The organism is Xenorhabdus thailandensis, from assembly GCF_037996785.1.
GTDB classification, from domain to species: domain Bacteria; phylum Pseudomonadota; class Gammaproteobacteria; order Enterobacterales; family Enterobacteriaceae; genus Xenorhabdus; species Xenorhabdus griffiniae.
Window position 1 is genome coordinate 372,501 of record NZ_JBBMXF010000012.1, and the last position, 115,343, is coordinate 487,843.

A 115,343-nucleotide genomic window follows, 5' to 3' on the forward strand; every position below is an offset into this window, starting at 1 on the left:
GAACAAGCTGAAAATTTGAAACCGCCAATGTTATGGAATGATAACATTGGTGAAACTCTCAACACTCCGACCGGAAGACTTCTTCGGGTTGTGAGGTTAAGCGACTAAGCGTACACGGTGGATGCCTAGGCAGTCAGAGGCGATGAAGGACGTGCTAATCTGCGAAAAGCGCCGGTGAGCTGATATGAAGCGCTATCAGCCGGCGATGTCCGAATGGGGAAACCCGGTGCAATCCGTTGCACCATCATTAACTGAATCCATAGGTTAATGAGGCGAACTGGGGGAACTGAAACATCTCAGTACCCCGAGGAAAAGAAATCAACCGAGATTCCCCCAGTAGCGGCGAGCGAACGGGGAGGAGCCCAGAACCAGCATCAGTGTGTGTGTCAGTGGAAGCGCCTGGAAAGGCGCACAGTAAAGGGTGATAGTCCCGTACACGAAGAGACACAGGCTGTGAGTTCGATGAGTAGGGCGGGACACGTGTTATCCTGTCTGAATATGGGGGGACCATCCTCCAAGGCTAAATACTCCTGACTGACCGATAGTGAACCAGTACCGTGAGGGAAAGGCGAAAAGAACCCCGGCGAGGGGAGTGAAAAAGAACCTGAAACCGTGTACGTACAAGCAGTGGGAGCCTTGATTTATCAGGGTGACTGCGTACCTTTTGTATAATGGGTCAGCGACTTATATTCTGTAGCAAGGTTAACCGTATAGGGGAGCCGCAGGGAAACCGAGTCTTAACTGGGCGTTAAGTTGCAGGGTATAGACCCGAAACCCGGTGATCTAGCCATGGGCAGGTTGAAGGTTGGGTAACACTAACTGGAGGACCGAACCGACTAATGTTGAAAAATTAGCGGATGACTTGTGGCTGGGGGTGAAAGGCCAATCAAACCGGGAGATAGCTGGTTCTCCCCGAAAGCTATTTAGGTAGCGCCTCGTGAACTCATCTTCGGGGGTAGAGCACTGTTTCGGCTAGGGGGTCATCCCGACTTACCAACCCGATGCAAACTGCGAATACCGAAGAATGTTATCACGGGAGACACACGGCGGGTGCTAACGTCCGTCGTGAAGAGAGGGAAACAACCCAGACCGCCAGCTAAGGTCCCCAAGTCATGGTTAAGTGGGAAACGAAGTGGGAAGGCTCAGACAGCCAGGATGTTGGCTTAGAAGCAGCCATCATTTAAAGAAAGCGTAATAGCTCACTGGTCGAGTCGGCCTGCGCGGAAGATGTAACGGGGCTAAACCATGCACCGAAGCTGCGGCAGCGACACGTTAGTGTCGTTGGGTAGGGGAGCGTTCTGTAAGCCGTTGAAGGTCCACTGTGAGGTGGGCTGGAGGTATCAGAAGTGCGAATGCTGACATAAGTAACGATAAAGCGGGTGAAAAACCCGCTCGCCGGAAGACCAAGGGTTCCTGTCCAACGTTAATCGGGGCAGGGTGAGTCGACCCCTAAGGCGAGGCTGAAAAGCGTAGTCGATGGGAAACAGGTTAATATTCCTGTACGGGCCCGAATTGCGATGGGGGGACGGAGAAGGCTAGGCAAGCCGGGCGACGGTCGTCCCGGTTTAAGTGTGTAGGTGGGCTAACTTGGCAAATCCGGTTAGCCACAACACTGAGGCACGATGACGAGGCACCACGGTGCTGAAGTTGCTGATGCCCCGCTTCCAGGAAAAGCCCCTAAGCTCCAGATTCGGGTCCATCGTACCCCAAACCGACACAGGTGGTCAGGTAGAGAATACTCAGGCGCTTGAGAGAACTCGGGTGAAGGAACTAGGCAAAATGGTGCCGTAACTTCGGGAGAAGGCACGCTGGCGTTAGGTGAAGGAACCTGCTTCCGGAGCCGAGGCCAGTCGCAGATACCAGCTGGCTGCAACTGTTTAATAAAAACACAGCACTGTGCAAACACGAAAGTGGACGTATACGGTGTGACGCCTGCCCGGTGCTGGAAGGTTAATTGATGGGGTTATCGCCTCGGCGAGAAGCTCTTGATCGAAGCCCCAGTAAACGGCGGCCGTAACTATAACGGTCCTAAGGTAGCGAAATTCCTTGTCGGGTAAGTTCCGACCTGCACGAATGGCGTAATGATGGCCAGGCTGTCTCCACCCGAGACTCAGTGAAATTGAACTCGCTGTGAAGATGCAGTGTACCCGCGGCAAGACGGAAAGACCCCGTGAACCTTTACTATAGCTTGACACTGAACATGGAGCCTTGATGTGTAGGATAGGTGGGAGGCTTGGAAGTGTGGACGCCAGTCTGCATGGAGCCATCCTTGAAATACCACCCTTGAATGTTTGATGTTCTAACGCCGGCCCGTTATCCGGGTTGCGGACAGTGTCTGGTGGGTAGTTTGACTGGGGCGGTCTCCTCCCAAAGTGTAACGGAGGAGCACGAAGGTTAGCTAATCACGGTCGGACATCGTGAGGTTAGTGCAAAGGCATAAGCTAGCTTGACTGCGAGCGTGACGGCGCGAGCAGGTACGAAAGTAGGTCTTAGTGATCCGGTGGTTCTGAATGGAAGGGCCATCGCTCAACGGATAAAAGGTACTCCGGGGATAACAGGCTGATACCGCCCAAGAGTTCATATCGACGGCGGTGTTTGGCACCTCGATGTCGGCTCATCACATCCTGGGGCTGAAGTAGGTCCCAAGGGTATGGCTGTTCGCCATTTAAAGTGGTACGCGAGCTGGGTTTAGAACGTCGTGAGACAGTTCGGTCCCTATCTGCCGTGGGCGTTGGAAGATTGCAAGGGGCTGCTCCTAGTACGAGAGGACCGGAGTGGACGCACCACTGGTGTTCGGGTTGTCATGCCAATGGCACTGCCCGGTAGCTAAGTGCGGAAGAGATAACCGCTGAAAGCATCTAAGCGGGAAACTTGCCTTAAGATGAGTCTTCCCTTACCCCTAGAGGGTACTGAAGGAACGTTCGAGACGAGGACGTGGATAGGCCGGGTGTGTAAGCGTTGCGAGACGTTGAGCTAACCGGTACTAATGAACCGTGCGGCTTAACCTGACAACACCGAAGGGGTTTTCGGGAGTGGAAAGAGAGAGAAGGGTTTCAGCGTAGAAAAGCAGCTTGTTCGGGATTGAAAACAGGATTTGTCTGGCGGCAATAGCGCGGTGGTCCCACCTGACCCCATGCCGAACTCAGCAGTGAAACGCCGTAGCGCCGATGGTAGTGTGGGGTCTCCCCATGTGAGAGTAGGGCACTGCCAGACATTAATTAAGCCAGAGAAGCCATCCGTCACCGGATGGCTTTTTTGCGTTTAGGTGTCTTAGAAATAGAAGATTAAAAAATTACTTCACCGATTGATATAAACTATAACCTGCTATCGCTCCAGTTATATCATAAACAATATCATGCCAACTCCAGCCTGTTCCTGATGGGCGGCTATCATAAAGTTCTTTTGCTGCACCAATACTAACGGATAACAATACACCAAATTGTGCACTTTCACGATGACCCCAATGCTGACGATCACCATAAGCATTACCCGCAGCAGCGACAATTGCAGAAAATAAGAAATGTTGCGCTTTATCTTTTCCTGTCCAGTTGTCATTTGCCTGACGAATATTGGAACAAGAAGTATTCAATAGGATAGGAGAGATTATTAATATATTTCGTATCAGAGTGATGATGTTTTTTCTCATCGTAATTTACGCCATGATTTATTTTTTTAAATCATAGCTGTTTGATAAATAAGGTACAAAAATCCCCTCTGCCAATAGCGAGAGGGGATTCAAAAAAACGATAATTATTTATCTATTTTACAATATCCTGCTGATTAATCGGTCTACCCGAATACGGCGTAAGCGTCGTATTAGTTTGCGTACTTTAACAGGATAGAACTGGATACTTTCCAGTTCCTGATAATTGTGGATAATTTTTGTATGGGTACGGATGCAATCCAACTCCATTGTGCGTTGCTCTTGCATCTCTTGGTGGGGATCATGAATAAGAATAGCATTTTCCAGATCCAATCCCCATGCGCGAGGATTCAGGTTATTACCCGTAATTAATTGCCATTTATTATCAACCCAGATCCCTTTTAAGTGATAAGTATTATCTTGATCTTTCCATAATCGGATAGTTAATTGCTGGCTATCGATAAACTTTTGCAGCCGACTGGTGAATCGACGCAAGTTAATTTCATACAGATAAGGCAATGCACCAATGATCTTAAATGGTTCTTCGGGTGGAATATAAAAATCGTTCGCTGTTTTATCTCCGATGATGATCTCAACTTGCTTTCCTTGGCGGAGTAGGCGAGATATTGCACGCACTAATACTGCTGGTAAATTGAAATATGGTGTACAAATAATCAACTTGTTTTCAGTGCAAGACATGAGATGACAAATTGTTTTATTTAGCAGATTTTTTTTGCCCAATCCCACAAGGGGAGTTACCGCCAATTCTTCATTGGATGCTTGATTTTCAATGTGATACTCGCTATTCCTCAATGAAGCACGAAATTGACGGATCAAATTTTTAATTTCAAGGTTACGAGGGCGATTGTGGCAGGCTAAATTTTTTACGGCTCCAGCGCTAATAATACTCTCGTCAATAAATTGCTTCATGATCGAGGCAAGTTTTGCATTATGCAGCAAATGATAACGATCGTAACGGTATTTTTCATGGCGATGCAGATAGACATCATTAATACTTGCTCCACTGTAAATAACCGTATCATCAAAGATAAAGCCTTTCAGATGCAAAACCCCCAGTGCTTCACGTGTATTCACTGGAACACCCAAGATAGAAATATTGACATCAGGGTAGCTTTCAGCCATGGAGCAATACCAATCTGCATTTGTTGCCGCAGCTTCTGCACCAATACGGCCTCGTTGAGCACGATGCCAATCAACCAGGATTTTTATGTCTAACTCAGGGCGTTTCTGTTTAGCGGCATATAATGCAGTCAAAATATCTTGCCCTGCATCATCGTTTTCTAAATATAACGCGGCGATATAAATATGCTTTTGGGCCTTTGCGATACGTTCCAATAAGGTGCTGCGAAACACTTTAGATTCATAAAGTGTCGCAATATCAGCAACTGATTGTGGTAGCTTAGGCAGTTGTGCAAGGTGTTGTTGGTGTTTTGCTTGTTTAAATTTGGACAACATCACAGTGCGTTTTTCTCTTAGTCTAGATGGCGTGAATACCATCATAAGGTGTATGAATCAAAATGATCTGGCGATGATACCATTAGTTTGGTCCATTGTGAGTATGAATTAACTCTCTTGAGCTGATTGCTTCAAGACTGTGCGATCTATCACGGAGTCAGCATTTTTTAGTGTTCATCACGAGCTGTATGTTGAATTTATTTTTACTTAGAGTTTCAACATGAGATTAACAATGCCCTCTTCTAACTGTATATCAATGGTAAATCCAAGTTTTTTCGCAAGTTGGATCATGTTACGGTTTTCAGGCATGGTAATAGCTGTTAGTGCTTGAATACCATGTTCTCTTGTATAGTTAATCAGTTTAGTCATAAGTTGATAACCTAACGTAATCCCCTTCAGATCTGATCGGACTAATATCGCAAATTCAGCCTCGATATTATCGGGATCAGCCATGGCACGAGCGACACCAATAATTTCAGGTGTTGTTGCTGGATGGCGGATTGCTACGAATGCCATTTCTCGGTCGTAGTCAATTTGAGTCATGTTTGCAAGATCATCATGAGTAAACTCGTTAATTTCACTGAAATAGCGATAATAAAGATCTTCCTTTGTTACCTGGCCGATAAATGCTTTCAGCAAAGGTTCATCTTCCGGCAGGATTGGCCGTAGCAAACATTCAACATCATCTTTGATATAGATAGTCTCTTCCAGTTCATTAGGATAAGGCCGGATAGCCAGTCTTTTGCGGGGATCGCCTGTTACTGGCATTAACTCCATTGTCACATCCAATAGCGTGAACTCATTACCTGATGCAAGCAGTGGATGGATATTCATACGAGTAATTTGCGGGCAATCGATCAGAAGATTCGATACCCTGACCAATAACTGGCTGAGAGCAAGAATATCCAGCTGCAAAAATGAACCACCAGATTTTATTTTGCCACTCTTAATTGCTTGAATAACCAGATAGCGGGCTAGTGCCATATTAAGGGGAGGAAGAGCGACAGCCGCTTGTGTTTCATGCATCCAATCGATATCTCCCTCACCTAGCATGATTAAGGGACCAAATATCTCATCTTGCTCAATAGCAATTCTCAGCTCTTGTGTGCCAGCCCGATTAGCCATGCTTTGTACTAATAATCCATGGATCCTGGCTTGCGGGAAGTTTTGTTTAACACGTTCAATAATCGCTTGTGTTGCGGCTTTAACTTCATCAGCATTGCGTAAATAAAGCATCACTCCCTGAACTTCTGATTTATGTGGGATATCAGGGGAGCGGAGTTTTAATGCTACGGGATAGCCAATTTTTTCTGCAATATTGACCGCATCATCACTGGTATGAGCGATCCAAGTTGGTAAAGTATTTAAACCGTAAGCATCAAGAATAGGTTGTACTTCATGGGTATCCAGTCGAACATTCCCGTTATCAAGTGCCTTTTGTATACACTCATGGGCTCGAGCCGTATTCGATGTGATGCCAATGGGTAAAGATGGTGTTTCTTTTAGCTGTTTTTGGTTTCGCTGATATTCCACCATATGCATAAAGGCGGTAATGGCACCTTCTGGTGTCCGATAAGTTGGAATACCCGCCTCACTGAACAGCCGTCGGGCTTCCAATGAAGAGTATTCTCCGCACCAATTAGTGAAAATAGTGAGCCATTTCCCACGAGGATGTTCTTTAATGGTTTGTATAACCTGAACTGCTGTAGTTTGGCTGTGGGATATGGCACTGGGAGAGTGGATTAACAGTAAGGCATCATAATCATGACTATCCAAAAGTAACCTGAGTGCAGAAACATATCGTTCGGTAGAGGAATCATCACCGATATCTAATGGATTACGTAAAAGCAACGTGTCTGGAAGTGTGCCAGACAACCCATTGATCGTTTCCTCACCTAATATAGCGAGTTTGCCGGTTCTCCTGAATAGTTCATCCAGTGCCATTGCCGCTGGTGCTGCTCCATTACTGACGATCAATAAACGTTCTCCACGCAATGGCCGCATAAAACTCAATGTTTCCACTGCGGAGAACATTTCGTGTGTATCTTGTACACGCAGTAATCCGGCTCGTTGAATTGCTGCGTCATAAGCCGCATCAAAATTTTGTTGTTCTCCCAGTAACTTCTGGACTTGCCGGGTACGACTGCTTTTTACGACCAGAATTGGTTTATTGCGTGAAGCGCTTCGGGAAGCAGAAAGAAAACGGCGGGCATCGCTGATATGTTCGAGATGCAACAAAATGGCACTGGTTTTACTGTCTCTTGCTAAAAAGTCGAGCAGGTCATCAATATCAATATCAACACTGTCGCCCAAGGCAATAAAATACGAAAAACCAATATTACGATGATTGGCCCAGTCCAGAATTGTGTTGGATATTGCTGCTGATTGTGAAATAAAGGCGAGTTTACCTTTAAGGATAGGGATCGGGGAAAAACTGGCATTTAGCCCACTCCAGGGGGCTAAGATACCAAGGCTATTTGGCCCCAGAATTCTAAGATGATGTTTTTGGCTGCACAGTTTCAATTCAGTAAATTGTGATGGCGGAGAGGATAAAATAATGACAGTTTTGCATCCGTGTTGGGCCAGCTGCTCTAGTAAAGACAAATTACGACTGTGATGAGTACAGATCACAGCCAGGTCAGGCGTTAATGGTAATTTATCGATAGCAGGATAGGCTAACACACCCAGAACGGCAGATTTGTGTGGTGTTACGGGGAGAATAGGTCCTGTAAACCCACCCATTAACAAATTTCTCATCAACACTGAACTGGCTTTTTCTGGTTTTTCAGAAGCACCAATAACGGCGATAGATTTAGGGCGTAATAATGCTTCAAGTCCGCGCTGGCTCATTTCTGGGGTTCCTTATCAGCTATCACATCGATAAACAATAAACAATGACCATGAATAACCTTAGCCACCATCAGTGACTTTAGCGCGGATTGTCAAGCATTACTGTGAGTTATACCTACAGATGATTGGATTTTCCGGCCAGATATTGTTCACGAAAGTGATTGAAATGATTCAATAATGATTGTGACGCTTTAATATCCCCGGCTAATTCTAATGCCGCAGCCGCAACTTCGGCGGTACAATGTTGTTCTGTTCTGGAGGGTACCCGAAGTAAATAGTCCATCTTGGCAATATTATTAATAGACAATAGGGGAATATCATCCAAATATGGGCTTTTGCAAAACATTTTTCTTGCTTCAGGCCAAGTACCATCCAATATAATGAACAGCGGTGGTTTTTGGTTGGCGGGGATCTGCTGATACACCGTACGAGTAGGCGTAGCATAACTGTCTGGGAAGATCAGATAAGGTTGTCGGGTTGGATCACGCACGATTTCGAGCAGTTGTTGATCAGGCTCGGTTCTAGACCAGAGAAAAGCGCATGTATCAGGCAGAATATCTGCAATCAACTTTCCCGTATTACTGGGTTTCATCGGCTCCGTATCGAACATGATGAGACAGAAGCGGCTTTCCGCATTTGCAGGTGAAATCATTTCACATAGACATTTATTTTGGGGTAATAAACAATGCAGGCAACGTTGCACTCGGCACCCCCTTGCCAGAAAAGGGCGGGTAGATCGGGCAAGGCGGTGTTGGCGAAGCTGATAAACGGCGTTGTTATTTCTCATTTAAGAACTCAAACATGTTCGTGGATAAAACCAGTAAAAAAATTAGCGGATATTTTAATGGATTGTCGTTACCGGAGGTAGCTTCGGACGCGTACATCGGGTAATCTTCGCGCCATAACGCAGTTGGAGAAATAAATGAACGATTCCTATAGTGGTAAGAACGGCAAAGTCAAAGTAATGTATGTCCGCAATAATGAGGACAATAACGATAACCGTAAAGGCGGCGATCGTCGTAAAAACAGTGATAGCCGTAAGAGTGATAACCGGCCGTTTGGTAAAGGGCGCGATCAGGGTGACCGCCGTCGTGGCAATGAACGCCCAGTGCGCTCAGGTGATCGTTCTCCGTGGAGAACAATCTCCCGTCCAGAGGATGAATCTCTTAGCCCAGAGCACCAGGGCATTAGCGGCAAAAGCAACATTGATCCTGAACAGCTTCGTCGTCAGCGTTTGGAAGAAACTCGCATCTATGGGGAAAATGCTTGTCAGGCAATGTTCCAGCACCGTCCTGATGCAATTGTTCGGGCCTGGTTTGTTCAATCGGTCACGCCGCGTTTCCGCGATGCCTTGAAATGGATGGCGGCAAATCGCAAAGCTTACCATGTCGTTGACGACGAAGAGCTATCCAAGGCATCAGGTACAGAGCACCACGGTGGTGTCTGTTTCCTGATTAAGAAACGTAATGGTTTGGATGTGGAAACCTATTTGCAGCAGGCGCCCGCAAAAGATTGTGTCTTGGCATTGGAAAATGTAGGTAATCCACATAATCTTGGCGCAATTATGCGTAGTTGTGCGCATTTTGGCGTACAGGGGGTCATTTTGCAGGATACGGCGCTGTTGGAATCAGGTGCCGCTGTTCGTACAGCAGAAGGCGGCGCTGAGCACATCAAAGGCATTGATGCGGATGGGTTCACGACTACGCTAAATCAATTCCGTAACCAAGGCTACACAATTGTGACGACATCAAGTCATAAAGGCAGCACAACATTGGCACAAGCAACATTGCCAGAAAAAATGGTTTTGGTATTGGGTCAGGAAAGTGACGGATTAAGTGACAGCATTTGGGAAGATGGTGACATTCGCCTTTCTATTGGTGGAACGGGACGGGTAGAAAGTCTGAATGTTTCTGTTGCAACAGGTATTATGCTGGCGGAATGGTGGCGTCAGAATAAGGTTTAATTTATACCTATCACTATCACAAGCTGCCATGTAGTCAAAGAATTGTGATTTGGAAATAGATAGTTTAATTTTCATTGTTAATAAGACCCTGTCTACTTAGCCAGGGTCTTATTTTATTCCCTTTATTTATTAATTTAATTTTATTATTTCAATTAGAAATTAAATAAAAACATTTGTTATTATTTCAAATATAATTATTAGATTAAGTTTTTATTTCTCTAAATTCGTTACTTTTTATGGTTGTTAATAACAATCATTTTCATTATCATTTAATAAGAAAGAGTATATCCTTAGTGAGCTAGAATAAATGCCCCATTTATTAGATGGTTATATCCAGAGATTCCAATGATATATCAACTTCTCAACTAATGCTTATATAGAAACAAGTGGAAACTATCAATCACAACATTTATATCAGATGGATACATTCCGCAAATTTGAACTGTTTAAGTATGATTAGAGTGTAGCTGAATTATCTGTAAATGGATGAGCGTGAGAAGAGTTTAAATTTAGGGTTGATAATAGGTGTTAGGAGAATAGGTAATGATAAATAAAAATAATCAAGACCCCATTGAGTTGGCTTCTGAAATAACGATTGAAGATATCACTAACCTATTTGATGGGGCATTTAGCCATTTCAATTCATCAGTAAAAATCAATTCAGACAATATTCCATTGGGAAGTATGGAGTTTTATCAATGGTCGAGTGATGAAAAATTCCCATTATTGATAAAAAATTACCAAGATTCATATTATAGTGATAATGAATTAAAACCAAATCAGAAAGGGCTTTATTCTTTATGGGCACAATGGTATTTTGGCTTAATTGTCCCACCAATGATGTTAATGTTATTGGAATATCCCCAGGCTGTTGATACGGATTATAAGCTTTTTCAGATTGAATTTCATGAAACAGGCAGGCCAAATGTTGTTTATTACCAGTTAACGTGGTTGGACGAATCAATATCTTTATTGGAGCGTTATCATTCTATGTTGGATCGGCATATTATTCCTGTATGTGAGAAAATTGCATCCTATCGTGGAATAAATGGTCGTTTATTATGGAATAATATTGGCTATGTTATGTATTGGTACCTAAATAATTTCAGGGAAAAAATAGACGCGGATGGATGCTGATACATTAATACAAAATCTTTTCTTTACACAAACGTTACCTGATGGCAGGGATAATCCACTTTATCGTACAGTGATTATGAAAAATAATGTCATACAACGCCGTTGTTGCTGCCAAAGAAATAAATTACCCGGAGTCGGAAATTGTCACGACTGTCCTCTTGAACCTACAGCGCAATCCTTTTAATCGTAATTGATACTTTATGATGAGAGAGAGGATTGTGGCGTGTAGCATTTTTCTTAACGGGAGCAAATACTCCCGCTAAGGTCACTCTATTAAATCGATTTAATGTAATAAGATTAATGCGCTCCTCCGTGGTCTTTACCTCCGGCAGAGAAAGGTGGTTTTGCCAGCCAGATCAATAACGTCAAGACAAGGAATATGCCTGCTGAAAGCCAAAAGATCTCATTGGCAGAGATAATTAACCCTTGATGAGTGATCTGTTTTGCAAGGTAAGCTGATATTTGTTCATCATTCATGCCCAATTGAGCTAATTGCTGATGTATTTGCTGATAATTAGGGTTATATGGATTGATGTATTCCGTAAGGTTCGAGTGGTGCATTGATTCACGTTGTGTCCACATTGTGGTTGTGAGGGATGTCCCGATTGAACCCGATAATATACGGGTAAAGTTCGATAAGCTGGAGGCTGAGGCCATTCGTTCTGGTGCTAGCCCTGATAATGTAATGGTTGTCAATGGCATAAAGAAACATGCCATGGCAAGTCCTTGAACAAACTGAGGCCATGCAGTCGCAGCGAAATCCATGTCTGGTTCAAAGGTATATGCCCGCCAATAGAAGCAAATAGCATAAGTGATGAAACTAAATATCACGATATAGCGCATGTCTATTTTATGGCCAAACTTGCCAATGACGGGTGACAATAACAGTGGCAGTAATCCTATCGGTGCGGCCGCAAAGCCCGCCCAGGTTGCGGTATAGCCGTAAACTTCTTGCAATAGTTGTGGCAGTAAAACAATTGAACCGAAGTACATCATAAAGCCGAGACTAATACTTAATGTACCGATGGAAAAATTGCGCAACTTGAACAGGGATAGATCGATTATCGGATGATCATCAGTGAGTTCCCATATGATCAGGAAAATCAGCGCGACAATGGCAGTAATCGTAAGAATAATAATCTCGGTGGAATTAAACCAATCAAGTTCTTTACCTTGGTCAAGCATAATTTGCAGGCTGCCAATACCAATCACCAGCAAAGAAAGACCAACAATGTCTATGGGGCGGATTTCTGTTTGTGTTTCCCGGCCACGCAATAGCTGGGTAATAACAAAGATAATTGCGATACCAAGGGGAATATTAATGTAAAAGATCCATCCCCAATGGTAGTTATCACTGATATAGCCACCAAGGATAGGTCCACAAATGGGGGCAACCACAATCATTATCGACCACAGTGCCAACGCCATATTGCGTTTCGCCACTGGATAATTATTTAGTAATAAACTTTGACAAAGGGGAAGTACGGGGCCTGCGGCCAATCCTTGCATAACACGGAAGAAAATTAACATACCGAGGCTATTGGAAAGGCCACACAGCCAAGATGAAAGAGTAAAAATTGCGGTAGACCAGAGGAACAATTTCACCTCACCGAAACGCTTTGCTAACCAACCGGTAATAGGAATGGAAATTGCGTTTGCGACACCGAAAGAGGTAATCACCCATGTTCCCTGTGAGCTTGACGCACCTAGATTACCCGCGATCGTCGGTATGGCGACGTTGGCAATAGTAGAGTCGAGAACAAGCATGAAAGTTGCCATTGAAAGAGTAATGGTCAAAAGGGCGAGTTTCGCGCCTGTAAGCGGTTCTCTTGTTACCATGACTCCCCCTTAAATTTGATTTCCTGAATTACTATTAATAATGTCAGTAACTATTTTGTTTGCAGGAGTCATATCTATCGTCAATGCATTGGTTTGATAGGCCGGAAGGGTACGTTCTGTGGTTGCCAGTACAGTTCCATCAGTGTTTGCGGTGTTCACGGTGACTTTTGTTGATAACCCAATTCGTAAGGGATGTTGTTTTAATTGTTCAGGATCAAGTTCAATACGAACCGGTAAGCGTTGTACAACCTTAATCCAATTTCCACTGGCATTTTGTGCGGGCAATAGAGAAAAGGCGCTACCGGTTCCCATATCAATGCCTGCAACCTTGCCGGTATAGACAACATCGTCACCATAAAAATCGCTGACGATTGTAGCTGGCTGTCCAATCCGCATGTTTGCCAGTTGGGTTTCTTTGAAATTGGCCTCAATCCACATATTGTTGGCAGGCACTATCGCCATCAATGGTGTTCCTGAGTTGATACGGGAACCTACCTGAACGCTACGACGAGCGACATAACCATCAACAGGGCTGACAATATTGATCCTCTGCAAAGTGAGCCAAGCATCACGAACACCGGAGGCTGCTTTTTCAATCGATGGCTGTCTTTCCAGTGGAGTATCCAGAATAATGGCTTGGTTGCTCTGATATTGAGCTATCGCGGCATCCAGATCAGCTTGGGCAGTAGAGACAGTTTCACGCATATGTTGTAATTCTTCTTTACCGATCAAATCCTGAGTGCCCAATATTTCCCTTCGATTGAGATCATTTTGCGCTTTTCTGAGAGCAATTTTTTTCAGTTCAGTGATAGCTTGATATCTTTTACTGTCGATCATGTGTTGATGAGTGATTCGAACAGAATTAGCTAATTCATTTTTGGCTCTTTCCAAAGCCAATTCAGCGTCACGGGGATCGAGTTGGACAAAGAGGCTGACCACTTTTCACAAAATCAGTATTGTCAATATTGACAGTCACGACGCTGCCCGCAATTTGTGACATAACTTGTATTTGATTACCTGTTACATAGGCATTATCAGTTTCTTGGTGGTGACGTAAAGTGAGAAACCAGTAAACGCTATAGCCAGCTCCAAGCAGGAGTAAAAATAACGTCAATAACGTAATGATATGGCGGCGTTTCTGTTTTTAGGATTATTTTTTGTTCTTACCTTTGCAGGTGATTGCATTTCGTTTGAGGATAGCGTTTCTTCGCTAGACGGAAGTGGTGTTTTCTCACTAGTACTCATGGAGAGTCTCCGTATTTGTTCTTAACTTATTATCAATTGTGTGGCCGCAACAGGACGCAATACGTCTCCAGTAGTGTGCATTTACACTACTGGAAGGGACGAACGATATGGATTTAAGTATTATCTGAAGATAATAATCGGCCATACGAAGTATCTGATGATACAGACTAGTGGAAAATTTTTTTTAGATCATGTTGCTATAATGTGTTCTCTTAGTGCAAAACCATCCAGAAGAAAGGCAATCAGTTACTTAAACAATCCCCAATATTATCTAATTGCCCTAAGATTTTTCTCATCAATTTTTCTAACTGTTTTTTCTCCTCAGAATCCAGGATAGACCAAAGTTTGATCAGGCATTCATGCTGTGGTGGAAGTAAACTATTCAAGAAATTTGAACCTTTATCTGTGAGATGGAGATGGAGACAACGACGATCGTTATGACTCTCCTTTCTTTCAATCCAGCCTTGCTTTTCTAATTCATCCGCAATTCGGGTTGCATTTGTACGGGAAGAACCCAATGCAGCACTAAGTTCTGATGGCTGAATGCTACGACTTTCTTTGGTATCCAGAATCATCAGAGCCATAAACAAGGTTTCATTGATTCCTTGTGCTTTCAGCATGTTGTTGCGATTTTCCAGAAGCTTGCTATGGACATGCATGGATAAGCGAGTTAGTAAGATCTCTTGATAGGGTAAACTTTTTTGCTGTGCTACACGGCAATTAAGTAACTCTTCTGTGGGAGTGAATGAACTTTCCATTGTTTAGATACCTTATTAGTTTCAACCGGTAAAGTAACTTTTGTTAAAAACCATACAAATACTATATTAAAAGTTAAATTTAGCAATTATAGTTATTTATTATCATCATATTTCTTTTAATATTGATACCTAATTCATAAATAACTTGAATACTATTCCAAAAACTATGGCACCAGACAGTGTTGAAATAATGATGCTTCGAGTTTTGTAGAAAAACAGGCAGATGGTTAGGCAGCCAATTAGGGTCGGAAAAAATTTGTTGTGCTCCTTCATAACGTCAGGAATGCTTGAGACGATAAGAAGTGAGCAAATTGATGCAATACCAATGCTGTCGAGTATGATCCCCATTTTTCCTTTCTTTTCTGTCGGTGCACGATTGACACCCAGACGCAGAGGCAAATAGCGGAATAAAAAGTTGGCAGCGCCTACAATAAGTCCTATAAGAAGTATTTTATTATCAATCATATAACCATCTGAGTATGTAATATATTAATTAAGTAAGGTACTAATTATGTATTTTTAGTTTGCAAAAGTGCTGCTAAACATCCACTCATAATCCCCGCGAGAATGGCTATAGGGATTGAAAAAAATATGATTCCTATTAATGCGCCTGATAAAGCAGCGGTAACACAGTAGGTATTTTGTCTTTTGAAAGAGGCTAACAAAAAACTTAAGAATAGGGCTGGAAGCATAAATATCATGGCTGCTTCAACAGCTGGATAAGAACTCAAGTAACCATTACCCAATATGGCCCCAGCTACAGTACCCAACACCCAAGAGAGCCAGGAACATATGGCAATGGCAATCATCCAGTTTTCACTCCAACTTCGCTGGTCTTTAATCAATTTGGCTGTTGCTGCGGCAAAAACTTCATCAGTCAGACCAAAAGCCCAAATTACGGTTTTCTTTCCCGATAGTTTTTGTTTGATGCGATAACGTAAAGCAGGTCCATATAAAATATGGCGGATGTCCATTGCCATTACGGTTAGCGCAGAAAACCACAATGACATTCCTGCGCTCAGTAAAGCCGTGATAACAAACTGACTGGCGCCAGCATAAATGACGCATGAGAAAAATATCGCTTCGATGGGAGTAAATCCCAGCTTAGTGGCGCTTAAGCCAAATGCAAAAGAGACGGGAAGATAACCAATGGCGATTGGGAAACTATCCCAAATACCTTTTTTAAAGGAAGAAGCCTTGTTTGGTAGAGAATTTTCGGTAGATATTGGTATATCAGGCGCAGGTTTATCAGTTATTGGCATTGGAGTATTTTATTTTTTTGTTAACAGATAAAACAACATTAACAAAATATGATGAAAGTGAAAATATAAAATATATAAATTATTTAAATTATGTCATTAAGAACTAATGAGTTAATGGTGTTAGAAAAGTGTTTACTGGTTAGCCGTGAGTTTTTGTTAATGTCTTCACGGCTACCAGATGCAGAATAAAGGAAAGGGTAATTTATGCTTTGTGAGCGGCTTTTCTGGCTGCTTTTAGCCAGCCATTTACCGTTTTCTGATGTATTTTGAGCCAATCTTCAGCTTGGCGTTCAATATCAGCTTCTGAAATTTTAGCATTATGCATGAGCTGATTTTGGGCGCTGATATCCGCAATAGGTAAGGTCATAACAGCAAAAAGTTTCGCAGCAGCAGGGTTCTTTTCTGCCCACACTTTGTTGGCCACAATATGCATGGTACTGGGAGGGAAGCCATAGTTACGGCCGTTAGGCAACTGCGTATTGATGGTTTCTCCCTCACCAATAGCAGAGAAGGGAACTTGAAGCCAAACGACATCTTTTCCAGGTTTCAATACATCACTCACCCAATAAGGTGTCCAGGTATAATAGAGGATAGGCTTACCTGCCCGATAGCGGGCAAGCGTATCAGCCATCATAGCTGCATAATTGCCTTGGTTTTGTTCCACGGTATTTTTCAATCCATAAGCAGTTAAGTGATGATTGATCGCTCTTTCACACCCCCACCCAGGGTTACAACCTGTTAAATCTGCTTTTCCATCTCCATTACTATCAAACAATTTGGCAAGTCTAGGATCTTTTAATTGAGCGATATTGGTGATGTGATATTTTTCTGCGGTTTTTTTATCAATAAGATACCCTTGAGCCGCATTGACAACATAACTTCCCTTGCGATAAAAGACGTTATCTCCTCCGGCAGCTTTGTATGGGGCATCATGGAGTGGTACCCAATTGACGGCCATAAAGGTGGCATCACCAGAAGCAATGGAAGTGTAAGCGACGTTATAATCAACTTCTTTGATCGGTTTGACGTCATAGCCGAGTTTTTCTAATGCCTTGCAGACAATCAAAGTCTGAAATGTTTCCTCAGTAATTGTACTTTGTAGCGGTTGTACACTGATGCCTTTGCCGGGAAGGTCAGTTGCAGAGGCTACTGAGGATAATGAGAAGTTCATGAATACCATAAGGAGCGCTGCAAAAATTATCCCCTTATTCATGATTTCTTTGCATAAGGTGATTATGCGCATGGTTGTTTCCTCCTTTTGTTGCCAGGTCAGATATTATTTTGGGCGGATTGAGAGAAAAATCAGGCGAAGTAATCCTATTGGCCCGGAGTGATACCAGTGCCCTCCTTGGGTTCGATGACTTTTTCCCAAGGATTGAGTCAGGCGATCAAGGATAATAGCAAGAATGACAATGCCTGTACCGCCAACGGCGGCTAATCCTATATCAAGGCGGCCAATACCGCGCAATACCATCAGCCCCAAGCCACCAACGGCAATCATGGAAGCGATGACGACCATGGAAAGGGCTAACATCAACGTCTGATTTACTCCTGCCATAATTGTAGGCATCGCCAACGGCAATTGAACTTTGAACAGCATCTGCCGTGGGCTAGCGCCGAATGATCTGGCGGCTTCAATTAAATCTGATGGAACTTGTTTTATTCCCAAAATTGTCAGGCGAATAATAGGTGGTAAAGCAAAAATGATGGTGACGATAACGCCAGGGACATTACCTATGCCAAACAGCATGACGATAGGAACGAGATAAACGAAAGCTGGCGTGGTTTGCATAGCATCCAGTAAGGGACGAACAATTTTGGCTAGCCGTTCATGACGAGCCAGCCCGATCCCAAGAGGAAGCCCAATGATAAGGCAGAAAAATAGGGCAGTTAGCACCAGAGCCATGGTTATCATCGCTTGTGACCATGCCCCAATTGCACCGATCATAATCAGTGAAATTAAAGTGCTCACGCCTATTCCTGCACCGGCAATTTGCCAGGCCAGTAACGCAAAAAATAAGATGGTGATGGGAGGGGGCACTGTCGTCAGGAACTGTTCAAAACCACTGAGGACAAAATCTACCGGGACACGGATGACTTGAAAAACAGGCCGGAAGTGTACGACAACCCAATCGATGATATCGGTCACCCATGAGTCAAACGGAATGAGTTTATGCTGAAAAGGTGACATGAAATTAAAGTGTTCTGGAAGAGTATTGGTTGCAGGAGTATTCAGCCAATCGTGGTTTGATGAAGGAGCAGCAGTGCCACTATCTATCCAGGGATCACTATTATTGATGGGTTCAGTGACTGTCTGTGGAGAGTTATTGTCCATTGGGTGCCTCCTTATCTAAGGCCTGTAGCAATATTCCTTTGGAAATGACACCTAAATAACGGCTATTGTTATCTATGACAGGAACGGCACAAGGAGATTGCGCAACAGTGGATATCAATTCATTCAGCGGAATATCTGCTGAAACGGCGGTTGGTTTTTCCAAGATGGCATGTTCAATGGATTTTTTTTCTGCCAATGCTTGTTGCAGGGAATTGACAGATACCACGCCAATAAACTTCTGGCCTTTTTCAATTAAATAACCATAGTTTCTGTCTTCATTATCCAGCACTTTCAATGCAGAGCGGGGACCAAAGCCTACTGCGGTATGAAGCAATGTCTCTGGCCGACGGCGGGCAATGTCTTTGGCTGAGAAAACATGTCCAACATCCACACCGCGGAAGAAAGTTTTGACATAATCATTAGCGGGGCTATTCATAATCTCATCAGGTGTGCCGACTTGAACGACAATGCCGTCCTGCATGATGGCAATGCGATCACCGATACGCATTGCTTCATCCAAATCGTGGGAAATAAAAACAACGGTACGTTGATGTTCCCCTTGCAGGCGCAGTAATTCATCTTGCATTTCAGCGCGGATGAGAGGATCGAGGGCTGAGAATGCTTCATCCATTAACAGAATATCGGGATTGTTAGCCAAAGCCCTCGCTAACCCAACACGTTGCTGCATCCCACCGGAAAGTTCATTGGGATATGATAGCGCGTAGTTTTCGAGATTGACTTGTTGCAACGTTTCAAGTGCTTTTTGATGACGCTCTTCTTTGGGAACGCCGGCAAGTTCCATACCAAATGCCGTATTTTCCAGAATATTCAAATGTGGCATAAGTGCAAACGACTGGAAGACCATGCTGATCTTGCTACGGCGAACGTCTCGTAGCTGAGTTTCTGTGATGGTGGAAATATCTTCGTTGTCGATAAGTACATGACCTTTGGTCGGCTCTATCAGACGATTGAGAAGACGTACTAGTGTGGATTTACCTGAACCAGATAATCCCATGATCACAAATATTTCGCCTTCTTCAATGGCCAGATTGACATCTTGAACACCGACGGTAAGACCTGTTTTTTCAAGTATTTGTTCTTTACTGAGACCGGTTGCTAATAACTTAAATGCTGGCTCAGGATTATTACCAAATATTTTATAGAGATTCTTAACTTCAAGTTTAACAGTCATGGAATAATATTTTCCTGTTGTTGATGATATATTGTGTTCAATTACTCCGGTGTTATTTTACCAACATATACCCTAACATATTAAAATACACTGACAACCCTTTATTTAACATTGTTAATAAAAAGTTATGCTTTCCATAGCATAATATTGGGAGGAAGGCGAATTTTTTGAGTGTTAATTTAGTAAAGCTCAACTGTGTAAATAAATTTTTTGTAGAAAAATCATTATCATTAATGAATTTATTTTTTGTTTCTGGCGTGTTTTATTGGTTTTACAATCTTTTGGTTTTTTATGCTTTCTTTTGATGTGTATAATAATGCACATTCTAATTATAGGAAAAATCATGAAAAAGTGATGGGTTTAAATTATTGTCATAATATGGTTATGTGATTGGTGAGTGTAATTCTATAGTATATAAATAGTGGTATAACAAGGATATACATCATTTTTATTTGTCGTTTTTTAATTGATTAACCGTATGGTGTTAAATTGAAATACAGTATTAAATATTTATTTTATTCATTCTCTCTTTTTGGGTTTTTATATTAAACAGCGTATTAATAAATATAGAATTTAATATCTAATAATTGGTGAAATAACGAATTATTAGATATTATGCCGGGTTCATCATTTTACCACTCTAAGGAAATAAAATAGTCATTGCTAAGAAAAATAATAACAAGATTTAGTGCCTAGGGAGTTGATCTTCATATAGTTTGTAAGTGAACGTTGTTAATGCCTGTATATAACTGTCTTTTTCACTCCATTGAGTTGATTGACAACAGTGTAGTGTATCTCTATTTAGGGGAATTAGCGCTCGATCATCGTTTTCTGACTTAGTATAAGCCAATGATATACCACAGTGTTTGCCATAAATAATAACACTTCTAGTAAAATTTCTGGGTGCTATATTATTTAATAATAATAAAAACTAACATATGTATATTATATTGAGATAATTTAATTATGAAATTTATACTATATATAGTGCCTTATTAAAATATCTTATCCATATGTAGTGTTTTAATCTTTTTTAAAGAGGTAACATTAAAAATAAAGTATTATAACTTATTGGCAGAGCCATAATTTTAATTGTCAGAGGGCGCGATGGTTTCTTTATCAAATTGTCAGATGTGTAACCGAATTCATCATTGCAAATTGATGAATGAGAGATCTAGGCTAGTACAGAAATTTTTAATAATAAATTAAATGGAGGTAGTTTATGTATCATCATTACCTGAATACTCCAGATGGATTTCCCAAGCCTTATGTACATATCACTGCGGACGATGAAGGAGTAACCAGTATCTATTTCGTCAACGAAAAGAAAGAATTAGAATCGAAGAGTGTGATAACCAAGCAGTGCGTGAAAGAGCTGCAGGAATATTTTAAAGGGAAACGGCTAACATTTACCGTCCCTTTAAGTATGCAGGGAACTGAATTCCAAAAACGTGTTTGGCAGAAACTGTGTAAAATTCCTTATGGCGAAATGTGGAGTTATAAACAGTTGGCACTAACGTTGGGATCGGTAAATTATTGCCGTGCGGTCGGTATGGCGAATTCACGCAACCCTATTTCTTTGATTGTGCCTTGTCATCGGGTGATTGGACATGATGGTAAATTGGTTGGCTACACCGGTGGGCTGGATATCAAAAGGTGGTTACTCGATCATGAAAAGAATAGAAAGGTAAAAAGTAAACAGAATTAAAATAAAACGCTAATTTATTTGTGAAATCACCATTGGCGTATAAAATCAATCAATGTAATTAAACAAAAAGTGTGTTTTTTTACATTCGGTTATATGTTTCGTGATCTATGTTGCAGACAGTGGACTATATTATTTGCTGTACTGTACGTGACACAGAGTTCGTGTCTTTTTTATTAAAGGTAAGTTTTAATGTCAAAAATTAAAGGTAACGTTAAGTGGTTCAATGAATCCAAAGGATTTGGTTTCATCACTCCAGAAGATGGTAGTAAAGATGTTTTTGTACACTTTTCCGCCATTCAGTCTAGCGGATTCAAGACTCTGGCCGAAGGCCAAAAAGTAGAGTTTGAAATTACTGAGGGTGCGAAAGGTCCATCTGCTGCAAACGTTGTCGCAATCTAATTTCGAATCCCATATTCTGAAAACCCGTTTTGATAACGGGTTTTTTTATTTTATTAGCTTTTAGACTAATCGTCTTTCAAGATACGTCTTATATCTCCTGCTACGCGGGGAAATATAGACAAGCAAAGCTGCAACTTGAAGTTGGATTAGTATAGATAGTTACAGTTTGTTCATCATGGCAAAAGCCAATATTGTCATCAACAATGAGCCGATTATATTTACCAAAATACTAAACAGTGCCCAACCTATTTTTCCGACCTGCAATAAGTGAACGACTTCAGCGGAAAAGGTGGAAAAGGTCGTTAGCCCACCGCAAAACCCTGTCGTTAGCATCATCTTCCAAACCGGATCGAGATGTGTGGCTTTATTAAAATAGGCCAAACCCAATCCAATGATAAAGGCACCAAGACAATTTGCCGTCAGCGTACCAACGGCAATAGGGGAAGCAGGTGTATTTAGGCGAAGGCTGATGAACCAGCGTAGTACACTACCCATGCCACCACCAATAAATACAGCAAATATAATATTCATCATGATGGTGGCAACAGATTATTTGATTTCTACGCCCTTGGCCTGCAAGTCAGCATGGTATGAAGAGCGAACAAACGGACCACAGGCAGCATGGGTAAAGCCCATTTCTAACGCGGCTTCTTTCATTTCATCGAATTCAGCGGGACTGACATAACGCTGTACTGGCAGGTGATGGCGGCTTGGCTGTAAATATTGCCCCAAAGTCAGCATAGTAACACCGTGTCTACGCAAATCACGCATGACCTCTAAAATTTCTTCATTGGTTTCGCCTAATCCCACCATTAAGCCTGATTTAGTTGGAATACCAGGGTGTGCTTCTTTGAATTTTTCCAGTAGTTTCAACGACCAGTCATAGTTAGCACCAGGACGAACTTGACGATAAACCCGTGGTACGTTTTCCAAATTGTGGTTGAACACGTCAGGGGGAGTTGCAGTCAGTATTTCCAGAGCACGATCCATACGCCCGCGGAAATCTGGTACTAACGTTTCAATCTTAATTGATGGGCTTTTTTCACGAATAGCCGTGATACAGTCAGCAAAATGTTGTGCACCACCATCACGCAGATCGTCACGGTCAACCGATGTAATAACGACATAACGCAGCCCCATGTCCTGGATAGTCTGCGCGAGCTTGATAGGTTCATTTGCATCAGGTGCATTTGGGCGACCATGGGCGACGTCACAGAATGGACAGCGACGAGTACAGATGGCGCCAAGGATCATAAAAGTGGCGGTTCCGTGGTTAAAACACTCAGCAAGGTTAGGGCAGGAGGCTTCTTCACAGACAGAATGCAACCCATTTTTGCGCATTGCCGCTTTGATACCCTGAATGCGGCTGGAATCCGCAGGAAGTTTGATTTTCATCCACTCAGGTTTACGCAAAAGTGCTTCACGTTCTGTGGCAATTGTTTTCACAGGGATCAAAGCCATCTTGTCTGCGTCGCGGTATTTGACACCTCGTTCCATCTGAATTGGTTTACTCATAATCGTGCTTCTTCCAGTTATATTCTTCAGATTTTGACTTACTGCCTGATGGTTATGAGAAAAATATCGAGGCCAATAAATCCATTCAAATTTTTTTGAAAAATGTTAAAAAATTATATCATCTTTCATCGATGAGTTGGAATCCCAAGAGCTGACAGAATTTTTCCACCAGAATGGGTTGTACATCTTCAATGGTCACTCCGGTGACGAAGTCACTGAGTTGGACCATTTGCATTCCTGCATAACCACAAGGGTTTATGCGTAAAAATGGTTGTAAGTCCATTGCAATATTCAGTGCCAGACCGTGGAAAGAGCATCCTTTTCGGATACGCAACCCAAGGGAACATATTTTGTTACCTGCGACATAAACTCCGGGAGCATCTGGGCGGGCATATGATTCCACGCCAAAATGAGTCAGCGTTTCGATGACGGTATTTTCGATCGAAGTGACCAATTGACGCACCCCAATTTTTGACCGTTTTAAGTCAATCAAAACATACATGACCTGCTGTCCGGGACCATGATAAGTAATCTGTCCTCCCCTGTCTGACTGAACGACAGGGATATCACCAGGTGCAAGTATATGTTCAGTTTTGCCGGCTTGGCCTTGCGTAAATACTTTTTCATGTTGGACAAGCCAGATTTCATCAAGTGTTTCCGCTGTACGTTGCTCGGTGAACTGGTGCATAGCATCAGAAACCGGTTCGTAAGGCTGAATACCTAACTGGCGTAAAATAATGGTGTTATGTTGCAATGGAAATTTCATCATTCATTAACAAAAAGTGCCCGCCAGTATAACGCTGTAAGATGATTCCCACCAGTTTGAGAATGCCTTAATGCAACAATATTGTTCATTAGGCGAATATATTTTTATTTTATATTATCATAGTTATATATTTTGACGATTTTCCCTTTAATCTCCTGTTTGAGCTAGCAGATGGTCAAAAAAAACCAATTCCTGATTGTGGGGCATCTTTGTAGTTTTCTGGTGCTCCTTTACAGCCTCTCAATGTTGCTGCCTACTTTTGTGGCTCTGTTTTATAAAGAAAAAAGTGTTTTTGCTTTTTTTGAGACATTTGTCATTGGCTTGGCTACAGGTGGAATAGGCTGGTATTTTACCCGTAAAACCAAGGCACAACCCAGTACACAAGATGGATTTCTTATCATTGTACTTTTCTGGCTATTGTTCTCATTGCTGAGTGCTCTGCCTTTTGTACTCGATAAAAGTTTAAATATCAATTTGGTAGATGCAATGTTTGAAGGGATATCTGGCATTACGACTACCGGAGCCACGGTATTGAATGATGTCTCAGCCCTGCCAAAGTCCGTGCTCTATTATCGTGCTCAGCTCAATTTTATTGGTGGTTTGGGAGTCATTGTCCTTGCCGTTGCCATTTTGCCTTTATTGGGGATTGGTGGTGCCAAACTCTACCAATCAGAAATGCCCGGCCCTTTCAAAGAAGAACGGTTGACTCCCCGGCTCGCGGATGGTGCCAAGAGTTTGTGGGTAGTATATTTGTTGCTGGGTGGGCTCTGTTCAGCCAGTTTTTGGGCCGCAGGAATGTCGTGGTTTGACGCTATTGTCATGGGATCTCAACGGTGTCTTTGGGCGGATTTTCTACTCGCAATGAGAGTCTTGGTTATTACGACAGTGCAGCTATTGAAATGGTGGGGGGCATTTTTTCAGTCCTGTCAGCCGTCAACTTTACGCTCTATTTTGTTGCCCTGACGCGCAGGAGCTTAAAACCGCTGCTAAAAAATGCTGAATTGCAATTTTTCTTACTGGTGTTGGCGGTGATCGTTGGCATTATCTGGTTAGAATTATACCGTTCAGGCATGTATGGCGTGACAGAAGCCTTTGTTCACGGCTTTTTCATGACCAGTTCTATGATGACGGATAATGGTTTAGCAACCTCTGATTATGCTCAATGGCCTCCCCATACAATATTGCTATTGCTGGCAGTGAGTTTTTTTGGTGGCTGCGTGGGATCAACGTGTGGGGGCATTAAAGCTCTCCGTTTCATGATCCTGGCAAAACAGAGTGTGAGTGAGATTAACCAGCTCATTCATCCCAATGCCATCTCAACGATTAAGATTGGCAAATCAGTGGTTCAGGAGAGGGTATTGCGTTCTGTCTGGGGATTCTTCTTTCTCTATGTCTTTTTTAGTTGTTTTTTTATCTGGGCCTTGAATTTGCTCGGTTATGATTTGATGACGTCATTTGCCACTGCGGCGGCTTGTATTAATAACATGGGGATAGGATATGGTGCGACAGCGCAAGGATTCGGTGATCTTGACCCTATAGCGAAATGGATGATGTGTGCGGCCATGTTGTTGGGACGATTGGAAATTTACCCGATACTGATTTTATGTTCAAAAGCGTTTTGGCGTTTTTGAACAAAATGTCAGAGCGAACATCAATTAATGTTATGGCGCATTGGGCTAAGTTTCCACGAAATAATCATGCTTGCATTTGATATTAACAATGCGCTGATGTGTATCAGCGCATTGTATTTTAATGAATCGAGTTTTAATGGATCGTAGTTTTACTATTATAGTACAACGCGAACCAACTTAATTGACCCAACTCTTCATACAGCGTTTCAACTTGCTCAATATGTGTCGCATTGATGGTAATAGACACGGAATGGTAATTGCCTTTGCTGCTGGGTTTCACGACTGGAGAATAATCGCCTGGGGCATGGCGTTGAACAACTTCAATCACTTGATCCACCAGCTCAGCTTGAGCCAAGCCCATCACTTTGTAGGTGAATGAGCAGGGGAACTCAAGCAGTTCATTTAATTTCGTTTTCATGGATATTCCTAAAATATCTTTGCCACGGCGTGGTCATTTTCTAACGGTATGTAATCAATATAGGCGCTCAAGAAATCAGCCGAACCAGTGATGGAACATCAGTCGGATATAATCGATCATACGACTAAAGAAGCCACCTTCTTTGACTTCTTGCATCACAACTAATGGACGTTGTTCAATGGTTTTACCATCAAGCTGGAAGTTGATAGTCCCGACAACTTGATTTTTAGCGAGTGGTGCATGTAGCTCGGTATTGTCCAATACATAGCTAGCTTTCAGGTCTTTCAAACGGCCACGAGGGATAGTCAGGTAAACATTTTTGTCCACACCTAATTGCACCTTATCAGTATCACCATACCAGATTGGCTCTGACGCAAATTCTTTACCAACTTGTAGTGGTGAAACCGTCTCGAAGAAACGGAAACCCCACGTCAATAATTTCTTGCTGTCGGTTTCGCGCCCTTTGGAGGTTGGGCTACCCATTACCGCAGAAATCAGGCGCATATTGCCTTCGGTAGCAGAAGCAACCAGGTTATATCCCGCGCCGCTGGTGTGGCCTGTTTTAATACCATCAACATTCAGGCTCTTATCCCATAGCAAGCCATTGCGATTAGGCTGATGAATATTGTTGTAAGTAAAATCTTTTTCTTTGTAGATAGCATATTCATCTGGAACATCACGGATCAGGGCTTGGCCAATCAAAGCCATATCATGGGCAGAGCTGTATTGATCGTTGGCATCCAAACCATGCACGGTTTGAAAATGGGTATTTTTCAGCCCCAAACTTTGCACATATTGATTCATTAAGCTAACGAATGCATCTTGGCTGCCTGCCACATAGTCTGCCATCGCAACACAGGCATCGTTGCCAGATTGCAAGTTGATACCGCGGGAGAGCATAGCGACAGAAACTTGATCACCGGGTTTTAAAAACATCAGGGACGAGCCTTTAAATACCGGATTACCCGTTGCCCAGGCATCTTTACCTACAGTAACAATATCATCTGGTTTGATTTTTCCTGATTTGATGGCTTGGCCAATGACGTAGCTGGTCATCATTTTGGTCAGACTTGCAGGATCACGGCGGACATCTGCATCCTTTTCGGCCAATACCTTTCCTGAGTTGTAATCAATCAGAATATAGGCTTCTGAATCCAGTTCTGGTACACCAGGGATCATGGTCTTGAAATTATCATCCGCGTAGGCAGATGCGGAAATGCTGGCAGCCAGAGCAATGCCTAACGTGGCTCTTTTAATAAAACGGGAAGTAACTATGTATTTCATGATTGATTAGATAACATCCGTGAGAGAAGGATTGATAATAACTGACATAATAACAAATGAAAAAAAAGCTGACATTAAACAAAACTGAGTGCAGCAGATTTATCTGCCTGCTGACAGGAAAATATCAGCAGGCGGTGATGCTTTTTATCGCGTTATCGTGATTGTGTTTAAGGGATCAGGGGGCAACAATAAACGAAGATTGCTGCATCTGATCTGTCAATTTCTTTTGTAATTCCATAGCTTGCTGGCGGCTATTGAATGGTCCAAGCTGGACGCGATAGACGTTACCAAATGGGATAATACGCCCTTGAACATTAAAGCGCTGGCTCAATGACTGTTGCCATTCTTTGGCTTTTGGTTCAGCGCTGATTGCGCCTACTTGTACCATGTAACTGTTTGTTGATTCAGTTGCAGGGGAGGTAATAACTTGTTCAGCGGGTGGTTGTTTCTCTGTATTCTCGTTAGCAGGAAGCATTGATGATTGAGGACTAAGATTAGGTCTTTCAGGTAAAGCAAAGCTTTGTTTAACAATCGTCGATCCTTCTGTTCCCAGACCGGAAAGTGAGCCATCAGGTGAAACGAGAATGCCATCCAATTTTACTTTACTTTGTGGCATCAAATTGAGCCGCTCTGCTGCTGCATGAGATAATTCGATAATTTTCCCTGGCTTATTGTAAGGGCCGCGATCATTGATCCTAACAATCATCATGCGTCCATTGCTTAAGTTGGTGACACGAACATAACTTGGAATAGGCAGTGTCGGGTGTGCTGCCGCTAAAGCATAGGGACTTGCTCGTTCACCAATAGCAGTCAGTTTTCCATTGGAATCTTCCCCGAACCAACTCGCATAGCCTGTTTGGGTAAAGTGAGCAGGATCTTGTACTATGTGATAGGTTTGCCCATCCCGCTGATAATCTTGGTTGGCATTTGGATGGTAAGGTTCATATTGAGGCTCAGCCCCCATAACTTCACGAGTTGGAAGTGGGGGAAGAGAAGGTGTCCGAACGTTATCTGTTGTGGTACAACCTGATATTAGTACAGCCACGATGCTAAGTATAAGCCATTGTTGACGCATGAAACTTCTTCCTCATAAGCTTTTGGACAATAATTTACGATGCGTATGTATCGACATGATAATGCCGAACCCCGCCATTAGGACAATTAATGCTGATCCCCCATAACTAATCAACGGCAGGGGAACACCGACTACCGGCAGGATACCGCTTACCATGCCGATATTGACAAAAACATAAACAAAGAAAATCAGTGTCAATCCTCCAACCATGACTCGGCCAAAAGTATTCTGCGCTTTGGTTGCAATAAATAAACCCCGCATAATGACCAGCAAGTAGAGTACCAGCAAAACCAGGACGCCAATCAATCCCAACTCTTCAGACAGAACGGCAAAAATAAAATCGGTATGTCGCTCCGGCAGGAATTCCAACTGCGATTGAGTGCCTTGTAACCAGCCTTTTCCAAATATTCCCCCTGAGCCAATAGCTATTTTAGACTGAATAATATGGTAACCTTTGCCCAATGGGTCACTTTCTGGATCTAATAGCATCATAACGCGGGCGCGTTGGTAATCATGCATCAGGAAGAACCATAATATTGGAATGAAACAGGCAAGTAATAAAGCAGCAATACCAATGAGTTTCCAATTCATTCCCGCCAAAAATAGGATGAATATCCCAGAGGCAGCAATCAAAATAGATGTGCCTAAATCGGGTTGTGCTGCTACCAGTAGAGTAGGGACAAAGGTCAAAGCTAATGCAATGCCTGTATTTTTCAGTGAAGGTGGACAGAGATCTCGATTCATAAAGCGAGCTACCATCAAAGGCACGGCGATTTTGGCAATTTCTGATGGTTGGAAACGTACAATACCCAGATCCAGCCAACGCTGCGCCCCCTTACTAATTTGCCCAAAAACATCAACGAAGATGAGCAATATGACACAAACAATATAGAGATAGGGAGCCCAGTTTTCGTACATGCGTGGAGGAACCTGAGCTAAAGCGATCATCATGATGAGGCCCATGATGACCTGTCCTATTTTGCGCTCCATCATCTCAATGTCTTGCCCACTGGCACTCCACATAATGAAAAGGCTGTAGACCAGTAATGCCAGAACGCATAGCAATAATGGAATATCTATATGTAGTCGAGTCCAGAAAGGGATCTTGTTTGATGAATCTGTCATGGTGTTACTCAATAGTTTCTGTTTTGGGTAGCTTGTGTTTTGGCCGTATTGACTCCTGTTTCAGCGGCGGCGCTGGCAGGAGAGGTGTTTTTGCTATCCCTGAGTAAAATATGATCCAGAATTTGGCGAACAATAGTGCCGACAGGCGGCCCAGCGCCACCATTTTCAAGAATGATGGAAACGGCAACCGTCGGGTTGTCATAAGGTGCAAAGGCAATCATCAGCTTATGGTCACGTAGATGTTCAGCAAGCTTACTTGCATTATAGGTTTCGTAACTGAAAACCTGAGCTGTACCTGATTTAACCGCCGCTTTATATGGCGTACCGGCAAAGGATCTACGCGCTGTGCCATTTGGGGCATTGGCAACACCATACATGCCATCTTTAGCAATTTCCCAATACCCAGAATGAATATCCCCAATCGGTTCGCTGGCAGGGGGCTGGTAAGGCTGCATTTCGCCATTTACACGCGTATTCATCAAAAAATGGGGTGTTTTTACTACGCCATCATTAATCAAAGTCATTAAAGCTTTTACCATCTGCATAGGGGTTGCAGTCCAGTATCCTTGGCCGATACCAACGGAAATTGTATCGCCTTGATACCACGGTTTTTTATAGCGTTTAAGTTTCCATTCACGGGTCGGCATATTACCAGGATTTTCTTCTTTCAAATCAATGCCAGTAAATTGACCATAGCCGAATTTCGTCATCCATTCGGAGATCTTATCGATACCCATATCATAGGCGAGTTGATAGAAAAAAGTATCCGCTGACTCGACAATCGATTTGTGCACATTCAGTTTGCCATGCCCCCAACGCTTCCAATCACGGTAACGCTTCTCTGAGCCTGGCAGTTGCCACCATCCAGGATCATTGATGGTAGTGTTTTTTGTAATGACATCACTACTAAGGGCGGCAACGGCAATAAAAGGCTTCACTGTTGATGCTGGTGGATAAGCGCCTTGTGTGGCACGGTTAATTAAGGGACGATTGGGGTCATTGAGCAGAGATTTATAGTCCTGACTTGAAATACCATCGACAAACAGGTTCGGATCATAGCTTGGGTTGGAAACCATAGCCAACACCTCCCCTGTGCGGGGATCGGTAACAACAACGCCTGCCCGGCTGGTCGTCAGTATCTCTTCAATATAGGTTTGCAGCTCTAAGTCAATGGACAGGTAAATATCTTTGCCAGCTTGTGGTGGTTGTTCATGTAGCTGGCGGATCACTTTACCGCGGTTATTGACTTCGACTTCCTCATAACCTGGTTTGCCATGCAGAACGGATTCATAATAACGTTCAATACCCAATTTTCCGATATCATGGGTGGCGGCGTAGTCTGCAAAAATACCTTCTTTTTCTAGTCTATCTACATCCTTGTCGTTAATTTTGGCAACATAGCCAATCACATGGGTGAGAGCGGAACCATAGGGGTAATAGCGACGTTGGTATCCTTTGATTTCCAATCCCGTAAAGCGATATTGGTTGACGGAGAACCGAGCAACCTGAACTGGAGTCAATGATGTTTTTAGCGGAATGGAGGTAAAACGACGTGCACGTTGACGCTCTTTTTGGAAGGTTTCAATATCTTCGTCAGTCAATCCAACGACAGAGCGTAGCTCGGTTAGAGTCTTATCAAGATCAGCGACTTTTTGTGGCACAATTTCTAACTGATAAATAGTTCGGTTAGCCGCTAACGGTGTACCATTACGGTCATAAATGATACCCCTGCTTGGGGCTATGGGAACGAGCTTAATGCGATTTCCATTCGAGCGGGTTTGGTAATCTTCGTGGCGCGTAATCTGGAGATGATAGAGATTGGCAAATAGGATGCCTGTTAAAATAATAATGCCGATAAACGCCACGAATGCGCGGCGTATGAATAAGGCCGATTCAGCAGAATGATCGCGAAAAGGGGTTCGTTGATTCTTCATCCCATTGCCAGAATTCACGGTGTCAGATTACCCAATTTATTCCCGATGATAAGGGTGGTTAGTAGTGATGCTCCACGCCCGATAAAGGCTCTCCGCAACCAAAACTCGTACAAGAGGATGTGGCATGGTTAAAGGAGAAAGTGACCAGCTTTGTTCCGCGGCTGCTTTGCAGGCGGGCGCCAAGCCTTCAGGGCCACCAATTAACAGGCTGACGTTTCTGCCATCCAGTTTCCAGCGTTCAAGTTGTTGTGCCAATTGTGGGGTATCCCAACGAGAACCAGGAATATCCAGAGTCACAATACGATTACCTTTACCAACGGCAGCCAGCATCTGTTCGCCTTCTTTTTCCAGAATGCGTTTGATGTCAGCATTTTTGCCCCGTTTTCCCGCTGGAATTTCAATCAGCTCAAAAGGCATATCCTTGGGAAAACGATGCAAATAATCCATAAAGCCGGTCTGTACCCAGTCCGGCATTTTTGTTCCTACAGCGACCAGTTGTAACTTCAAACTCAACTCCAGAGTTTTTCCAATTCGTACATACGGCGACTGTCTTCTTGCATCACATGGACCATGATCTCGCCGAGATCGACGACTATCCAGTCTGAAATGCCTTGTCCTTCAACACCTAAAGGCATAATACCGGCTTGGCGGCAGTCATCCACCAGATGATCTGCCACAGACATCAAGTGGCGATTTGATGTTCCGGTGCAGATAACCATGCAGTCAGTAATGCTGGATTTTCCACGAACGTCTATAGAAACAATATCTTGTGCTTTGGAATCTTCAAGTCTATCAATAACAAATTGTTGTAGTTCTGTGCCTTGCAAAAGGATCACCTTTATTTCATCAAATTGGTTAAGTAACGCAGAATAATAGCACGCCAATCTCTATAAAAGTAAGCGAGTTAGCTGCAAATCACCGCATGGTTTCGTTATTTCTTATATAGTCCCTGTGAATCGATATAATTTTGTATCGATGGGGGCAGCAAATCATCACAACTTATTCCTTGTTGGTGACGCTGACGAATATCTGTTGCTGAAATGTTCAACAACGGAGTGGCCGCTAGGTAAATATAACCGTGAGGTTTTTGGCTCAGTGGGAGGGAAGAACCAATTTGGTGCTTTTCAAGCCACGATTGCATTCCTGGAGCCGTAAGTTGGCTTTGATAACCCGGACGGGAGCAGACCAACAGATGACAAATATCGAGCAACTCTTCCCACTTATGCCAGGTATGAATAGTTTGTAATGAATCCTGGCCAATGATGAATGCCAATGGATGTTGCTCACCGATTTCCTGACGAAAGGATTTCAGTGTTTCTATTGTGTAAGAAGGCGCTTGTCGCTCTAGTTCACGGGTATCCACAGTAAATAGAGGGTTACCCTGCACGGCTAGACGAACCATTTCCAGTCGTTGCTGGGCGGTTGCCTCTGGCTGAGGGCGGTGTGGGGGAACGTGATTTGGTAATAAGATAACCTGCTTGAGTCCCACTAATTGGGCCAGTGCTTCTACAGGGCGTAAATGACCATAATGGATAGGATCAAATGTGCCTCCAAATAATGCCTGAATAACCGGATAATTTCTATTAGTTACAAAATCAGTGTTATTGATTGGGGCAATATTCGTTGAGTCAATATCTTGATCGATATTGGTTGGATCAATAGATTCAAGCATTCAGGAAGTTCTCTGGTAATGGTTTTCCGCATAACAACATGGAAAGCGTTTCCAGGTCAGCCCAAATAGATTGGCTATAATCCTGTTTGACGCGCAGTTCCATCTGGGTCAACAAATGTATGGCAGATCGCAGCTCTCGCTGTGACAGGCGCTGTAGTGCAGTTGACAGCAAGGCTCTACGGTTTTGCCAAATCTTGTGTTGATCAAACAAAGTCTTTAAAGGGACGGTTGTACATTGACGCTTAAGTACCAGAAGCAGCATTAGCTCCCTCTGTATAGTACGGAGCAAAATAACCGTCTCGGTATCTTCCTGCCGCAGTTGTTTCAGTATATGCCATGCCCGCTTTATTTTTCCTGCCAGCAAAGCATCAACCCAATGATAAGGAGAAAAGTGAGCCGCATCGTTAACAGCTTCTTCTACACGAGGAAGTGTCAATCGATTATCAGGATAGAGCAGAGAAAGGCGCTCCAGGGCTTGGGTCATTGCCAATAGGTTTCCTTCATAGCAATAGCACAGTAATTGATTGGCTTCATTTTCCAGTAATAGCCCCATGTTTTTGGCACGTTGCGCCACCCATTGTGGCAGGCGATTTTGCTCAGGTGTCAAGCAACTGACATATACCCCATTTTGCCCAATTGTTTTGAACCAAGAACTATTTTCCTGCGCTTTCGTCAGCTTGTGTCCACGCAATATCAGCAGGATATCTGAATGCAGCAATCCTGACAGCTTGGTTAGCCGCTCTGCCATTGCGGCATTTGGACCATTTTCTGGAAGCAGCAGGTTGAGAGACTGACGGTTGGTAAACAGGCTAAGTGACTGACATAGATTAAAAATTTCATCCCAATCGGTATGGTTATCCAATGTAAAGGTGAAATTCTCCATAAAGCCATGTTGCTCAGCCACTTTGCGGATGCTGTCTTGACTTTCCTGCAATAGTAATGGTTCATTACCCCATAGCAGGTAGCTGCCTCGCAGCCCTTCATTGAGCTGCGAGGGAAGTTGTTCAGGATACAGTCGGATCATTGCTTCTGTGTAGCCGTAGCTTTTTGTTTTGCCTCGGCTTTCAGGAGTTCTGAGCTATGAACAGTCAGCAATTGGCGCATCAGTTGACGGGCAGCCTGTTCACGCATTTCCTGTTTAACCAGTTCATTTTCTGCATCTTTTGCCAGCGCTTCTAATGAGTTATCGAAGAAAGAACGATCAACCTTTGCCCGCAATGGATAGATGCTGCCATCTGGCATGAGAACTTGTGCATCAACATTCAGTACCAACAGACGTTCAGCCGCTTTACCATTCTGAAAGATAGAAACTGTCTCTTTGTTTTCATGAGAGCCAACCAATTTCAGAATAGGTAATGAAGCATTGCCATTTTCCACAATTTTGACATCGTTCAGCCGAAGTTGCTGACGTACTGCCCGTGCCAGGGGCCCATACGGGTCACCAGAACTTAATTGCAAGGTTTGCAACTCCTTTGGTACTTGTGTTGTGCCTCGAAGATGAAAACCACAGCCAGCGGTGACTAGCACCGCTAACCCGAGCAAAAATGTACAAATATGATGTCGTAGATTCTTTTCTACCACAAATAGGATCTCCTGTTATCAGCCTACAACCAGATTCAGTAACTTACCTGGAACATAGATGACCTTGCGGATACTAACGTCTTCAAGATATTTCTTCACACCGTATTCTTGCGTTGCCATCTCTTGGACATACTCTTTTGTTGCATCTGCCGGTACCGTAATGCGACCACGAACCTTACCGTTAATTTGGATAATGACCAGTTTAGTATCGTCTACCATTGCCTGCTCATCAGCTTGTGGCCATTCCACAGTGTCAATGTCCCCCTCATTACCAAGTGCTTTCCACATGACGAAGCAAGCGTGCGGTGTAATCGGTGAAAGCATACGCACAATCGCTGTTACTGCTTCTTGCATCAGAGCACGATCTTGCTCTGTTTCCTGTGGTGCACGAGTCAGTTTATTCATCAGCTCCATGATGGCCGCAATGGCAGTATTGAATGCTTGACGGCGACCAACATCATCAGTGACTTTCGCAATGGTTTTGTGCAAATCACGGCGCAGATCTTTCTGTTCTGTCGTCAGATTGCTGATATCCAGTGGCTGGGTTGTCCCTTTGTTGCTGTGCTCGTAAACCAGACGCCAAACACGTTTCAGGAAGCGGTTAGCACCTTCCACGCCAGACTCTTGCCATTCCAGGGTCAGTTCTGGTGGTGCAGCGAACATCATAAACAGACGAACGGTATCTGCACCGTATTTATCGACCATAATTTGTGGATCGATACCATTGTTCTTGGATTTTGACATTTTGCTCATGCCGGTATAAACCAGCTCATGGCCGTCTTTATCTGTTGCTTTGACAATACGACCTTTCTCGTCGCGCTCAACAATGGCATCAGTTGGAGATACCCAGACTTTCTCACCGCTATTGCCGGTATAGTAGAAGGCATCAGCCAGAACCATGCCTTGGCACAGCAGGCGCTTGGCAGGTTCATCAGAGTTGACCATGCCAGCATCACGCATCAATTTATGGAAGAAACGGAAGTACATCAGGTGCATGATAGCGTGTTCAATACCACCGATGTATTGATCCACTGGCAACCAATAGTTAGCCGCTGCCGGATCCAACATGCCTTTATCATAATCTGGGCAGGTATAGCGTGCGTAATACCATGAGGATTCCATAAAGGTATCAAAGGTATCAGTTTCAAGCAGTGCAGGCTGGCCGTTAATGGTCGTTTTTGCCCATTCAGGATTCGCTTTAATTGGGCTGGTGATCCCATCCATCACGACATCTTCTGGCAAAATTACCGGTAATTGATCTTCTGGAACAGGGACAACAGTGCCATCTTCCAGTGTTGCCATTGGAATTGGCGCACCCCAATAACGTTGACGCGAAACGCCCCAGTCACGCAGGCGGTAATTGACTTTACGCTGTCCGACGCCCATTGCAACCAGTTTGTCTGCGATAGCATTGAAGCCTTCTTCATGGCTCAGGCCACTGAATTCACCGGAATTGACCAGCGCATTTTTATCAGTAACCGCTGCTTCCTGAACGTTTGGTATATTACCATCGTTGTCCAGAATAACGGCTTTTATTGGCAGGCTGTATTTAGTGGCAAATTCCCAGTCACGTTGATCGTGTCCTGGAACAGCCATCACCGCACCAGTGCCGTATTCCATCAAGACAAAGTTAGCAACCCAGATAGCGAGTTTTTCATTGGTTAATGGATGAATGACAAACATGCCAGTTGACATGCCTTTTTTCTCCATCGTTGCCATATCAGCTTCGGCAACTTTGGTATTACGGCATTCGTCAATAAATTTCACCAGTTCAGGATTATTTTCCGCAGCTTGCTTTGCCAGAGGATGACCTGCTGCCACTGCGACATAAGTGACTCCCATGAAAGTATCAGGGCGTGTAGTGTAAACGGTGAGTTTTTCCTGACTGTCAGCAACATTGAACGTGATTTCGACACCTTCAGAACGGCCAATCCAGTTGCGTTGCATGGTCTTGACCTGTTCCGGCCAATCTTCCAGTTTATCCAGATCGTTTAGCAGCTCTTCTGCGTAAGCGGTGATCTTAATGAACCATTGTGGGATCTCTTTACGCTCAACCTGGGTATCACAACGCCAGCAACAGCCATCAATAACCTGCTCATTTGCGAGAACAGTCAGATCATGTGGGCACCAGTTAACGGCGGAAGTTTTTTTGTATACCAGACCTTTTTCGTACAATTTAGTGAAGAACCACTGTTCCCAGCGATAGTATTCTGGCGTACAGGTCGTGACTTCACGATCCCAATCATAGCCAAAACCCAGTTGTTTTAACTGGCTTTTCATGTATTCAATGTTGGAATACGTCCACGGAGCTGGGGCGGTATTATTCTTGACCGCTGCGCCTTCTGCTGGCAAACCAAACGCATCCCAACCGATAGGTTGCAATACGTTTTTGCCCAGCATGCGCTGATAACGGGAAATTACATCACCCATAGTGTAGTTACGGACGTGGCCCATATGTAGTCGGCCAGAAGGATAAGGTAGCATGGACAGGCAATAGTATTTTTCTTTGCTGCTGTCTTCTGTCACTTTGAACGTTCGCTTCTCTTGCCAATGAAGCTGGACTTGTTGTTCTATGTCTTCTGGGCGATATTGTTCTTGCATGGCACCGATAATCCTATGGTGAGTAATAAAGCTACGCCTTTAGCGCGTTTAGTTTGTTTATGAAATCTAAGGTTCCATAGCATAGCTGATAAGGGATAGGGGCAACAACTCTTGTTAAAGGCGGAATGCGGAAAATTACTTATTTTTAGGGAAAATTTAAAATCGGCGGTAGTTTTGCCTGCCGCCGATAAGGAAAAATCAGTGTAGAATTTTCGCCAGAAAATCGCGGGCGCGCTCCGATTTTGGGTTAGCAAAGAAATCTTCTTTCTTACTGTCTTCGACAATTTTGCCTTCATCCATGAAAATAACGCGATGTGCTACTTTCTTGGCAAATCCCATTTCATGGGTGACGACCATCATGGTCATGCCTTCGTTCGCCAATTCCACCATAACATCCAGTACTTCATTAATCATTTCAGGATCAAGGGCAGAAGTAGGCTCATCAAACAGCATTGCAATAGGATCCATGCAGAGTGCACGGGCAATGGCAACACGTTGTTGCTGGCCACCGGAGAGTTGTGCAGGAAATTTATCCGCATGGCTGGCTAACCCAACTCGCTCTAGCAGTTTTAAGCCTTTTTCAGTCGCTTCTTTCTTGTCGCGCTTTAACACTTTAACTTGAGCCAGTGTCAGGTTTTCAATAATCGATAGGTGAGGAAAAAGTTCAAAGTGCTGAAACACCATCCCCACCTTGGAGCGCAATTGTGCCAGATTGGTGCTCTTGTCATTGACTTTTGTGTCGTTTACTCGAATTTCACCTTGCTGGACAGGTTCAAGACCATTGACCGTTTTTATCAGTGTGGACTTACCGGAACCAGATGGCCCACATACCACGACTACTTCGCCTTTTTTGACTTCAGTTGAGCAGTCAGTAAGAACCTGAAATTGGCCATACCACTTGGATACATTTTTCAGGGAAATCATCAAACAGTCCTTTTCTTCAAATAGTTAACCAGCATAGAAGCGGAAAAACTAATCACAAAATAAACAAAGCCGGCAAACAGAACCATTTCAATTTGGGTTCCATCGCGCTCACCAATATTCGTTGCTGTACGGAAAAAATCCGCCAGACTCAATACATATACCAGAGAAGTATCCTGGAATAATACAATGCCTTGTGTTAGCAGCAATGGGATCATGGCCCGAAATGCTTGTGGCAGTATGACCAACCGCATGCTTTGCAATTGAGTCATACCCAGTGCCAGCGCAGCAGAAGATTGCCCGCGGGAAATACTCTGAATACCTGCCCGAATTATTTCGGCGTAGTAAGCTGCCTCAAAGAGCGAAAAAGCTACCATTGCAGAAATTAAACGGATATCGGTTTTTGGTGAAATACCTAGAATATTTTGTAATAAGTTAGGCACAATCAGATAAAACCACAGTAATACCATCACCAGTGGAACGGAGCGGAACAGGTTAACATATAGGGCTGCAAACCAGCTTAATGCCTTGATGGATGAGAGGCGCATTATCGCCAGCATGGTTCCCCAGACAATGCCGATGATAACGGCTATTACGGTAATTTTTGCCGTTATCGATAATCCATCCAGAAGGAAGGGTAAACTTGGTACAATTGAACTCCAGTCAAACTGATACATTTTTTATCGCCCCCCCATATTGCCGGGTAAACGTACTTTTTTCTCCAGTATGTTCATGGCAAGCATGATCACCAGGTTGATACCTATATAAGCCAGAGTGATCGCTGTGAATGATTCATAGGCGTGAGCGGAATAATCCAGCAATTTATTGGCCTGAGCAGCCATATCAACCAACCCGATTGTGGAAGCAATGGCAGAATTTTTCACCAAATTGAGCATTTCTGAGGTCATGGGGGGAATTATCACTCGGTAGGCGTTTGGCAGCAGAACGTAACGGTAGGTTTGTGGCAAGGTTAGCCCCATTGCCAGACCTGCGGCTTTTTGCCCTCTTGGGAGTGACTGAATTGCCGCGCGAACTTGCTCACATACACGGGCAGCAGTGAATAACCCTAAGCAGATGACTGAGGAGATAAAAAATTGGATATTGGGGTCCAGCTCCATTTTGAACCAATCACTCAGATTTTTTGGCAGGAATTCAGGAACCACCAGATACCAGGTAAAGAATTGGACAATAAGAGGAACGTTGCGAAATAACTCCACATAACACGTTCCAAGCCCGGAAAGAAATTTATTCGGGACTGTGCGAAGAATACCGAATAATGAACCGACAACGAATGCAATGATCCAGGCACAAGCGGAAAGTGCCACCGTTACCTGAAAACCAGAAATAAGCCACCCCAGATAGGTGGTATTACCAAAAGGGGCGGCTTGTAAAAAGATGCCCCAATCCCAATTAGTGGACATAATCGAACTCCCTGATATGGGGTTAGCTGTCATTCATCGAATTTAAATCTGGAAAAAATGAGGTAGGGAACGACTACCTCATACCCGTCTTGCCAATGAAATCGGGATTTTGTTTGCTTAATTCAATGCCTTATCGTTTGGTGACTTAAACAAAGCTCTCATTTCATCTGACATAGAGAAGTTTAAATTCAGGTTCTTAGGTGGAATGGGTTCTTTGAACCAGCGATTAAACATTTTTTCTGCTTCACCGGAGGTTTGTGTTTTGGCAATAACGTCATCAATCAATTTCTTGAATTGAGGATCATTTTTGCGCAGCATACAGCCGTAGGCTTCTTCTGATTGTGGTTTGCCAACAATGATCCATTGATCGGGTTTTTTAGCTTTCGCGCGTTCACCAGCGAGTAAAGCATCATCCATCATAAAGGCGACAGCACGACCTGATTCCAGAGTACGAAATGAATCACCGTGGTCTTTGGCGCTGATAATACGCATTTTCATTTGCTTTTCATCGTTGAGTTTATTTAACAAGATTTCAGAGGTTGTACCAGAAGTCACCACAACATTTTTTCCTGCAAGATCATCAAACCCCTTGATGCCTGAATCTTTTTTGGTCAGCAGGCGAGTACCGACGGAAAAGATGGTATTGGAGAATGCCGCTTGTTTCTGTCGTTCAACGTTGTTGGTGGTAGAGCCACATTCAAAATCGAAAGTACCGTTTTGTAGCAGAGGAATACGGTTCTGGGAGGTAATCGGGATCAGCTTAATTTGCAAATTAGGCATATCGAGCTTTTTCTTGACGGCATCAACGATCAGGTTGGAATAGTCTTGGGAATAACCAACGACATTTTGTTGATTATCGTAGTAAGAGAATGGAACCGACGATTCTCGGTGTCCAACAACGATGATGCCGTTATCTTTGATTTTTTTCAGTGTTCCTGTCAATTCCTCAGCATGGGCAGTCCCGACTGCGCTAAGCAACATCATAGTTAACATCAACTTACGCATATACAGCTCCTTTATCTGGTTATTTTTTGTGAAATTGAATTTGCTTACAAATAATTGTGTTTTTGCATGTTTCTACATAAATAAGACTGTCGAAACGATTTTTCGTGTTATTTTGTTTATATGTCGTAAAAAAATAATTCAAAATGTTACTTTTTTGAAACCATAATGTTTCTATTTCGCGACCTACATCGCACTATAAATAAACAATTTCATTTATGTGTGGTTAAAAAGAGAATAATATTGAATAGTGTTCACACTTTGTACTATTTAAAATAATATTTTGTTTTAGAGGGTATTTTATGGTGATATATGTGAGGAATTATTGTTATTTCGGTGATGAAATCGATAGTTAAATGAAATCAGGACATAAGTAATATGCCCTGATCACTATTAACGTTTAATTACAGGAAAATAGAAACTCAAGCTTTGCGGCGTTTTTTTATCAAAGCAAAGATAAAAAACAGGGCACTTGCTCCCCATATTGGCCAATTGCCGAAGCGAAAATAAGGTGTTATCCCTGTGGCTGGGGTTACTTTGGTTTCCAATACCTGTCGGGTAAATTGTGGAAGTTCAGCCTGAATGGAGCCATCCGGGTTAATTACTGCTGTAACACCATTATTTGTTCCTCTTAGCAGAGGACGGCCTAGTTCAAGAGCACGCATCCGTGCCATTTGGAAATGCTGCCAAGGGCCAATGGAACGTCCAAACCAGGCATCATTAGAAACGGTCAAGAGGAACTCGGTGTCAGGTTTGAAATTATCACGCACCTGTTCACCCAAAATAATTTCGTAGCAGATAGCGGCAGTAATGTTGTGCCCGGCAACAGAAAGTTGAGGCTGGATGTAATTACCTTGGCTAAAAGAAGACATCGGCAAATTGAATAAAGGTGCTAGTGGCCGCAGTATTGATGCCAATGGCACGAACTCACCAAACGGTACCAGGTGATGTTTATCGTAGCGGGTTGGTGCTGGGTATTGGTAAGGTATCTTATCCCCTAATACGATGATGCTGTTATAGAATTTATAGCCTTCCAACGTCGGTCGGGCGTCCACAATGCCAGTGATTAAGCTGGTATTATGTTTTCTCAGCACGGTATCCAGTTTAGTCAGAAAATCACTCTGGTTATATTCATAATCAGGAATAGCAGATTCCGGCCAGATGATGATTGGCGTTTTACCGATGAAGGGGCGACTGTTATCCAAATAGATATCCAGTGTTTTCCCAAGAGCGCTGGACTCCCACTTAATGGCTTGGGGAATATTACCTTGAACCAAAGCAATATCAGTGGCTTTTTCTGGTTGTAGGGTATACCACTGGTAATGCCTCATTGACCACGGCAACAGTAGCAGGATAATGGCGAAAATAGCTGCGGAAATTTTTTTCTGGGTAACAGCAACAACCAGCAATCCGCTGATCATCATCAGTAAGAAGGTAATACCTTCTACACCCAGAATAGGCGCAATGGCTTTCATCGGGCCATCAATTTGGCTGTAACCAAATTGTAACCACGGAAACCCAGATAACACCCAACCACGCAAGAATTCTGTCAATTGCCACAGCGCTGGACTGGCTATAACCAGCCTGATGCTATTAGAAGCCGGAAAAAAGCGGTTCAATACACCAGTAAATAAAGCGGGATAAAGGGCAAGATAGGCAGATAGCAAGATCACCAAAAAGATATTGATAGCGGTTGGCATGCCACCAAAGTCAGCGATACTGACATAAACCCAGTTTGCGCCACTGCCGAATAAGCCAAGGCCCCAGCATAAACCAATCAAGCAAGCCTGGCGGGTTGTTCTGTTTAAAGAAAGGATTTGCAAGCCAAAAAGGGAAACAAGAGCAGCAGGCCAGAAATCAAAAGGTGAAAAAGCCAGCGTTCCACTGGCTCCGAAGAAAAGTGCCAGCACGGCACGTAACCGCTGGCAACTCATTAATGAGGCTTTGTTCATCCAGATCCTATTTATTGTTTATCAAGGCTAGGAACATCAGCATCATCCGGTATTTTTACATGAACCTGAATGATTTTACGGCTATCAGACATTGCCACTTTGAAAAGGTAGCCATCAATGGTGATGGATTCCCCACGTGAAGGCAGATGCCCAAATGCCTGCATGACTAACCCACCAATAGTATCAACCTCTTCATCGCTGAAATTAGTGCCAAAAATGTCATTAAAATCCTCAATTTGAGTCAATGCCCGCACTGAATAGGAATGGCGACTTAAGGCACGAATATCGTTATCTTCATCATCATCGTATTCGTCTTCTATTTCACCCACAATCAGTTCAAGAATATCCTCAATGGTGACCAGCCCCGAAACGCCGCCAAATTCGTCGATCACAATCGCCATATGGTAGCGTTGGGAACGGAATTCTTTCAGCAGGCGGTCAACACGTTTACTTTCCGGCACGACAACAGCCTGACGAAGGACTTTATCAATGCTGAAAGGTTCTGCATTTGTACGCATGAAAGGTAGCAGATCTTTCGCCATTAATATGCCTTCGATATGATCTTTGTCTTCGCTGATCACAGGAAAGCGTGAGTGAGCCGAGTCGATAATAACATCCAGACATTCGTCCAGAGATTGGTTGCGTTTTAAGGTAACGATCTGTGAGCGTGGGATCATAATGTCACGCACGCGTTGATCAGCAATATCTATGACACCTTCGAGCATCTCGCGGGTGTCGGGATCGATTAGGTCATTCTGTTCAGAATCACGGATCAGTTCAACCAAATCATCACGGTTTTTCGGTTCACCGTGGAAAAGCTGATTAAGAAGTGCAAAAAAGCCTTTCTTAGGGCCAGGGTTATCGTTACTTGAAGGATGGTCGTCGCTCATGGCGTTTTAATGAAAATTCCCCATATAAAATCGTAGACTATTATGTTTAACATAAAAATGTTGACAGTGGTTATTCTTTTTCCGCGAGATAGGGATCAGTATAACCCATTTTTTTTAGGAGCTCTGTTTCCAGCGCTTCCATTTCTTCCGCTTCATCGTCTTCTATATGATCATATCCCAGAAGATGAAGGCTGCCGTGAACCACCATATGTGCCCAGTGTTCTTCGACCGTTTTTTGTTGCTCTTCTGCCTCTTGTTCAACAACTTGACGACAGATAATTAAATCACCGAGTAAAGGTAATTCAACTTCAGGTGGCGCTTCAAATGGGAAAGATAGCACATTAGTTGGTTTATCTTTCCCACGATAAGTGAGGTTTAAATCGTGGCTTTCTGCCTCATCGACCAGGCGAATAGTCACTTCACTTTCGGTCTGAAATTGTGGCAGAACACCTTCCAACCAGCGTTGGAAAAGGGCTTCCTCGGGTAGCCCTTCGGGATTTTCACATGCAATTTGTAAATCTAATATGACTGAACTCATTGTGCTTCCTGTCTGCGTTTCTCATTGAGCGCTTTTTTGCGTTCTTGTTCCGCTGCTTCCCATACTTCATAAGCGATAACCACTTTTGCCACCACGGGATGGCGAACAACATCTTCACTATGTAAGAAGTTAAAACTCAGGTCATCAACATCAGATAACACTTCTATTGCATGACTCAGGCCTGATTTTTGCCCTCTTGGCAAGTCAATCTGGGTTACGTCACCGGTAATGACGGCCTTGGAATTAAAACCAATGCGAGTCAGGAACATTTTCATCTGTTCAATGGTCGTATTCTGGCTTTCGTCGAGAATAATAAAGGCATCATTGAGGGTACGTCCACGCATATAAGCCAGTGGCGCCACTTCAATAACGTTTCTTTCGATAAGCTTCTCAACTTTTTCAAATCCCATCATTTCAAACAGGGCATCATAAAGCGGACGCAGATAAGGGTCGACTTTCTGGCTAAGATCACCAGGCAGAAAGCCCAGTTTTTCTCCAGCTTCAACCGCAGGACGGGTCAGCAGGATACGGCGGACTTCCTGGCGTTCCAGTGCATCAACCGCCGCAGCGACGGCCAAATACGTTTTCCCTGTACCTGCAGGCCCCACCCCGAACGTGATATCGTGATCAAGGATGTTAGCAATATATTGCGCCTGATTGGGAGTTCGGGGTTTTACAACACCCCGTTTAGTTTTGATGTTGACAGCCTTACCATATTCAGGGACGCTTTCTGCTGCTTGTTCCAGTACCCGGCTCTCAGTAATAGCGAGATGTACCTGTTCAGGCTCAAGATCAGGTATGACGCCGCGTATAGGCGCGGTTTCGACATAAAGGTGGCGCAAGATCCCTGCGGCCGCATTAACACACAATGGCTTACCAGCCAGTTTGAAACGGTTATCACGGCGATTGATTTCAATACCCAAACGACGTTCAAGTTGTTTCAGATTATCATCAAGTGGTCCACACAGACTCATCAGACGTTGATTGTCAGCAGGCTCCAGAAAGATTTCTTGGGTTGCTACTTGTGGGTTTATTTGTGTCACTGATTATCTCTATGTTAGGGCCTGTTAAGGCTGATAAAAGCCAACGCCGAGCTCATCTTCCTTGCGAGTACGGGCAATGACTGATTCAGGTGACTCATGAATGCGTAGATCCATCTCATCTTCAGTACGAATGACTTTACCTCGCAGGGAGTTGGCGTATACGTCAACAATTTCGACATCAACAAATTTACCAATCATGTCAGGCGTTCCCTCGAAATTAACCACGCGGTTATTCTCGGTACGGCCAGAGAGTTCCATGATATTTTTGCGTGATGGGCCTTCAACCAGAATGCGCTGCGTACTGCCAAGCATTGCGCGGCTGTAGCTCATAGCCTGCTGGTTAATGCGCTGCTGGAGCAGGTACAAGCGCTGTTTCTTTTCTTCTTCGCTAACGTCATCTGGCAAATCGGCTGCGGGTGTACCTGGGCGCGCTGAATAGATAAAGCTAAAACTCATGTCGAAGTTAACATCGGCAATCAGTTTCATGGTTTTTTCAAAATCATCCTGTGTTTCACCTGGGAAACCGATGATGAAGTCAGAACTGATCAGAATGTCAGGGCGTGCTTTACGTAAACGGCGAATGATGCCTTTGTATTCTAGCGCAGTATGGGCGCGTTTCATCAGGGTAAGAATGCGATCAGAACCACTCTGGACTGGCAGGTGCAGGAAGCTCACTAATTCAGGGGTATCTTCGTAGACTGCAATAATATCGTCAGTAAACTCGATTGGATGGCTGGTTGTGAAGCGAATGCGGTCGATACCGTCAATAGCCGCAACCAGACGCAACAGCTCGGCAAATGTGCAGATACCGCCATCAAACGTTGCGCCGCGATAGGCATTAACGTTTTGACCAAGCAGATTAACTTCACGTACACCTTGCGCAGCAAGTTGGGCAATTTCGAATAAAATATCATCACAAGGACGGCTGACTTCTTCCCCACGGGTGTAAGGTACAACGCAGAATGTGCAGTACTTATTGCAGCCTTCCATGATGGAAACGAATGCCGTTGGGCCTTCGGCACGAGGCTCTGGCAGACGGTCAAATTTTTCAATTTCAGGGAAACTGATGTCAACAACCGGGCTGCGGGTGCCTTTGACATGATTAATCATTTCGGGCAGGCGGTGCAGGGTTTGTGGCCCGAAAATAATATCGACGCTGGGTGAACGTTGGCGAATGTAATCCCCTTCCTGGGAAGCGACACAACCCCCCACACCGATAATGATTTCAGGATTTTTATCTTTCAGGCCTTTCCAGCGGCCAAGTTGGTGAAAGACTTTTTCCTGAGCCTTTTCACGGATTGAACAAGTATTCAGGAGTAAGATATCTGCTTCTTCGGCGACATCGGTTAACTGATAACCGTGAGTGGTTTCCAGCAAGTCGGCCATCTTGGATGAATCGTATTCGTTCATCTGACAGCCCCAGGTTTTGATATACAGTTTTTTTATCGTCGACATTTTGTGTATCCGGTGTTTCCAGTGGAATGATGCTTCAACACTGAAAAGCGCAATATATTGCACGTAGTGTATTTAGCATAATATTGTTAGCTATTGTAGTCATTTGAGGCACCAGTGACCAGACTGTAATAGCGGATATTCTCAGCCGGAAAGGGAAAATTCCGGTAGACTGTTTTAATCAATAAGTTAATGACGTGATGAATATGAATAATCCACAACAAAAATTCGATATCGTTGTCGTTGGCGCAGGTATGATTGGTGCAGCGACAGCATTGGGATTGGCGCAGGAAGGTTGGCGTGTTGCATTATTGGAGCACCAGCCTCCTGCACTTTATGATGCAGAGTGTGAACCGGATGTTCGTATATCTGCGATCAGCTGTGCTTCGGTGGATTTATTGAAACAATTGGGAGCATGGGAAAACGTCTTGCAAATGCGCAGTGCTCCTTATCGAAAGCTGGAAACATGGGAGCAAAATGATTCGAATGTCATTTTCGATGCTGCAAGCTTGGGACTGCCAGAGTTAGGGCATATGGTTGAAAATCGTGTCTTGCAGCTGGCATTGTGGCAGGAATTTGCACGTTATCCAAACCTGACATTGATTTGTCCCACCGTTTTGCAATCTATGCAGCGTCAGCATGAGAATAAAACGTGGCGGGTGACGTTGGAAGATGGCACGGAAATTAACACACGACTGATTATTGGTGCAGACGGTGCCCGTTCTCAAGTCCGTCAATTGGCGGGTATTGGCAGTAACGGGTGGCAATATCGCCAGTCATGTATGCTGATAACGGTCAAGACTGACCAGCCTCAACAAGATATAACCTGGCAACAATTTTTTCCTTCTGGCCCTAGGGCCTTTCTGCCGTTGTTTGATCAATGGGCTTCGTTGGTTTGGTATGATTCTCCTGCCCGTATTCGCCAATTGCAGTCAATGACGATGGCACAACTTGAACGAGAAATTCTTCAGGCATTTCCTGCCCGCTTAGGTACAGTTACCCCGATTGCTGCGGGTTCATTTCCACTGACTCGTCATCATGCCAGCCATTACGTACAAGAAGGGTTGGTTCTGCTGGGAGATGCGGCTCATACCATCAATCCGTTGGCAGGGCAGGGAGTGAATTTAGGTTATCGAGATGTTGATGTGTTACTCAAGGTACTAACCAATGCTAAGGAATTGTTGCAAGAGTGGGATTCTTTGCCAGTTTTGATGCGTTATCAACGTCGCAGGATGCCGGATAATTTGGTGATGCAGGCAGGAATGGATTTTTTCCATACCACATTCAGTAATGATTTGCCGGGGTTAAAAACGGTACGAAATCTGGCATTAATGGCTGCGCAACGTGCAGGAGGCATGAAAAATCTTGCTCTGAAATATGCATTGGGGTTGTGATGGATATTGTTGCCTATTAGCCCCTTATGGGGCTAATTTGGTTTTATTATTCACAGGCTATTTTGCCTAACCATCCTGGGTGTGTAGCTTCGCACTGCGCAATACATTTTTCACGTATTTGAGGGATTACCCAAATCGAGCAGACCACAGCATAAGTTTGCATTGAAGCTAAAAGTGTCGTGCCTGCTAGCAAGCAAAGAAGAATGAACTTTTTCATTTTACTCACCCCATTTCACTGACAACAACAAAAACTAATTTACCCTGTAAACCTATTTTCACCCAATAACAAGCGAATAATATTTAACAATTAGTTATCCTCTGAAACTAAACCCAATATTTTTGTATCCATTCCCTGAGTGGCTACAGAAATAACCCATGCTGCCACCCGTTTCTATCGCGTACCTAACGCACACGGATTGGTGGCATTTTTATTTTCACTGCGCATTCGCACGCGCAAATTTAATCCAAGATTGTAACCAAATAAGGTTCAGGGGCATCACGCCCCTTTCTGACACTGTAGATTAGACGTCTGTGTTCAGATGCTGGAAGATTCGGTGTGGAATTTGAGGCAGGGGGACAAGATCTATAATTTCAATTGTGTAAAATTACAAACCTAAATTTATTAGATTATCTAATTGGTGAGAGGGTGGGAAAGTTTATCTTTATGAGATAAATGCGAAAAAACCACCCTTAATGGCGGTTTCTATATCAAAGAATATTCTGTATATTCTTTCTCTGCTCTTTTTCAATTCGCTACATCATGTAACTCGTTGAAAATATTGGCTGGGGTACCAGGATTCGAACCTGGGAATGCCGGAATCAGAATCCGGTGCCTTACCGCTTGGCGATACCCCAACTGAATTTTTAAATGGTGGCTACGACGGGAATCGAACCTGTGACCCCAGCATTATGAGTGCTGTGCTCTAACCAGCTGAGCTACGTAGCCATTTACGATAAACGTAAGAGTTGTGATAAACCTCAGTAATATGGCTGGGGTACCTGGATTCGAACCAGGGAATGCCAGGATCAAAACCTGGTGCCTTACCGCTTGGCGATACCCCACCTGAGTGTTATCAATGCAGCCTTTGTTATTCCCAGAATGTGCTGTTAACCTTATACCGTTTTAATTCATTGTTCCAGTTAAATGGCTGGGGTACCTGGATTCGAACCAGGGAATGCCAGGATCAAAACCTGGTGCCTTACCGCTTGGCGATACCCCACCTGAAACAACACACTAAAACTTAAAATCGTTACTAAAACACATTCTAAGTAAAACCCGATAAAGAAAATGGTGCGGGAGGCGAGACTTGAACTCGCACACCTTGCGGCGCCAGAACCTAAATCTGGTGCGTCTACCAATTTCGCCACTCCCGCAAAGATGGTGGCTACGACGGGAATCGAACCTGTGACCCCAGCATTATGAGTGCTGTGCTCTAACCAGCTGAGCTACGTAGCCATCTTTTTTCGCTTTGCCTTCATCGGCGGTGCGGGGCGCATTATGCGTATATCAGACAGATGCGTCAACTGCTTTTTTAAAGAAATATGCACAAAATCGTTTGTTTGTTTGTCTTATAAGCGTTTTGTCGACAAAGTCGGCTAAAACGGTTGAAATTATCCGCCAAGAAGATGTTGCAACAGTACACCATTAAGCATTGCGCGTTTCGTTAGGGCGAATGCCCCAATTGCTGAACAGTGATTTAACTCAGAAATCACTATAGGGAGGTCTTCACGGAATGCTTTTAATACTTGGGTATTGATGCTGCTCTTGATGGTTGGCAACAATACCTGTTCTGCTTCAGTGATTTCTCCGGCAATCACCACCTTCTGAGGGTTAAACAGGTTAATCGCGATTGAGATAGCCTTGCCAAGGTAGAGCCCTACATGTCTGATGACTTCTGTGGCAAGGGGATCGCCCGCATTGGCTGCAAGGCAAATTGCATGGATATTGCAATTATTCAAGGCAAGCTGACTTGGGAACCCTTGGCGTAATTGTTGTTGTACTTTAGTTTCGATTGCTGAATTGGCAGCGATAGTCTCCAGACAACCAAAATTACCGCAATGGCAGCGTTCACCGAGAGGATCGATTTGAATATGGCCTATTTCACCCAGATTACCGCGTTTGTTGAGCAAAATGTTGTTGTTAACAATGACACCAGCCCCTGTACCACGATGGACGCGTACCAGAATGGAATCTTCACAATCGCGTGTTGCCCCGAAATAATTTTCTGCCAATGCCAGGCTGCGAATATCATGACTAATAAAGCAGAAGGTGTTAAAATGTGCTTTGATATTCTTCACCAGAGGCCAGTTATCTACCTTAATGTGTGGCATATAGCGGATAATACCCAGCTCAGGATCAACCAGACCGGGAAGAATAACTGAAATTGCGATCAACTCACGGATCCGGCGCTGGTTTTTGTTGATGAAACTTTCAATGGCGTAAATAATTCGTTTCTCGACTTCCTGCTGACTATTTTCCCGTACAGGGTAGTGTGCTTCCGCTAACGTCTTGCCACTCATATCGAACAGTGCCACAGTTGCATCATGGCGCCCAAGCCGGACTCCGATCGTATGGAAATGGCGTGTTTCGCTAATTATGGAGATTGCACGTCTTCCGCCAGTGGAAGCCTGATGTTCGACTTCTTTTATCAGGCCACGCTCCAATAACTGACGAGTAATTTTAGTTACACTGGCAGGAGCAAGTTGGCTCTCTTCTGCAATTTGGATGCGTGATATTGGCCCATGCTGATCAATCAGCCGATAGACCACAGCACTATTTAGCTGTTTGACTAGATCAATATTACCAATTTGCTTCTGTGCGTTTTCGTTACTCATCAGTCTTTATACTCACGGTAGTTTGATTTCGTTTCCGTTAACAATGGTTTTGCAGGTTTTGAAATCGTGAGTAAATGCGGTCAGGTTCGCTACCTTGCCGGATTCAATCGTACCGAGGTGTTTATCAATACCGATTGCGCGGGCTGGGTAAAGCGTTACCATTCGCAACGTTTCATCCAAAGCAATACCAACATGCTCCACACTATTTTTGACACAATCAATCATTGTGATTGATGAGCCGCTCAGTGTGCCATTTTCATCAACACATAAACCATTTCGATAATATATTGTTTTATTAGCAAAGGTAAATTGATCCATGGCATCGGGAGCAAGCCCGGCAGGAGCGATGGCATCCGTTACCAAGATAAGTTTTTCATTTTTTAATCTCTTGGAATTTCGGACATTTGGCCATGATACATGCATTCCATCACAGATTATGCCGGCATAGACATCTGGGGAATCATAAATGGCACTCACCAGCCCAGGTTGGCGGCCAGAAATTGCAGGCATGGCATTATATAAATGGGTAGAAAAAGTAATACCCTGTTGGAAGCCATGACGAGCTTCTTCATAAGTCGCATTAGAATGGCCAGCAGAAACGATAATACCGGCTTCGGCGAATTGCTGAATATATTGGCTTTCTACCATTTCAGGAGCGAGAGTGATTTTGGTAATTACATCAGCATTCTGGCATAGGTAATTAACCATTTCAGGGGTGGGTTTGCGGATATAAGCTGTATTATGAGTTCCTTTTTTTATTGGATTAATATAAGGCCCTTCCAGATGTAGCCCTAATGCCTGATGAGGATTTTTTTGTAGATAAGTGCGCATGACTTCAATGGCTTTTATCATTAATTCATCGGGGCTGGTGATGAGGGTAGGTAAAAAACTGGTACAACCGTAGAGCTGGTTGGTTTTCTGCATAGTATGCAGAGTTTCTTCTGAAAGATTTTCCAACCGTTCATTAAACTGGACTCCCCCACAACCATTCACTTGTAGGTCAATAAATCCTGGTGCGAGATTTGCGCCATGTAAATTGTGTTTTTCTATCTCTTCTGGCAGCTCGTTTACCGGACAGACTTGTTTAATTAAACCATCTGCAATGACAACTGCATGGTTATCGAGCCTGTCATATCCGGTATAAATAATGCCATTGGTTAACGCGTACATTGATATTTTGACTCCTAAATCAGTTTAGCTGGCAAATTCATTAACGATATCGGCCTCTAACTGGTGAAAATACTTCACTGTCTTTACCTTCAGTTCCATGGTGGCAGGTTCATCACAGACAATAAGTGATTTTGGATGCATCTGGAGGCAACTGATAGTCCACATATGGTTGATATTCCCTTCTACCGCGGCTTGTAAGGCTTGCGCTTTATTCATCCCAGTTGCCAAAATCATAATTTCTTCGGCATCCATTAAAGTTCCCACTCCAACAGTTAATGCATATTGGGGGACTTGTTTTATATCATGGTTGAAAAAACGGGAATTGGCAGTCCGCGTTTCAATGGTCAGTGTTTTAATTCGTGTGCGTGAAGAAAGAGAAGAGGCCGGTTCATTAAAGGCAATATGTCCATCATTACCAACACCTCCCATAAATAAATGTATTTTGCCATAGGATTTGATTTTATTTTCGTAACGTTGGCACTCAATATCAATATCTTTCGCATTTCCATTTAACAAATTGATGTTCTCTTTGGGGATATCAATGTGATTAAAGAAATTTTGATACATGAATGAGTGGTAGCTTTGAGGATGATCTTCTGGCAGGCCAACATATTCATCCATATTAAATGTCACAACATGCTTGAAGCTCACTTTTCCGGCTTGGTACAGGGAAATAAGTTCTTTGTAGGTTGCCAATGGGGTACTGCCTGTGGGAAGCCCGAGTACGAAAGGGCGCTCCGCAGTAGGATTGAACTCATTTATCCTACTTACAATATAGTGAGCAGACCATCGACCAACATCACTTGCCGTAGTTAGGGGGATAAGCCTCATGATTACCTCTTAAAAACATTCAATAAATTAATTATGAGAATTATGCACGATACACATGATTTTGAGATATCAAAGTGGTGCGTGATAGCAATGTGACAAGACGACACATAGCCCTTTCTCTAAGTGGGGTTTTGTCGCATCTAATGCAATATACATATTTTTCATAATAAAATAAGTTTTGCGTGATAGCTAGATTTTTGATTAAAAATTTATCAAATCAAGTGACTTTAATCACATATCAGACGGATTTAATTTGCGATGAAAAATATTTTTTTTAGACTAAAAACGTTTTAACAATAAATACATAAGTGATGGCACAACGTCATTAATTAACTAAAAGACTCCATTAATAGAGCTTTAAGGGGGCATAAGTGAATATTCTGAGCTACTTACAACGGATTGGCCGGGCATTAATGGTGCCGGTGGCAACATTGCCCGCAGCGGCAATATTGGTTGGTGTAGGTTATTGGATTGATCCAACGGGATGGGGGGCTGATAATGAGTTGGCGGCACTGTTTATCACGTCAGGTACTTCCATTCTCAACAATATGGGAATGTTGTTTGCGATTGGGATAGCCTATGGAATGTCGAAAGATAAAGATGGCGCTGCTGCACTGTCAGGTCTTATCGGATTTATTGTTGTCATGCAACTATGTTCTCCGGCAGCGGTGGCAATGATTAAGGGGATTCCGATTGAGGAAGTCCCAAAAGCATTCGGTAAGATTAATAACCAATTTGTTGGGATTTTGGTGGGTGTCTTCTCTGCTGAGTTGTATAATCGTTACAGTAATGTGGAGCTACCACAAGCACTGTCTTTCTTTAGTGGCCGTCGTTTAGTCCCTATCTTGAACTCTTTCCTGATGATTGTTGTGTCTTTTATTTTGATGTTTATTTGGCCAGTAGTTTATGGCTGGCTGGTAGCATTCGGTGAAAGCATCACCAATCTGGGTTCTGTTGGGGCGGGTTTGTATGCCTTCTTCAATCGTCTGTTGATACTGATTGGTTTGCACCATGCTCTGAACTCCGTATTTTGGTTTGATGTCGCTGGTATCAATGATATTCCTAACTTTCTTGGTGGACAGAAATCCATTGAAGCAGGCACTGCTGTCATGGGGATCACTGGTCGTTATCAGGCGGGTTTTTTCCCGATAATGATGTTCGGTTTGCCAGGGGCAGCATTAGCGATTTACCACTGTGCTCGTCCGGAGAATAGAGCCAAGGTTGCCGGTATTATGATGGCTGGGGCATTTGCGTCTTTCTTTGCAGGCGTAACTGAGCCACTTGAATTTTCGTTCATGTTTGTTGCACCAGTACTTTATGTGTTACATGCGGTCATGACTGGGATTTCGGTTTACATCGCGGCTACCATGCATTGGATTGCTGGTTTTGGCTTTAGTGCTGGGCTTGTCGATATGTTACTTTCCTCCCGTAACCCGTTGGCGGTTCATTGGTACATGTTGATCCCGCAGGGTTTAGTATTTTTCTGCCTTTATTATGTGGTTTTCCGTTTCACCATCAAAAAGTTTAATTTGATGACGCCGGGACGTGAGTTATCGGCTACGGATGAAACTGATGGTTATGATATCGATATGGCGAAAAAAGAGAGTCATTCAGCGGGGAGTATTCATGAAATAGCTCATCAATACATTGCTGCTGTTGGCGGCTCAGACAACTTGACGAGTGTTGACTCTTGTATTACTCGCTTACGTTTATCAGTGAACGATTCTAGCCTGGTCAATGAACAATGGGTAAAACATCTTGGTGCCACAGGTGTTATCCGCCTGAATAAGCAGAGTGTCCAGATTATTATTGGTACACGTGCAGAATTGATATCCAGTATGATGAAAGAAATTCTGGAAAAAGGTTATGTTGCAGCGGCAAAAGTCACTCTCAAGTCTGAGACCGATGTTTTGGTGGAAAAAGAGGACAAACAAGCAGGTAAACCTATTTTGACTTTAGTTGCTCCTGTCACAGGTGAATTGGTCAAATTGGAAAATGTTCCTGATGAAGCCTTTTCCAGCAAATTAGTCGGTGATGGGATTGCCATAAAACCCACATCGGATACGGTTTTTGCTCCTGTTGCGGGTAAGGTTGTGAAGATATTTGATACCAACCATGCGGTATGTATTGAAACGGATAGCGGTATTGAGATCATTATTCATATCGGCATAGATACAGTCTCACTGAATGGCACAGGATTTGAGCGTTTGGTGGAAGAAGGGGAACAAGTGAAAATAGGGCATCCTCTATTGAAGTTAGATCTTGATTACTTAAATGCACATGCCAAATCGATGGTCAGTCCTGTGATTATCAGCAATATTGATGATTATGCTGGTGTGAAAATTCTGGCTAAAGGAAATGTAATCGCTAATAAGTCAGACTTATTTCAAGTAATGCAATAAGTGAATGCACATAATATTTTATGTCATAAAGAGTTAACAAACTGAGTTGAGACATAAATAAACAATTTCCCGGGAACATAGCTAAATATGTTTCTGGGAGTCGTCATCTGGGGTTATTCTCGCTTTTCCGTACTAACTTTACCCATTCCGCCATTTCCCACGAACAAAGTATTGTTTCTCGGTTCAGCTTATTAGATTATAGAGGGTTATGTTAAAGCGCTTTTTGCATTGAGGAAAAAAACGATGAGTGAGGCAGATGCCCGCCCGACAAACTTTATTCGTCAGATTATTGACGAAGATCTGGCAACTGGTAAACATACATCCGTACATACCCGTTTCCCACCTGAACCTAACGGTTATCTGCATATCGGCCATGCCAAGTCGATCTGCCTGAATTTCGGCATCGCTCAAGACTATCAGGGACAATGCAACCTACGTTTTGACGACACAAACCCCGTCAAGGAAGATATCGAGTACGTTGAGTCGATTAAAACTGACGTTCAGTGGCTGGGATTTCAGTGGAGTGGAGATATTCGCTACTCTTCTGACTATTTTGATACCCTGTATCAATATGCCATTGAATTAATCAATAAAGGCCTGGCGTATGTCGATGAACTGAGTCCTGAAGAGATCCGTGAATATCGCGGTACTTTAAAAGAGCCAGGTAAAAACAGCCCGTATCGTGATCGCAGCATAGAAGAAAACCTGGCCCTGTTTGAAAAAATGCGTGCCGGTGAATTTGCTGAAGGTAAGGCATGTTTGCGTGCCAAAATTGATATGGCATCCCCGTTTATTGTTATGCGTGATCCGGTCATCTACCGTATCAAATTCGCAGAGCATCATCAGTCAGGTAATAAATGGTGCATCTATCCGATGTATGATTTTACGCACTGCATTTCCGATGCGCTGGAAGGGATCACACATTCCATCTGTACGCTGGAATTCCAGGATAACCGCCGTTTGTACGATTGGGTATTGGATAACATTACGATTGATTGCCATCCACGTCAGTACGAGTTTTCTCGCCTGAACCTGGAATATACGGTGATGTCCAAGCGTAAGCTTAACCAGCTGGTGACAGAAAAGATTGTTGATGGTTGGGATGATCCACGTATGCCAACGATCTCTGGGTTGCGTCGTCGTGGTTATACTGCGGCTGCTATTCGTGAATTCTGCCGCCGCATTGGTGTGACTAAACAGGATAACAACGTTGAAATGGCAGCACTGGAATCCTGCATTCGTGATGATTTGAACGAAAATGCCCCACGCGCGATGGCGGTGCTTGATCCGGTGAAACTGGTGATTGAGAACATGCCAGAAGGTGAAGTCATTCTGACAATGCCTAACCATCCGAATAAGCCAGAAATGGGCAGCCGTGAAGTGCCGTTCAGTCGTGAACTGTATATTGACCGTGCGGATTTCCGCGAAGAAGCAAACCGCCAATATAAGCGTCTGGTTCTGGGCAAAGAAGTTCGTCTGCGCAATGCTTATGTGATTAAAGCAGAGCGGGTTGAGAAAGATGCAGAAGGTAATATCACTACGATTTATTGCCAGTATGACGAGCAAACCCTGAACAAAGATCCTGCTGATGGTCGCAAGGTTAAGGGCGTCATTCATTGGGTCAGTGCTGCACACGGTGTAGCAGCGGACTTCTATCAGTATGACCGTCTGTTCAGCGTGGCAAATCCAGGGGCAGAAGATGACTTCTTGTCTACTATCAATCCAGGATCGCTGGTGATCCGTAAAGGATTTGTCGAACCAGGGTTGGCAAATGCATTGCCAGAAACAACCTATCAGTTTGAGCGTGAAGGTTATTTTTGTGCTGACAGCCGCTTGTCAAGTGCGGAACATCTGGTCTTTAACCGTACAGTTGGCCTGCGTGATACTTGGGCAAAAATCTCACAAGAGTAATCATCTCACCAAGATAATGTGACCTCGTACACAAAAAAGCGTGATTATTTTCACGCTTTTTTGTGCCTGATAGCCTCGTAATGAAAATTAACTCCTTCAGCTAAGATTAGAAATTGCCTTATAGTCCCATATTATATAGGGTTATTGCCTGACCAAATTTGTACACTATTTACCCAAAAATTTTGTCCCAAAATTTACCCATCGAAAAATAATAAGTTCGGACGAGGTAATTTATGAAACCTATTACATTACGTACTTTGGCAGTATTCATCACGGTAGTTGGATTTATAGGCAACGCTCATACAGAAATGATATCACCAATGTCACCGTCGCAATCAATGTCATCACAGCAGATCGTGGATTTGCTGAGCCAGTTAAAAGTCAATTTCAACGTCATTGATAATCAGGCGGGTTCACATGGTACAGATTGTGCCATTCTTGGCGCTGATTCGGCGGCCTGTAATCGAGTCAATATCATCTTGAGCAATGGTGAGCAGGCAATCAACTCTTCTGATTGGGCGCTCTATTTTCACAGTATTCGCCAAATACTGAAACTAGATAATGATCAATATAAAATCACTCATGTTACGGGTGACTTACATAAACTGGAACCGACGAAAAAATTTACGGGCATCAAAGCCAATGAAAAGGTCGTGTTACCGATTATTGGTGAATATTGGCAAATTTACAGTACGGATTTTATGCCGCGTTGGTATGCGACTTCCGGTGATGCAAGGCCCAAGGTCTTGGTAAATACTGATACGGAGAACATCAGCCAATTTTTATCCGATCTGGAAGGTGAACAGTGGAAACGAACCACCGCGGATAACAATATCCTGATGACACCTGAAAACCGCTTTGCAAAAAACCAACAGGTGGCAATAATCAGTGAAGATAAGCTGCGAGGACAGATTATTCCGACACCGAAAGTCCTTTCCGTTCATTCCCAGGACGTGGATTTATCTCGTGGCGTGAAATTAGAGTTGGGTGGGTTGAGTGGCGAATCTATTAACGTGATCAAGGAGTATTTCAAAGCCCGTGATATTCCTTTAACAGATAACGGTTATCGAATAGCGACCCAGATCAACGCAAACCAATTTACCAAGTCCTGGAGAGTAAACGGTGCGTATTCATTGGAGATTACTACCAAAGGAACACAAATCGTCGCGTTTGATCAATCTGGCGTATTCTATGGCTTGCAGTCACTGTTTTTCTTACTTCCTGCCAATGGTATGCCAAAGATTGCGACACTGACGGCAAAAGATGCACCACGGTTTGAATATCGTGGAGTGTTCCTTGATGTTGGACGAAATTTTCATAGTAAAGAAGCTGTCCTGCGTCTGCTTGATCAAATGTCCCGCTATAAACTGAATAAATTCCATTTCCATTTAAGTGACGATGAAGGCTGGCGTTTGGAGATCCCTGGTTTACCGGAATTGACAGAAATCGGTAGTCAACGCTGTCATGATCTGAGTGAGACTCAATGCTTATTGCCGCAGTTGGGATCAGGGCCAGATAGCAACAACATGGGAAGTGGTTATTTTAGCCGCCAGGATTACATTGATATTTTGCATTATGCCAAAGCCCGCCAGATAGAAGTGATCCCAGAAATTGATATCCCCGCCCATGCTCGTGCCGCAGTGATGTCGATGGAAGCACGCTATAAGAGGCTTATGGCACAGGGCAAAGAGCAGGAAGCTAATGAGTATCGTCTGCTTGATCCGACAGATACCTCGAATACAACCTCCGTGCAGTTCTATGATCGCCACAGTTATCTTAACCCGTGTATGGACTCTTCAAAACGGTTTGTCGATAAAGTAATTAGCGAAGTTGTTGCCATGCATAAAGCGGCCGGTCTGCCGTTGAATACATGGCATTTTGGTGGGGATGAGGCAAAAAATATTCGTTTGGGTGCTGGATATCAGGATAAAGATGGACCGATTGTGCCAGGTAAGGGGATTATCAACCAGAAAATTGAAGACAAGCCGTGGGCAAAATCTCAGGTTTGTCAGAAGATGATAGCGCAAGGCGTCATTAAAGATGTTGATGAACTTGCCAGTTATTTTGCCATTGAAGTCAGCAAAATCGTCAATGCCCACGGTATCAGCACCATGCAGGCATGGCAGGATGGCCTGAAATATGCCAAATCGGCAAAAGATTTCGCGACTAAACATGTTGCAGTGAACTTCTGGGATACCCTGTATTGGGGAGGCTACGATTCTGCCAATGACTGGGCGAATAAGGGTTATCGGGTTGTTGTTTCCAGTCCTGATTATGTTTATCTGGATATGCCATATGAAGTTCATCCGAAAGAGCGGGGCTACTATTGGGCAACGCGCTTTAATGATGAGGCAAAAATTTTCAGCTTTGCCCCGAACAATATGCCACAAAATGCTGAGACTTCGGTGGATCGTGATGGCTATCACTTTAATACCCATAGTAATAAACGCTGGCCGGGAGCTTATGGCATATCGGGACAATCATGGAGTGAAACCGTGCGTACCGATGAACAAATGGAATATATGATCTATCCACGCTTATTGCCGCTGGCGGAACGGGCATGGCACCAAGCTGAATGGGAGCAGAATTATCAGCAGGGCAGGGAATATAAAGGTGGAATAACGCATTATGTTGATATTGCTCTCTTGCAACAGAATTGGGAACGCTTTGCCAATCTGATAGGACAGCGTGAGCTGGCTAGGCTGGGCAGGGCTAAAATCACATATCGTTTGCCTGTGCCGGGCGGCAGAATTGTTTCTGGAATACTAGAAGCGAATATCGCATTACCAGGGGTGGTTATCCAATACTCATTGGATAATGGAAGAACATGGCAGGATTATAATGACAGACAACGACCCCATGTTAGCGGCAATGTGAAAATTCGCTCTGTCAATACTGATAGAAGCCGTTTTAGCCGTATAGATGAAGTTAAGCTCTAACGGTTGTCTGGAGATGTGAGGGCAATAAATTGAATAAGCAACCTGCCGATTAACTTGATAATTAATCGGCAGGTTGCTTATTTAGGTGAATAAATTGCAGAAGCAAATGGTTGCAATTATTTCATTGTCAGCGCTTGTTTATCATGCTTTTTCATCATGAAGCGCGCTATCTTTGCGGCAATCACCATCAGCACAGTGGCCGTATAAATAAAGACTGTGGTTTGAGAGCTTGATTCCATAACGTTCAGCAATGTTTTTCTGACGCTCTTCAATGAACTCATCATTAAATTCAATGACTTTACCGCAGTCGAGACAAATCAGATGGTCATGGTGATGTTGCTGAGTGAGTTCAAAAACCGATTTACCGCCTTCAAAATTGTGGCGTGTGACAATGCCAGCATCATCGAACTGGTTCAACACGCGATAGACAGTGGCGAGGCCAATCTCTTCACCGATATCAATCAGTTTTTTGTAGAGATCCTCCGCACTGACATGATGGCATTCTGGGTCCTGTAGCACTTCCAGAATTTTCAGTCGTGGAAGAGTTACTTTAAGTCCAGCATTTTTCAATGCTTTATTGTTGTCGGTCATGCGGATTCAGTCCTGTAACTTGAGTTAAGTGCACTTATGATACTTGGGGGTATCGTGAGGGAGTTTCATGTTGCTGATTATAGGCATGGATATTAAAAATGAAAACCATGCCTATTCATATATCATGACACATTATGCAAGAATAATCCTGCCTGAAAGGGCTTTTCTCTTCTTATTAAGTTTAAGCGCCTAGGATCTCTGACAGGCTCATTTCAGCCTTGATCTGCTGCACCCAGTTTTCAACGCGCTCATCTGTCAATTCAGGTTGACGATCTTCATCAATGGCCAGGCCAATAAAATGGTTATCGTCGGCCATACCTTTAGACGCTTCAAAATGATATCCTTCGGTTGGCCAGTGACCTACAATAATGGCACCACGAGGTTCAATAATATCGCGAATGGTGCCCATAGCGTCACAGAAGTATTCTGCATAATCTTCCTGATCACCACAGCCGAACAAAGCAACCAGTTTTCCGTCGAAGTTGATCTCTTCCAGTGTTGGGAAGAAATCATCCCAGTCACATTGAGCTTCACCGTAATACCAGGTTGGGATGCCAAGCAGCAGAATATCGAAGGCTTCAATGTCTTCTTTGCTGCTTTTGGCAATATCGTGGACTTCAGCAACATCAGCACCGCCCAATTTTTCTTGGATCATTTTGGCGATGTTCTCTGTGTTGCCTGTATCACTGCCGAAGAATATACCTATTATTGCCATAAAATGGGTTAACCTCTTGTTTTATTTGTGTATTAAATCTATACACATCACGCTGAAATCAGCTAGAAAAATGTCAGTTTCAGTAACATGAAAAGCGTTATTTTGACCAAACATCCATGACAAATCTGTCAGATTTGTGTGGTGACACCGCTTCGTTGTGTTTAATAAAAGCCGTTAATCGGCAAGGTGATTTTTTTCTGTCAGTTGGGCTAATAGCATTTGTTCAATCAATTCACTGCGGCTAATGTTGCGCTGTTTTGCCAGATGATTTAGTGCTGCGACGGCATCTTCATTAAGTTTGAGTTCCACTCGACGCAATCCTCTGACTTTATCTCGTCGCAACTGGTTGCGTTTATTGATCCTAAGCTGTTCATCCCTGGACAGTGGATTTGTTTTAGGTCGCCCAGGCCTGCGTTCATCTGCGAACAAATCCAGTGTGGTGCGATCAGTTTGTTCTTTTGCCATAAATTCAATTGATAATGGGCGTGTACCAATAATATAGCGGGCAATAATACCTTAGCTGGGCGCGTGTCGCTACTAGTTGATAGGAGAGATTGTTGGGATGGCTCAAATGACATTTACATTTAGAATCGATATTTTAAATGTAGACGGCCACGGAATATCCTTTTCAGAGAAAGAGATCAGACTTTATTGTTAAATTCGGCAAAGCGTTCGTTATTGTCTTCATACCCAGCAATTTTGGCAGTTAGACCAGAGTGTGTGCCTACAAGCTGAGTTAATGAATTTAACATGGTTTTTCTGAGGGAGACAAAGGTATACTCGCATTTCTTCTTACACAGCACACAAATAATTATGAAAAAAATATTACTATTATCTGCAGCCATTCTTTCTGGTTGTTCAACATATGGTAAATAATAATGAGTTATGTAAGGCCTTGGGGCAGCAAGAATTTAGTATTGATACCATACATAGAATCTATGAAGAAATCTTTTCCAGGGCAGGCCAGATTGATACAGATAAATGTATGCAAATGGTCAAGGAAACCAGAAGCTATGAATTATCTAGAAAACGTTTTAGTGAGTTTCAGTTTATGTCACAGCAGAGAATGATTACTGATAGTATTAAAAATATGTTACAGAAATAGTGGCCTATTAGCCACGATGATATAAATTTATTAGATAATTTTCATGTTACTTTTCTGAGTTGAAAGAAGGAAAGAGACTTGTTTCATAATGAAATGAACGCAGAGGTGAAACAAGTCTCATATTTTCAATTATCACTGAGTTTGTTGATACCAAAGCTGTGCATATAAGCCATCTTGCTGCACTAAGGCATCATGTGAACCTGATTCAGCGATTTTTCCCAAATCCAAAACGAAAATCTTATCGGCATGACGGAGAGTATTTAGCCGGTGAGCAATACTGATTACTGTTCTGTTTCGGCATATTTCAGCCATGTTGCTCATGATGGCCGCTTCAGATTCATAATCCAGAGCAGACGTGGCTTCATCCAGGATCAAGATCTTGGGATCACTCAGTAGCGCCCTTGCCAATGCGATGCGCTGCCGTTGTCCGCCAGAAAGATTTCCCCCTTTTTCGCCAACCGGATGCGCAAATTTATGGGGGAACGCGTTAATGAAATCGACCGCGCCTGCTAAGGTTGCCGCCCGATAGACCTCTTCATCACTGGCATTGGGTTTGCACAGGCGGATATTGTCCGCAATGCTGCCGGAAAACAGAATGCTTTCCTGCAAAACCACACTCATATTACGGCGCAATGATACTGGGTCGGCAATCGCTAAATCCATTCCATCCACCAAAACCTGACCGTGTTGTGGCACATATAGGCGCTGTAACAAGCGGGTTAATGTACTTTTGCCGGAACCCGATGGCCCTGTAATACCAATAAATTCTCCGGCCTTAATTTCCAGTGACAGATTTGCCAGCACTTCTGGCGTATCTGCATGATAGCGGAAGCGTATATTGCGGAATTCAATCTGGCCTGCCAGTTCGGGGGCTGATGCCAGCCCTTGTTTACTGTTTTCCATTGGCTCATCAAGAATATCCCCCACCCGCCGCAGGGCGATCAGGGTGTGCTGGAAGTCTTGCCAGACTTGCGCCAGTCTTAGGATGGGCTGGGTAACGTGCCCTGCCAGCATATTAAAAGCAATTAACTCACCTGGGGACAAATCTCCATCAAATACGCTTCGGACTCCCCACCACAACAGCAAGGCAGCAACCACTTTTTGGATCAGCTCAATCCCTTGCCCCGCTGCAAGCCCACTTTTTTGGGCGGTGAAGCGTTGGATTAACTGCTGGCTCAACACCTTTTGCCATTGGGACAAAAAGCGTTTTTCTGTCGCTGTGGTTTTGATGGTTTCAATACCCGTGACCGCTTCTGTCAGGAAGCTGGTGGCATTGGCATCGGCTTCATACTCTTTTTCTACCTTGCGCCGAATAATGGGGCCGACGGCGATCCAGAGCAAGAAATAGAGCACCAGCGAACTGATGACGAGCCATGTCAACAGGGAAGAGTAGTGGAACATCACGCCCAGAAACAGAATGATGAAAATCAGGTCAAGCAACAGCATAAGGGTAGAGCCGGTCAAAAACTGGCGGATCTGCGCCATTTCCCGAACTCTGGCGATAATTTGCCCTGTTTGTCGTTGTTTGAAATAGGGCAGGGGCAATCCTACGAGATGACGGTACAGCTTGCCGGAGAGTTCAGCATTGATTTGGCTGGCCGTATGGCCAAACACGGTATTGCGCAAAAACCCATACAGGGGTTCTGCCAATGCCAGTGCCAGCATCGCCATCCCTAATACATGCAGGCTGGAAATGCTCCGTCCAACCAATACTTTGTCGATGATATTTTCAAATAGCAAGGGGGCAGCCAGGGCAAAAAGTTGTAACACGATGGCAAACAGGAAAATATCCCGTAACTGGTTTTTCTGCCTGAAAATAGAGGGATAAAACCAGCTTAGTCCAAATTTAACCTGCTGCCTGGTCAGGGACTTATCTGCTACCAATAGCACCTTGTATTGGTTAGATTGGCTGCCACTTGTTTTTTCACCGTGCAATAATGCACGCACTTCATATTTTTCGGTGGCAGGATCGAACAACGTAAATGTGTCAGGACGGACTTCTGACAATACCCACCAGCGCTGATCCAATTCAACCAATGCTGGTAAAGGTAATGTGGCGGCGGTATCCGGTGTCAGGCGTTCAAATTTGCTGCGTAACCCAATGGCATCCGCCGCTTCACGTAGCTGTGGATCTGTCAGTGTTAGGGAGTCCACACCCAGAATATGGTGTAATTGTTCGACAGAAGCCACCTTGTGGAACTGTTTCCCTAAATGGGCGATACAATCCAGCGCATAATTGTTTGTATTTTCACCGATTGTATTGTCGTCTGTTTGGTCTGTATCTGTATTACAGGTGAAGGTAAAAGTATCAGCCATGATTATTTTTCCCTCAATGCTTCAGATTGATATTCCTGGATTGGGCTGAGCAGATAATCAATCACTCTTCGCTGATCTGTCTTGATTTCCGCAACGATAGACATACCTGCCGTGATTTCAACAGGTTTCCCCTCTACCATAATATTGTTCTGTTTGAGGCTGATTTGTGCAGGAAAAACCAGGCCTAACTGTTCATCGGTGGTGGAATCCCGCGAAATGCTAAGCAACTCTCCCTCAATTGTGCCATAGCGGGTATAGGGGAAAGCATCGACTTTGACGGTGACATGCTGACCAGGCCGGACAAAACCAACATCTTTATTCAAAATCTGGATTTCGGCAAGTTGTACATGTTCATCAGGAACAATCACCATCAAATTTTGCGCAGGTTGCAGTACCGCGCCGAGGGTATGGACAGTTAATTGTTGAACGGTGCCGGTTACGGGGGAGCGCACAACTTCAAGCTCTTCTCGCTCTTGCATTTTCGAAATTTCTTGGTGCGTTAACGCCAACTGTATTTCTGCCTGTTTTCTTTTCTCAAACCATTCCCGCTCTTTTTTTATTTTGGTGCCTTTTAAGCGTTCTTCCAGGCTTTTGTACTTCGTTATCAGAATATCGAGTTCCGATTTTTGTTGGGCGATTAGCCTTTCTGTTTCCAGAAATTCCTTTTCTTGCTCCAGATATTCCACTTTGCTGATGACCTGCTTTTGGCTCAATGTTTTTCTGGCCTGTAAACGTTGGTTGATATTTTCACGTAGGTTGGTTAATGAGCGAATATCACTGTTTCGTGCCTGTTGGGAAGTCAGGTTCTCTGCCATTTCCGTATGGATACTGGTAATGATTGAATCAAATTCCTGCTTTTCGTGAGCGTAATGCGTCAGAATGCTTGTCTGTCTATCTGTGGATTGTTGCTGGAAAAGTGGCAGGGATTTGGGATCTTGCTTTTCAAGCAGGGCCTGGTAACGGATTTCCTCTTCCACCAGATAATCACGTTGCTCGCTTAAACGGGCAATATCCTGATTGACGCCCAGCGTATTGAGTGTAAGCAGAGGTGCGCCTTTCTCAACATGCTGACCATTTTTGACATGGATAGCAATCAGGCGGCTCTGCTCATAAGCCTGAATGATTTGGGAACGACCAGACGCTATCAAACGTCCGGTTGCGGTTGCCTGTACATCCAGTTTCCCCAGACAAGCCCATAGCAAAGCAAGCAAAACGCTGATGCTTAGGGTTATTGCCGTATAACGGGCGAACGGCGAAGGTGGACGTTGTGACAATGCCAAATGGGTTGGCAAAAAATCGTAATGCGGGTTGGCAGTACGTAACGGTTTGATTCCTTTCCGAAAGATAGCCTTAAACATGGGCAGGCTCCTCCTGTTTTAGCTCTTGTTGTAACTGCCAAAGTTTCCGATAGTGTTTGCCTTGTTGCAGAAGCTGTTCATGGCTACCTTGTTCGATGATTTGGCCTTGGTGTAATACAATAATCCGGTCACATTGGCGTACTGTAGAGAGACGATGTGCAATGGTGATGACGGTTCTGCCTTGGGCAATCTCAGCCATGTTAGATTGAATGATGGCTTGTGATTCATCATCCAGTGCACTGGTGGCTTCATCCAGGATCAGGATCTTGGGATCTGACAGCAGGGTTCTGGCTATAGCCAAACGCTGTCGCTGGCCGCCTGATAGCGACTGCCCTCCTTCTGCGATCACCGTGTCATATCCCATCGGCAATCTGAGAATAAAATCATGTGCCCCAGCCAGCTTTGCTGCTTCGATGATTGCAGATAACGGGGCATCAGGGCAGGATTGAGACAAATTCTCATACACCGTTTTATTAAATAGAAAGTTTTCTTGCAGAACGATACCGATCTGCTGCCTGATGGATTCAATATTGAAATTTTGCAAGGGAACGCCATCCAGCGTGATAGCCCCACTTTCTGGGGTATAAAGCCGTAACAGCAAACGTGCAAGGGTACTTTTCCCGGAACCAGAGGTGCCGACAACGCCTACAGTTTCTCCCGCCCGAATATCTAGGGTGAAATGGTTTATAGTAGGGGGGAGATCGGGTTGATAGCGAAAGACGATATCAGAAAATGAGATTGCCCCTCTTAAGGTCACCTGTTCGTTACCTGATTGCTGCTCTGTTGGCAGATTTAGCATATCTCCCAGCTTCTCAATGGCAATGCGTGAACGGATAAATTGTCCCCACAGTTGCACTAACTTAGCCAGAGGTTGTTGGGTGTGGCTGACCATCATGTTGAAGGCGATCAGTTGACCAATGGTCATGTGCAGGGAAAGCACTTCCGAAGCACCCAGCCAGATAATGATGGCACTGGTGACTTTTTGTAGCACCATTACCAGATGACCGGAGCGATTATCCCATTGCTGTACATCATAACTGGTGCTGACCATCTTTTCGGTCTGGCTATCCCAGCGGCGAATAAAGCGGGGTTCAGCGGCAAGGCTTTTTAGCGTCTCGGCACCGGCAACGGTTTCAGTCAAGAAAGAGGTATTTATTGCGGCATGGGTGAACTGTTTTTCCACCGCTTTTTCGATTTTCGGTGTCACCCACCAGGCCAGCAGGGCATAGCAGGGCAGGGTAAGCAAGAAGATCAGCGTCAGCATACCGGACAATAAGCTCATGACATAAATAAAGACGAACATGAACAAAACGTCGATACACAAGGTGAACATCGAGCCGGTTAAAAACTCGCGAACGGTTTCCAGCTCCCGTACTCGTGTCACAATTGCACCCACTTGACGAGATTTAAAAAACAGCAATGGCAAGCCAAACAGGTGGTTAACCAGCTTCAACCCCAGTTTGATATCAATCCGGTTGGCGGTGTGGGCATACTGATATTCACGCAATCCCCGCAGAATGATTTCAACCAGCCCGGCCGCCACCAACCCAAAAATCAGCACATCCAATGTGGAAAGCGCCTGGTGCACAAGCACTTTATCCATGACAACTTGCACGACCAGAGGAGAGATAAGCGCCAGGATCTGTAGAACAAAGGAGAACAGGAGTATCTCCGTCAGGTTCTTCTTTTGCCTGACAAATTCAGGAATAAACCAGCGGATATTAAATTGGTTGCTTTTTTGTGTTATTTTTATCCACTTGCCACTCCATAGATTGATAAATTCTTCTTTACCTAATATCTCCGGTGTATCTTGATAAGGTTTTTGAATTAAAACCCGCTGTTCATCATATTTCGCCAGAATGAAAGGTTGCCCATCATTATTAAACAAAATGGCCGGTAGAGATATGGCACTTAACTTCTTATTTATAGAGTATTTATTTTTGATTTTAATATTACATTCTTTTTGTAGCTGCTTGAGAGTAGAAATATAATCATCACTATCATTTAAATTTTTATTTGATATGGCCGTATGATCTCTATTAGATATCATTATTATTAAATTAATTAATGATATTATTGTTTTTTCTATTTCATTCATTAAGTTAAATCTTTTTAAATAAAAAATCACATTTTTGATATAAACAGATAACCTAAAAATACGTGAAATGTTAATGTATTAAGTGATTTTAACAAATCGATAAAAATATTATCTGCTATCAAAGAGCCTGTGAGTGTCAGTAATTAGAATAAAATGCAGTATCTGAATAGACATGCGCTATTTATATGTTGATTTTAGCCAATAAATAGTTATATCTTTATCCAAAGTCGTTGGCAAACTATAGTTGGTAATGCATTGTCAGTAAACCATCTAATAATAGAGCCATGCTTAAATCGGCCCATACTTTACTTGCTATTTTGTATTTTGGATAGTTCTTTCAAAATGATCCATTTTTCAAAAATCGCGATTGAAAGATAAGGGAAATATAAATGGTTTTAGTTGACATTGATGAACTGTAGTCATCAGGTTAAATCATAAATGAAGCCATCAGGTATATGGGTTCATTTATGATTTAATCATATTAATTTAATGCAATATTAACATTAAATTAATAATTATTTAATGGATAATGCTATGTCTGAAAAATTTGTTCAAACCATCTCAAGCGTTAATTATAACAAAGGCGTATTTTCTCTTTATTTTGTCGGCCAGGAGCCTAACCAAATGGCGAAGGGTACGCTGGCGGAAAATGATCAGGAATTGCAGTTAAAACAAGTGATCCATATGCCTGCCTCTGGTTTTATGTATATGGTTTCCATGGTCAAAAGTATGCTTGAAGACCCAAGAATGGAAGCCGAAATCAATAAACTGATTGCCGCAGGTTTTTTACCGATGCCTGAGATCAACGAAAGCGAAAAACCGACGGAAGCAGCCGCTACAGAGCCGAAAAAACGTTCAACACGCAATTCTGAAACCACAAAATAGTATCAGCAAAATTTTATCAGGCAATTGCTAACTTATGGTGATCACACATCATTCAGCAACACTGAGTGCGCATGAAATACAGGCAATGATGGGTGGGGTGATGTTGCTTTGTCAGCATTCCCCCTTGCACCAACGTTATTTAGTTGCTGAATGGCAACAACGTATCTTGCCATCATTCCAGCTCAATCAGTTTTGCTATTACGAAGATGAACATCAACGCCCAATTGCTTTTTGTAATTGGGCTTTTTTGTCTGACAGCAGTCGGGATGCCATTCTTGCCGGTGAACGGGAAATTTCACAGGAAGATTGGCGTTCCGGCCAGCATATTTTTTTTCCAGAAATGATTGCGCCTTTCGGACATGCGCGTGACATTGCCCGCGATCTGCGCCGGCGTGTCTTCGCCGCATGGAAAGGGCAAAAAGCCTGCACAGTCAGGGGAACTCTGGATGTTTCAAATAACCGCTGTATCCGTCGGGTACAGTGGTTTTCGATTTAACTTTTACTCAGAGATTGATATATGGGAAAACCATTTTGGAGAAGCGTTGAATACTTCGTTACGGGGAATTACTTCGCCGATGATGGTGATAACAACATTAAGGCCATTGGATTTGGCGGAAATATATATGCTTACGGCGGCAATGACCATATTACAGTGGGATCGATTGGGGCTACGGTGTATACGGGATCTGGACATGATACCGTTGTAGGAGGCGCCGCCTATCTTAAGGTCATTGACACCACCGGAAACCTGACAGTTAAAGGCGGTGCTGGTTATGCAGAGATTGACAAAAATGAGAGCGGAAATATCGGATTTTCTGGTGTTGCTGGTGGGGTATCGATAACGCACACGGGCAAGGTCGGTGATATTACGTACAGTGGTGGTGCGGCTTATAACCGTATCGAGCGTATACGTCAGGAGGCTGATACCTACTCTGAAACGCGTGGGAATATCCGGTTTGAAGGTGTAGGTGGTTATAACCGCATTTACTCTGATGTTGCGCACGGTAATATCCATTTCACAGGTGGCGGTGCTTATAACGAAATTATCCGCAAAGGAAAAGCCAATGACTTCGGCAGTGAAGGGATGGAATACGCCAAAGCTGAAGAGGTTGTGCTGACAACAGCAACCATGAGTGGCGCATGGATTGGCAACTCCCATCAGGTGACAGGGGTTAAATCGGCGCGGGAGCCAAATACTTACCTGTTTGCATTTGAGGATGGCACTTACACTAAAATCAACAAGGTTCAACTGCGCAATGATCCCGAAACGGGCAAGCTGAGGTACTTTTCGACTGCCTGGTTTAAAACGGGGAAACACCTCAAGGGGCTGGAAAAACAAGATATTTCAGATCAAGGTGGTTTTAATTCAGTCGATGAAGACGGCGCATACACGTTGTCAAACCTGATCGTTGAACAACAGAAACCGATCACGATTCATGCGGTTGAGAAAAAGCTGACGGAAAACCAATGGGTAGATTATGGTAATGGTGTCCAGATTAACGCAGCAGATATTACTTTGTCTGATGCCAAAATGGGCGGTTATGCTATTTATCGTGATGGAACCACCGTTGATGTAAAAGCCGTCAAATCCAACCGGATGCCGAACACCTATATTTATGGTAAGCAACTTGGCGAATATACCAAGGTCGTGGTAGTTGAACTAAAGAATGATCCCAATACAGGCGTGCTGCGATATATCGCTCGCCCTTGGTATAAAGAAGGCAACCATATCGCTAATCTGGCGAACACCGATATCTCTCTTGCCAATGGTTACCACTATATGGGAACCGGTAGCTACTCACTAAGTGATCTGCATTACAGCGTTAATACTGTGCGCACAACCTCCAGTCGTGTGCCTGATATGCATGAATATAGTGATCTTGAACTGTTCAACTCAGCAACTGACAGTAATGACAGTTCTGGTGATATTCATTATGTTGGTGCCGGTGGTGGCAACATCATCAAATCCAACGTGACGCGTGGCAATGTCAACTTTAAAGGTGCGGGCATTGCGAACGTGATTGAACATAGCTCTGAATTCGGTAATACCACCTTCGCAGGTGGTGGTGGTGCAAACATCATCATCAAAAAAGGCAAAGAAGGTAACCTGAACTTTGATGGCGCTGGCATTGCCAACGTGTTGCTGCACCAGAGCCGGAGCGGTGAAATGAATGTCAATGCGGGCGGGGCAGCAAACGTGTTGGTTCGTGTTGGCGATGGCCGCTATCTTGCTCACCTTCTGGCGGTTGGCAATATCTCTATTCACAAAGGCAATGGCAACAGCCGTATTGCAATGGCCGGTGGTTTCAATACCCATACCCAAATTGGTCATGGCGATGCGTTCTGGACGGGCATTGGCGGTGCCAATGTTCTGACCCAGATGGGGAATGGTAATGTCGCATCAATACTGGCGGGTGGCACTAATATTCTGACCAAAGTGGGCGAAGGCGATTTGCAATCAGCCATGCTGGGTGGCGCCAATATTATTACCCATATTAGCCATAATGAAACGTCGAATTCTGGCTCTGCAAATACATCGGCAATTGCGTTGGGCGGAGCCAACATCCTGACGAAAAAGGGCAAAGGTAATGTCCAGGCCGTCATGGGCGGTGGCGGCAATGTCCTGACCCATATGGGGGATGGCAAAACGACCGGTGTTATGTTGGGTGGTGCTAATATTCTGACCAAAGTTGGCCAGGGTGATACAACCGGCATTATGTTAGGCCTGGGTAACGTTTTGACCCATGTTGGTGATGGGCAAACGCTGGGTGTGATGGGTGCGCTGGGTAATATTTTCACCAAGGTGGGTGATGGTACAACCATTGCGGCGATGATTGGTGCAGGCAATATTTTCACTCAGGTGGGTGAAGGCAATGCCTGGGCGTTAATGGGCGGTAAAGGCAATATCTTCACGAAAGTTGGCGATGGCGATGCACTGGCCTTGATGCTGGCATTAGGCAACGTATACACCCACGTTGGTGATGGCAAGAGTGTTGCTTTGATGATCGCCAAAGGCAATATTGCGACCAAAGTTGGCGATGGCGATGCCCTGTCTGCCATGATTGGTAAAGGCAATATCTTTACCCAGATTGGTGATGGTTCCACTTTCGCGGCCATGATTGGTGGGGCAAACGTGCTGACCAAAGTGGGGGATGATCTGATCGCAGCATTGATGGTGGGTAACGCCAACATTTATACCCATGTCGGAGACGGCACCAGCATTGGTTTGTTTGCGGGTAAAACCAACATCATGACCAAAGTGGGTGATGGCACAACATTGTCTGCTATGTTTGGCGAAGCCAATATTATGACCCATGTCGGTGATGGTTTAACCGGTGTATTGGCATTAGGCAAAGCCAACATTGTGACAAAAGTCGGCAATGATTTTATGGGCGTTGTGGCCGCTTCTGAAGCCAATGTGGTGACCCATGTTAATCAGGAAGGCAATAGCACAACGGCAGCCGTGTTGATGGGCAAAGGCAATATCCTGACCAAAGTCGGTGATGGAAGTGCGGTCGGCCTGCTGGTTTCTAAAATCGGCAATATCATGACCCATGTTGGTGACGGCACAACGGTCGGATTTGCCAAAGGGGAAGGCAATATCATCACTAAAGTCGGTGATGGATTGGGTATCAATGCCGCCTGGGGTAAAGGCAATATCCTGACTCAGGCTGGTCACGGCGATCGCTATAACTTTGCCAAAGGTGATGCAAATATCATTACCAAAATCGGCGATGGTCAGGAAGTGACCGTTGTCCAAGGGCAAGCCAATATCGTAACCCATGTTGGCAACGGTGATGACTATACCGGTGCGTGGGGCAAGGCTAATGTCATCACCAAGGTTGGTGATGGTCGTAACGTTGTACTCGCTAAGGGTGAGGCTAATATCGTCACCCAAATCGGGCATGGGGATAGCTTCAATGTGTTATGGAGCCAGGGCAATGTCGTCACCAAAGTGGGTGATGGTATGCAAGTTACGGCGGCCAAAGGTAAAGGCAATATCACCACCACAGTGGGGAATGGCCTTAGCGTGACTGCGGTTCATGGCGACCTGAACATCAATACCAAAGTCGGCGATGGGGTTTCCGTCAATGTGGCCTGGGGTAAATTCAACGTCAATACCCGTGTGGGTGACGGTCTGAATGTTTCCGTCATGAAGGGCAAGGGCAATGCCAATATCCGTGTGGGTGATGGCCTGAACGTTAACGCTTCTTATGCACGTAACAACGTGGCAATTCAGGTGGGTAATGGTGATTTTTATAGCCTTGCGGTGGCGGAAAGCAATACCCAGAGCGATAAACTGAATGCACTGTTTGACAATCTCAAACAAACCGTACTGGGTCACGCGGGCAGTCAGGGCATCAATTATCTGGTGAATGGCGATGAAGCCACGACATCAGGAACCCATAAAGGGCGAGGCGCCATTGACCTGCCGGAAGTTTCTTCCCTAAATGGTTTCAAACTGACAGAAGTTAATGAAATCTCATCGGATTTGGCAAAAGATTTGAAAGGGGCTGTGACCGGTGTAGATACCCCAGATATTGCAGGGATCGAGAAGGCACTTGGCAGTGAAGAACGTCTGAACCCGAATCGACCACGTAATTTAATCGTCAATGGTGATTTTGAACAAGGTGTTGTGGGATGGAAATCCACCAATGGCATTGAAGCCAACCATTCAGCCAAGGCATATGGATTGAGTGATGAAGGGCATGGTAAGCGGGTCAGTGAGCTTGATGTCAGTGGTAACACAAATATCTATCAGGATATCCAGAACTTGACGGCGGGTGAAGAAATTACGGTTAAGTTCGATTTTGCAAGGCGTGCTGGCAGCTCTGCGGATAATGGGCTGGAAGTGTGGTGGAATGGCAAGGTTGTTTTTGCTGCCGCCAATGGTGACAGTGAGTGGCAAAACAAGACTCTGACCTTAACCGCCAATGCGGGAAGTAACCGGCTGGCATTTTCTGGAATTGGCTTAAATGATGGTTTTGGTTATGTGCTGGATAATGTAGTTGCAACTGCTGAACTGAAAGACGGTGGAGTTGCTGACCATGTGAAACAGGATAAAGCGGCACACAATGCCTTGCAGGACAAGGAAACAGCAGAAGCCGATAGCCAACGTCTGGCTCAGGAAAAAGATAAGCAACTTGCAGCGATTGCTGGCACCCAGTCACAACTGGAAGCGACAGATCTGGATGCCCTGAACGCTAATGGGCAGAGCCAGCGTAATGCCATCAAAGAAGAAGCGCAGGCGGTGACAGATGAGATGCTGGCGCAGGTTAAAGGGCTGGAAACACTGGATGTCCATGCCAGCCATCATGGTGAATCAGGCCAACAATGGCGTGATCAGTTCGCGGCGGGTTTACAGCAGCGTATTCAAACCGAATTGAATCAGTCTGGTGAAACTGCGCAGAATCAATTAGATAATATCCAGGAAGTGATAGCAGCGCGTTTGGGCGATACTAAAGATGCTGTCGCTAAATCAGAAATGGGTGCACTTAAGGCTGAGCAAAATCAACAAGATGCTGAGCAAGATATTGAAGAAGCGCTCATTCAGGCCAAAAACAGAGAGAAAGAAGCTCTTGATCGTGAGCTAAAAGCTAAGCGGGCAGAACATGAGGGTAATCTGGCCGTACAACAAGCAGAGCAGCATGGTCAGCATGAAGTCTCTGCGGCAGACAATAAAACTGCGCAAGTGCAACATGATGCCAAGGGTTCAAAACTGGATAACAGCCATAAACCGGTTCGTACAGGCGCAACAGGCAGTGGTTTGTCTGGTAAAACTTATAACGCTAATTACTCTGAAGACATTGAACAAGCAGAAAAATCCAAGAGTAATATCAATGCCAATTCGACTGCTCAGGCTGATGGTCGATTCAGTGAGCAATTACAAGAGCTGGATAAGGATCTGAGCGAGCTTGGTAATGCCAAAGCTGCCTTAAACCGCTTGCAGATCAATGCAGGGATACGTGCCAAAAAAGTGTTAACGTCTGTTCATGGCGAAACGTCGGATAATCAGGTGATTAGCCAACCTTCTGCCGTGGTGACTGAATGGATCAGGGATACCCCGAGAATTTCGGGATTGGATCTCAGTGGCCTGAAAGCGCTGGGTGAAGAACATGTTCAGCAAGATTCAGTGGCTCCGGCTGAAACTGGTTATTCTGTTGCAAGCAAGGCACAAAAAGTCGCCAATGTTTACCGTTGGTTAGATAAAGACAACAAACTTGCCTATGGTTTGCGTACAGAACGCAATTTGTTGGTGAGTGAAGTTGATGGTGAAGGTTTTGAAGTCCGCCCTTGGCCGGGTAAGAACAGTGATAGCTTCAAAACTATCATGTTAGAAAATCCAAAAGATTCGGCGCAGATTAAATCTATTGAGCGTTTTATTCTCGCCAACTATAACCATTACGACCAACTGCCTGATGAATTGCATTTGGTGAAAGATCGCATTGTTTCCCACGAGCACGGACGTACTCGCATTATCGCTGAAAAAGCGGAGGGTAGCTGGCGTTATAAACCGCAAACTGACCTGATGTCTGTGGGTGAGTTGCGGGAAGCTGCTTATGTTAAAGGCAAGATCCTTGGTGACAGCTATCGAAATGTGTTAGATGCCCTCAGTAACTACGAAAATGTGTTGCAAAATAGCAAGGATTATAGCTTTGATGCAGTAGAAAAATTAACCGTTCTGCGTTACCAGGTTGAAAGCTATTTGCAGGGGCATCCGGATTCAAAACGCGTTCCTGCGCTACAAAATTTGTTGTCACAAGTGAGTGTCCGTCTGGAAGAGTCGCTGATGCTGACGGAAGTTACCCTGAGAGGTGGCGAAAAAGTCGCCATTGACAATAATGGTACGCCACCACGTGACAGTGAACCGTCTAATTCAATAACGCGTTTGATAAACGGGCGGCTTTTCGGCACCAAAGAAGAACGCCGTAACGTAGATAACGATACCCAAATGATATTGGATGAATTTGTCAAGCAGGGGACAGCGGATAATATCACGTTACAGGGCGAAGCGGGACGCCTAACCGGTTATTACTATAACGGTGCTCAGCAAGAACAATATGGGTCGAGTGCGACGAAAAAAGTTGTGCTTTTCCTTCATGGTTCCCATTCATCTGCGGAAGAGCAAACCATCACTATCCAAAATTATTACCAAAGACAGGGTGTAGATATGCTGGCGGTGAACATGCGGGGTTACGGCTCCAGTGGTGGTCATCCAAGTGAAAAAGGGCTTTATCAGGATGCCCGTACTATGTTCCGTTATTTGGTTAATGACCGTGGCATCCAGCCTGAAAATATCATTATTCATGGCTATTCCATGGGAGGTGCTGTCGCGGCGGATCTTGCCCGTTATGCCGAGCGCCGTGGGCAAGCTGTCTCCGGTTTGCTGCTTGACAGGCCAATGCCAAGTATGACTAAAGGGATTACCGCCCATGGAGTGCCAAATCCTGTGGGGATAAGCGGTGCCCTGGCGAAAGCGATTAATGGCCAGTTCTCGGTGGAGAAAAACCTACAAGGTATCTCGAAACAGACGCCAATCATGCTATTGACCGATAATGAAGGATTGGGCAAAGAAGGGGAAAAACTGCGTGCCAAACTGGCTGTCGCTGGTTATCAGGTATCAGGCCAACCGACTTCTTATGGTCATGAAGACCATGGATTGATAAGCAATTATGCAGACCAGATTGTCTCAATACTTTCTGCACCTCAGCGTGAAAATGGTAGCGTGAAGGCTGGTTTGCGAGAAAAAATGCTTTACATCCTGTTTGATATGAAATCAAGTGGCAAAGAGTTAGATAAATACTCACTCCATTTCAATCAGGGAGGATCTCTGCTCAATGAGCTTCAGAAACTTGTACCTGAAATTGGCAATGTTCTCCTGACTAATGGGAACCACGTTGAGTCAAAAGAATTTCTGGAAGGCATCTGTTTTGCATTATCTGGCCGTTACCTGATAGAAGAGCGAGTTCATGGATTAGGTGGTGGCAAAGCCTATTTGTCGTGGCTGACCGATGCAGTCAAGGCCTACAATGACAATACGGTGAATAAAAAGAGTGATGTCAATTCGATTGAAGCCTCTTTGCTTAATCAGTATCGCCGCCAAAATATCGGTCCGGCAATCCAAGATCTGCTATCAATGCAGTATAGCCAGACGCAAAACCAGTCCAATTTGGCAGACCGCAGAAAAGCTAACCAGGCTTATGGCGGTAAATTAAAAGCCAATGGGCTGACGGGAGATCGCATTGACCGTTCGCTGAGCAATGATATTGCTGGCTATGAGAGCGTCATGGAGACACTGCGCAATGTGGATAAGACGACCTATATGTCCTTTATGTCTGAAGATCACGCCATGGCCGTTGTTGTCCATAAAGGGGAAAACCAAACTGTTTGGTCATTCTATGATCCTAACTGTGGTATCAAGTCGTTTGATAACTATAAAGACTTTGAACACTTTATGGACTCTTTCCATAAGGGAATGATAACGGGATATCAATCCAAGTTTGCTTATACCTATGAGGCCAGCCAAGAAGAAGGCCAAAGTTTCTATGTTAACTACAATATCTTTGAAGATGACACCATTACCCAGTATGACGGAGTCTGGAAACAGGCGCGTGAAGGTGAACAACCGTACGTATTGCGTGCACTGAAGGAGCAGGGTAAGACCTTTAAGCTGGGTGCAAACGTAACGGGACGTGTGGTTGATTACGATAACGATGCCGTGACATTGGAAGTGACGACCAAGAAAGGTGAGAAAATCCGGGTTGAAGTTGAAAGTCACAATTTCAAGCAGGCGGCTAACCTTGTACAGTCGAATATCGATAAAGTCGTTGCTCATGCCAAAAATGGCACATTCATACTCAAAGCATCGGCTGAGAATATTACCCAACAACCCAACGCAGAGATTGCGCCTGATTCGTTTGAAGTAAAACCTCAGCCTGACGAACCAGAAGTACTCAAAAGTATTGATAACGACCTTAAACGTTACGGTGAAGCAATAAAACCACAGCCAGCCGGCCCAGGGAAGAAGCTGACAGATATTCGTACAACCGAAGATTTTCTGGCGGGTTACAAACAAGGCCATGCAGAACAGATCGTGGATGGTTTCCGTCCAAACATGAATCTCAAGCAACTGGTGGATTTGCTACTTAAGGGTAACTGGAGCCTGGAACAGAAAGGCGCTTTGGCTTGGGAAATTGAAAGCCGCGCCTTGAAAATCACCTTCCAGCCAAGAGCTGAAAAATACAATCGGTTGTTCCGTGATGTCGCTTCAACCGGCATTGCTGACACTAAAGCGAGTGAACAACTGGCGCCCCAATTGTTATTACTGAATCTGTCAAATGATGGTTTTGGCGGACGTTGTGATCCGTTGTCGAAACTAGTTCTGGTTGCGAAACAACTTGAAAATGAGGGACAGGAGGGGGTTGCCCGTCAATTGCTGGAGAAAATGTATTCTGCGGCAGCGGTACTTAACAACCCAGAACGGTATTCTGCCACTGAGCACGCCAACGCAAATAAACTGTTGGGATCTTTGGCCGCACTCCATGCTAAGAACCCAATGTCAGCGACATCCATGAAAGTGTGGAAAGAGAAACTGGAAGACACGAAAGCACTGACAGTCGATGGCGTCGTCCAGAAAATTACTGCTGGTAATCCAGAAGGTCAGCCAGTGTTGCTTGAGCTGGATGGCCCAGACCATGCTATGGCGGCGTGGGCGAAAGGCAGTGGTGAAAATCGTGTTTATGGTTTCTATGATCCCAATGTGGGAATTATTGAATTTTCGTCGGCGGAGAAGTTTGGCGCTTACGTGACGCGTTTCTTCGGTGAATCCGATCTAAACATGGCACAAAGCTATAAGTTGCCGAAGAATGCAGCAGGGGAAAGCTTTTTCGAACGTGTCGCCGTCATGGATGGTGAGGTCTTGGCAACTTATCGTCCAAGATGGGCTGAAAACTTCACGATGCGAGACATCTTAGAACTGCCTGTGTTTGATGATACCCCAATCAAGAAACCGGCAGAGATTGATGCAACTCATAGTGTGAAAAAACCGTTAGGTGATGACTCGCTGGAAAGTCATATTCACGTGAATAACCAGGATGTCAATGCCTGGGAAAATATTGTGGTCAAACCACAGCATGAAGGTAGCGATAGCCGCTTTGCGGGTCAGATTATTATCCAGACCGAAAATGATCCTGTGGTTGCGCAAGCCGCTGCAAACCTGGCAGGTAAGCACCCTGATTCCAGCTTGATCGTTCAGCTTGATGCCAACGGTCAATATCGCGTGGTGTATGGTGATCCCGCTGTCGTGTCCGGCAAATTACGCTGGCAGATTGTTGGGCATGGACGTGAAGGTGCAGCGCAGAATCATACACGCCTGAGCGGTTACAGTGCGGATGAACTGGCTCTGAAACTGAAACAGTTCCGTACTGATTTCCAACAGGCCGGCACACCAGACCATATTAGTCTCGTGGGTTGTTCTTTGATAGGCGATGACAACCGTAATGGTTTCGCCCATCGCTTTATTTCGGCACTGAATAAGCAAGGTATTCGTACCACCGTATCGGCGCGCAGCAGTGAGGTCGCGGTAGACAGTATTGGCCGCAAATACACCAAAGATGCGCAGGAACAATGGGTGCACAAACTCACGGATAATAAGCTCGTCTTGGGATGGAATGACAACGGTGAAGTGGAAAGCCACTCCGAACGAATCCGCTTTGGTATCGCTGAAAATGATATCAACTTATCCCGCGTGGGTCAGACTGAGGTTGGTGCAAAAGCGCAAGGTGCGATTGCCGATAATACCGAGGCATTCCATGCACCGAAACAACGCGATGCAGCAGATAACCATGCAACGGTAGTATCATCAAACAACCAACTGAGTTACTCCGGCAATATTCAGGTTCAGGTTGGTGATGGTGAGTTTACGGCGATTAACTGGGGCACTACCAATGTAGGTATCAAGGCTGGTACAGGTGGCTTTAAGTCTCTGGCCTTTGGTGATAACAATGTGATGGTTCACATTGGTGAGGGTAACAGCAAACACAGTGTTGATATTGCCGGTTATCAGGCATTGGAGGGTGCACAACTGTTTGTCGGCAACCGTAACATCAGCTTCAACTTGGGACGCAGTAATGATCTGATCGTTATGTTGGAGAAATCCATCCCAACCCCACCGTTGGTTAACCCATTTGACGGTGCAGCCCGTATTTCGGGGGTATTGCAAAACATTGCCGGTTCGTTTGATTCACCAGATTGGCTGGCGACACAAAACCAGCAATGGACATTGGAAAGTGCGAAGAAATATGTCAGTGATCTGTCCGGTCTCGATTTGACCAGCAGTGTGGATTATAAGACGTTGACTGATCTCAACTCACAAAATGAACGTAGCAGCCGTGGCCTGAAAAATGATCTCGAAAGCACCCTGAACAAAAAATACAACCAATGGTTGAGTGGAAATGGCAATACCCCGGAAATGGGTAAAATCAGTCGGGCGGATAAATTCCGTCAAGCGAATGAAAAACTGGCCTTCAACTTTGCCGTGGGTGGACAAGGTGCGGATATTCAGGTTACGGCGGGTAACTGGAACTTTATGTTTGGTGACAATATCCAGTCGATTCTGGATACCAATATGGGTTCACTGTTTGGTCTGATGACGCAGGAATATACCTCAACGGGTGTGGCAAAAACCACGTTTACCTTTAGCCCAACGGACTTGCCACGTCAGATCAAAAACAAATTGCTGGGGGATCTGGCAGGGGTTAGTGCGGATACCACGCTGGCGGATATCTTTGGTGTGGATTATACCCCGGAAGGCGGTATTGTCTCCCGTTCAGGCCAGCCTGTTGATGGTGTCGCTATTTTGCGTGAGATGCTGAAAATCATCGGTGAATTCAGTGGCGATCAACTGAACGCCTTCACTGATCCAGACAAATCACTGGATAGCCTGGAAGCTGGCCTGAATATGGGGGCTGATGGCGTGAGATCGTTTGCTGAAAGCCACGGCCTGAAAGCCAAAGCACCGGATGAAAATCAGGAAGGGCGAGTTTCCATCAGTAAAGGGGATAAGCCAGCACCAGAAACGACACAGGCAGATCGCGCCTTTGGGCTGACGTCCCTGAACCTGCCAAACTTGTTTGCAACGCTGTTCAACCAGGATAAGCAGGCCGAGATGAAATCGCTGGTCACTAACTTAAAAGAGAACCTGACTGCCGACTTACTCAACATGCAGGATAAAACCTTCGACTTCCTGCGTAATAGCGGTCATTTGCAAGGGGATGGTGACATCCACGTTTCTTTGGGTAACTACAACTTTAACTGGGGTGGTGACGGTAAAGATCTCGGTGCGTATCTGGGAGATAACAATAACTTCTGGGGCGGCCGTGGTGATGACGTTTTCTATTCCGTTGGCACCTCGAATATTTTCACAGGTGGCCAGGGTAATGATGTCGGTGTCATGATGGGGCGTGAAAACATGATGTTTGGTGGTGCAGGCAATGATGTGGCTGTATTGGCTGGACGGATTAACTACGCCTACATGGGAGATGGCGATGATCAGGTCTTTGCCTTTGGTGAAGGTGGCGTGATTGATGGCGGCAAGGGACGTGATTATATCGTGGCTTCCGGCAACTTTAACCGCATTGATGCAGGGGAAGATCAGGATTACGTTGTCACCATTGGCAATAATAATCAGGTTGATTTGGGCAAAGGTAACGACTTTGCGACGGTATTCGGCAACAATAACCGAGTCGATGGCAAGGAAGGTAACAATGCCATCAAATTGATGGGTTATCACGCTGTTATCAATGGGGGGACAGGTAGTGATCACCTGATTGCCGATGTGGTCTCTAAGTTCAGCCAGCTTAACGGTGGCGATGGTGATGATCTGCTGGTATTGGGTGGATACCAAAACCGCTTCAAGGGTGGCACGGGCGTGAATAGCTTTGTGGTCAGTGGTGATGTGATTGATAACGTGGTTGAAGATATCAAGCAAGGCGACAAGATTATTTTCAACGATATCAATTGGCAAAACCTGTGGTTCCAACGCAGCGGTTACGATTTGGTTCTGTTGACCCAGCGTAATGTCAAAGATACCTCTGCACAGGGGGAATTTGAGGCAATGGGTTCTGTAACGTTTAATGACTATTTCAATGGCAACCGTGCGGATATCGTCACCCAAATGGGAGATAAAGATGCACAGGGCGAGCGTGAATATACAACACTCTCTGCCAATGCCGTTGATTCCCTGGTGCAGGCTATGAGTGGATTCGCACCTAATATGGGAGACAGCAGCTTGATTGATTCGCTGGATAGTAAATCGAAATCAACCGTTATAACGGCTTGGTCTGATACCATTAATGGAAAATCTAAACTAGTCTGATAGTCTTATTAACAAAATGGCCCATATTCATGGGCCATTTTTCAATTAACGTGTTATTGGGATTTATCACTATTTAGCCTCCTTTATGGCGAGCATCATTACGGGTGAATACGTCCCATTATCATTCAGGATGATGAGGAACCCATATGGGCACGGATAGGTCGAATTGTTTTGATTCTATTTTTGATGTATCTTAGCATCAATATATGAATCATTGAGGTAATATTATGCGAACTACCGTCACGATAGATGATGCATTATATGCTCAGGCGCTAGAAATGGCCGAGCCTGGCATGGATAAAGCCGATATTTTCCGGGAAGCTGTGAAAACATTTGTTCGTGTGCAGGCGGCAAAAAGATTGGCTGCGCTCGGCGGTTCATCGCCTGAAATGCAGATGGTTCCCCGCCGCCATGAGGAGCCATCCTCATAATGACTGTTTTGGTTGATACGTCCGTTTGGGTTGACCACTTCAAAAATAGGAATGACGGGTTGGTTCAGTTGCTGAGCTGGGATCTGGTTCTAATTCACCCGATGATACTGGCCGAGATAGCCTGTGGAACCCCTCCAGCGCCAAGACAGCGAACGCTTGGTGATCTAGGTCTGTTAACACAGAGTCATCACGCCAGTATTGCTGAAGTGATGGCATTTATTGAAAATAAAAAATTGTACGGGCTTGGATGTGGCTTTGTTGATATTACGTTGCTGGCATCGACCATGATAACACCAGGCGCGAAGCTCTGGACGCTAGATAAACGACTTGAGGGGTTGGCTAAACGTTTTAATGCGAATTATCAGCCGATTTCATTAGGGCGGGATCACGGTTCCACCTTATAGTGAATTACCATGATTAATGCAATGCTGACTTATCCACGCCTTCGGTGACGCCCTGAGAGTGTCCGGTCAAGCTGATGGGGGTATTAAGATAGGATTCATATGGCTTGAAACCACATGAATCCTAATTTTTTATAACAATGCTAATGGCAGCCTGATAAATATAAGATGTAAACTAATATACATGATCCACTCACCATTATACTTATATTTACACATATATTCGGGTAGAAAAAATATTTTCGCCTATTGTATGCAGATAATTGGATGCAAATTGTATTTTATTTGGTATTCGCTCTTCTATAATTCCATTTAGGCTTTTAAAATAAAGGCCTGCAATTAGTTTTACATCTTTTTTCCATTTATATAAGAGCAGACGAATGCTCAGGAAAACCATTAATAAATAAAAATGGTTGGAGAAAGAGAACCAATCCTTACGAAATAGATAATAACCTGACTATTACTGGAGAGATTTATGCCGAAAAAGGTGCCAAAATCTGGGGTTGGTTAAAAGGAATCCATAAAAAAAGTATGGAATTAATGCTTTATCATGATGGTATTCAGGCATCGGCGAGTGTGAAATATGGGGTAACGCTTAAAACAGAAGGGAGAAATAGTGATGATATGGGTGAGTTGGGAGAAAATAAAAGTGAAGATGAATTCCTTGAAAAAGATTGGGTATTTCAAGAATCACTGCCAAAAGAAAAATCTCCTTACAGGATTTCTTTGGGATAGTTTTTTTATTCTTCCATATGAAAGAATAAAAGGAGCTATAAGCTGATGTTAAATATTGCCCTTGAAGCGGTGAACACTATCAGGAAAAAGACTCAGGGTGCTTTTGATGGTGCGGGTCAGTTCGATTATAAATTCGACCGTTCTGTTGTTACCCAAACTGATTTAATGCTGGAGGCAGAAATTCGGGAGCTATTTGAAAAACGCAGTCCGGGGGTGCCAGTTTGGGGAGAGGAATTTGGATTAAATGGGGCGGAAAAATTTGAATCGGGATGGATTATTGATCCTATTGATGGGACAAGGGCGTTTTTGTATGGCATCCCATTGTTCAGTACCTTGATTGCCTTTGTTGAACAAGGCGAACCTGTCGTTGGGGTAATGAGTTTTCCGGCGATTTCAACTGTGGTTTATGCGGCAAAAGGTGAAGGTTGTTGGATGAGTGTCGAAGGTAAGCCACTACGCCAACTCAAAATTGCGGAAAATTCACCGGAAATGGTGAAACAGGCGGTGATCACTGCTTCAGGAATACACAGTACGAGTTATGATCTTGCCGATGGAACCATCGCCTATAATTTGGACTCACTGGTAAAATCAGCGCGTGATTTTACATTTGTTAATGACGCTTACCAACATGCCATGGTTGCAGCCGGTCGCCTGCATTGTGCTATTGATACCTTAATGAAACCGTGGGATTGCGCTGCAATTCTGCCCTGTATTAAAGAAGCAGGTGGTGATTTTTGTACCCTGAATGGCAGTCGGGAAAAAGTGATATTTGGTGGTAGCCTGGTATCGGCATGTACGCCAAAATTGCTCGATAATGTCGTACAGATAATGAATTCATCTATACCAATCCAACTTCAAATTCCAGCTTGCAAATCAATGTAATTGTTTATATCTCCCCGCGTAGCGGGGAGATATAAGACGTATCTTGAAAGATGATTGGTATAGTTTAGATTAAACGATTTTGTATTTGATGATATCAGCTATTTCATGGATTGTTATTCAACAAAGCCACTGATTGTATGAACTATGCTTAACATGGATCTTCCTCTTCGGTATTAAAACCTTAAGGAAGATCCATGTCAGACGAACGGGTTAAAATTATGTGCTGATTTCTAGCTCTTTTTCGTGGTTGTCAACAGCAGATGGGACCTGAACATCGATGCGTAACATATTCTTAATCACCCTGGTCGCAATATTCGCTACCACGACGAGGGCATTAGGCACCCATAACCGCTTATGCGCAGGCGTTCCGACAAACCAAATGCTTTCCTTTTCCTTAAGGTCAGGGTGGATGGCGACCATTTCTGGCGAGATTGATATGGCGCGCTCTGAACGCTGGCCGTGAGTGTCAATCTCAAGTTTTCCATCCTCGTCAATGACAAAGTCAGGTTGGTGATAACCAACGGCAGCGACAACAGCATCAAATGGTTGATAATCCTGCCCTAAATTGACTAACCAGGTATTAGCCTTTCCTTCCTCTATAACAACATTTAAAATTTCTCCCTGCTGGATGAGCAGAGAACCCTCATCCATATAGTGCAGAAGTTTGCGTGCATTGGGCAAAGCTATGGCAGTGATATATCGATGAAGCATTTTTTCGACGTTGGGATGAAATGAACCGTCGAAATAGGTTTTATCATTTAAATGCACTTCATTAATGACATCCATGAAATTGACTATCATGTCTTGCCATTGACTCTTTCCTTGCTCGGCAATAGCTATTTCTTCACGCAGACGTTCACGATAACTATTGGCATTAGAAAACTGTTCTCGCCAGGGTATCTTGGTGTATTTGTTGAGTGCGCGGTAGAAATATTTTAGATATGCACGTTTCAATGAGTCAGGAAAAGAATGGTTCGATTGATTTCCCTTACGGGTCATTATCGACATTATGTTTTCATGCTCAAAGAAGGCTCCAGGGCTTCGTATAAACCGCGAACGCACAGCGGGAATATCTCCTGATGGCGATGTCATGGTGACGCGATGGCCTTCACGGCAGAGAAGAATCGCCGCATCGATGGCTGAAAGTTTACTGCCGATAACCAATACCCGCGATTGCGAGGGTATTCTGGCTAACATATCTTGCTCTGGATAGGGACAGTGAATAAAAGTTGGATGAGCCAAGTGGGGTTTCAACACTTCAGGGAGCCGAGAAGCGCCGAAGCCTGTACAAAAAATGACATCAGTCACTTCCAGTGATTGAGGTGCCAAGGTATCACCGTACCAGAGCGTATAACACCGATGTGAATTGATTTTTCCCCCCTTAAATACATAGGGTATATGAAAAACATCGATTCCGATCTTGAGAGCGATAGTGTTAAATTCCAAAAACTTTTCATTCAGATAATTTCCTACCCATTGGCGCGGTACGAAAGATTCCGGCGTAACGGTATGCCCACGTTTATGCAAATAATTCAGAAAATCCAGAGGGTTATCTGCCACGACGGACATGGTATCAACGGAGGTATTGCAGAGGATATCACCATCCAGATTGAAAAAGGCCATACCGGGGCCAACAGCCCCAGGCTCAATAATATAAATGGTTTGTGCCACACGATGTTGCACTGCTGCGATGAATGTTGCCACGCCCGCAGCCCCGCCTCCGACAATCGCAAGACTTCTTTTTTGAAAAGACATCATCATTTCCTATATTTTAACTATATTGAAATTAAGGACGTTTTATTCGGCTGACTTAAGCGAAGGCTTTCATCCTGCGATGGCTTCGACAATCGAAATATAACAACCTGTATCAATAACGCGATTGAGTTTCAAATCTGCGTTAGCCAGCAATTGTCGTAGCTCATCTTCTGTGCGTTCGCGTCCCCCTTCGTAGATCCCCATGCAGAGGAGATCCATTTCCTTACCTGAGTGCGAAACGTTGCCATTAGGGATGACCGGATCCATGATTAGCACTCGGCCGTCAGGGGACATCGCTTGTCGGCAGTTACGTAGGATGCGTATACATTGCTCATCAGGCCAGTCGTGCATAATGTACTTGAGCAGATAGATATCGCCCTGTGGACATGACTCGAAAAAGTCGCCAGAAGTAATCTCCCAACGTGTATCGTCACCTAACGCGTCAAGTTGATGTCTGGTCAGTACGTGTGGTTGGTCGAAAAGGATCCCTCGCAGAGTGGTATTAGCCTGTAATACGCCTAATAACAGGCCACCAAATCCGCCAGCGATATCGACAACGGTCGCGTTTTTCGGAAAGTCATAACTGTTCACGAGAAACAGATTTTCCACTTTAGACATTGAGGACATACCGGCATGAAAATCATCAGCCTGTGTATCCTTCTGCGCCCAATAATCAAAGAAAGGAAGTCCGTAGAGGTGTTTGAAGGCGGGGTTGCCGCGGACACTTTCGACAATCTCACCAAGAGGTTGCCAAAATGTCCTGTCAGTCAGCATCAATACTGCAGATCGGAGGGAGTGGTGTGTGTCTTTGCGCAGGAACTCTGCGGCTGGTGTGAGTGAAAACCGATTTTCTTCGGTTTCACGAAAGATATTCCGTGTGGCGAGCAACCGCAGAACTCGGTGTAGTTGTTGCTCTTGGGCACCGACAGTTTTGGCAAGCTCATTCACTGTTTTTGGCCCATTGCTCAAATGATCGGCTACACCCAGAACTGCAGCAGCACGAAGCGCCGCTTGATAGGAATACCCCATTGTTTGATTAAGTAAATGTAACGCTGCTGATGTGTAGTTAGAAATTGCTGTGTTATTATTTAAAGTGTTCATATGATTCTCATTTATTATGTAATTATTAAAATAAAAATTAAAGAAATATAAGTTTACTTATTATTTCAAGCATATTATTAACCAGAGTGTTGTTCATTTTTCAATCACAAAAAAACTTATACGAAAGGATATTGTTATAATGATTTTTATTAATGAGAATAATGAATAAGGCTATTTTTACGAGAAGGTTATGTTGTGTTTATAGTGAGAATTTTTAGGGCGGATAGTGATTATACGCATGCAACTTCAAGTTTCAATTTACAACACGATATGAAACCTGATTTCTCCCCGCGAAGCGGGGAGAAATCACATGCATCTTGAAGTTAGATTGGTATAAATAACACAATAGAAAAATACATTAGGGTATAATAATCCCCACTAAAATAGTGGGGAGATATGTGTTAGTGTTGACAAACAAAGGCTGCATCAATGCAATTTCTTTGGAAATCATCCCAAAACCCTGGTGGATAGCTCTCAATATCACTTTCCAATAGCATAGGTTTATGCCACTCGAATTTTAATCCCGCCTTAGTGATGGCATTTTTATATTGTTCACGGCTCCAACGATGCATAGTAAAAGGGCTGGGTGGGGTAGTAAGAAATTCAGCCCTCACAAGAGTTGTATCTTTCACAGGCTCTTCACTTAGAACCTTTATGCAATAATTTTCATAGTTCCCTTTTTCTAAACGATAATCAGGTTCAAATGTATAAGCGATGAGTTTACCGGAAGGTTTAAGATGATCTGCAATTACACGAAACATATTTTCAAGTTGTTCAAGTGATTCCGCATGACAAAATAGCCAGGCGGCAACTATCAGGTCAAATTTGCCGAATGACTCCATTTTGCTGACATCCCTGATATGATATTCTATACCATCGTTATATTGTTGCGATTTGTGTTTAGCAATTTCTATCATCTTATCTGATATATCAATACCAATTACTTTTGAAGCGCCACGGTTTCTGAATTCCCGACTAAATAAGCCATATCCACATCCTAAATCTAATACCGATTTTCCTTTTACATCCCCTGCCAGATTGAGGAGGGTACGAGCCACTATTTTTATTTGAGGGCTAGAGTCTGAAAAATCTTCGTAGAGATGAGCAATAGGATTATATAAGATGTTATCTTTCATAATGATGTCCTTAATTAAAATTAAGATATTTTATTTGTTTGTAGAATACATTATTTAATATTGGTGTAATAATGACTGACTGTTTCCTTTGTTGTATATTAAGGCGCCAGTAATGAATTAGATATAATTATTTTTATATTGACTCTTTTTTTTATCAACCCATCGGAATATGGGTTGATATTCGTCATTATTTTGTGCCTAAAAAGCGATGAATTGCCCGGAGTACAGCTTCAGGCTTTTCTGCATGTACCCAATGCCCACAACCGGCCACAACCCATGCGGTTGCTTGTGGAAATTGGCTGATAATCTCTTCTCGAAATTCTTCATTAATATAATCTGAATTTCCACCACGGATAAATAAGGCGGGATTGTGCCATGCAGGAATAGTTTCCCAACCGATAATCTTTTCGTACTCTTTTTGCAAAATGGGAAGATTGAATTTCCATTCCCCTTGATGGAATGATTTCAATAAAAACGGAATAACACCCTCTTCTCGAATATCCTGACGCATAATATCTGCCGCTGCTTGTCGGGTTTGTACACCGGCTGCTACGACTTTGTTCAGTGCTGTGAAAATGCTGTCATGACGGCGAACCAAATAAGCGACAGGAGCCATATCAATCACCACGATTTTTTCAATCCGTTCTGGCGCAATAGCCGTCATGCTCATAGCGATTTTGCCACCCATGGAATGCCCAATAATAATGGCTTTGGACACGGTTAGCTCATCAAGTAATGCCAGGACATCCTGTGCCATATCGCGATAATCCATATTTTCCATGCGTGGTGAAATACCGTGGTTACGCACATCAATTTGAATCACCGGATAATGTTGCTGTAATTCACGCCCCAATACGCCTAAATTATTTAAGTCTCCAAAAAGTCCATGAATCAAGACAATGGGCGTTGACGATTGCGGATTTTCTACAGTGTGAAGATGATAATTTAATTGACAATTTGACTTCATAATTTGCCTGAATTTAATACCATTTATACCATGTTTAATATTGAGATGCTTAATATCATGACACGTGAGCTTTGACAAACTTAATGAGATGAAATAGTTGTAACTAATTGATTTATTTTAAAGGAAAGTTGCTTTCCTAAAGATTCTCTATTTTAAAAGGAATCACTTTAAGTTATTGAAAGTTTAATTGTTTTGTTTTGTGGCATTATATCTTATAATCGCAGGATAATTTTTTCATTAAGAACAGTACTGGATAGAAATGAAAACGATAGAAGTTGATGAAGAACTTTACCGCTTTATTGCAAGCCAAACTCTGCATATCGGTGAAAGTGCATCTGATATTTTACGGCGCATATTGAAGTTAGACGCCGGGCAGCCAGTACAAATTACAGAGCCTGCCAACGACCCTGCACCCGTTGTTAAAACCCTGGTTACCCGTTCCCGTGATGCTGTTCGCGTTATTCGTGAATTATTGCTTTCGGATGAGTACGCTGAAAAGAAAAAATCTGTTGAACGCTTTATGTTGGTTCTGTCTACCCTGTATAGCTTGAACAGTGACGGTTTTTCCAAAGCAACAGAAACGATGCATGGTCGTACCCGTACTTATTTCGCCGGTGATGAGCACACGTTATTGGCGAGTGGTAAGCAAACGAAGCCACGCCATGTTCCTGGTACGCCTTTTTGGGTGATCACCAATACCAACACTGACCGTAAACGCAGCATGATCGAACATATCATGCAGGATATGAAGTTTCCGGCAAATTTGATTGAAAAAGTGTGTGGTACTATTTAATTTTACTACTAATACAATTGATTAGCTTATTAGTACTGCGCTGGCGATAAGCCAGTGCGGTCTCCTAGGAGAAATAATAAAGTGGCCATTCATTCAAGAGCAGGGCAGCTCGCTCAGCAGCATGATTTAATCAATATTGCTCAGCTCACTTCACAGTATTACACCTTACATCCCCATCCTGAAAATCCAGCCCATAAGGTCAAGTTTGGCACTTCCGGCCATCGTGGCAGTTCTGGACGCAATAGCTTTAACGAAACACATATTCTGGCTATTTCTCAAGCCATTGTGGAAGTGCGTTCGCAACATGGGATTACTGGGCCATGTTATGTGGGTAAAGATACTCATGCGCTTTCAGAAGCGGCATTTATCTCCGTATTGGAAGTGTTAACGGCGAATGGAGTAGATGTCATTGTGCAGGAAAATAATGGGTTTACACCGACTCCTGCTATTTCTCATGCCATCTTATGCCATAACCGTCAGGGGAAAAGTTTGGCTGATGGTATCGTGATCACGCCATCCCATAACCCACCAGAAGACGGTGGTATCAAATATAATCCACCTAATGGCGGGCCAGCCGATACTGATTTGACGGCAATCATTGAACAGCGTGCGAATGAATTACTGGCTTCTGGTCTCAATGGGATCAAGCGCCTGCCTTATGAACAGGCATTAAAAAGTGAATATCTGTATTCCCAAGATTTGATCGATCCTTATGTCACTACACTGGGTGAAGTAGTGGATATGGCAGCTATCCAGCAAGCAGGCTTAAAGATTGGCATTGATCCGCTGGGCGGTTCAGGGATTGCCTATTGGCAGCGGATTGGGGAATATTACAATCTCGATCTGACACTGGTTAATGATAAGGTCGATCAGACATTTCGTTTTATGACACTGGATCATGACGGTGTGATCCGTATGGATTGTTCATCCCGTTGGGCAATGGCGGGGTTGCTGGAGCTGCGTGGTAAATTTGATTTAGCCTTTGCGAATGACCCTGACTATGACCGTCATGGGATTATTACGCCGGCGGGTTTGATGAATCCGAACCATTATCTGGCAACAGCTGTCGATTACCTATTCCGCCACCGCCCACAATGGCCGAAAAATATTGCGGTGGGTAAGACTCTGGTTTCCAGCGCCATGATTGATCGTGTTGTAACTGACTTGGGGCGTGAATTAGTGGAAGTTCCCGTCGGTTTTAAATGGTTTGTGGATGGACTCTATAAAGGCGAATTGGGCTTTGGTGGAGAAGAAAGTGCTGGGGCATCTTTCCTGCGCTTTGATGGCACTCCGTGGTCAACCGATAAAGATGGCATTATTCTGTGCCTGTTAGCGGCTGAAATGACAGCAATTACCGGTGAGAACCCACAGCAACGTTACGATAAACTGGCTGCTAAATTTGGCACACCAAGCTATAGCCGTATTCAGGCTCCGGCGACGCATCAGCAAAAAGCATTATTGTCCAAACTGTCACCGGAAATGGTTAAGGCCGATATATTGGCAGGTGATCAGATTACCGCCCGTTTAACCACCGCATCGGGGAATGGTGCTTCCATTGGTGGCTTGAAAGTGATGAGTGATAATGGTTGGTTTGCTGCTCGTCCTTCTGGTACGGAAGAAGCTTATAAAATCTATTGTGAAAGTTTCCTTGGTGCGGAGCATCGTGAAAAAATTGAGCAAGAGGCTCAGGAAATCGTCAATCAGGTATTTGCCGCAGGTTAAAAATACAAGCCGTAGCGATTGCTGCGGCTTCTTTGTGTTTATCCCAAAGCGACCATCAAAGCGCCCAGGGTAATCAGCACGATACCACCACAAGTCACCAGAGAAATTTTCTCGCCAAATAGAATTACCGCCAGAATGACTGCAAATACCACGCTCAATTTATCGACAGGAGCAACCTGGGAAACGTTACCATGTTTGATCGCCAGAAAATAGAATAGCCAGGAGAGTGCACCGGCAATACCACTTAATAGGATAAACAGAAGTGCCTTGCGATTGGCGAGAATTTCGCCGATAAGATTCAATTTTCCCTGCACAATGACAACGCCTGTCAAAAACAGTGCCATAATAACAGCCCGAATAGCGGTTGCTGTATTAGCATCCAAATTTTGCAACCCAATCTTTCCAAAGATAGCGACCAGTGCTGCCGTTAGCGCGGAGAGTAAGGCATAAATCAGCCATGTACTCATATTCAATTAACCTTGTGTTTGATATTAACGTGCTGTATCAGAGGAATGCATCATAGGCTAATTTGGTTGTTCTGAATATGCATAATGCCAAAAATATTATGCGCTATACGCATTAAACTTCAAGTTGCAATTTACAACACGATATGAAACCTGATTTCTCCCCTGCTAAGCGAGGAGAAATCAAACGCATCTTGAAGTTAGATTGGTATATATTTTTCAAATTGCTACAACTTTTAATTATGTGAAAGCATAATTAATTAATATCACAGAGGGTAACTCATCCTTTATCCTACTCCTGGTATTTATTAATAAAGGATGAGGTGAGTTTATCTAATACAATGTTTAATCATTATTTTCATTTTTATTAAAAATAGCGTTGATGTGATCTTTCTATTAAAAAGGTTTTGCTATGAAATCTGACTTTTGGAGAAAAGTTTATTTTATTGTATTCAGCAGCCTATTTGTTTTATTACTTTCAAGTTGCGCACAACAGCGTTGTATCCCAAATAAAAATCATTCGTTTAAAACCCAGGAGGAACTGATGGCACATAGTTTGAAGCAAATATCCGGCAGTGAACAAATCTATCGTTGTTATTCTGAGCCAGAAATTTCTCAGGCCTCCGCACATTGGGTTGATCGACAAACATTATTATGGTCAGGTGGGGCAGGTCAGCCTATTGTTCGTCTATATTACAATCACAACAATAAGGTAGAAGCTAATGAGCAAGGTTATTTTACCGATAACTATCTGACGTTAACCCCGACAAACTTAAGCCAGGAGACGGCAAGGAAGTTTCCCCATCTGGCAAAATGGGCGGCGTTCCGTCTACCAGAAGAAACGGATATTGATCTTCTTCTGACGGGTGATTTGGTGGCTTTGGCTGCTGATGAGCAAGGTTTGTTAATATCAGCAACTCAAGTACAAACGGCGGGTGTGTTGGATGATCGTTTTGCCGATGCCGCTGATAAGCTGGAATATGGGGCACGGATAGATGATAAAGGCGTCCTTTTCCGCTTGTGGGCACCGACTGCCCAAGAGGTTGGCCTAATTATTTATAATCAAGATAAGCAGATTATTGCCAATCATACAATGCAGCGTGATGCCACAAGTGGTTCCTGGTTCTGGCAAGGTAACGAGAAATTGATTGGTGCTTATTACCGTTATGCCTTAAAGGTCTACCACCCAGATTCCCGTAATGTGGAACGTTATGAAGTGACCGATCCCTATTCTTATAGCTTGTCTACGAATTCTGAATATAGCCAGGTTGTCAATTTGGATGATGTGTCACTGAAACCACAAAATTGGGATAACCTGTTAATGCCGCATCCGCAAAATACACCAACGGATATTGCCCGCATGACCATCTATGAAGCGCATATCCGTGATCTTTCCGTGGCAGACAGCACAATATCCGCAGATTGGCGTGGTAAATATCTGGCACTAACCGCCAAGAACAGCGATATGTTCAAACATCTTAAAGCGTTGAGTCAGGCGGGAATGACGCATATGGAGTTATTGCCTGTGTTTGATATCGCCTCCGTTAATGAATTTAGCCATCAGGTGGCGGATCTTGATCACTCTTTTAAACGTCTGTGTCAGGTCAATCCAATGGTGAAAAATAGCCGTTTTGCGGGTTATTGCGATAGCACATTGACTGTACGGGAGGTTTTGCAGCAATTGCGGCGCGATGACAATATCAATAATCCGCAGGTACAAGAATTAAATACGATGGTGGCAAAGACGGATTCCTATAACTGGGGTTACGATCCGTTTCACTATTCAGTACCGGAAGGCTCTTATGCCACTGATCCGGAAGGTTCCGGTCGTATAAAAGAGTTTCGCTCCATGATACAGGCTATCAAACAGCAATTGGGTATGAATGTGATCATGGATGTTGTCTACAACCATACCGATGCGGCGGGTCCTGTGTCCCGAACGTCGGTATTGGATAAGATCGTGCCTTGGTATTACCACCGTTTAGATGAAATAACAGGCAATGTAGAAAATAATACCTGTTGTTCTGACACTGCGCCTGAACATCGTATGTTTGCTAAATTGATTGCAGACTCGCTGGTAACCTGGGTTAAAGATTATAAGATAGATGCGTTTCGATTCGATTTAATGGGTTATCACCCCAAAGCGCAAATTATATCAGCACTGGAAAAAGTCCGGGCGATTAACCCGTCGATCTACTTTTTCGGCGAGGGTTGGAATTCAGGGCAAGATGATCGGTTTGAAACCGCATCACAAATTAATCTTAAGGGAAGTGGCATTGGAACTTTTTCTGACCGATTGCGAGATGCGGTGCGGGGAGGAGGCCCTTTTGATGTTGCCGACAGTATTCGCAGTAATCAGGGGATAGGAAATGGTGTCGAAATATTGCCGAACGAAATTTCTAGCTTAGATGCAGATAAAGCTCGTCATTTATGGGATCTGGTTCGTCTTGGTATGGCGGGCAATTTGGCGTCTTTCATCATGATTGATAAAGATGGAAAGGTGAAAAACGGCGGGGAAATTGATTATAAGGGCACAGCTGCGGGTTATGCATTGGAGCCGATTGAAGTAGTGAATTATGTCTCTAAACACGATAATCAAACATTGTGGGATATTATTAGCTATAAAGCTGCCCAAGAAGCAGATTTGAGGACTAGGGTTCGTATGCAGGCGATCTCCCTGGCAACAGTATTCCTTGGGCAAGGTCTGGCTTTTGATCAACAAGGGTCAGAGTTATTGCGTTCAAAATCATTTACCCGCGATTCTTATAATGCGGGTGATTGGTTTAATCGTGTTAGTTATGACTATAAAGACAATAATTATGACGTAGGGTTACCTGAACGCGGTAATGACGGCAAAAATTATCCACTGATTAATCGGGTCAAAAATCAGGTGGAAAAACCAGGCCAAAAGGAATTATTGCAGATGATGGCGTTTTATCAGGAACTACTGAGATTACGTCAATTTTCACCGCTGATGGCACTTGGCGAAGGTGCGGCTGTTAGGGAGCGTGTTGATTTTATTAATGTTGGTCCTCACCAGCAACCTGGTTTACTGGTCATGACGATTGATGATGGCAATCTGACATCGGGTGATCGTGATTTGCGGTTTGATGGTTTGGTCGTCGTCATTAATGCTGCACCCTGGTCGGTGACTGTTAAAGATCTGAATGTCGTGGGGCTGAGATTAAATGATATTCAACGTGAATTAGGCGAAGCGTCTTTGGCTGCGGGAATACGAATCACGGAAAATGGTGAAGTAACCATGCCTGCATGGTCAGCAGCTGTGTTAGTTTTGCCACAAGAAGGAATTCGTGGTACAGGTTTGCCTGTTCGCAGGAAATAACGAAGTTAAGAAATATTTAATTACTTTTAATACCGAGATGCTTAGGGGGCGAAACGGTTTCAGGTTTTTGCCGCAGATGCCCCATGTAAATCTGGTGGATCTTGCAACGGCAGAAGAAAATGAAAACTGGTTCCCCCTTTTTGATTATTAGCTGCCCATATCTTTCCACCGTGGATTTCAATAATGGATTGGCAGATCGCTAGACCTAGCCCGATACCAGGTATCGCTGATTCTTTACTGGTGCGTGAGAATTTATCAAAAATCAGTTTTTTTTGTTCTGGTGGAATTCCTGTGCCTGCATCCCAGATTTCGATATGCACCTGTTTTTGAGCAGTTTTTTTCTCGATAGTAGCTTGTATGCCTAAAGGAGTCTGTTCACTGGTGTATTTAATGGTATTTTCCAGCAGGTTGATAAAAACACGTTCCAGTAAGGTGGCATCACAATGCAGCAATACATTGTTGGGTAAAGAAAGTGCTACAGTATTGCGATTGAGGGCATGTTCCAAAGAACGCAAGGCACTGCTGACAATTTCTTCCAGTGGACACCATTCAAGGTTAAGTTGAATGCCACCTGATTGCAGTCGTGCCATATCAAGCAGGTTATTGACCAGTCGAGAAAGGCTGAGAATTTGCTGGCGAATTTGATTAACTTGTTGGGTATGGGGCGAATTTTCTGTCGATAAATCCAACATCAGTATTTCAGCCTGCCCGAATAGTACAGTCAACGGAGTAAGTAAGTCGTGAGATAGGGCTGCCAGCAATGAATTACGCAGTTGTTCCCGCTCAGTTTCTAACCTGGCAGATTCTGCGCTACGGGTCAGGTGCAAGCGTTCCAGCGCATTGGCAATAAGTCCCGTGAAGATTTGTAATAGCCGCTGTTGTTCCGGTACTAGTAACTGGCGCTGGTTAGGGGATTCAATGGCAAGAACGGCAAAAACCTGCGAGGGCGTAGCGATAGGCAATAATTGATAAGGGACACCCGGTAATGTATCAGTGCCCGCTCCGGCAGGTTGTTTTTTCTCAAAACACCATTTGGCGATCGCTTCATCGATTTGCATCTGACCACCATTATGGGATTTCACTTGATATAAATGCTGGTTGTTATCTGGCAGCAGTAAGCCTGTTTTTGCCTGAAAGCTGTTGGATAGAAAGTAATAGCTGATACGCGCTACGTCCTCTTCATTCAGGGCCTTGCTCAGTGTACGGGTTATTTCATATAGGTGTCGTGTTCTTTGTTCGCGATAACGGGCTACTCTGGCTTGATAGCGTATACCTGCGGTAAGGTTGCCAACAACAGCCCCGACAATCAGCATGACGGCCAGTGTGAGCAGGTATTGGATGTTTTTGACTTCCAATGACCAACGTGGTTGGACAAAGAAAAGATCAAAACTAATGACATTGACAAAAGCAGCAAAGACAGATGGCCAACGACCATAAAATAGCGCGATAATGACAACACCGAGCAGATAAAGCGCTACCAGGTTGGCTTTGTCAAGGGTCAGTAAGAAAGTGCGGGAAAAGAGGGTAATGAGGGCACAGAGTACGATAGCCATCAAAAAACCCTGAATCGGGACTCGCCATTTATCATTGAAGGTTCGGTTATCTTTTGGTCCTTTGTCGCCGTTTTTTTTCTCTTCCAACGCAACAATAATCAAATCTAAATCAGGACCGAGCTTTCCCAGGCGCTCTGAAAAGTCACGATACCATTTAAAGCCGAAGAAATTTACCTGTGAATTGTAATAGCGGCCAATAAGGATTTTACCCAGATTATGTTCTCTGGCGTAGCGCAGGACGGCTTTTTCTTCATCGGAATCAGAGAGTGTTGCGGTTTCAGCGCCCAGATCTTGTGCCAGCTTTAAGGCTTGCAAAATGGTACGTCGTTTGCCTTCTGGCAATCGATGTAGTTTGGGGGTTTCAACGTAAACAGCATGCCAGGTACAGTTGAGTTTTGCTGCCAGGCGAGCAGCTTTTCGAACCAGTTTTTCATTGCCGGCGTTGTAGCCAATGCACAGTAGTAAATTCTCTTGCGTATGCCATACGGGCTCTTTTCCTCGCGTATCACGGAAAGCGCGCATTTGGTCGTCTACGCGATCTGCCGTGCGGCGTAACGCCAATTCACGCAGGGCAATCAGGTTCCCTTTGCGAAAAAAATGTTCAATGGCACGTTCGGCCTGACCTGAAATATAAACCTTGCCGTCATTGAGCCGTTGACGCAAATCATCAGGTGGAAGATCGACCAGAACAACATCATCGGCTTGATCAAAAATATGGTCAGGAACGGTTTCCCGCACGCGAATACCGGTAATGCCGCCGACAACATCATTCAAACTTTCTAAATGTTGCACATTGATAGTTGTCAGTACATCAATACCAGCTTCCAGTAATTCTTCGACATCTTGCCAGCGCTTCGGATGGCGGCAACCTTTAGGGTTACTGAATGCCAGTTCATCCATCAGAATAATGGCTGGATGGCGGGCAAGGGCGGCATCAATATCAAATGCCGCTATCCGGCGTTCATTATGGCGGAAATATTTTGCGGGTAATCGGGGTAACCCTTTCAATAAGGCTGCGGTTTCTGATCGATCATGGGTTTCAACAACACCGACAATGACATCTAGCCCCTGCGCCAGCAGCCGTTGAGCCTCTTGCAGCATGGCATACGTTTTGCCAACACCCGCACAAGCACCGAAAAATATTTTTAGTTTGCCGCGTGGCTTTTCGTTTGCCAGCGTCAGCAGTTCATCAGGATCAGGACGCTGTGGTTCATTGTGTTCCATAGTCTGATCTGCCTTTTTGATCCAGGTTATCTAACGCAAGATTCAGTTCCAGTACATTGACTATGGGTTGTCCCATATATTCCAGCAGGGGATATTGAATGTGTTGCTCAATGAGTTTATGGATGATCGCAAGTGGAATATGACGGGCTATCGCCACTCGTTGTGCCTGGAATTCTGCTGCTTCAGGGGAGATATGGGGATCTAACCCGCTACCCGATGCCATGATTAAATCAACAGGAATTGGATAGGTTGCGGGATGGTTAAATAAACGTACCTGGATAATATTTTGGTGTATTTTGCTGCTTAGTTCAGGGTTGGTTACTGCGAGGTTACTGCCTCCAGATGACAGCGTGTTGTACGGTTTTTCAGCTGTCATGGAAGGCCGCCCATGAAAATAGATAGATTTGGTAAAATTCTGACCAATTAATTCAGAGCCAACCAGTTTGCCATTCTGCTCTATTAGCGATCCTTTAGCTTGATAGGGAAATAAAAATTCTGCTATTCCCGTCACCAGCAATGGATAGGCTATTCCCGTGATGAAGCTAAGTAATACCAACAGAATAATGGAAGAACGTAACCAGATCATTTTTATCACCTTATTTGAAGCACCGATTTTTAAGTATGCTGTAGTGAAAAGATCGTTAGTTAAACATTAAGACAGTGAGCAATATGTCAATAATTTTGATACCCACAAAAGGTACAAGCAGGCCACCAAGTCCATATAGCCATAGATTCCGGCGCAAGAGTGACAATGCATTCATTGGGCGATAACTGACGCCCTTTAGGGCCAATGGTAGTAAAAAGATGATGATTATCGCATTGAAGATAACCGCAGACAGTACCGCCGATTCTGGAGAATGCAGGTGCATGATGTTTAACACATTAAGTTGTGGGTACGTTACGGAAAAAGCCGCGGGAATGATGGCAAAATATTTAGCAATATCATTGGCAATACTGAATGTGGTTAAGGCTCCGCGGGTCATTAGCATCTGTTTGCCAATATGGACAACTTCGATCAACTTGGTGGGATTAGAATCCAGATCAACCATATTGCCAGCCTCTTTCGCCGCTTGTGTGCCTGAATTCATGGCAACAGCCACATCTGCTTGTGCCAGCGCTGGTGCATCGTTTGTACCATCACCTGTCATGGCAACCAAGCGTCCTTCTGATTGATATTGACGGATAAGGGCAAGTTTCGCTTCGGGAGTGGCTTCTGCCAAAAAGTCATCAACGCCTGCTTCGGCGGCAATGGCTGCGGCCGTGAGATGATTGTCACCCGTGATCATGACAGTCTTGATCCCCATTTTGCGCATTTCACTGAAGCGTTCTTTAATTCCGCCTTTCACAATATCTTTTAAGGCAACAACACCTAAAACCTGCTGGTTCTCAGCAACAACTAAGGGTGTTTCCCCCTTATGTGCAACTTGCTGTACGAGTTGGTCAATCACATCCGGGAAATGGCTGTGATTAGCTTCAATATGGCGACGAATCGCATCGACAGCGCCTTTGCGGATCATGCGGTTACCAATATTGACTCCACTCATGCGCGTCATTGCGGAGAAGGGGACAAATGTGGCATTTAATTCCCGTAGATCGCGTTCACGCATATTGAAACGTTGTTTTGCCAGGATCACGATACTGCGTCCTTCCGGTGTTTCATCCGCGAGAGAAGAGAGTTGAGCTGCATCAGCCAATTGCCGTTCCGTTACGCCTGGTGCGGGTAAAAATTGGGACGCCTGACGATTTCCTAGTGTGATAGTGCCCGTTTTATCGAGTAGCAAAACATCGACATCCCCAGCGGCTTCAACGGCTCGACCGCTGGTAGCAATAACGTTGGCTCCCAACATTCGGCTCATACCCGCAACGCCAATAGCTGACAGTAATCCACCAATGGTGGTGGGGATCAGGCAAACCAGTAAAGCAATCAATACCGTAAGTGTAATAGGCGCACCAGATTGGTTAGCCTGAACGCTAAACAAGGAAAAAGGCAGCAGACTGACACAGACCAGCAGAAAAATAATGGTCAGTGCAGTGAGCAGAATGGTGAGGGCGATTTCATTGGGGGTTTTACGTCGCTTGGCGCTTTCAACCATTGAGATCATTCTGTCTAAAAAGGTTTCTCCCGGATTGACGGTGCATTCGACGATTAACCAATCTGATAAAACTCGCGTCCCACCGGTGACAGAGGAAAAATCGCCGCCGGATTCTCGGATAACTGGCGCTGATTCTCCGGTAATAGCACTTTCATCAACGGAAGCTCCTCCTTCAAGGACTTCTCCATCACAAGGAATAATTTCTCCGGCTTCCACCAATACAATATCGCCTTTGCGCAAGGTGTCAGAAGTGACTTTTTCTTTTGCGGCCTCACGGCTGGATGAGGCTAGTTTGGTTGCCCAATTAGTTCTTTTTACCCCTTTCAGACTGGAGGCTTGAGCCTTACTACGTCCTTCAGCCAGTGCTTCTGCAAAGTTGGCAAACAGTACGGTAAACCATAACCAGAGAGCAATGGCACCAGTAAAAAGTGCGCTGCCCGTTAGTTGTCCCACTAATATGCCAATCCATAAGAGGGTGGTCAGGCAACTTCCCACATAAACGACGAACATGACCGGATTGCGCCATTGTTGAGCTGGATGGCATTTTTTTAACGAATCGATAAGTGCACGGCGAATTAAAGTCGGTTCAAATAATGCTTGTTGTTTATTTTTCATGCGCTACCTCACACTCTTACGGCCAAAGTTGTAGATGTTCTGCGATAGGGCCAAGAGCCAGAGAAGGAATAAACGTAAGGGCACCAATCAGTAAAATGACCAGGATTAATAGTCCAATGAAGAGCGAGCCGTGAGTCGGTAAGGTGCCACTGCTAATTGGCTGGCGTTTTTTGTTAACCATAAAACCGGCGATTGCCAGAACAGGCAGAATGATACCAAAGCGCCCAAGAAACATGATGACGCCCAACAATAGGTTGTAGAAGATATTATTGGTATTGAGTCCGGCAAAGGCACTGCCGTTGTTGTTGGCTGCGGATGAGAAAGCATAAAGTACTTCAGTGAAACCATGAGCTCCGGGATTTGCAATAGCGCTGCGGCCTGCATCGATTGAAATTGCCAACGCCGTGCCTAATAAAACAAGCGAAGGCGTGATTAAAATTGCCAGTGCGACCATTTTCATATCGTAGACATCGATTTTTTTGCCTAAGTATTCTGGTGCGCGCCCAATCATTAAGCCCGCAATAAATACGGCAAGCAGAACGAACAGCAATATGCCATAAAGACCAGAACCCGCCCCACCGAATATGACTTCCCCGATTTGCATCAACCAAAGCGGTATCATGCCACCCAGTGCGGTAAAGGAATCATGCATCGCATTTACGGCACCGCAGGAAGCGGCTGTCGTCACAACGCTATAGAGCGAAGAGGCCAGGATGCCAAAACGAGTTTCTTTGCCTTCCATATTAAAATGGTTACTGACATTGGGGGGCATGAGCTGAGCATTACCTGTGGTTTCGGCATACATCACAACGCTGGTGGCAATAATAAAAATAATGCTCATTGTCCACAGTAGGGCATACCCCTGACGGTTGTCGCCAACAACCAGACCGAATGCGAAACATAATGCACAAGGGATTAAGAAAATAGCCAAAACTTGAATAAAGTTACTAAGTGAAGTTGGGTTTTCAAATGGATGGGCTGAGTTTGCTCCAAAAAAGCCTCCGCCATTAGTTCCTAAAAGTTTTATCGCTTCTTGGGAAGCGACTGGCCCCATAGGAAGCCATTGTTGTTGTCCCTCAAGAGAGTGGATAGGGACATAGGGCGAAAAGTTTTGGATAACACCTTGACTGACAAAGAATAAGGCCATAATGATCGCAAGCGGAAGTAAGAGATATACAGTGATACGTGTAATGTCTATCCACGCATTCCCTACTGTTTTAGTGCCTTGACGGGAAAGTGCCCGCATTAAGGCAAAAGCCACAGCAATTCCCGTTGCCGCAGACAGAAAATTCTGAACAGTCAATCCGGCCATTTGGCTCAGGTAACTGAGGGTATTTTCTCCGCTATAAGATTGCCAATTGGTATTAGTGATAAAACTGATCGCGGTATTAAATGCCAGATCCCATCTCATGCCCGCAAAATGTTGTGGGTTCAGGGGCAAATGACCTTGGCTGATCAGCAGTGTAAACAGTAATAATAATCCGGCGATATTGAATATGAGGATGGTGAGAGCATACTGCCACCAGTTCATTTCTTTGACATGGCTGCCCGGTTTTTGCAGGCTACAACAACGCCATAAGATGGTTTCTGTTTTGGTCAGCCAGTGAGGTAACTCTCCTTCGACGAGCCGGGCAATCAGGATACCAAGCGGTTTACTTAATAGAAATAGTATGAGCAGGAAACTGGCAATCAGTAAAAAAGCAGATATTACCATTTAGAAATCCTCCGCATTCAATAACGCATAAATTAGATAGCTCAGTAATAGCGTCACCAGAAAAATGCCAAGGATCAGGAAGATATTCATGGTGGTGTATCTCCTTGCTTATTTCTTCAAGAAATAGTCAGTTACAGCATAGAAATACCATACAAAGAGGTTATGAAAAGGGTTCCTGAAAGCGTAAAAAAGTATAAATGCTCTGTGGAATTCATCGACAAAGCATCATAAATCAAGTGTAGCAAACTATGTCGAGTTAATTTTTTGTTTTCAATTTGTTTGTTTTGTTTCTGTTTAAGTGTAATTTTGTAATTAAATTACGAAATCAGAGAAAAATGTGATTTATATCATTTTAAAAGTGGTCGGATGAGTAGTAAGTTTTCATTTTATCGGATAAAATTTTATGCATATTACAGGTTAAGCCCATGAGGGGGGTATCAATGTCTATATATCGTGCATACTCTTGGCATCAAATTCTCTTGCGGCGTATTGGCGCTATATCACTGGGTGTCATTGCGCTGCCTGTTATGCTATTTCGTCGTGATCGTGCCCGTTTTTATAGCTATCTGTATAAAGTATGGCGAAAAACCAGTGATAAGCCAGTATGGCTGGAATGTTCAGAAATGACTTTAGAGATTTGGAATCGCTAAAATAGCATTATGATTGAGCCTAACCGGGCATTTTGAATATAGCATCTTGGCACCTTGTTGGTTTATTCTGGCAAGGTGTTTTGTTTTATATTGGATTTATAACTAATCTGTTTTGACTTAATCCATGACTGGTATGTATTTTATGGTGAAGAAAATGCTAAATGACAAGGGGAATGTGATGAACAATGTTGAATTGGAGCATGTGCTCAATACGGAATTGAAGATCCGTGAATTTCAAGATTACGCTCCCAATGGATTACAGGTGGAAGGCCGTCCTCACGTTCAACGGGTAATTACAGGCGTGACAGCCTGCCAGGCACTGTTGGATGAAGCTGTTCGCCTTGAGGCGGATGCTGTCATCGTTCATCATGGATATTTTTGGAAGAATGAGTCTCCGGTTATCCGTGGCATGAAGCGTCGCCGTTTGCAAACATTGCTTTGTAATGATATCAACTTGTATGGTTATCACCTTCCGTTAGATGCTCATCCTGTTTTAGGTAACAATATCCAATTGGCCCGTCAGATGGGGGTGAAAGTTATCGGTGAGATTGATACTCTCCTTCCTCATGGTGCTTTTGATCAACCTATTACACCGGCAGAATTGACTGAACGTCTCGAAAAAAACTTGGAGAGAAAGATACTGCATTGTGGTGATAATGCACCTGAAGAAATCCGCACACTGGCGTGGTGTACAGGTGGTGGTCAAGGTTTTATCGAACAGGCGGCGGAGTTTGGTGTTGATGCCTTTGTGACAGGAGAGGTATCAGAAAAAACGATCCATATTGCCCGTGAAATGGGACTGCATTTTTTTGCGGCAGGGCACCATGCGACAGAGCGCTATGGTATCAAAGTACTCGGTGAATGGCTGGCGAATAATTATGGATTGGATGTGACTTTTATCGATGTTCCTAACCCAGCTTGATTTTTAGTCACTGATATACGCATTAAACTTCAAGTTGCAACTTACAACACTCTATGAAATCACACGCATCTTGAAGTTAGATTGGCCTATAGCCCTGGGTTTTATTTCCATTTCGGGACGTGGGGCTTTTTATTTTGAAAGAGAGATAAAACAATCATTGCGATCCCACAACATATTAATACGCAGCCTAATGCCTGACCCCAGCCTGCCAATGCCAAACCAAGCCCCAGTAGCAAATAGTAAAACAACCCAAGTAAAGCCCCGGCTGTACCTCGCCTATCTGAATAGTTAGTTAATGCAGAAGCTAAAATATTTGGGATCGCCAACCCATAAGCGATGACTATTCCCAATATTGGAAAAATAAAGAGCCAGCTATTTTCGAGCAAATATACACCGATCCCACTGAATAAACTGATTAATGAAGCAAGGGTAACTATTTGGATTGAGCCTGATTGTTGCTTTAATAGATATTTGTTTAATAGTGAACCTAATCCAACGCCGAAAGTTAATAACAAACCAGTATAACCAAATACTTTCTGTGATAATCCGAATTGTTGGAAACGAAATGGCGCTAATTGGTAATAGCTAAACAAACAAATATTGAAAAGTGCGATCAAAAACGCATTTCGCCAAATTGAAATATCCTTAATCATCATAATTACTGTGCTGAATAAAGCCACCTTTGTTATATCCGTTGGTCGGGTTTCTGGTAATTGGGCAATAGACCAACAGATCAGGATAACTGCCAGAATAGCTAACCCAGCAAAGACGGCTTTATAGCCAGCAAAATAGTTCAATGTTGAACCACTGAGCATGCCAATAGCAGGGCTGATGGCTAAGGCAATGCCCATGACAGAAAAGACACGTGTTAACTCTTCCCCACGATAAGTATCACGCATAATGGTTTGTGTGCCAATAGAGCCAACTGCGGCTCCGAACGCAGACAGCATTCGGGCAATGAGCAATAACCAAAATTGTTGTGTCAATAATGCCAACAGGGAAGCGAGGCCATAGAGTGATAGACCAGTAATAATAGTTGGGCGCCTGCCAATGACATCACACATACGTCCCCATACGACAACACCAAGGGCAAAAGCAAAAAAGTAGAGTGATAGTGTTTGGGCGGCTTGTTCTGGATTGACGGAAAATCCAACGGCAATATTGATTAATGCGGGACTATAGATGGTTTCTACGATCTGTGGGAACATCATCAAAGCAATAGCGAGCCGGATTGATGGTCTATTTTGCATGATTTTTTTTCTTTTGCTGATAAGTGATGGCTTGAAAGGTTAGCATTATGGTTGTTGTCTTTTTATGATAATAAAGACTATTTGTTTATTTAATCGGACATGAAATCAGAAGGAATAAACATGGCATGGCTGCAACAAAGTGACTATTTTGATCCTGATAGCTTGGATATGCCTGTAATAGGGATCGCAGCAGAGATGGGGCAACACGATTCTGGCTTTCACCAACATGATATGGGGCAATTACTGTTTACCCAACGGGGCTGTATCAAGATTACATTGGCAAACCAGATTTCTGTTCTGCCTCCAAGTAGAGTGGCTTGGATCCCTCCCAGAACACGGCATCGGGCAGAAATGCGTGGTTCTATAGGTTACCGTTCTATTTATTTAAATTCTAATTATTTGAAATTTTTTGAAATGGAGTCACTTTCGACGCAAAGTGCAATATTGGAAGCCACACAACTATTGCAGGCTCTTTTAGAGCGTATCGCGATATCTTCTTTTGACTCTGATTGGTATCAGGGAAAAGGGGTAAATTTGTTAGTACTATTTTTTGATGAAATTCGCGAGGCACGTAGGGAACCAACTTTATTGCCGTTGCCGTCTGATCGGCGTTTAGCGCATTTGTCATTTGATCAATTGCCGTCACCATTACACATACTGGCGACTTATATCGGTGCCAGTGAGAAAACCATTACCCGGATATTTCAGCGTGAAACAGGAATGAATTATCAACAGTGGCGGCAGCAATGGCGATTGGTAAAGGCAATAGAGTTATTGGCGCAGAATAAAACATTATCCTATGTTGCACAGGAACTCGGTTTTGCCAATGATAGTGCGTTTGTGACATTTTTTCGCAAAGTTATGGGGAGACCGCCAAGAGAGTATATGGCGGGTTCAAAGAGATAAAACAAAACTACGCCCCTGATATCAGAATAAAAACTGACATAAGAGGCGCAGAAATACATTACTCAAAATGTGCCCGATGTAGATTGATTAGATTACTTTTTCAGCTGGCTTTTGAAATCGCGTTTTGCGTGACCAGTATAAAGTTGGCGCGGACGTGCGATCTTCAAGCCTTCATCATGCATTTCATTCCAGTGTGCAATCCAGCCAATAGTACGGGCAATGGCGAAAATCACGGTGAACATGGTCGATGGAATACCCATCGCTTTCAGGATAATGCCTGAATAGAAGTCGACGTTTGGATACAGTTTTTTCTCAATGAAGTATGGGTCATGCAAGGCAATACGTTCTAATTCCATTGCTACTTCCAGTAGACTGTCATTTAGGCCAAGCTCATTGAGTACTTCATGACAGGTTTCACGCATCACTGTTGCGCGAGGATCATAGTTTTTGTAAACACGGTGACCAAAGCCCATCAAGCGGAAAGAGTCATTTTTGTCTTTGGCGCGAGCGATGAATTCAGGAATGTGTTCGACAGTTTGGATCTCTTCCAACATCCGTAAGCAGGCTTCATTTGCTCCGCCATGTGCTGGTCCCCATAGGGATGCAATGCCCGCAGCAATACAGGCAAATGGGTTGGCACCAGAAGAACCCGCAGTACGCACCGTTGAAGTTGAAGCATTTTGTTCATGATCTGCATGCAGAATGAAAATGCGATCCATCGCGCGTTCTAATACTGGATTAACCTTATATTCCTCACACGGTGTCGAGAACATCATGTGCAGGAAGTTAGCAGCATAAGACAGATCGTTACGTGGGTATACGAAAGGCTGCCCAATTGAATATTTGTAACACATTGCCGCAACAGTTGGCATTTTGGACAACAGGCGATAAGCAGTGATTTCACGATGGCGAGGATTATGGACATCCAACGCATCATGATAAAAGGCCGCTAGTGCGCCTGTCACACCACAAAGTACAGCCATTGGATGGGAATCGCGACGGAAACCATGGAACAGACGGGTGATCTGTTCGTGGATCATAGTATGACGAGTCACCGTAGTTTTAAATTTTTCGTATTCTTCGGGAGTGGGGGGTTCGCCATATAGCAGAATGTAACAGACTTCCAGATAGTTCGATTCCGTTGCAAGCTGATCGATGGGAAAACCACGGTGTAGCAAAATGCCTTCGTTGCCATCAATATAGGTGATTTTCGACTCACAGGAGGCGGTGGAAGTAAAACCTGGATCATAAGTATAGAAGCCTTTTGAGCCGAGGGTACGAACGTCAATCACTTCAGAACCTAGGGTCGGCGTTAGCACGTCTAGTTCGATAGCAGCTGAACCATTTATGTCCAACGTAGCCTTTTTATCAGCCATTTATATCTCCTTAGCGCTTATTTTTATAAACCCTAACAACCAGATAGGCGCAATTTATACTGTGCCGAAGGCATTGTGCTACCGGAGAGAATTTAAAATCAGGCTGGTATCACATTTAACGCTGAAATCTCATTACGGATGACAATGGTTTTCAGGTTGTTAAAAAGTTTTTGGAAGTTATGTTGAAAGTACTATTTACATTTAAAGTATTATTTACATTAAATGTTATCATTTTGTGCTTATATGATACTTTTACATAACTTTTATTTTTCGTTAAGATTAATTTTTCATCATAAAATGATGGAAAATAATATATAGCGATATATATGTAAGATAAATGTTTAATCTTTGTCAAACAAGATTGTTGGTTTTATGAGAAATGTTTGAAGCGTGATCTTTCTCACTGTTCAAGCTAAATGTTAATAATCGTATTGTGTGGCAATTGTAATAACAATGTGAAGTACTTATACTTCCATAAGGTCTCCGGATTATCCTGATGTAGGAGCGCCCAGCGTAACCAAATCACAACTTTTGATGAACTGTAAGGATTGTTAAAGTTAATTATGTTGTGTCTTTGTATCCTCTTCGCGCTGTCTGATTCCCGCTCGGAACCGGAGGATGGAAAATAAAAAAAGCTTTGTGGGCAAAATTGTGAAAAAACAAAGACCTGTCAACCTTGATCTGCGGACGATTAACCAACCCGTCTCCGCGATAGCATCGATCTTGCACCGTATCTCAGGCATTATTACCTTTATCGCAGTTGGCATTCTACTGTGGTTATTGGGGATGTCATTATCTTCGCAAGAGGGCTTCCTACAGGCATCTGAAATCATGACTGGCTTCTTCGCCAAATTTATCCTGTGGGGGATATTGACGGCGCTGGCTTACCACATCTGTGGGGGGATTCGCCATGTGTTGATGGATTTTGGCTTTCTGGAGGAAAATCTCGCTACCGGTAGTGCATCTGCCAAAGTAGCAATAGCAATCGCGGTTATTCTGTCTATTCTGGCTGGGGTATTATTATGGTAAGCAACGCATCCGCTTTGGGTCGTACGGGTATTCAGGATTGGCTGCTACTGCGCGCATCCGCAATTATTATTGTTTTGTACGTCTTCTATCTCGTCGGTTTTGTCGCAACAACGTCGGATATTACCTATGAAGTCTGGCGGGGTTTCTTTTCTTCATCCCTCACTAAAGTATTCACTGTGTTGACGCTGCTTTCCATTCTGGTTCATGCGTGGATTGGAATGTGGCAGGTACTGACAGATTATGTCAAACCGCTCGCACTGCGTCTGGTTTTGCAACTGGTGATTATTGTGGCGCTGTTAACTTATTTGATTTACGGAACAATTGTGGTGTGGGGTGCATAAATGAAACTGCCAGTAAGAGAGTTTGACGCTGTTGTTATTGGTGCTGGTGGCGCAGGTATGCGTGCTGCACTACAAATTTCACAAATGGGGTTATCCTGTGCTTTGATTTCCAAAGTGTTCCCAACTCGTTCCCACACTGTATCAGCACAGGGTGGGATCACTGTTGCGTTGGGCAATTCCCATGACGATAACTGGGAATGGCACATGTATGATACGGTGAAAGGTTCCGATTATATTGGTGACCAGGATGCCATCGAGTACATGTGTAAGACTGGCCCAGAAGCCATTTTGGAACTGGAACACATGGGGTTGCCATTCTCCCGTCTGGATGATGGCCGTATTTACCAACGCCCATTTGGCGGGCAATCCAGGAATTTTGGTGGCGAGCAGGCTGCTCGTACTGCCGCTGCTGCCGACCGAACTGGCCACGCTCTATTACATACTCTGTATCAGCAGAATTTAAAAAACCACACGACTATTTTCTCCGAATGGTACTCGTTGGATCTGGTTAAGAATCAGGATGGTGCCATTGTCGGTTGTACCGCGATTTGTATCGAAACCGGTGAAGTGGTCTATTTCAAAGCTAAGGCGACTATTTTGGCAACCGGTGGTGCTGGTCGTATCTTCCAATCCACAACTAATGCGCATATCAATACCGGTGATGGTGTGGGGATGGCATTACGTGCAGGTGTTCCTGTTCAGGATATGGAAATGTGGCAATTCCACCCAACGGGTATTGCTGGCGCGGGTGTTCTGGTTACGGAAGGTTGTCGTGGTGAAGGTGGTTACCTGCTGAATAAAGATGGTGAGCGCTTTATGGAGCGCTATGCGCCAAATGCTAAAGACCTTGCTGGCCGTGATGTAGTCGCACGTTCTATGATGATCGAAATCCGTGAAGGTCGCGGCTGTGAAGGTCCGTGGGGTCCGCACGTTAAACTGAAACTGGATCATCTGGGTAAAGACGTATTGGAATCTCGCCTGCCAGGTATTCTTGAATTATCCCGTACTTTCGCCCACGTCGATCCGGTGAAAGAGCCGATCCCTGTTATCCCAACTTGTCACTATATGATGGGGGGATCCCAACTAAGATCACTGGTCAAGCGCTGACAGTCAATGAAAAAGGCGAAGATGTAGTGATCCCTGGTTTGTTTGCTGTGGGTGAAATTGCTTGCGTATCTGTTCACGGTGCAAACCGTCTGGGGGGTAACTCACTGCTTGACCTGGTGGTATTTGGTCGCTCCGCAGGCTTGCATTTGAAAGAATGTCTGATGGAACAAGGCACTAGCCGTGATGCCAGCGAATCTGATGTTGATGTGGCTCTTCAACGTTTGGATCGTTGGAATAATACCCGTTCAGGTGAAGATCCAGTGGAAATCCGCAAGGCATTGCAAGCTTGTATGCAGCATAATTTCTCGGTATTCCGTGAAGGTGATGCGATGGCAAGAGGACTTGAAGAGCTGAAAGTGATCCGTGAACGTCTGAAAAATGCTCGTCTGGATGATACTTCATCAGAATTCAATACCCAACGCATTGAATGTTTGGAATTGGATAACCTGATGGAAACGGCTTATTCAACTGCGGTTGCTGCGAATTTCCGTACAGAAAGTCGTGGTGCCCATAGCCGCTTTGACTATCCAGAGCGTGATGATGCTAACTGGCTGTGCCATAGCCTCTACTTACCGCAAACTGAGAGCATGACTCGTCGTGAAGTAAATATGCAGCCAACGCTGCGTGAAGCTTTCCCGCCGAAAGTGCGTTCTTACTAATTGCATTGCTGATGTTCCAGTTGCGGAGAAATAGACTATGAAACTTGAATTCTCAATTTATCGTTATAATCCAGATGTTGATGATGTACCTCATATGCAGGATTACACGCTGGAAGCAGAGGAAGGGCGCGACATGATGTTGCTGGATGCGCTCATCCAGCTAAAAGAGCAGGATCCAACCTTGTCATTCCGTCGTTCTTGTCGTGAGGGGGTTTGTGGCTCTGATGGCGTGAATATGAACGGTAAAAACGGCTTGGCATGTATTACACCCATTTCAGCGCTGCGTCGTGGCAATAAGAAAATTGTTATTCGTCCATTGCCTGGTTTGCCTGTAGTTCGTGATTTGGTTGTTGATATGGGGCAGTTCTACGCGCAATATGAGAAAATCCGCCCTTATCTGATTAATGATGGTAAAAATCCCCCTGCGCGTGAGCACCTACAATCACCAGCCCAGCGTGAAAAGCTGGATGGTTTGTATGAATGTATCTTATGTGCCTGTTGCTCAACATCTTGTCCATCATTTTGGTGGAATCCGGATAAATTTATCGGCCCAGCTGGCCTTTTAGCGGCATACCGTTTTCTGATTGACAGCCGTGATACTGAAACAAGTTCACGATTGGATAATCTGAATGATGCATTCAGTGTTTTCCGTTGCCATGGAATTATGAATTGCGTCAACGTGTGTCCTAAAGGGTTGAACCCGACAAAAGCGATTGGTCATATTAAATCTATGTTGCTGAAACATAGCGCATAATGAAATAAAAATTTGTGCATAAATAACACATAAATAGTGTGTAAATAGTGCATATAATGTTGCCCTCCACAATTTTGAAATAAATATCAAATCAGTGGAGGGCATAAAGAATGAAAAATGATAAATTGCCTGCTGCTAAAAAGACGAAGTATGTTTCCAAATAAAGGGATCTTTAAAAACTGATAGTTAGTTTTTAAAGGTTCCTTGAAGGGTAGGAAAACCCATAGAAGAACATGCATTAAGCACGTCCAAATGAACCTTTTATCAACACCGCTAATTAAGCGGTATTTGTTAACCACGGCGAAAACTAAAGCTTTTAAAGCTTAAGGGATCACAATGCAGAACGGCGCAATGAAGGACTGGCTGGACTCAAGCTTTCTGGCTGGTGCAAACCAGTCTTACATAGAGCAAATCTATGAAGACTATATAACCGATCCTAATTCTGTTGATGCAAGTTGGAGAGAAATTTTCCAACAATTACCAGATGCAGGACTTAGCGGCGAACAACTTCACTCACAGACACGCGATTATTTCCGTCGTCTGGCAAAAGATGCCACACGTTATCACACTTCAGTCAGCGATCCAGCAATGGATGCAAAACAAGTCAAAGTTTTGCAGCTCATCAATGCATTCCGCTTCCGCGGGCACCAACATGCAAATCTTGATCCATTGGGATTATGGAAACAGGAACTTGTACCTGATCTTGAGCCTGCTTTCCATAATTTAACAAAAGCGGATTTTGAAGAAACCTTTAATGTAGGCTCTTTTGCCATTGGTAAAGAGACAATGAAATTGGCTGATCTGTATGACGCGCTGAAACGCATTTATTGCGGTTCAATTGGTGCGGAATATATGCATATCACCAATACGGAAGAAAAACGTTGGATCCAGCAACGTCTGGAGTCAGTGGCAGTCAGTTCACAGTTTAGTGCGGAAGAAAAGCGTCGTTTCCTGAAAGAATTAACGTCAGCGGAAGGTTTGGAACGCTATTTAGGTGCTAAATTCCCAGGGGCGAAACGTTTCTCCCTGGAAGGTGGTGATGCGCTTATCCCTATGTTAAAAGAGTTGATCCGTCACGCGGGTAAACAAAATACCCGTGAGGTGGTATTGGGGATGGCTCATCGTGGTCGCCTCAACGTTTTGGTCAATCTCTTGGGTAAAAAACCGGTTGATCTGTTTGACGAATTTGCAGGTAAACATAAAGAGCATCTGGGCACAGGTGACGTAAAATACCATCAAGGTTTTTCTTCTGATTTTGAAACTGAAGGTGGTTTGGTGCATTTGGCACTAGCCTTTAACCCATCTCACCTTGAGATTGTCAGCCCTGTTGTTATCGGTTCTGTACGTGCCCGCCGTGATCGTCTTGATGAAGGTCGCAGTAACATGGTTCTGCCGGTCACCATCCACGGTGATGCCGCAGTCACAGGGCAGGGGATTGTTCAGGAAACGTTGAACATGTCTCAGGCTCGTGGTTATGAAGTTGGCGGTACTGTTCGTATCGTAGTGAACAACCAGATTGGCTTCACCACGTCTAACCCGAAAGATGCTCGTTCAACACAATATTGTACTGATATTGTGAAAATGGTTCAGGCACCAATTTTCCACGTTAATGCCGATGATCCGGAAGCGGTGGCATTCGTTACTCGTCTGGCACTTGACTTCCGTAATACCTTCAAACGTGACGTCATGATCGACTTGGTTTGTTACCGTCGCCACGGTCATAACGAAGCGGATGAGCCAAGTGCAACTCAGCCACTGATGTACCAGCAAATCAAAAAACAACCAACTGCACGTAAAATCTATGCAGATAAATTGGTAGCGGAAGGTTTGCTGGAAGCCAATGATGTTACTGAGATGGTGAACCTGTACCGTGATGCATTGGATCATGGTGAATGTGTTGTCGATGAATGGCGCCCAATGGGGCTGCACTCGTTCACATGGGAACCCTACTTAAACCACGAATGGGATGAAGAGTATCCACATCAGATGGATATGAAACGTCTGCAAGATCTTGGCAAAAGCATCAGTACCGTTCCTGCCGAAGTAGCAATGCATTCACGTGTTGCGAAAATCTATAACGACCGTGCAGAAATGGCTAATGGCAATAAATTGTTTGACTGGGGTGCTGCGGAAACACTGGCGTACGCGACCCTGGTTGATGAAGGTATACCTGTCCGTATTTCTGGTGAAGATGCGGGACGTGGTACTTTCTTCCACCGTCATGCTGTTATTCACAATCAAAACAATGCTTCTGTTTATGTACCCTTGGCGAATATCCATAATGGTCAAGGTGTATTTAATGTATGGGATTCTGTCCTTTCAGAAGAAGCGGTACTGGCATTTGAATACGGTTATGCAACAACTGAACCCCGTGTTTTGACGATTTGGGAAGCCCAATTTGGTGACTTTGCCAACGTGGCTCAGGTTGTGATCGACCAATTTATCAGTTCTGGTGAACAGAAATGGGGCCGGATGTGTGGCTTGGTTATGTTGCTGCCACATGGCTATGAAGGACAGGGACCAGAACACTCATCGGCACGTCTGGAGCGTTATCTGCAACTGTGTGCTGAGCAAAACATGCAAGTTTGCGTACCATCTACTCCAGCTCAGGTTTATCACATGTTGCGTCGTCAGGCTCTGCGTGGTATGCGCCGTCCGCTCATCGTGATGTCACCGAAATCATTACTGCGTCATCCATTGGCAGTATCTACTCTGGATGAATTAGCGCATGGCAAATTTGAGCCAGTGATTGGTGAAATTGACGCTTTAGATCCAAAAGGTGTCAAGCGCGTTGTGCTTTGTTCCGGCAAAGTTTATTACGATCTGCTGGAACAGCGTCGTAAGAATGAACAGACTGACGTTGCTAT

General features: G+C 44.1%; 78 protein-coding genes, 6 tRNA genes, 2 rRNA genes and 5 pseudogenes (1 of these 91 only partly in view). 29 read left to right on the top strand and 62 right to left on the bottom strand.

The features are described from left to right. The first annotated feature begins 94 nt into the window (after window positions 1-94). Together AAC853_RS12000 and rrf are read left to right on the top strand one after the other, a co-directional pair. Window positions 95-3,008, top strand: a 23S ribosomal RNA gene (locus AAC853_RS12000). Window positions 3,009-3,097: 89 nt separating this feature from the next. Next, window positions 3,098-3,213: ribosomal RNA gene (rrf, locus tag AAC853_RS12005) — 5S ribosomal RNA — on the top strand. A gap of 79 nt (window positions 3,214-3,292) precedes the next feature. Here the strand turns inward: rrf and AAC853_RS12010 are convergent. The 4 genes from AAC853_RS12010 to AAC853_RS12025 all read right to left on the bottom strand — a co-directional run bounded on the left by AAC853_RS12010 (window position 3,293) and on the right by AAC853_RS12025 (window position 8,756). Continuing rightward, on the bottom strand, window positions 3,293-3,646 hold the full coding sequence (locus AAC853_RS12010) for a YfiM family lipoprotein (protein WP_340614695.1): 354 nt from the start codon (window positions 3,644-3,646) through the stop codon (window positions 3,293-3,295). Between the two features lie 117 nt (window positions 3,647-3,763). Beyond that, complete coding sequence (gene pssA / locus AAC853_RS12015; RefSeq protein WP_340614696.1) at window positions 3,764-5,122, bottom strand: CDP-diacylglycerol--serine O-phosphatidyltransferase; 1,359 nt, start codon at window positions 5,120-5,122, stop codon at window positions 3,764-3,766. A gap of 204 nt (window positions 5,123-5,326) precedes the next feature. Then, window positions 5,327-7,969 carry a bifunctional acetate--CoA ligase family protein/GNAT family N-acetyltransferase gene (locus AAC853_RS12020; RefSeq protein WP_340614697.1) on the bottom strand — a complete coding sequence of 881 codons (2,643 nt, stop codon included), beginning with the start codon at window positions 7,967-7,969 and terminating at the stop codon, window positions 5,327-5,329. Window positions 7,970-8,084: 115 nt separating this feature from the next. After that, window positions 8,085-8,756, bottom strand: coding sequence for a tRNA-uridine aminocarboxypropyltransferase (locus AAC853_RS12025; protein WP_340614698.1), 672 nt, complete (start codon window positions 8,754-8,756; stop codon window positions 8,085-8,087). A 135-nt stretch (window positions 8,757-8,891) separates the two neighbouring features. On the opposite strand from AAC853_RS12025, the gene AAC853_RS12030 reads away from it, so the two are divergent. Together AAC853_RS12030 and fhuF are read left to right on the top strand one after the other, a co-directional pair. Further along, entirely contained in the window at window positions 8,892-9,932 is a 1,041-nt protein-coding gene (locus AAC853_RS12030; protein WP_189761111.1) for a tRNA/rRNA methyltransferase, read from the top strand. Between the two features lie 543 nt (window positions 9,933-10,475). Continuing rightward, window positions 10,476-11,253, top strand: a pseudogene (gene fhuF, locus AAC853_RS12035) (siderophore-iron reductase FhuF). A gap of 113 nt (window positions 11,254-11,366) precedes the next feature. Here the strand turns inward: fhuF and emrB are convergent. The 8 genes and pseudogenes from emrB to proV form a co-directional block, all read right to left on the bottom strand. Beyond that, the gene (gene emrB / locus AAC853_RS12040) at window positions 11,367-12,908 is read right to left on the bottom strand and encodes a multidrug efflux MFS transporter permease subunit EmrB (RefSeq protein ID WP_338882958.1); all 1,542 of its coding nucleotides are present in this window, start codon (window positions 12,906-12,908) and stop codon (window positions 11,367-11,369) included. Between the two features lie 9 nt (window positions 12,909-12,917). Then, window positions 12,918-14,052, bottom strand: a pseudogene (gene emrA, locus AAC853_RS12045) (multidrug efflux MFS transporter periplasmic adaptor subunit EmrA); the annotation flags it as partial. A 343-nt stretch (window positions 14,053-14,395) separates the two neighbouring features. Then, window positions 14,396-14,911 carry a transcriptional repressor MprA gene (gene mprA / locus AAC853_RS12050; protein ID WP_340614700.1) on the bottom strand — a complete coding sequence of 172 codons (516 nt, stop codon included), beginning with the start codon at window positions 14,909-14,911 and terminating at the stop codon, window positions 14,396-14,398. Between the two features lie 129 nt (window positions 14,912-15,040). Then, window positions 15,041-15,376 carry an L-valine transporter subunit YgaH gene (gene ygaH, locus AAC853_RS12055; RefSeq protein ID WP_338882956.1) on the bottom strand — a complete coding sequence of 112 codons (336 nt, stop codon included), beginning with the start codon at window positions 15,374-15,376 and terminating at the stop codon, window positions 15,041-15,043. A 44-nt stretch (window positions 15,377-15,420) separates the two neighbouring features. Further along, window positions 15,421-16,173 carry an AzlC family ABC transporter permease gene (locus AAC853_RS12060; protein WP_340614701.1) on the bottom strand — a complete coding sequence of 251 codons (753 nt, stop codon included), beginning with the start codon at window positions 16,171-16,173 and terminating at the stop codon, window positions 15,421-15,423. Between the two features lie 202 nt (window positions 16,174-16,375). Further along, a complete protein-coding gene (proX, locus tag AAC853_RS12065) occupies window positions 16,376-17,353 on the bottom strand; it encodes a glycine betaine/L-proline ABC transporter substrate-binding protein ProX (RefSeq protein ID WP_338885600.1) in 978 nt (325 codons plus the stop codon). Between the two features lie 96 nt (window positions 17,354-17,449). After that, window positions 17,450-18,508: a glycine betaine/L-proline ABC transporter permease ProW gene (proW, locus tag AAC853_RS12070; protein WP_340614702.1), complete on the bottom strand. Its 1,059-nt coding sequence runs from the start codon at window positions 18,506-18,508 to the stop codon at window positions 17,450-17,452. Further along, complete coding sequence (gene proV, locus AAC853_RS12075) at window positions 18,498-19,700, bottom strand: glycine betaine/L-proline ABC transporter ATP-binding protein ProV (protein WP_340614704.1); 1,203 nt, start codon at window positions 19,698-19,700, stop codon at window positions 18,498-18,500. The genes proW and proV overlap by 11 nt, the downstream gene beginning before the upstream one ends. A 1,222-nt stretch (window positions 19,701-20,922) precedes the next feature. On the opposite strand from proV, the gene AAC853_RS12080 reads away from it, so the two are divergent. Both AAC853_RS12080 and cspE read left to right on the top strand, forming a co-directional pair. Then, on the top strand, window positions 20,923-21,408 hold the full coding sequence (locus AAC853_RS12080; RefSeq protein ID WP_338882953.1) for a methylated-DNA--[protein]-cysteine S-methyltransferase: 486 nt from the start codon (window positions 20,923-20,925) through the stop codon (window positions 21,406-21,408). A 189-nt stretch (window positions 21,409-21,597) separates the two neighbouring features. Beyond that, window positions 21,598-21,807 carry a transcription antiterminator/RNA stability regulator CspE gene (gene cspE, locus AAC853_RS12085; RefSeq protein WP_047769142.1) on the top strand — a complete coding sequence of 70 codons (210 nt, stop codon included), beginning with the start codon at window positions 21,598-21,600 and terminating at the stop codon, window positions 21,805-21,807. Window positions 21,808-21,966: 159 nt separating this feature from the next. Here the strand turns inward: cspE and crcB are convergent, their stop codons facing one another. From crcB to lipB, 3 genes are all read right to left on the bottom strand, one after another. Further along, complete coding sequence (gene crcB / locus AAC853_RS12090; protein WP_340614705.1) at window positions 21,967-22,341, bottom strand: fluoride efflux transporter CrcB; 375 nt, start codon at window positions 22,339-22,341, stop codon at window positions 21,967-21,969. A 15-nt stretch (window positions 22,342-22,356) separates the two neighbouring features. Next, window positions 22,357-23,322, bottom strand: coding sequence for a lipoyl synthase (gene lipA, locus AAC853_RS12095; RefSeq protein ID WP_340614706.1), 966 nt, complete (start codon window positions 23,320-23,322; stop codon window positions 22,357-22,359). A gap of 118 nt (window positions 23,323-23,440) precedes the next feature. Next, window positions 23,441-24,088 carry a lipoyl(octanoyl) transferase LipB gene (gene lipB / locus AAC853_RS12100; RefSeq protein ID WP_338885598.1) on the bottom strand — a complete coding sequence of 216 codons (648 nt, stop codon included), beginning with the start codon at window positions 24,086-24,088 and terminating at the stop codon, window positions 23,441-23,443. A 171-nt stretch (window positions 24,089-24,259) separates the two neighbouring features. On the opposite strand from lipB, the pseudogene AAC853_RS12105 reads away from it, so the two are divergent. Continuing rightward, window positions 24,260-25,719, top strand: a pseudogene (locus AAC853_RS12105) (TrkH family potassium uptake protein). A gap of 155 nt (window positions 25,720-25,874) precedes the next feature. Here AAC853_RS12105 and ybeD read toward each other — a convergent pair. The 20 genes and pseudogenes from ybeD to miaB all read right to left on the bottom strand — a co-directional run bounded on the left by ybeD (window position 25,875) and on the right by miaB (window position 46,631). Continuing rightward, window positions 25,875-26,137: pseudogene (gene ybeD, locus AAC853_RS12110) on the bottom strand (DUF493 family protein YbeD). A 75-nt stretch (window positions 26,138-26,212) separates the two neighbouring features. Then, window positions 26,213-27,421, bottom strand: coding sequence for a D-alanyl-D-alanine carboxypeptidase DacA (dacA, locus tag AAC853_RS12115; RefSeq protein WP_340614708.1), 1,209 nt, complete (start codon window positions 27,419-27,421; stop codon window positions 26,213-26,215). Between the two features lie 175 nt (window positions 27,422-27,596). Next, complete coding sequence (gene rlpA / locus AAC853_RS12120) at window positions 27,597-28,496, bottom strand: endolytic peptidoglycan transglycosylase RlpA (protein WP_338882947.1); 900 nt, start codon at window positions 28,494-28,496, stop codon at window positions 27,597-27,599. Between the two features lie 12 nt (window positions 28,497-28,508). Next, window positions 28,509-29,621 carry a peptidoglycan glycosyltransferase MrdB gene (gene mrdB / locus AAC853_RS12125; RefSeq protein WP_338882946.1) on the bottom strand — a complete coding sequence of 371 codons (1,113 nt, stop codon included), beginning with the start codon at window positions 29,619-29,621 and terminating at the stop codon, window positions 28,509-28,511. Between the two features lie 8 nt (window positions 29,622-29,629). Beyond that, window positions 29,630-31,555, bottom strand: coding sequence for a peptidoglycan DD-transpeptidase MrdA (mrdA, locus tag AAC853_RS12130; RefSeq protein ID WP_338882945.1), 1,926 nt, complete (start codon window positions 31,553-31,555; stop codon window positions 29,630-29,632). A gap of 36 nt (window positions 31,556-31,591) precedes the next feature. Continuing rightward, window positions 31,592-32,062 carry a 23S rRNA (pseudouridine(1915)-N(3))-methyltransferase RlmH gene (gene rlmH, locus AAC853_RS12135; protein WP_189760560.1) on the bottom strand — a complete coding sequence of 157 codons (471 nt, stop codon included), beginning with the start codon at window positions 32,060-32,062 and terminating at the stop codon, window positions 31,592-31,594. A gap of 2 nt (window positions 32,063-32,064) precedes the next feature. Next, window positions 32,065-32,391: a ribosome silencing factor gene (gene rsfS, locus AAC853_RS12140; RefSeq protein WP_189760561.1), complete on the bottom strand. Its 327-nt coding sequence runs from the start codon at window positions 32,389-32,391 to the stop codon at window positions 32,065-32,067. 95 nt (window positions 32,392-32,486) lie between these two features. Next, a complete protein-coding gene (gene nadD, locus AAC853_RS12145) occupies window positions 32,487-33,227 on the bottom strand; it encodes a nicotinate-nucleotide adenylyltransferase (protein WP_338882943.1) in 741 nt (246 codons plus the stop codon). Further along, on the bottom strand, window positions 33,220-34,251 hold the full coding sequence (gene holA, locus AAC853_RS12150) for a DNA polymerase III subunit delta (RefSeq protein ID WP_340614709.1): 1,032 nt from the start codon (window positions 34,249-34,251) through the stop codon (window positions 33,220-33,222). The genes nadD and holA overlap by 8 nt, the downstream gene beginning before the upstream one ends. Beyond that, window positions 34,248-34,808, bottom strand: coding sequence for an LPS assembly lipoprotein LptE (gene lptE / locus AAC853_RS12155; RefSeq protein WP_340614710.1), 561 nt, complete (start codon window positions 34,806-34,808; stop codon window positions 34,248-34,250). Before lptE ends, holA begins: the two co-directional genes overlap by 4 nt. Before the next feature lie 18 nt (window positions 34,809-34,826). Continuing rightward, window positions 34,827-37,409, bottom strand: coding sequence for a leucine--tRNA ligase (gene leuS / locus AAC853_RS12160; protein ID WP_340614711.1), 2,583 nt, complete (start codon window positions 37,407-37,409; stop codon window positions 34,827-34,829). A 198-nt stretch (window positions 37,410-37,607) separates the two neighbouring features. Further along, a complete protein-coding gene (locus tag AAC853_RS12165; RefSeq protein ID WP_086108039.1) occupies window positions 37,608-38,333 on the bottom strand; it encodes an amino acid ABC transporter ATP-binding protein in 726 nt (241 codons plus the stop codon). Continuing rightward, window positions 38,333-39,007 carry a glutamate/aspartate ABC transporter permease GltK gene (gene gltK, locus AAC853_RS12170; protein ID WP_340614712.1) on the bottom strand — a complete coding sequence of 225 codons (675 nt, stop codon included), beginning with the start codon at window positions 39,005-39,007 and terminating at the stop codon, window positions 38,333-38,335. The genes AAC853_RS12165 and gltK overlap by 1 nt, the downstream gene beginning before the upstream one ends. A 3-nt stretch (window positions 39,008-39,010) precedes the next feature. Further along, window positions 39,011-39,751, bottom strand: a complete 741-nt coding sequence (locus AAC853_RS12175) for an amino acid ABC transporter permease (RefSeq protein ID WP_340614713.1) — start codon at window positions 39,749-39,751, stop codon at window positions 39,011-39,013. 117 nt (window positions 39,752-39,868) lie between these two features. Next, complete coding sequence (locus AAC853_RS12180; protein ID WP_422824210.1) at window positions 39,869-40,756, bottom strand: amino acid ABC transporter substrate-binding protein; 888 nt, start codon at window positions 40,754-40,756, stop codon at window positions 39,869-39,871. A gap of 419 nt (window positions 40,757-41,175) precedes the next feature. Then, window positions 41,176-42,705 carry an apolipoprotein N-acyltransferase gene (gene lnt / locus AAC853_RS12185; protein WP_340614714.1) on the bottom strand — a complete coding sequence of 510 codons (1,530 nt, stop codon included), beginning with the start codon at window positions 42,703-42,705 and terminating at the stop codon, window positions 41,176-41,178. 11 nt (window positions 42,706-42,716) lie between these two features. Beyond that, entirely contained in the window at window positions 42,717-43,595 is an 879-nt protein-coding gene (gene corC / locus AAC853_RS12190; RefSeq protein WP_338882935.1) for a CNNM family magnesium/cobalt transport protein CorC, read from the bottom strand. Between the two features lie 70 nt (window positions 43,596-43,665). Further along, window positions 43,666-44,133: an rRNA maturation RNase YbeY gene (gene ybeY, locus AAC853_RS12195; protein WP_338882934.1), complete on the bottom strand. Its 468-nt coding sequence runs from the start codon at window positions 44,131-44,133 to the stop codon at window positions 43,666-43,668. After that, complete coding sequence (locus AAC853_RS12200; protein ID WP_422824217.1) at window positions 44,130-45,107, bottom strand: PhoH family protein; 978 nt, start codon at window positions 45,105-45,107, stop codon at window positions 44,130-44,132. The genes ybeY and AAC853_RS12200 overlap by 4 nt, the downstream gene beginning before the upstream one ends. Window positions 45,108-45,200: 93 nt before the next feature. Further along, a complete protein-coding gene (miaB, locus tag AAC853_RS12205) occupies window positions 45,201-46,631 on the bottom strand; it encodes a tRNA (N6-isopentenyl adenosine(37)-C2)-methylthiotransferase MiaB (protein ID WP_338882931.1) in 1,431 nt (476 codons plus the stop codon). Window positions 46,632-46,834: 203 nt separating this feature from the next. Between miaB and ubiF the strand changes: the two genes are divergently transcribed. Further along, a complete protein-coding gene (gene ubiF, locus AAC853_RS12210) occupies window positions 46,835-48,022 on the top strand; it encodes a 3-demethoxyubiquinol 3-hydroxylase (protein WP_340614716.1) in 1,188 nt (395 codons plus the stop codon). A 780-nt stretch (window positions 48,023-48,802) separates the two neighbouring features. On the opposite strand, the gene AAC853_RS12215 is transcribed toward ubiF, so the two are convergent. The 9 genes from AAC853_RS12215 to nagB all read right to left on the bottom strand — a co-directional run bounded on the left by AAC853_RS12215 (window position 48,803) and on the right by nagB (window position 52,858). After that, a tRNA-Gln gene (locus AAC853_RS12215) sits at window positions 48,803-48,877 on the bottom strand. 14 nt (window positions 48,878-48,891) lie between these two features. After that, window positions 48,892-48,968: transfer RNA gene (locus AAC853_RS12220), tRNA-Met, on the bottom strand. 41 nt (window positions 48,969-49,009) lie between these two features. Further along, window positions 49,010-49,084, bottom strand: a tRNA-Gln gene (locus tag AAC853_RS12225). A gap of 83 nt (window positions 49,085-49,167) precedes the next feature. Continuing rightward, window positions 49,168-49,242, bottom strand: a tRNA-Gln gene (locus AAC853_RS12230). A 69-nt stretch (window positions 49,243-49,311) separates the two neighbouring features. Continuing rightward, a tRNA-Leu gene (locus AAC853_RS12235) sits at window positions 49,312-49,396 on the bottom strand. Window positions 49,397-49,401: 5 nt separating this feature from the next. Continuing rightward, window positions 49,402-49,478, bottom strand: a tRNA-Met gene (locus AAC853_RS12240). Window positions 49,479-49,633: 155 nt separating this feature from the next. Further along, window positions 49,634-50,857 carry a DNA-binding transcriptional regulator NagC gene (nagC, locus tag AAC853_RS12245; protein ID WP_340614717.1) on the bottom strand — a complete coding sequence of 408 codons (1,224 nt, stop codon included), beginning with the start codon at window positions 50,855-50,857 and terminating at the stop codon, window positions 49,634-49,636. 12 nt (window positions 50,858-50,869) lie between these two features. Then, window positions 50,870-52,027, bottom strand: a complete 1,158-nt coding sequence (gene nagA, locus AAC853_RS12250) for an N-acetylglucosamine-6-phosphate deacetylase (RefSeq protein WP_340614718.1) — start codon at window positions 52,025-52,027, stop codon at window positions 50,870-50,872. Between the two features lie 24 nt (window positions 52,028-52,051). Then, window positions 52,052-52,858, bottom strand: coding sequence for a glucosamine-6-phosphate deaminase (gene nagB / locus AAC853_RS12255; protein WP_338882925.1), 807 nt, complete (start codon window positions 52,856-52,858; stop codon window positions 52,052-52,054). Between the two features lie 371 nt (window positions 52,859-53,229). Between nagB and nagE the strand changes: the two genes are divergently transcribed. The 3 genes from nagE to AAC853_RS12270 all read left to right on the top strand — a co-directional run bounded on the left by nagE (window position 53,230) and on the right by AAC853_RS12270 (window position 60,110). Continuing rightward, on the top strand, window positions 53,230-55,260 hold the full coding sequence (gene nagE, locus AAC853_RS12260) for an N-acetylglucosamine-specific PTS transporter subunit IIBC (protein WP_340614719.1): 2,031 nt from the start codon (window positions 53,230-53,232) through the stop codon (window positions 55,258-55,260). A 243-nt stretch (window positions 55,261-55,503) separates the two neighbouring features. After that, window positions 55,504-57,171, top strand: a complete 1,668-nt coding sequence (glnS, locus tag AAC853_RS12265; protein ID WP_340614720.1) for a glutamine--tRNA ligase — start codon at window positions 55,504-55,506, stop codon at window positions 57,169-57,171. 233 nt (window positions 57,172-57,404) lie between these two features. Then, a complete protein-coding gene (locus AAC853_RS12270) occupies window positions 57,405-60,110 on the top strand; it encodes a beta-N-acetylhexosaminidase (protein ID WP_422824211.1) in 2,706 nt (901 codons plus the stop codon). 141 nt (window positions 60,111-60,251) lie between these two features. On the opposite strand, the gene fur is transcribed toward AAC853_RS12270, so the two are convergent. The 6 genes from fur to AAC853_RS12300 form a co-directional block, all read right to left on the bottom strand. Next, on the bottom strand, window positions 60,252-60,701 hold the full coding sequence (gene fur, locus AAC853_RS12275; protein ID WP_193848931.1) for a ferric iron uptake transcriptional regulator: 450 nt from the start codon (window positions 60,699-60,701) through the stop codon (window positions 60,252-60,254). 181 nt (window positions 60,702-60,882) lie between these two features. Beyond that, the gene (gene fldA / locus AAC853_RS12280) at window positions 60,883-61,416 is read right to left on the bottom strand and encodes a flavodoxin FldA (RefSeq protein WP_273558227.1); all 534 of its coding nucleotides are present in this window, start codon (window positions 61,414-61,416) and stop codon (window positions 60,883-60,885) included. A 174-nt stretch (window positions 61,417-61,590) separates the two neighbouring features. Then, a complete protein-coding gene (gene ybfE, locus AAC853_RS12285) occupies window positions 61,591-61,881 on the bottom strand; it encodes a LexA regulated protein (RefSeq protein WP_189758086.1) in 291 nt (96 codons plus the stop codon). Window positions 61,882-62,653: 772 nt separating this feature from the next. After that, window positions 62,654-64,837, bottom strand: a complete 2,184-nt coding sequence (locus AAC853_RS12290; protein ID WP_340614721.1) for a type I secretion system permease/ATPase — start codon at window positions 64,835-64,837, stop codon at window positions 62,654-62,656. 2 nt (window positions 64,838-64,839) lie between these two features. Further along, window positions 64,840-66,195, bottom strand: coding sequence for an HlyD family type I secretion periplasmic adaptor subunit (locus AAC853_RS12295; protein ID WP_340614722.1), 1,356 nt, complete (start codon window positions 66,193-66,195; stop codon window positions 64,840-64,842). Further along, window positions 66,188-68,293 (bottom strand): peptidase domain-containing ABC transporter, encoded by a 2,106-nt coding sequence (locus AAC853_RS12300; RefSeq protein ID WP_338882912.1) that lies wholly within the window; start codon window positions 68,291-68,293, stop codon window positions 66,188-66,190. Before AAC853_RS12300 ends, AAC853_RS12295 begins: the two co-directional genes overlap by 8 nt. Window positions 68,294-68,827: 534 nt before the next feature. Between AAC853_RS12300 and rtxH the strand changes: the two genes are divergently transcribed. The 7 genes from rtxH (at window position 68,828) to AAC853_RS12335 (ending at window position 85,002) form a co-directional block, all read left to right on the top strand. Beyond that, the gene (gene rtxH, locus AAC853_RS12305; RefSeq protein WP_189758091.1) at window positions 68,828-69,178 is read left to right on the top strand and encodes a protein RtxH; all 351 of its coding nucleotides are present in this window, start codon (window positions 68,828-68,830) and stop codon (window positions 69,176-69,178) included. A 34-nt stretch (window positions 69,179-69,212) separates the two neighbouring features. Beyond that, on the top strand, window positions 69,213-69,674 hold the full coding sequence (gene rtxC, locus AAC853_RS12310; protein WP_273558233.1) for an RTX toxin-activating lysine-acyltransferase RtxC: 462 nt from the start codon (window positions 69,213-69,215) through the stop codon (window positions 69,672-69,674). Window positions 69,675-69,695: 21 nt separating this feature from the next. Next, complete coding sequence (gene rtxA / locus AAC853_RS12315; RefSeq protein ID WP_340614723.1) at window positions 69,696-82,553, top strand: MARTX multifunctional-autoprocessing repeats-in-toxin holotoxin RtxA; 12,858 nt, start codon at window positions 69,696-69,698, stop codon at window positions 82,551-82,553. 227 nt (window positions 82,554-82,780) lie between these two features. Next, complete coding sequence (locus AAC853_RS12320; RefSeq protein WP_340614724.1) at window positions 82,781-82,984, top strand: type II toxin-antitoxin system VapB family antitoxin; 204 nt, start codon at window positions 82,781-82,783, stop codon at window positions 82,982-82,984. Then, window positions 82,984-83,388: a type II toxin-antitoxin system VapC family toxin gene (locus tag AAC853_RS12325; RefSeq protein WP_340614725.1), complete on the top strand. Its 405-nt coding sequence runs from the start codon at window positions 82,984-82,986 to the stop codon at window positions 83,386-83,388. Before AAC853_RS12320 ends, AAC853_RS12325 begins: the two co-directional genes overlap by 1 nt. 528 nt (window positions 83,389-83,916) lie before the next feature. Beyond that, window positions 83,917-84,120 (top strand): hypothetical protein, encoded by a 204-nt coding sequence (locus AAC853_RS12330; protein ID WP_340614726.1) that lies wholly within the window; start codon window positions 83,917-83,919, stop codon window positions 84,118-84,120. A 45-nt stretch (window positions 84,121-84,165) separates the two neighbouring features. Beyond that, the gene (locus tag AAC853_RS12335) at window positions 84,166-85,002 is read left to right on the top strand and encodes an inositol monophosphatase family protein (protein ID WP_340614727.1); all 837 of its coding nucleotides are present in this window, start codon (window positions 84,166-84,168) and stop codon (window positions 85,000-85,002) included. Between the two features lie 216 nt (window positions 85,003-85,218). Here the strand turns inward: AAC853_RS12335 and AAC853_RS12340 are convergent, their stop codons facing one another. The 4 genes from AAC853_RS12340 to ybfF all read right to left on the bottom strand — a co-directional run bounded on the left by AAC853_RS12340 (window position 85,219) and on the right by ybfF (window position 89,961). Beyond that, window positions 85,219-86,757 (bottom strand): FAD/NAD(P)-binding protein, encoded by a 1,539-nt coding sequence (locus AAC853_RS12340; protein ID WP_340614728.1) that lies wholly within the window; start codon window positions 86,755-86,757, stop codon window positions 85,219-85,221. Between the two features lie 69 nt (window positions 86,758-86,826). Further along, entirely contained in the window at window positions 86,827-87,858 is a 1,032-nt protein-coding gene (locus AAC853_RS12345) for a methyltransferase (protein WP_422824212.1), read from the bottom strand. A 401-nt stretch (window positions 87,859-88,259) separates the two neighbouring features. Beyond that, the gene (locus AAC853_RS12350; RefSeq protein WP_338882898.1) at window positions 88,260-88,994 is read right to left on the bottom strand and encodes a class I SAM-dependent DNA methyltransferase; all 735 of its coding nucleotides are present in this window, start codon (window positions 88,992-88,994) and stop codon (window positions 88,260-88,262) included. A gap of 187 nt (window positions 88,995-89,181) precedes the next feature. After that, window positions 89,182-89,961 (bottom strand): esterase, encoded by a 780-nt coding sequence (gene ybfF / locus AAC853_RS12355; RefSeq protein ID WP_338882896.1) that lies wholly within the window; start codon window positions 89,959-89,961, stop codon window positions 89,182-89,184. Window positions 89,962-90,220: 259 nt separating this feature from the next. On the opposite strand from ybfF, the gene seqA reads away from it, so the two are divergent. Next, window positions 90,221-90,754 carry a replication initiation negative regulator SeqA gene (gene seqA / locus AAC853_RS12360; protein ID WP_338882895.1) on the top strand — a complete coding sequence of 178 codons (534 nt, stop codon included), beginning with the start codon at window positions 90,221-90,223 and terminating at the stop codon, window positions 90,752-90,754. An 81-nt stretch (window positions 90,755-90,835) separates the two neighbouring features. Continuing rightward, window positions 90,836-92,476 carry a phosphoglucomutase (alpha-D-glucose-1,6-bisphosphate-dependent) gene (pgm, locus tag AAC853_RS12365; protein ID WP_340614729.1) on the top strand — a complete coding sequence of 547 codons (1,641 nt, stop codon included), beginning with the start codon at window positions 90,836-90,838 and terminating at the stop codon, window positions 92,474-92,476. A 38-nt stretch (window positions 92,477-92,514) separates the two neighbouring features. Here pgm and AAC853_RS12370 read toward each other — a convergent pair whose 3' ends face one another. Next, on the bottom strand, window positions 92,515-92,943 hold the full coding sequence (locus AAC853_RS12370) for an EamA family transporter (protein WP_338882893.1): 429 nt from the start codon (window positions 92,941-92,943) through the stop codon (window positions 92,515-92,517). Between the two features lie 541 nt (window positions 92,944-93,484). Between AAC853_RS12370 and pulA the strand changes: the two genes are divergently transcribed. Continuing rightward, window positions 93,485-96,283 (top strand): pullulanase-type alpha-1,6-glucosidase, encoded by a 2,799-nt coding sequence (pulA, locus tag AAC853_RS12375; protein WP_340614730.1) that lies wholly within the window; start codon window positions 93,485-93,487, stop codon window positions 96,281-96,283. Window positions 96,284-96,342: 59 nt separating this feature from the next. On the opposite strand, the gene kdpD is transcribed toward pulA, so the two are convergent. From kdpD to AAC853_RS12400, 5 genes are read right to left on the bottom strand one after another with little or no spacing between them, the layout of a single operon-like run. Further along, the gene (gene kdpD, locus AAC853_RS12380; protein WP_340614731.1) at window positions 96,343-99,060 is read right to left on the bottom strand and encodes a two-component system sensor histidine kinase KdpD; all 2,718 of its coding nucleotides are present in this window, start codon (window positions 99,058-99,060) and stop codon (window positions 96,343-96,345) included. Then, window positions 99,047-99,646, bottom strand: coding sequence for a potassium-transporting ATPase subunit KdpC (gene kdpC, locus AAC853_RS12385; protein ID WP_340614732.1), 600 nt, complete (start codon window positions 99,644-99,646; stop codon window positions 99,047-99,049). The genes kdpD and kdpC overlap by 14 nt, the downstream gene beginning before the upstream one ends. Before the next feature lie 55 nt (window positions 99,647-99,701). Further along, window positions 99,702-101,768 carry a potassium-transporting ATPase subunit KdpB gene (gene kdpB, locus AAC853_RS12390; RefSeq protein WP_340614733.1) on the bottom strand — a complete coding sequence of 689 codons (2,067 nt, stop codon included), beginning with the start codon at window positions 101,766-101,768 and terminating at the stop codon, window positions 99,702-99,704. Between the two features lie 16 nt (window positions 101,769-101,784). Continuing rightward, window positions 101,785-103,482 (bottom strand): potassium-transporting ATPase subunit KdpA, encoded by a 1,698-nt coding sequence (gene kdpA, locus AAC853_RS12395; RefSeq protein WP_340614734.1) that lies wholly within the window; start codon window positions 103,480-103,482, stop codon window positions 101,785-101,787. Continuing rightward, a complete protein-coding gene (locus AAC853_RS12400) occupies window positions 103,483-103,572 on the bottom strand; it encodes a potassium-transporting ATPase subunit F (RefSeq protein ID WP_338882886.1) in 90 nt (29 codons plus the stop codon). 350 nt (window positions 103,573-103,922) lie between these two features. Here AAC853_RS12400 and AAC853_RS12405 point away from each other — a divergent pair, with 350 nt between their 5' ends. Both AAC853_RS12405 and AAC853_RS12410 read left to right on the top strand, forming a co-directional pair. Beyond that, window positions 103,923-104,132, top strand: a complete 210-nt coding sequence (locus AAC853_RS12405; protein ID WP_340614735.1) for a YbfA family protein — start codon at window positions 103,923-103,925, stop codon at window positions 104,130-104,132. A gap of 178 nt (window positions 104,133-104,310) precedes the next feature. Continuing rightward, complete coding sequence (locus AAC853_RS12410) at window positions 104,311-105,054, top strand: type 2 GTP cyclohydrolase I (protein WP_340614736.1); 744 nt, start codon at window positions 104,311-104,313, stop codon at window positions 105,052-105,054. Window positions 105,055-105,155: 101 nt separating this feature from the next. Here the strand turns inward: AAC853_RS12410 and AAC853_RS12415 are convergent, their stop codons facing one another. After that, window positions 105,156-106,304 carry an MFS transporter gene (locus AAC853_RS12415; protein ID WP_340614737.1) on the bottom strand — a complete coding sequence of 383 codons (1,149 nt, stop codon included), beginning with the start codon at window positions 106,302-106,304 and terminating at the stop codon, window positions 105,156-105,158. A 120-nt stretch (window positions 106,305-106,424) separates the two neighbouring features. On the opposite strand from AAC853_RS12415, the gene AAC853_RS12420 reads away from it, so the two are divergent. Further along, window positions 106,425-107,210 carry an AraC family transcriptional regulator gene (locus tag AAC853_RS12420; protein WP_340614738.1) on the top strand — a complete coding sequence of 262 codons (786 nt, stop codon included), beginning with the start codon at window positions 106,425-106,427 and terminating at the stop codon, window positions 107,208-107,210. A gap of 92 nt (window positions 107,211-107,302) precedes the next feature. Here AAC853_RS12420 and AAC853_RS12425 read toward each other — a convergent pair whose 3' ends face one another. Continuing rightward, window positions 107,303-108,586 (bottom strand): citrate synthase, encoded by a 1,284-nt coding sequence (locus tag AAC853_RS12425; protein ID WP_338882880.1) that lies wholly within the window; start codon window positions 108,584-108,586, stop codon window positions 107,303-107,305. A gap of 639 nt (window positions 108,587-109,225) precedes the next feature. On the opposite strand from AAC853_RS12425, the gene sdhC reads away from it, so the two are divergent. The 5 genes and pseudogenes from sdhC to sucA all read left to right on the top strand — a co-directional run. Continuing rightward, on the top strand, window positions 109,226-109,615 hold the full coding sequence (gene sdhC, locus AAC853_RS12430) for a succinate dehydrogenase cytochrome b556 subunit (RefSeq protein ID WP_193848979.1): 390 nt from the start codon (window positions 109,226-109,228) through the stop codon (window positions 109,613-109,615). Then, window positions 109,609-109,956, top strand: coding sequence for a succinate dehydrogenase membrane anchor subunit (gene sdhD / locus AAC853_RS12435; protein ID WP_086109108.1), 348 nt, complete (start codon window positions 109,609-109,611; stop codon window positions 109,954-109,956). Before sdhC ends, sdhD begins: the two co-directional genes overlap by 7 nt. After that, window positions 109,957-111,722, top strand: a pseudogene (gene sdhA, locus AAC853_RS12440) (succinate dehydrogenase flavoprotein subunit). Between the two features lie 37 nt (window positions 111,723-111,759). Next, window positions 111,760-112,476, top strand: a complete 717-nt coding sequence (locus tag AAC853_RS12445; protein ID WP_338882878.1) for a succinate dehydrogenase iron-sulfur subunit — start codon at window positions 111,760-111,762, stop codon at window positions 112,474-112,476. A gap of 336 nt (window positions 112,477-112,812) precedes the next feature. After that, window positions 112,813-115,343, top strand: partial view of a 2-oxoglutarate dehydrogenase E1 component gene (gene sucA, locus AAC853_RS12450; RefSeq protein WP_338882877.1) — the 5' portion only. Its footprint extends 277 nt past the window's final position; only the first 2,531 of its 2,808 coding nucleotides appear in the window; it begins with the start codon at window positions 112,813-112,815; the stop codon falls past the right edge of the window.

What these genes read in the sequence shown, in the direction of transcription:
- kdpD (WP_340614731.1), bottom strand. Translation starts at nt 99,060, where the DNA reads ATGGAACACAATGAACCACAGCGTCCTGATCCTGATGAACTGCTGACG.
- AAC853_RS12180 (WP_422824210.1), bottom strand. Translation starts at nt 40,756, where the DNA reads ATGCGTAAGTTGATGTTAACTATGATGTTGCTTAGCGCAGTCGGGACT.
- AAC853_RS12020 (WP_340614697.1), bottom strand. Translation starts at nt 7,969, where the DNA reads ATGAGCCAGCGCGGACTTGAAGCATTATTACGCCCTAAATCTATCGCC.
- AAC853_RS12080 (WP_338882953.1), top strand. Translation starts at nt 20,923, where the DNA reads ATGTATCATCATTACCTGAATACTCCAGATGGATTTCCCAAGCCTTAT.
- AAC853_RS12370 (WP_338882893.1), bottom strand. Translation starts at nt 92,943, where the DNA reads ATGAGTACATGGCTGATTTATGCCTTACTCTCCGCGCTAACGGCAGCA.
- nagC (WP_340614717.1), bottom strand. Translation starts at nt 50,857, where the DNA reads ATGAGTAACGAAAACGCACAGAAGCAAATTGGTAATATTGATCTAGTC.
- AAC853_RS12350 (WP_338882898.1), bottom strand. Translation starts at nt 88,994, where the DNA reads ATGAAAGATAACATCTTATATAATCCTATTGCTCATCTCTACGAAGAT.
- miaB (WP_338882931.1), bottom strand. Translation starts at nt 46,631, where the DNA reads ATGTCGACGATAAAAAAACTGTATATCAAAACCTGGGGCTGTCAGATG.
- AAC853_RS12325 (WP_340614725.1), top strand. Translation starts at nt 82,984, where the DNA reads ATGACTGTTTTGGTTGATACGTCCGTTTGGGTTGACCACTTCAAAAAT.
- AAC853_RS12410 (WP_340614736.1), top strand. Translation starts at nt 104,311, where the DNA reads ATGAACAATGTTGAATTGGAGCATGTGCTCAATACGGAATTGAAGATC.
- glnS (WP_340614720.1), top strand. Translation starts at nt 55,504, where the DNA reads ATGAGTGAGGCAGATGCCCGCCCGACAAACTTTATTCGTCAGATTATT.
- AAC853_RS12345 (WP_422824212.1), bottom strand. Translation starts at nt 87,858, where the DNA reads ATGAACACTTTAAATAATAACACAGCAATTTCTAACTACACATCAGCA.
- seqA (WP_338882895.1), top strand. Translation starts at nt 90,221, where the DNA reads ATGAAAACGATAGAAGTTGATGAAGAACTTTACCGCTTTATTGCAAGC.
- AAC853_RS12405 (WP_340614735.1), top strand. Translation starts at nt 103,923, where the DNA reads ATGTCTATATATCGTGCATACTCTTGGCATCAAATTCTCTTGCGGCGT.
- kdpC (WP_340614732.1), bottom strand. Translation starts at nt 99,646, where the DNA reads ATGATCTGGTTACGTTCTTCCATTATTCTGTTGGTATTACTTAGCTTC.
- AAC853_RS12425 (WP_338882880.1), bottom strand. Translation starts at nt 108,586, where the DNA reads ATGGCTGATAAAAAGGCTACGTTGGACATAAATGGTTCAGCTGCTATC.
- rlpA (WP_338882947.1), bottom strand. Translation starts at nt 28,496, where the DNA reads ATGCGTCAACAATGGCTTATACTTAGCATCGTGGCTGTACTAATATCA.
- AAC853_RS12415 (WP_340614737.1), bottom strand. Translation starts at nt 106,304, where the DNA reads ATGCAAAATAGACCATCAATCCGGCTCGCTATTGCTTTGATGATGTTC.
- holA (WP_340614709.1), bottom strand. Translation starts at nt 34,251, where the DNA reads ATGATCCGACTGTATCCTGAACAACTTCCCTCGCAGCTCAATGAAGGG.
- pulA (WP_340614730.1), top strand. Translation starts at nt 93,485, where the DNA reads ATGGCACATAGTTTGAAGCAAATATCCGGCAGTGAACAAATCTATCGT.
- sdhD (WP_086109108.1), top strand. Translation starts at nt 109,609, where the DNA reads ATGGTAAGCAACGCATCCGCTTTGGGTCGTACGGGTATTCAGGATTGG.
- proX (WP_338885600.1), bottom strand. Translation starts at nt 17,353, where the DNA reads ATGGTATTCATGAACTTCTCATTATCCTCAGTAGCCTCTGCAACTGAC.
- AAC853_RS12165 (WP_086108039.1), bottom strand. Translation starts at nt 38,333, where the DNA reads ATGATTTCCCTGAAAAATGTATCCAAGTGGTATGGCCAATTTCAGGTT.
- corC (WP_338882935.1), bottom strand. Translation starts at nt 43,595, where the DNA reads ATGAGCGACGACCATCCTTCAAGTAACGATAACCCTGGCCCTAAGAAA.
- proW (WP_340614702.1), bottom strand. Translation starts at nt 18,508, where the DNA reads ATGGACAATAACTCTCCACAGACAGTCACTGAACCCATCAATAATAGT.
- AAC853_RS12175 (WP_340614713.1), bottom strand. Translation starts at nt 39,751, where the DNA reads ATGTCCACTAATTGGGATTGGGGCATCTTTTTACAAGCCGCCCCTTTT.
- AAC853_RS12060 (WP_340614701.1), bottom strand. Translation starts at nt 16,173, where the DNA reads ATGCCAATAACTGATAAACCTGCGCCTGATATACCAATATCTACCGAA.
- leuS (WP_340614711.1), bottom strand. Translation starts at nt 37,409, where the DNA reads ATGCAAGAACAATATCGCCCAGAAGACATAGAACAACAAGTCCAGCTT.
- mrdB (WP_338882946.1), bottom strand. Translation starts at nt 29,621, where the DNA reads ATGACAGATTCATCAAACAAGATCCCTTTCTGGACTCGACTACATATA.
- AAC853_RS12420 (WP_340614738.1), top strand. Translation starts at nt 106,425, where the DNA reads ATGGCATGGCTGCAACAAAGTGACTATTTTGATCCTGATAGCTTGGAT.
- nagB (WP_338882925.1), bottom strand. Translation starts at nt 52,858, where the DNA reads ATGAGGCTTATCCCCCTAACTACGGCAAGTGATGTTGGTCGATGGTCT.
- AAC853_RS12030 (WP_189761111.1), top strand. Translation starts at nt 8,892, where the DNA reads ATGAACGATTCCTATAGTGGTAAGAACGGCAAAGTCAAAGTAATGTAT.
- lipB (WP_338885598.1), bottom strand. Translation starts at nt 24,088, where the DNA reads ATGAAATTTCCATTGCAACATAACACCATTATTTTACGCCAGTTAGGT.
- emrB (WP_338882958.1), bottom strand. Translation starts at nt 12,908, where the DNA reads ATGGTAACAAGAGAACCGCTTACAGGCGCGAAACTCGCCCTTTTGACC.
- ybfE (WP_189758086.1), bottom strand. Translation starts at nt 61,881, where the DNA reads ATGGCAAAAGAACAAACTGATCGCACCACACTGGATTTGTTCGCAGAT.
- AAC853_RS12025 (WP_340614698.1), bottom strand. Translation starts at nt 8,756, where the DNA reads ATGAGAAATAACAACGCCGTTTATCAGCTTCGCCAACACCGCCTTGCC.
- AAC853_RS12340 (WP_340614728.1), bottom strand. Translation starts at nt 86,757, where the DNA reads ATGTCTTTTCAAAAAAGAAGTCTTGCGATTGTCGGAGGCGGGGCTGCG.
- rtxH (WP_189758091.1), top strand. Translation starts at nt 68,828, where the DNA reads ATGTCTGAAAAATTTGTTCAAACCATCTCAAGCGTTAATTATAACAAA.
- AAC853_RS12320 (WP_340614724.1), top strand. Translation starts at nt 82,781, where the DNA reads ATGCGAACTACCGTCACGATAGATGATGCATTATATGCTCAGGCGCTA.
- AAC853_RS12300 (WP_338882912.1), bottom strand. Translation starts at nt 68,293, where the DNA reads ATGAATGAAATAGAAAAAACAATAATATCATTAATTAATTTAATAATA.
- dacA (WP_340614708.1), bottom strand. Translation starts at nt 27,421, where the DNA reads ATGAAATACATAGTTACTTCCCGTTTTATTAAAAGAGCCACGTTAGGC.
- AAC853_RS12335 (WP_340614727.1), top strand. Translation starts at nt 84,166, where the DNA reads ATGTTAAATATTGCCCTTGAAGCGGTGAACACTATCAGGAAAAAGACT.
- nagA (WP_340614718.1), bottom strand. Translation starts at nt 52,027, where the DNA reads ATGTACGCGTTAACCAATGGCATTATTTATACCGGATATGACAGGCTC.
- proV (WP_340614704.1), bottom strand. Translation starts at nt 19,700, where the DNA reads ATGACTGTTAAACTTGAAGTTAAGAATCTCTATAAAATATTTGGTAAT.
- AAC853_RS12010 (WP_340614695.1), bottom strand. Translation starts at nt 3,646, where the DNA reads ATGAGAAAAAACATCATCACTCTGATACGAAATATATTAATAATCTCT.
- AAC853_RS12200 (WP_422824217.1), bottom strand. Translation starts at nt 45,107, where the DNA reads ATGAGTCTGTGTGGACCACTTGATGATAATCTGAAACAACTTGAACGT.
- mrdA (WP_338882945.1), bottom strand. Translation starts at nt 31,555, where the DNA reads ATGAAGAATCAACGAACCCCTTTTCGCGATCATTCTGCTGAATCGGCC.
- ybfF (WP_338882896.1), bottom strand. Translation starts at nt 89,961, where the DNA reads ATGAAGTCAAATTGTCAATTAAATTATCATCTTCACACTGTAGAAAAT.
- kdpA (WP_340614734.1), bottom strand. Translation starts at nt 103,482, where the DNA reads ATGGTAATATCTGCTTTTTTACTGATTGCCAGTTTCCTGCTCATACTA.
- rtxA (WP_340614723.1), top strand. Translation starts at nt 69,696, where the DNA reads ATGGGAAAACCATTTTGGAGAAGCGTTGAATACTTCGTTACGGGGAAT.
- kdpB (WP_340614733.1), bottom strand. Translation starts at nt 101,768, where the DNA reads ATGAAAAATAAACAACAAGCATTATTTGAACCGACTTTAATTCGCCGT.
- cspE (WP_047769142.1), top strand. Translation starts at nt 21,598, where the DNA reads ATGTCAAAAATTAAAGGTAACGTTAAGTGGTTCAATGAATCCAAAGGA.
- AAC853_RS12295 (WP_340614722.1), bottom strand. Translation starts at nt 66,195, where the DNA reads ATGTTTAAGGCTATCTTTCGGAAAGGAATCAAACCGTTACGTACTGCC.
- AAC853_RS12330 (WP_340614726.1), top strand. Translation starts at nt 83,917, where the DNA reads ATGGAATTAATGCTTTATCATGATGGTATTCAGGCATCGGCGAGTGTG.
- rtxC (WP_273558233.1), top strand. Translation starts at nt 69,213, where the DNA reads ATGGTGATCACACATCATTCAGCAACACTGAGTGCGCATGAAATACAG.
- mprA (WP_340614700.1), bottom strand. Translation starts at nt 14,911, where the DNA reads ATGGAAAGTTCATTCACTCCCACAGAAGAGTTACTTAATTGCCGTGTA.
- AAC853_RS12270 (WP_422824211.1), top strand. Translation starts at nt 57,405, where the DNA reads ATGAAACCTATTACATTACGTACTTTGGCAGTATTCATCACGGTAGTT.
- AAC853_RS12445 (WP_338882878.1), top strand. Translation starts at nt 111,760, where the DNA reads ATGAAACTTGAATTCTCAATTTATCGTTATAATCCAGATGTTGATGAT.
- fldA (WP_273558227.1), bottom strand. Translation starts at nt 61,416, where the DNA reads ATGGCAATAATAGGTATATTCTTCGGCAGTGATACAGGCAACACAGAG.
- ygaH (WP_338882956.1), bottom strand. Translation starts at nt 15,376, where the DNA reads ATGATTGATAATAAAATACTTCTTATAGGACTTATTGTAGGCGCTGCC.
- ybeY (WP_338882934.1), bottom strand. Translation starts at nt 44,133, where the DNA reads ATGAGTTCAGTCATATTAGATTTACAAATTGCATGTGAAAATCCCGAA.
- gltK (WP_340614712.1), bottom strand. Translation starts at nt 39,007, where the DNA reads ATGTATCAGTTTGACTGGAGTTCAATTGTACCAAGTTTACCCTTCCTT.
- ubiF (WP_340614716.1), top strand. Translation starts at nt 46,835, where the DNA reads ATGAATAATCCACAACAAAAATTCGATATCGTTGTCGTTGGCGCAGGT.
- lnt (WP_340614714.1), bottom strand. Translation starts at nt 42,705, where the DNA reads ATGAACAAAGCCTCATTAATGAGTTGCCAGCGGTTACGTGCCGTGCTG.
- AAC853_RS12400 (WP_338882886.1), bottom strand. Translation starts at nt 103,572, where the DNA reads ATGAATATCTTCCTGATCCTTGGCATTTTTCTGGTGACGCTATTACTG.
- fur (WP_193848931.1), bottom strand. Translation starts at nt 60,701, where the DNA reads ATGACCGACAACAATAAAGCATTGAAAAATGCTGGACTTAAAGTAACT.
- lipA (WP_340614706.1), bottom strand. Translation starts at nt 23,322, where the DNA reads ATGAGTAAACCAATTCAGATGGAACGAGGTGTCAAATACCGCGACGCA.
- AAC853_RS12290 (WP_340614721.1), bottom strand. Translation starts at nt 64,837, where the DNA reads ATGGCTGATACTTTTACCTTCACCTGTAATACAGATACAGACCAAACA.
- crcB (WP_340614705.1), bottom strand. Translation starts at nt 22,341, where the DNA reads ATGATGAATATTATATTTGCTGTATTTATTGGTGGTGGCATGGGTAGT.
- nadD (WP_338882943.1), bottom strand. Translation starts at nt 33,227, where the DNA reads ATGCTTGAATCTATTGATCCAACCAATATCGATCAAGATATTGACTCA.